This is a genomic window from Providencia sp. 2024EL-00732 (genome assembly GCF_044006275.1).
GTDB lineage: Bacteria > Pseudomonadota > Gammaproteobacteria > Enterobacterales > Enterobacteriaceae > Providencia > Providencia huashanensis.
In genome coordinates, this window is the sequence record NZ_JBIPDG010000008.1 from 115,344 (window position 1) to 207,392 (window position 92,049).

At 40.3% G+C, this 92,049-nt stretch carries 73 protein-coding genes and 1 rRNA gene (1 of these 74 cut by a window edge); 28 read left to right on the top strand and 46 right to left on the bottom strand.

All coding sequences use genetic code 11. From position 1 onward, the window contains the following. The 5 genes in view from ACHB7C_RS13750 to ACHB7C_RS13770 are tightly spaced (at most 29 nt apart) and all read right to left on the bottom strand, a layout consistent with a single transcriptional unit that may run on beyond the window. Nucleotides 1-435, bottom strand: the 5' portion of a protein-coding gene (locus ACHB7C_RS13750; RefSeq protein WP_042848452.1) for a cupin domain-containing protein. 693 nt of this gene lie to the left of the window's left edge; the window shows 435 of its 1,128 coding nt (coding positions 1-435); its start codon is at nucleotides 433-435; the stop codon falls past the left edge of the window. A gap of 29 nt (nucleotides 436-464) precedes the next feature. After that, nucleotides 465-2,765: a bifunctional salicylyl-CoA 5-hydroxylase/oxidoreductase gene (locus ACHB7C_RS13755; protein WP_240669291.1), complete on the bottom strand. Its 2,301-nt coding sequence runs from the start codon at nucleotides 2,763-2,765 to the stop codon at nucleotides 465-467. Continuing rightward, nucleotides 2,762-3,202, bottom strand: a complete 441-nt coding sequence (locus ACHB7C_RS13760; protein ID WP_042848455.1) for a thioesterase family protein — start codon at nucleotides 3,200-3,202, stop codon at nucleotides 2,762-2,764. Before ACHB7C_RS13760 ends, ACHB7C_RS13755 begins: the two co-directional genes overlap by 4 nt. Nucleotides 3,203-3,211: 9 nt before the next feature. After that, nucleotides 3,212-4,720: an indolepyruvate oxidoreductase subunit beta family protein gene (locus ACHB7C_RS13765; RefSeq protein ID WP_395347606.1), complete on the bottom strand. Its 1,509-nt coding sequence runs from the start codon at nucleotides 4,718-4,720 to the stop codon at nucleotides 3,212-3,214. 10 nt (nucleotides 4,721-4,730) lie between these two features. After that, nucleotides 4,731-6,929, bottom strand: a complete 2,199-nt coding sequence (locus tag ACHB7C_RS13770) for an indolepyruvate ferredoxin oxidoreductase subunit alpha (protein WP_042848459.1) — start codon at nucleotides 6,927-6,929, stop codon at nucleotides 4,731-4,733. 756 nt (nucleotides 6,930-7,685) lie between these two features. On the opposite strand from ACHB7C_RS13770, the gene ACHB7C_RS13775 reads away from it, so the two are divergent. Continuing rightward, a complete protein-coding gene (locus ACHB7C_RS13775) occupies nucleotides 7,686-8,693 on the top strand; it encodes an AraC family transcriptional regulator (protein ID WP_042848460.1) in 1,008 nt (335 codons plus the stop codon). A gap of 68 nt (nucleotides 8,694-8,761) precedes the next feature. Here ACHB7C_RS13775 and ACHB7C_RS13780 read toward each other — a convergent pair whose 3' ends face one another. From ACHB7C_RS13780 to soxR, 7 genes are all read right to left on the bottom strand, one after another. Next, complete coding sequence (locus ACHB7C_RS13780) at nucleotides 8,762-9,655, bottom strand: transporter (RefSeq protein ID WP_226619005.1); 894 nt, start codon at nucleotides 9,653-9,655, stop codon at nucleotides 8,762-8,764. Between the two features lie 75 nt (nucleotides 9,656-9,730). Beyond that, nucleotides 9,731-11,344: an NAD(P)/FAD-dependent oxidoreductase gene (locus ACHB7C_RS13785; RefSeq protein WP_042848461.1), complete on the bottom strand. Its 1,614-nt coding sequence runs from the start codon at nucleotides 11,342-11,344 to the stop codon at nucleotides 9,731-9,733. 3 nt (nucleotides 11,345-11,347) lie between these two features. Further along, nucleotides 11,348-12,130: a cyclase family protein gene (locus ACHB7C_RS13790; protein ID WP_042848463.1), complete on the bottom strand. Its 783-nt coding sequence runs from the start codon at nucleotides 12,128-12,130 to the stop codon at nucleotides 11,348-11,350. 14 nt (nucleotides 12,131-12,144) lie between these two features. Continuing rightward, entirely contained in the window at nucleotides 12,145-12,681 is a 537-nt protein-coding gene (locus ACHB7C_RS13795) for a flavin reductase family protein (protein WP_226619007.1), read from the bottom strand. A gap of 14 nt (nucleotides 12,682-12,695) precedes the next feature. Next, entirely contained in the window at nucleotides 12,696-13,940 is a 1,245-nt protein-coding gene (locus ACHB7C_RS13800; protein WP_048608776.1) for a styrene monooxygenase/indole monooxygenase family protein, read from the bottom strand. A gap of 35 nt (nucleotides 13,941-13,975) precedes the next feature. After that, nucleotides 13,976-14,761: an SDR family oxidoreductase gene (locus ACHB7C_RS13805; protein WP_272686177.1), complete on the bottom strand. Its 786-nt coding sequence runs from the start codon at nucleotides 14,759-14,761 to the stop codon at nucleotides 13,976-13,978. Nucleotides 14,762-14,994: 233 nt separating this feature from the next. Continuing rightward, the gene (gene soxR, locus ACHB7C_RS13810) at nucleotides 14,995-15,492 is read right to left on the bottom strand and encodes a redox-sensitive transcriptional activator SoxR (RefSeq protein WP_048608778.1); all 498 of its coding nucleotides are present in this window, start codon (nucleotides 15,490-15,492) and stop codon (nucleotides 14,995-14,997) included. A gap of 99 nt (nucleotides 15,493-15,591) precedes the next feature. Between soxR and ACHB7C_RS13815 the strand changes: the two genes are divergently transcribed. Genes ACHB7C_RS13815 through ACHB7C_RS13830 form a run of 4 tightly spaced genes read left to right on the top strand, consistent with a single transcriptional unit; the run spans nucleotide 15,592 to nucleotide 20,439 of the window. Beyond that, on the top strand, nucleotides 15,592-16,020 hold the full coding sequence (locus ACHB7C_RS13815) for a DoxX family protein (protein ID WP_042848469.1): 429 nt from the start codon (nucleotides 15,592-15,594) through the stop codon (nucleotides 16,018-16,020). Nucleotides 16,021-16,032: 12 nt separating this feature from the next. Next, nucleotides 16,033-17,142, top strand: coding sequence for an efflux RND transporter periplasmic adaptor subunit (locus ACHB7C_RS13820; protein ID WP_042848470.1), 1,110 nt, complete (start codon nucleotides 16,033-16,035; stop codon nucleotides 17,140-17,142). A gap of 10 nt (nucleotides 17,143-17,152) precedes the next feature. Then, nucleotides 17,153-20,257, top strand: a complete 3,105-nt coding sequence (locus ACHB7C_RS13825) for a MexW/MexI family multidrug efflux RND transporter permease subunit (RefSeq protein ID WP_042848472.1) — start codon at nucleotides 17,153-17,155, stop codon at nucleotides 20,255-20,257. Next, complete coding sequence (locus ACHB7C_RS13830; RefSeq protein ID WP_272686178.1) at nucleotides 20,254-20,439, top strand: hypothetical protein; 186 nt, start codon at nucleotides 20,254-20,256, stop codon at nucleotides 20,437-20,439. The genes ACHB7C_RS13825 and ACHB7C_RS13830 overlap by 4 nt, the downstream gene beginning before the upstream one ends. Nucleotides 20,440-20,491: 52 nt before the next feature. Here ACHB7C_RS13830 and arnT read toward each other — a convergent pair whose 3' ends face one another. The 6 genes from arnT to ACHB7C_RS13860 all read right to left on the bottom strand — a co-directional run bounded on the left by arnT (nucleotide 20,492) and on the right by ACHB7C_RS13860 (nucleotide 29,359). Continuing rightward, nucleotides 20,492-22,135 carry a lipid IV(A) 4-amino-4-deoxy-L-arabinosyltransferase gene (gene arnT / locus ACHB7C_RS13835; protein WP_071547655.1) on the bottom strand — a complete coding sequence of 548 codons (1,644 nt, stop codon included), beginning with the start codon at nucleotides 22,133-22,135 and terminating at the stop codon, nucleotides 20,492-20,494. Nucleotides 22,136-22,532: 397 nt separating this feature from the next. Beyond that, entirely contained in the window at nucleotides 22,533-23,807 is a 1,275-nt protein-coding gene (locus tag ACHB7C_RS13840) for a bifunctional O-acetylhomoserine aminocarboxypropyltransferase/cysteine synthase (RefSeq protein WP_042848476.1), read from the bottom strand. A gap of 296 nt (nucleotides 23,808-24,103) precedes the next feature. Further along, nucleotides 24,104-25,363: an aromatic amino acid transport family protein gene (locus tag ACHB7C_RS13845; RefSeq protein WP_042848477.1), complete on the bottom strand. Its 1,260-nt coding sequence runs from the start codon at nucleotides 25,361-25,363 to the stop codon at nucleotides 24,104-24,106. Between the two features lie 278 nt (nucleotides 25,364-25,641). Further along, nucleotides 25,642-27,000, bottom strand: a complete 1,359-nt coding sequence (gene dcuC / locus ACHB7C_RS13850) for an anaerobic C4-dicarboxylate transporter DcuC (RefSeq protein ID WP_042848478.1) — start codon at nucleotides 26,998-27,000, stop codon at nucleotides 25,642-25,644. A 318-nt stretch (nucleotides 27,001-27,318) separates the two neighbouring features. After that, nucleotides 27,319-27,774: a regulatory protein RecX gene (locus ACHB7C_RS13855; RefSeq protein ID WP_042848480.1), complete on the bottom strand. Its 456-nt coding sequence runs from the start codon at nucleotides 27,772-27,774 to the stop codon at nucleotides 27,319-27,321. 127 nt (nucleotides 27,775-27,901) lie between these two features. Further along, nucleotides 27,902-29,359, bottom strand: a complete 1,458-nt coding sequence (locus ACHB7C_RS13860; protein ID WP_042848481.1) for a DUF4026 domain-containing protein — start codon at nucleotides 29,357-29,359, stop codon at nucleotides 27,902-27,904. A gap of 256 nt (nucleotides 29,360-29,615) precedes the next feature. On the opposite strand from ACHB7C_RS13860, the gene ACHB7C_RS13865 reads away from it, so the two are divergent. The 8 genes from ACHB7C_RS13865 (at nucleotide 29,616) to ACHB7C_RS13900 (ending at nucleotide 38,616) form a co-directional block, all read left to right on the top strand. Then, nucleotides 29,616-29,798 (top strand): hypothetical protein, encoded by a 183-nt coding sequence (locus ACHB7C_RS13865; RefSeq protein WP_042848482.1) that lies wholly within the window; start codon nucleotides 29,616-29,618, stop codon nucleotides 29,796-29,798. A 236-nt stretch (nucleotides 29,799-30,034) separates the two neighbouring features. Next, nucleotides 30,035-31,036 carry a hypothetical protein gene (locus ACHB7C_RS13870; RefSeq protein WP_272678430.1) on the top strand — a complete coding sequence of 334 codons (1,002 nt, stop codon included), beginning with the start codon at nucleotides 30,035-30,037 and terminating at the stop codon, nucleotides 31,034-31,036. Beyond that, complete coding sequence (locus ACHB7C_RS13875; protein ID WP_042848485.1) at nucleotides 31,036-32,181, top strand: BamA/TamA family outer membrane protein; 1,146 nt, start codon at nucleotides 31,036-31,038, stop codon at nucleotides 32,179-32,181. The genes ACHB7C_RS13870 and ACHB7C_RS13875 overlap by 1 nt, the downstream gene beginning before the upstream one ends. Next, nucleotides 32,181-33,326 carry a DUF4056 domain-containing protein gene (locus ACHB7C_RS13880; protein WP_198861109.1) on the top strand — a complete coding sequence of 382 codons (1,146 nt, stop codon included), beginning with the start codon at nucleotides 32,181-32,183 and terminating at the stop codon, nucleotides 33,324-33,326. Before ACHB7C_RS13875 ends, ACHB7C_RS13880 begins: the two co-directional genes overlap by 1 nt. A gap of 481 nt (nucleotides 33,327-33,807) precedes the next feature. Then, on the top strand, nucleotides 33,808-34,614 hold the full coding sequence (locus ACHB7C_RS13885; RefSeq protein WP_042848487.1) for a protein bax: 807 nt from the start codon (nucleotides 33,808-33,810) through the stop codon (nucleotides 34,612-34,614). Nucleotides 34,615-34,843: 229 nt separating this feature from the next. After that, a complete protein-coding gene (locus tag ACHB7C_RS13890; RefSeq protein WP_198861108.1) occupies nucleotides 34,844-36,262 on the top strand; it encodes an MBOAT family protein in 1,419 nt (472 codons plus the stop codon). Beyond that, nucleotides 36,249-37,418: an SGNH family hydrolase gene (locus ACHB7C_RS13895; protein ID WP_166685590.1), complete on the top strand. Its 1,170-nt coding sequence runs from the start codon at nucleotides 36,249-36,251 to the stop codon at nucleotides 37,416-37,418. Before ACHB7C_RS13890 ends, ACHB7C_RS13895 begins: the two co-directional genes overlap by 14 nt. Next, entirely contained in the window at nucleotides 37,390-38,616 is a 1,227-nt protein-coding gene (locus ACHB7C_RS13900; protein ID WP_395347615.1) for an SGNH/GDSL hydrolase family protein, read from the top strand. Before ACHB7C_RS13895 ends, ACHB7C_RS13900 begins: the two co-directional genes overlap by 29 nt. Before the next feature lie 56 nt (nucleotides 38,617-38,672). On the opposite strand, the gene gntU is transcribed toward ACHB7C_RS13900, so the two are convergent. The 3 genes from gntU to gntR form a co-directional block, all read right to left on the bottom strand. Continuing rightward, nucleotides 38,673-40,028, bottom strand: a complete 1,356-nt coding sequence (gene gntU / locus ACHB7C_RS13905) for a gluconate transporter (RefSeq protein WP_210831544.1) — start codon at nucleotides 40,026-40,028, stop codon at nucleotides 38,673-38,675. After that, the gene (gene gntK, locus ACHB7C_RS13910) at nucleotides 40,025-40,567 is read right to left on the bottom strand and encodes a gluconokinase (protein WP_042848493.1); all 543 of its coding nucleotides are present in this window, start codon (nucleotides 40,565-40,567) and stop codon (nucleotides 40,025-40,027) included. The genes gntU and gntK overlap by 4 nt, the downstream gene beginning before the upstream one ends. Nucleotides 40,568-41,097: 530 nt before the next feature. After that, the gene (gene gntR, locus ACHB7C_RS13915; RefSeq protein ID WP_166685591.1) at nucleotides 41,098-42,093 is read right to left on the bottom strand and encodes a gluconate operon transcriptional repressor GntR; all 996 of its coding nucleotides are present in this window, start codon (nucleotides 42,091-42,093) and stop codon (nucleotides 41,098-41,100) included. 199 nt (nucleotides 42,094-42,292) lie between these two features. Here gntR and ACHB7C_RS13920 point away from each other — a divergent pair, with 199 nt between their 5' ends. The 8 genes from ACHB7C_RS13920 (at nucleotide 42,293) to ACHB7C_RS13955 (ending at nucleotide 50,763) form a co-directional block, all read left to right on the top strand. Then, nucleotides 42,293-43,330, top strand: a complete 1,038-nt coding sequence (locus tag ACHB7C_RS13920; RefSeq protein ID WP_042848496.1) for an ABC transporter substrate-binding protein — start codon at nucleotides 42,293-42,295, stop codon at nucleotides 43,328-43,330. Then, nucleotides 43,327-44,343: an iron ABC transporter permease gene (locus ACHB7C_RS13925; RefSeq protein ID WP_071547650.1), complete on the top strand. Its 1,017-nt coding sequence runs from the start codon at nucleotides 43,327-43,329 to the stop codon at nucleotides 44,341-44,343. Before ACHB7C_RS13920 ends, ACHB7C_RS13925 begins: the two co-directional genes overlap by 4 nt. Continuing rightward, entirely contained in the window at nucleotides 44,340-45,107 is a 768-nt protein-coding gene (locus tag ACHB7C_RS13930; protein WP_395347619.1) for an ABC transporter ATP-binding protein, read from the top strand. Before ACHB7C_RS13925 ends, ACHB7C_RS13930 begins: the two co-directional genes overlap by 4 nt. A gap of 11 nt (nucleotides 45,108-45,118) precedes the next feature. Then, on the top strand, nucleotides 45,119-45,937 hold the full coding sequence (locus ACHB7C_RS13935; protein ID WP_042848500.1) for a class I SAM-dependent methyltransferase: 819 nt from the start codon (nucleotides 45,119-45,121) through the stop codon (nucleotides 45,935-45,937). Further along, entirely contained in the window at nucleotides 45,934-46,779 is an 846-nt protein-coding gene (gene modD / locus ACHB7C_RS13940; protein ID WP_042848502.1) for a ModD protein, read from the top strand. Before ACHB7C_RS13935 ends, modD begins: the two co-directional genes overlap by 4 nt. A gap of 133 nt (nucleotides 46,780-46,912) precedes the next feature. Beyond that, complete coding sequence (locus ACHB7C_RS13945) at nucleotides 46,913-48,907, top strand: TonB-dependent siderophore receptor (RefSeq protein WP_166696953.1); 1,995 nt, start codon at nucleotides 46,913-46,915, stop codon at nucleotides 48,905-48,907. 455 nt (nucleotides 48,908-49,362) lie between these two features. Further along, the gene (locus ACHB7C_RS13950) at nucleotides 49,363-50,286 is read left to right on the top strand and encodes a transcriptional regulator (protein WP_166685593.1); all 924 of its coding nucleotides are present in this window, start codon (nucleotides 49,363-49,365) and stop codon (nucleotides 50,284-50,286) included. Then, nucleotides 50,287-50,763 carry a FidL-like protein gene (locus ACHB7C_RS13955; RefSeq protein WP_166685594.1) on the top strand — a complete coding sequence of 159 codons (477 nt, stop codon included), beginning with the start codon at nucleotides 50,287-50,289 and terminating at the stop codon, nucleotides 50,761-50,763. It abuts the gene before it with no gap. Nucleotides 50,764-50,875: 112 nt separating this feature from the next. Here ACHB7C_RS13955 and ACHB7C_RS13960 read toward each other — a convergent pair whose 3' ends face one another. From ACHB7C_RS13960 to ACHB7C_RS14000, 9 genes are all read right to left on the bottom strand, one after another. Beyond that, nucleotides 50,876-51,898, bottom strand: coding sequence for an isoaspartyl peptidase/L-asparaginase family protein (locus ACHB7C_RS13960; RefSeq protein ID WP_166685595.1), 1,023 nt, complete (start codon nucleotides 51,896-51,898; stop codon nucleotides 50,876-50,878). Between the two features lie 133 nt (nucleotides 51,899-52,031). Next, nucleotides 52,032-52,817 carry a molecular chaperone gene (locus tag ACHB7C_RS13965; RefSeq protein WP_166685596.1) on the bottom strand — a complete coding sequence of 262 codons (786 nt, stop codon included), beginning with the start codon at nucleotides 52,815-52,817 and terminating at the stop codon, nucleotides 52,032-52,034. Nucleotides 52,818-52,844: 27 nt separating this feature from the next. Further along, nucleotides 52,845-54,038, bottom strand: coding sequence for a hypothetical protein (locus ACHB7C_RS13970; RefSeq protein WP_198861101.1), 1,194 nt, complete (start codon nucleotides 54,036-54,038; stop codon nucleotides 52,845-52,847). Between the two features lie 33 nt (nucleotides 54,039-54,071). Beyond that, nucleotides 54,072-56,627 (bottom strand): fimbria/pilus outer membrane usher protein, encoded by a 2,556-nt coding sequence (locus tag ACHB7C_RS13975; protein WP_210831923.1) that lies wholly within the window; start codon nucleotides 56,625-56,627, stop codon nucleotides 54,072-54,074. A 105-nt stretch (nucleotides 56,628-56,732) separates the two neighbouring features. Beyond that, entirely contained in the window at nucleotides 56,733-57,446 is a 714-nt protein-coding gene (locus tag ACHB7C_RS13980; protein WP_233102484.1) for a molecular chaperone, read from the bottom strand. Nucleotides 57,447-57,456: 10 nt separating this feature from the next. Then, nucleotides 57,457-58,017, bottom strand: coding sequence for a fimbrial protein (locus ACHB7C_RS13985; protein WP_166685599.1), 561 nt, complete (start codon nucleotides 58,015-58,017; stop codon nucleotides 57,457-57,459). Between the two features lie 16 nt (nucleotides 58,018-58,033). Further along, nucleotides 58,034-58,624, bottom strand: a complete 591-nt coding sequence (locus tag ACHB7C_RS13990) for a hypothetical protein (protein ID WP_166685600.1) — start codon at nucleotides 58,622-58,624, stop codon at nucleotides 58,034-58,036. Further along, nucleotides 58,599-59,336, bottom strand: coding sequence for a molecular chaperone (locus tag ACHB7C_RS13995; RefSeq protein WP_166685601.1), 738 nt, complete (start codon nucleotides 59,334-59,336; stop codon nucleotides 58,599-58,601). The genes ACHB7C_RS13990 and ACHB7C_RS13995 overlap by 26 nt, the downstream gene beginning before the upstream one ends. Before the next feature lie 75 nt (nucleotides 59,337-59,411). Next, complete coding sequence (locus tag ACHB7C_RS14000; RefSeq protein WP_198861099.1) at nucleotides 59,412-59,969, bottom strand: fimbrial protein; 558 nt, start codon at nucleotides 59,967-59,969, stop codon at nucleotides 59,412-59,414. A gap of 1,104 nt (nucleotides 59,970-61,073) precedes the next feature. Between ACHB7C_RS14000 and zur the strand changes: the two genes are divergently transcribed. Beyond that, nucleotides 61,074-61,589 carry a zinc uptake transcriptional repressor Zur gene (zur, locus tag ACHB7C_RS14005; RefSeq protein WP_042848516.1) on the top strand — a complete coding sequence of 172 codons (516 nt, stop codon included), beginning with the start codon at nucleotides 61,074-61,076 and terminating at the stop codon, nucleotides 61,587-61,589. Between the two features lie 197 nt (nucleotides 61,590-61,786). Here the strand turns inward: zur and lexA are convergent, their stop codons facing one another. Beyond that, on the bottom strand, nucleotides 61,787-62,404 hold the full coding sequence (lexA, locus tag ACHB7C_RS14010) for a transcriptional repressor LexA (protein WP_042848518.1): 618 nt from the start codon (nucleotides 62,402-62,404) through the stop codon (nucleotides 61,787-61,789). A gap of 135 nt (nucleotides 62,405-62,539) precedes the next feature. Continuing rightward, a complete protein-coding gene (locus ACHB7C_RS14015; protein ID WP_042848519.1) occupies nucleotides 62,540-62,914 on the bottom strand; it encodes a diacylglycerol kinase in 375 nt (124 codons plus the stop codon). Between the two features lie 126 nt (nucleotides 62,915-63,040). Here ACHB7C_RS14015 and plsB point away from each other — a divergent pair, with 126 nt between their 5' ends. Beyond that, nucleotides 63,041-65,542, top strand: coding sequence for a glycerol-3-phosphate 1-O-acyltransferase PlsB (gene plsB, locus ACHB7C_RS14020; protein WP_042848520.1), 2,502 nt, complete (start codon nucleotides 63,041-63,043; stop codon nucleotides 65,540-65,542). A gap of 85 nt (nucleotides 65,543-65,627) precedes the next feature. Here the strand turns inward: plsB and ubiA are convergent, their stop codons facing one another. The 3 genes from ubiA to pgi all read right to left on the bottom strand — a co-directional run bounded on the left by ubiA (nucleotide 65,628) and on the right by pgi (nucleotide 69,104). After that, complete coding sequence (gene ubiA / locus ACHB7C_RS14025) at nucleotides 65,628-66,482, bottom strand: 4-hydroxybenzoate octaprenyltransferase (RefSeq protein WP_198861097.1); 855 nt, start codon at nucleotides 66,480-66,482, stop codon at nucleotides 65,628-65,630. Between the two features lie 152 nt (nucleotides 66,483-66,634). Beyond that, complete coding sequence (ubiC, locus tag ACHB7C_RS14030; protein WP_131680234.1) at nucleotides 66,635-67,138, bottom strand: chorismate lyase; 504 nt, start codon at nucleotides 67,136-67,138, stop codon at nucleotides 66,635-66,637. Nucleotides 67,139-67,457: 319 nt separating this feature from the next. After that, entirely contained in the window at nucleotides 67,458-69,104 is a 1,647-nt protein-coding gene (gene pgi / locus ACHB7C_RS14035) for a glucose-6-phosphate isomerase (protein WP_048608830.1), read from the bottom strand. A gap of 359 nt (nucleotides 69,105-69,463) precedes the next feature. Here pgi and ACHB7C_RS14040 point away from each other — a divergent pair, with 359 nt between their 5' ends. Together ACHB7C_RS14040 and lysC are read left to right on the top strand one after the other, a co-directional pair. Beyond that, nucleotides 69,464-69,625 carry a hypothetical protein gene (locus ACHB7C_RS14040; protein WP_155405749.1) on the top strand — a complete coding sequence of 54 codons (162 nt, stop codon included), beginning with the start codon at nucleotides 69,464-69,466 and terminating at the stop codon, nucleotides 69,623-69,625. Nucleotides 69,626-69,665: 40 nt separating this feature from the next. Continuing rightward, nucleotides 69,666-71,042 carry a lysine-sensitive aspartokinase 3 gene (gene lysC, locus ACHB7C_RS14045; RefSeq protein WP_071547644.1) on the top strand — a complete coding sequence of 459 codons (1,377 nt, stop codon included), beginning with the start codon at nucleotides 69,666-69,668 and terminating at the stop codon, nucleotides 71,040-71,042. Nucleotides 71,043-71,094: 52 nt separating this feature from the next. Here the strand turns inward: lysC and ACHB7C_RS14050 are convergent, their stop codons facing one another. The 3 genes from ACHB7C_RS14050 to metH all read right to left on the bottom strand — a co-directional run bounded on the left by ACHB7C_RS14050 (nucleotide 71,095) and on the right by metH (nucleotide 77,075). After that, entirely contained in the window at nucleotides 71,095-72,558 is a 1,464-nt protein-coding gene (locus ACHB7C_RS14050) for an SEL1-like repeat protein (RefSeq protein ID WP_395347628.1), read from the bottom strand. Between the two features lie 175 nt (nucleotides 72,559-72,733). Beyond that, nucleotides 72,734-73,324, bottom strand: coding sequence for a hypothetical protein (locus ACHB7C_RS14055; protein ID WP_173424840.1), 591 nt, complete (start codon nucleotides 73,322-73,324; stop codon nucleotides 72,734-72,736). Nucleotides 73,325-73,391: 67 nt separating this feature from the next. Beyond that, the gene (metH, locus tag ACHB7C_RS14060; RefSeq protein ID WP_166686091.1) at nucleotides 73,392-77,075 is read right to left on the bottom strand and encodes a methionine synthase; all 3,684 of its coding nucleotides are present in this window, start codon (nucleotides 77,073-77,075) and stop codon (nucleotides 73,392-73,394) included. 202 nt (nucleotides 77,076-77,277) lie between these two features. Between metH and iclR the strand changes: the two genes are divergently transcribed. After that, nucleotides 77,278-78,108 (top strand): glyoxylate bypass operon transcriptional repressor IclR, encoded by an 831-nt coding sequence (gene iclR / locus ACHB7C_RS14065; RefSeq protein ID WP_042848533.1) that lies wholly within the window; start codon nucleotides 77,278-77,280, stop codon nucleotides 78,106-78,108. Nucleotides 78,109-78,197: 89 nt separating this feature from the next. Here the strand turns inward: iclR and ACHB7C_RS14070 are convergent, their stop codons facing one another. From ACHB7C_RS14070 to ACHB7C_RS14080, 3 genes are all read right to left on the bottom strand, one after another. Next, nucleotides 78,198-79,055, bottom strand: coding sequence for an N-acetylmuramoyl-L-alanine amidase (locus ACHB7C_RS14070; RefSeq protein ID WP_042848535.1), 858 nt, complete (start codon nucleotides 79,053-79,055; stop codon nucleotides 78,198-78,200). A gap of 567 nt (nucleotides 79,056-79,622) precedes the next feature. Next, complete coding sequence (locus ACHB7C_RS14075; protein ID WP_173424841.1) at nucleotides 79,623-79,886, bottom strand: helix-turn-helix domain-containing protein; 264 nt, start codon at nucleotides 79,884-79,886, stop codon at nucleotides 79,623-79,625. Between the two features lie 448 nt (nucleotides 79,887-80,334). Continuing rightward, nucleotides 80,335-81,156: an N-acetylmuramoyl-L-alanine amidase-like domain-containing protein gene (locus ACHB7C_RS14080; RefSeq protein ID WP_395347632.1), complete on the bottom strand. Its 822-nt coding sequence runs from the start codon at nucleotides 81,154-81,156 to the stop codon at nucleotides 80,335-80,337. Nucleotides 81,157-81,447: 291 nt separating this feature from the next. Here ACHB7C_RS14080 and edd point away from each other — a divergent pair, with 291 nt between their 5' ends. Both edd and ACHB7C_RS14090 read left to right on the top strand, forming a co-directional pair. Next, nucleotides 81,448-83,298 carry a phosphogluconate dehydratase gene (edd, locus tag ACHB7C_RS14085; protein ID WP_048608838.1) on the top strand — a complete coding sequence of 617 codons (1,851 nt, stop codon included), beginning with the start codon at nucleotides 81,448-81,450 and terminating at the stop codon, nucleotides 83,296-83,298. Nucleotides 83,299-83,325: 27 nt separating this feature from the next. Then, nucleotides 83,326-83,967, top strand: coding sequence for a bifunctional 4-hydroxy-2-oxoglutarate aldolase/2-dehydro-3-deoxy-phosphogluconate aldolase (locus ACHB7C_RS14090; RefSeq protein WP_166686092.1), 642 nt, complete (start codon nucleotides 83,326-83,328; stop codon nucleotides 83,965-83,967). Between the two features lie 94 nt (nucleotides 83,968-84,061). Here the strand turns inward: ACHB7C_RS14090 and aceK are convergent, their stop codons facing one another. From aceK to rrf, 5 genes are all read right to left on the bottom strand, one after another. Then, complete coding sequence (aceK, locus tag ACHB7C_RS14095) at nucleotides 84,062-85,804, bottom strand: bifunctional isocitrate dehydrogenase kinase/phosphatase (protein ID WP_042848538.1); 1,743 nt, start codon at nucleotides 85,802-85,804, stop codon at nucleotides 84,062-84,064. Between the two features lie 107 nt (nucleotides 85,805-85,911). Next, nucleotides 85,912-87,219: an isocitrate lyase gene (gene aceA, locus ACHB7C_RS14100; protein WP_042848540.1), complete on the bottom strand. Its 1,308-nt coding sequence runs from the start codon at nucleotides 87,217-87,219 to the stop codon at nucleotides 85,912-85,914. A 55-nt stretch (nucleotides 87,220-87,274) separates the two neighbouring features. Next, nucleotides 87,275-88,873, bottom strand: coding sequence for a malate synthase A (gene aceB, locus ACHB7C_RS14105; protein WP_395347635.1), 1,599 nt, complete (start codon nucleotides 88,871-88,873; stop codon nucleotides 87,275-87,277). 365 nt (nucleotides 88,874-89,238) lie between these two features. Next, on the bottom strand, nucleotides 89,239-90,168 hold the full coding sequence (gene metA / locus ACHB7C_RS14110; protein ID WP_129466965.1) for a homoserine O-succinyltransferase: 930 nt from the start codon (nucleotides 90,166-90,168) through the stop codon (nucleotides 89,239-89,241). Between the two features lie 1,759 nt (nucleotides 90,169-91,927). After that, a 5S ribosomal RNA gene (gene rrf, locus ACHB7C_RS14115) occupies nucleotides 91,928-92,043 on the bottom strand. Nucleotides 92,044-92,049: the final 6 nt, after the last annotated feature.

Sequence of the window (92,049 nt, forward strand, 5' to 3'; positions counted from 1 at the left end):
CATTTTCTGCCCTTCTACGATGGTATAAGCACCACGACCTTCCATAATAAAACGCAACGCCGAAGAGGAATGAGCATGAGCAGAAGCGGCTTCTCCGGGATGCATGACTTGCAGACCGGAATACAACCACCCCACGGCGGCCGCTACATCTTGACGACCGGGGTTATTCAGGTAAATCACACGACGCCCTGCTTTTTCTGGGGTCACTAATTCCACCGAACGCAACACATGCTCACGTAGGTCACGGTAACGCCACAAAACTGGCACAGAACTAGACTGAGGTTGCCACGGCTCTATTTTGTTTGCGACTGTCCATAAAGCGCCAGTTTTTAGTGCATCCAGTTGTTGGTAATACGCGACAAGTTCAGGGGTGTCAGCTACATCAGCTCGACCCGCCACATTTTCACGATATTGGTCATGGGACTGTGTTCTCATGCTATTTTCCTCTTCATTTGCCAACGCCCTTAGCGTGACCTCAACGATTGGGTAAGCTGTTGGCGCCCGTATTCATACGCTGCTGGCCACTGTGTTTCCCAGCCATAGCGAGCACATTCATGTAATAACCATGCTGGGTCAGATAACAATGGACGCGACAATGCACATAAATCTGCCCGCCCTGCTGCGATAATGCTGTTAACTTGGTCAGCGTCGGTGATCGCCCCAACGGCGATCACCGGGACCCCGGCTTCGTTACGAATGCGGTCAGCCATTGGTGTCTGGTACATCCGGCCATACACCGGCTGCTGTTGCGGCGAAACCTCCCCTGAAGAACAATCCACCATGTCGACTCCCACTTGTTTCATCGCACGAGCAATTTGCACCGCATCATCTACAGTGGTCCCCCCATCTACCCAGTCGGTACTGGAAAGACGTACTGACAATGGTTTTGACCACACTTGGCGTACTGCGCTGATCACTGCCAATGGAAAACGCAGGCGATTTTCTAACACCCCGCCATACACATCGGTACGTTGGTTGGTTAATGGAGAAATAAAGCTCGACAGTAAATAACCATGACCAGCTTGTAATTCAAGCCAATCAAACCCTGCTGCCTCAGCACGCTTGGCAGCGGCGACAAATTGGTTAGTTATTATTGCCATTTGTGCTTCAGTAAGTTCTGCCGGTGTTTGTGAAATATTGGGTAAATACGGTAGAGCAGAAGCAGAAACTAGTGACCAGTTCCCTTCTTTCAGCGGGTGGTTTTCATTTTCCCAACCACGCTGAGTTGACCCTCGACGCCCAGCATGACCCAATTGAATACCAATTTTGGCACTGGTATTTTGATGTATAAAAGTCGTTATGCGCTGCCAAGCCGAGACTTGCTCGTCATTCCATAACCCAGCACACCCCTCAGTGACACGTGCATCTGGGGCGATAGCCGTCATTTCTGCCATGACTAACCCTATTCCTCCTAACGCACGGCTCCCTAGGTGTACCAAATGGAAGTCTTCAACCACGCCTTGATTGGCGCTGTATAATAAGGTCGGTGAAGCCACCACACGGTTACTCAAGGTAACCCCACGTAACTGATAAGGTGTCAGCATTGGCGGTATATTGACTGGCGGTGTGACACCCGCTTGCGCAGCGAACCACTGTTCGTATTTTTCCAGCCAAGGAGTATCACGAACACGCAAATTTTCATGGGAAATACGTTGAGAGCGCGTTAACAAAGAATAAGCAAACTGCTCGGGAGCAAGGTTTTCATAGCGGCTAACATTTTCGAACCACTCGGTGGAATTACGCGCCGCATTCTGAATTTTCAGGACTTCCACGCTACGTACTTGCTGATAATGTGCTAGCCCATTGCGTAAATCACCTTTTGCAGTTTTCAGGCTTTCACACAGCTCAATCGCATCTTCTAAGGCTAATTTGGTGCCTGAACCGATAGAAAAGTGCGCAGTGTGAGCCGCATCCCCCATTAACACGATAGGTACATCTTTCCCTGATGTTGGTTGAGTCCAGTGTACCCAGTTATCACAAATGACCCGCGGGAAACGGATCCAAATTGCTGCGCCACGTAAATGCGCAGCATTAGCCATCAATTTTTCCCCTTCAAGCCATGGAGCAAACAAGTTTTCACAGTAGGTAATCCCATCTTCTTGCGACATCTGGTCAATACCTGCTTTTAGCCAAGTTTCTTCTGTCGTTTCAACGATAAAGGTTGATAACCCTTCTTGAAATTGATAGGCATGAACTTGGAACCAACCGTGTTCATTTTCGGCGAATAGGAAGGTAAATGCATCGAAAATCTTTTTAGTACCTAACCAAACAAAACGGCAACGACGCGGGTCAATATCTGGTTTAAATACCTCTTCATAACGCGTACGTACCGCGCTGTTAATACCATCGGACGCAATGACTAAATCGGCTTGGTACTGACGGGCGATGTCTTGATCGTCCGTGACTTGAGTTTCGAATACTAGCTCGACACCTAGTTCAAGGCAGCGGTCTTGCAAGATATTGAGTAATTTTTTACGCCCTATACCAATAAAGCCATGCCCCCCACTGCGGTGGCAAGTCCCTTTGAAATGCACATCAATGTCATCCCAGTGACTGAATTCCGCAGCAATGGTCTCTGCCGACTCAGGGTCTGCACGGCGTAAGTTATGCAGTGTTGCATCTGAAAATACGACCCCCCACCCAAAAGTGTCATATGGCCGATTGCGTTCCACTACCACAACCCGATTTTGGGGATTTTGCCGTTTCATCAGTAACCCAAAGTACAAGCCTGCAGGCCCACCACCAATACATACAATATTCATCATATTTCCCCTTTTGCGCTTACGGGTTGTTGAGCAGTTAACGCCTGATACAGAATGTCGGGTATAGGAATAGCTTGATGTGTCACTAGCGAGGTGGTGACATAAGTTTGAGTCACTTGCATGCGTAATTCCCCCTCTCGCCCTATGCAGCGCTGACGTAAGGTCAAAGATTTGCTACCAATACGTTCGACATGAAGCTCTAGCATCACTTCATCCCCCATACGGCTAATCGCGGTAAACTCAGCGTCTAAGTGTACGGTCGGCAACCCAAACCGTTGTTCAAGGATATAACCGGCAAACCCTTGAGGAATGAGTTCATCAAACCAGTGTTCAAGTAGGTTGTTAAACATCACAAAATACTGGGGATAAAAAACGATCCCAGCAGGGTCACACTGCGAAAAATGAATTTTATGTGGTCTAGAAAATTTCAGTAAGCTCATGATTTACCCTTAATTTATAGCCAGCCGTTGGCGACATTTTTCTAATTCTTTTCCATGTTCATCAGCCAATGCAGCTTCACGCAGTTCCCGCAAATTAATTGGCGCTAACTTGCTACCCTGCTGGGCAACGATATCCATTAATATTTGGAAATTACGCAACCCTCGAGCATGTGTATCGCTATACCCCTTAACCACACGCTGGCACTGCGTAATTTCTGCAGCTAGTGCAGGGTTGGTTTGTGCAGCCTGAGCCACTAGCTCTAGCCACTTTTCAATCCGTTGTGTTTCAAGTTGATAACGTAACGTCGAACGCCGTCCTTTTCGCCAAGCAGCTAATAGATACAACTGTAAAAAACCAAAGAAAGAACTGGTAGTGATGGTGCGCCCTTTTTCTGTCACTTTGCGAAGCGCTTTGTGTAACCAATGTGGACGCATTAACCAGCGACCTAAATTTTTGGGAAGCGTTTCGCAGATTTCTTCAATGCGTGGATGCATAAATTCATTGATATTCAATAATTGGTTATCTTTTGCCTGTACTTCATCGCGTACTCGCGCAAATCGGCTATCACGGATTTTCAGGTCAGCCACACGGATGGTGTCCTCATAAGACATCCAAAGGGCCAAATGGCGTGCAAGTGCCCGCTGTAACCGCTCATCTTGGCCACCATTTTGCGCAAACAGGTTATTAAGGCGATTCAAGTACAACGTGGCATAAGCAGGGTCTTGGTAATCAATAAGCCGACGGATGCCTTCGATGACCAGATAATGCACATGAGGAGAAAATTCATTTTTGACACGCGCTAGTAACGCTGAAACTTGCTTGTTTTTAGGTGTATGCATCACGTTTTGTGCTGATGGCGCTTGGTAAGGCTCTTCCGGGCGTACTGACTTTTCAGCACCTAATGCGAAAGCACGCAAGCTTGGTTTTACACCGACGCCACCACGAACAATCGTTTCCTCAAATTGCGTGCGGCTAAAGGGTAAGACCCCTGAACCAAACAACGCACCAAATAGAACCGCGCTGATGACACTGCCTGTATCCTGTGCCGCTTGTGACATATCAAAATGAATAAACTGGCGGGCAGATGAACTTGCGTGACGAATAAGTGCTTGGCTATCAACGCGCCCATCTCCCATTGCTGACTTTTCAGCAATTGAGTAAACACGGTGTGTCGAGCTGATTAAGGTCGTCCTTTCTGGTGTAACAAAACCCCGTTGAACTGCTCTGCCCGCTTCCATTAACTCAGAAGCCAGTACTACATCAACATCACCCGGCATAGGCATTAGGGCTAAAACTGGGCATGGCGTTTGTAAGTTATCTGCGCCAGGAAATAACTCGACATAATAAATCGTTGCTCCCGTACGCTGGGCAACACCAGGTACTGAAGTTGTTTGCGCAAAATAACCATTTTCTTCGCCTAGATTGACTATCCAATCCGCAAGAACTCCGCCACCTTCACCACCCATCGCTAAAATCGCTATTTTGATGGGCTGCAATGCTATTGAGGATGAAAGCATTTATTCCCCCTTAAAAACTGAATTGTTCACGACGACGCGAATCACGACGTTGTAAATAACCAATAAACCAACCACGAATACGGTGGCATAGCTTGTCCCAGCCAGTTGGATTAGTGATAATCTGGGCTTTAAAAAATGAAGGGCATAAAACAGCGGCATGAGAAACCTCACCGCATAAGCCGCAGCCCACACAGCTATCCATTACTGTTGCAACTGGGTCAGTTCTCAATGGGTCTTGGTTGGGCTTGATGGATAAAGATGGGCACCCTGATAAACGAATACAGGAGTGATCTCCCGTACATGTATCAGGGTCGATACCGAAACGTTCACGCACGACTCGTTTACCCGCAGCAACATCAGTACGAACCTTTTTCTTTTCACGTCGCTGTTTATTCAACATACATTCGCTTTGTGCAATGAGAACTTTTGGCCCTTTCTCATCAGTAGTTAAAGCTTCACGTAATGTGTTAGTCATGGTTTTCAGGTCATAAGTGTGTTTAATGGTTTTAACCCAATTCACACCGACCCCTTTCACGGCCTTTTCGATTTCATGGCCCGTGCTACGCGTTGGGTTTAAAGCGGTTGATGAAAGAATATCTTGTCCACCCGTTGCTGATGTATAGCTGTTATCAACAACAATGGTTAAATTATCACTACGATTAAACACGCTATTCGCAATACCACTGGTTAAGCCGTTATGCCAAAAGCCGCCATCCCCCATAACTGAAATAGCGCGCTTCCCTGCTTTTGCATTCAAGGCCGCAGCACCCGCACCTCCCAGCCCATATCCCATGGTGGTATTACCTAAATTAAAAGGAGGCAGTATGGAAAATAAATGGCAACCAATATCTGCACTGACATGGTGTTCACCCAATTCACGTTCAACCAGTTTCATCGCAGTAAAAATAGGCCTTTCTGGGCAGCCAGTACAAAAACCGGGTGGGCGTGCATGTACCGAGCTATCTAATGTTGGCTCTGCTGCATTCACATATTCAGGTAGAGGGTCATCAAGCTGTTGAGTGGCAATGTTAATGGTTGGAATACGGATTTGCTTTGCAGCGGCTTTAACTTGAGGCTCAATTTTTCCGTAATGTTCAAGGAAAGAACGCAAGCCAGCAAGCACAGTCGCTGTATTGTATTCACCTGCCATCGGCAACATATCCTTGCCATGTAATTCAATATCAATATTTCGTTGGCGTAGGATATTTGCTACGTTTTGCTCTACAAAGTTCGGTTGCCCTTCCTCTAGAATAAGAATGGCCTTTTTATTGCGGCAAAAACGCTCAAATTCATCATCAATTAGAGGATAGGCCACATTCATCACGTATAACGGTATTTGGCTGTTACCAAAAACATCCGCTAATCCAATTTGGTTTAAAGCGCGGATCAACGTGTTATAGCACCCCCCTTGTAATGCAATGCCCACATCTTCTGCGTCTTCAGCAAAAAATTCATTCAGCTCACGCTGTTGGATAAATTTAATTGCAGCAGGCCAACGTGCTTCAATTTTTTCTTTTTCGTGCAAGAAACTTGCTGGCGGCAAAACAATACGGCTAACGTCTCTTGTCGGGTTTTCGAGGGCATCTTTTACGGTAAATTTAGGGTGTTGATTATCAGAGCAAATGAATTGCCCATGAACATGGCAAGAGCGAATACGCATCTGTAACATGACAGGCGTATTACTCGCTTCAGAAAGATCAAACCCATCTTTTACCGCTTGAACAATAGATGGCAAATTAGGACGAGGGTCAAGTAGCCACATTTGAGACTTCATCGCGAAAGCATGGCTACGCTCTTGCATAATAGACGAACCTTCGCCGTAATCTTCCCCAACAATGATCAGTGCCCCACCCAGTACCCCACCGGAGGCTAGGTTTGCTAGAGCATCAGAAGCGACGTTAGTACCCACAGTTGCTTTAAAAGTCACTGCTCCACGAAGAGGATAGTTCACGGAAGCCGCGAGGGTTGCGGCCGCCGTTGCTTCACTGGCACTGTTTTCAAAACGTATTCCATACTCAGATAAAATATCTTGTGCGTCAGCAAGTACATCCATTAAGTGTGAAATAGGCGCACCTTGGTAGCCAGCAACATAAGAAACACCTGATTCCAATAGTGCTTTTGTGACAGCAAGAATGCCTTCACCACTAAACGTTTCCCCTTGCCCTTGTCGTAATTTTTCAACTTCTTGTATAAACGATCGCTCAGCCATTTTTACCTCACCCGTAAACGTCAGAACGTTTTTATCTTTTTTGTGTTTCTTTCTTGTATCCTTTTTGTTAATGAAAGGTCAATCCATGATTAATCATGGATATTAGATTTATGCAGAGAGTGGATAAGGCTTGCAGATAGGGGACAAATCGCCAATGAAAACAACTAGAAAATACTCTTTTTCAGCAAAATAACTGAAAAGAATTAACCTCAAAAAATAAATTGATGATGCAAAAAATAATATAATTGCAGTAAATAACCCCTATAAAAATAAAGGCATTAGCTATTTAATTCAACATAACAAAACTAACTAGATAATTAAATTGACAAATTCACTAATCGATAGATAAATAGAAACAACAACATGATAAATCATGAATAATTAGCTAATTAAATCATTAAAATAACGTTATATTTTATATTGTTAGCACCATCACAATAACCACATAGTTTCTATTTTTTTGCATTTTTTGGATAGTTTCTGCACGTTTTTAGCTAGGTAAGGAAAACTGTTTATGCTATGTTCAATTCACATTTAGTTAAAAAATAATTAATGAGATGTTAATTAAAAACGGAATATAACTGCTTTTATCCTGAATAGTGGATCACTCTTCTCTTAAAAAGAAGTGTCACATCATTAATCGTATACAATAACCATTTGAATTAATTTATAAAAAATATAAAAAATGATAACAATGCAGCTAAAGATTGACCAAATATGAAATAAAGCTGAAAAATAATTTTGGAGGTACCTCCGATGTTGAGCAACTCGTGGCCCCATTCACCTGCACCTCAGATTGAAAATCAGCTCTGTTCTTCCGAGCGCTTATTGTTTACATCCGCAGATCCCGAGGAGATCAAGTCCATGGTTGGTCGGGTGATGAAGCCCCATCAGTTTCATTTACTCAACCCACATCAACGCCTTGATGCCCGTATGCATTATATTCCCATGGGGGATATTTCGCTGAGCCGTCTACGATATGGCGCTGATGTTACTATTGCTCCAGGGCAACTGCAGGACTTTTTCCTAGTACAAATGCCGTTGTCTGGCAGTGCGACCATTGAAAGTGGCGGAAAATGTATAGAGTCCACACCACAAATGGCATCGTTACTTAGCCCAGAAGAATCAACAACCATGCGTTGGAATAGCGATAACGATCAGTTTATGTTGCGTATTTCTCGCTCCTTACTAGAACGGTCTTTAGTTGGCCAGCTAGGACACACTTTAGATAAACCATTAGTTTTTCAGTTAGGTTTTGCATGGCAATCCTGTATTGCATGGCGCACCTTAATGAATTACTTAATTGAATGTGCTACACGTACACCGGATCTACTACAACATAAGTTGATCACCACACAAGTTGAGCAATTGGTTTCTGTCACTCTTCTCTCCACCCAAGGCCATAACTATACTGAAGATTCTGGAATGCGCAGAGCCACAATCCGTCCTCGCCATGTCAGGCGTGTGCAGGAATACTTAGAAGCTCATGCCCATGAACCTATTACAGTTGAGCAACTAGCCCACATTGCGGGAGTCAGTTTACGTAGCTTATATGCCGGCTTTAAAGAGTTTTTAGATATTAGCCCAATGCAATATCTACGCGATTTACGAATGGAACGGGTAAGAGCCGAACTGCTTTCTGGGGAAGCGACCAGTGTCACGGGAGTCGCATTACGTTGGGGATTTGCTCATATGGGACGTTTTAGTGCGGAATATAAACAACGATATGGTGAAACGCCGAGCCAAAGTCTGAAAAAAGCCTAAATGATGTCTTACACAAAGCCCTACATCGCTATTCTAACACGGTGTAGGGCTTTAATTTATTATACTCGTTAGAATGGAATGGCCGCTTTTAAATAAATTTGCGATCCTTCTGGGCGGTTTCTCACTTCAAAATCTTTTTCCCATTTAGCCGTAAATAACCAGCCTTGAGGGTTGGCATAACGAATGGATGGCCCTATCGAATAGGCTCGGGCTTTTCCTTGTGCTGAATTTGGCCCACTATCATTTGTTGTTTGCATAAAAGCATACCCGCCAATCCCTGCAACCCAACCATTTCCAAAGCCCCAGCCTAAGCCATAATCAGCATGAAATGCTTGGCCTGAACGTGTTTTTGTATCGTTATTACGGAAGTTAAAATCATACATCATTTTTAAATCGGCATTCACACCAACTGGGGGAATATAACTTATTGCCCAGACAGGCTGTAATGCCCAGTAATTTTTCCCCAGACTTGATGGGTCAGTTTTACTGTATTTCCCTGTTGGGGCGTAGGCATCTAACCCCACCACATAGTGTAAATCTGCCGATGGATGAAAACCTAAGGCTGGTCCAAATGTCACATCGCCAAGGCCACGGCTGTTGTCTTTCTGACCTGCTGCCTTTGCGGTAACATCCAATAATGGCACAATCGTATGGAAAGCTAAGTCACCACCAAACACTTTTTGGTCTGTCACCCAAATTAGCCTTGGCGCTAATACATTCACATTTACACTAAAACCCGGCACAGGGATTTTATCCCCTTTGTTATCGCGAATACTGTCATAATGCGCATTTCCACCATATATCAGTACATGGACACCTTGTGGTGGTAGCGCCCCTGACATAAAGTTTTCGAGACCATCGGGATAAACACCTAATCCACCACCTTCGGTAGCGACCGCACCAAATGAAAGAATACTGAGACACGAACCTGCAACAAGCCTACTGATTATTTTTGTTTTCATCATATTTCCTGCCATAGTGGGTTGTCTTACTGTGTGTGCTTTGCCTGCGATAGTACAAATCCATTGCTGATTTATTTATGTCCTACGTTTGACTGCCAATTTTTGTGCAACAAGGTAACCAGAGCCACCACCAAGCCCGGGGCCGGGATGTGTTGATGCGCCAATATGAAAGAGATTTTTTACTGCTGTTTGATGTGCTTTTGTTTGCCCCGTCGCCGCAAAAGGGCGTAACCAAAAGAATTGGTCTGGTGAGCAAGTCCCTGAGTAAGGATCACCGCCGACGAGATTGCAGTTATAGCGTTCAAGATCAGCTGGAGAAATCGCTTTACGGCCGACAATCAGTGAAGAGAACCCCGGCATAACTTGTTCTAAACGCTGCTGTATCCGATCAGCTACTGCTTCACGCACTTGCTCATTCCACTTTCCATCTTCTGGAATTGAAATTTCACCAGCACTATCACCTTTTAAGGTGCGAGGAAGCTCCTGCATTTGAACCCATAAAATCCACCCTCCATCGGGGGCTCTGCTTGGGTCAAGCGCTGTCGGCTGACCAATACCAAACGTCGGTTTATCAGGTAAGTAACCGTTATTCGCTTGGGCCACAGACAAACAAACCTGTTCCATACTTTCCGTAAAATGAACCAAAGGAACATGAAGAAGCTCAGGGTTACACCAAGGAGGAGGAGCACTCAGTGCAAAATGGATTTGCATCCCCGCACGCCCATAACGATAACCGTTTGACCTTTGCTTTATTTGTGGGGAAACATTATCAAGCAATACGCCATATAGCTGAGTCGGGGTAACATTGCATATCACGCTCTCTGAAGCGCTAATGTCCTGCCCATTAGCCCTAACCCCTGTTGCTCGGCTATTCTTCCCGAGGCCTTGAGTAATAATTTTTTCAACGTGCATCCCTGTTTTGAGCTGCCCACCATGGGCTTCGATAACCTTCGAAAACGCCTCAACAATGCGCTCGCTCCCACCTTTTACAACAGGCATACCACCAGCAACTACCGCTGCAAATGTGAGTTTCCCAATTAGCGCAGAACTCGCTTCATCAGGCCCTAACCCTGTATGTAATACCCAAGGCGCCATTAAAGCTCGGCTAAAATCATGTTGTAGCTCACGCTCAGACCAACGGCGAAAGCTTTCTATTCCAGACTTAGCAAAATCCAATAACCCATCTACACCTCGTTTGCGCCATTGCGAAAATAATAATTTCAACATGCCCGCACTGTATGGGTTTTGCCCTAATAAACCAAATGTCAGTGCTGCGTCTTGGTTAAATAGCGTCTCTGCCATTTTACGAAATGCCGTACCGTCTCCCGGTGCTAAACTATCAAGTTGCTTTGCTGCTTCAGCAATATCGCGCTTTAATGCAACAGACTGACCATCTGGCTGAACTAACCCTGTCGAATAATCACATTGGCAAAACTCTAAACCATATTTTTTTAAATAAGGTTCGAGTTCCTGATAACCGGGACTGCCTACGAATAACGAATACCAGCAAGACAGTAAGTCGTGGGTATACCCCTCAAATAAATTTTCAGTACGAATGCAGCCCCCTAAGCGGTCATTACGCTCTAGAACCAGTACTGATTTACCGCGTACCGCCAATAAAGCGGCACACATTAATGAGTTCATCCCGCTGCCAACAACAATGACTTGAGGGTGAGAGTGTGTTGTCATAAATCACCCCACCAGCGCTAGTACACGTAATGGGCTACCTGAGCCCCCTTCAATTTTTAAAGGAGCGGCAACAATGACGACGCCAGTTGCAGGTAATTTATCGAGGTTTTTTAAACATTGTAGGCCATATTTATTGCTGCCATGCATCAATGTGTGACAGGGATATGCAATTGGCCAACGATAAGATTGCCCTGCATCAGTATTAATAGTCTCAACACCAAACCCTTTCACATCACGCTCATGAATAAGCCACTCAACCGCTTCTTGCGATGGTCCGGGTGTGTGTGCACCATCTTCGTGCATATTTACATATTCCACAGGGTTATCGGCCTTTTTTGACCAATCCGTCCGAAATAATACCCATGCCCCTTTTGGGATTTTGCCGTGTTTGTGTTCCCATTGTTGTAGAAACTCTACCGTCAGTACCCAATCTGCATTGTTAGCCACTTCTTGGCTGGCATCGACCACAACCGCTGGTGCCACAAAATTTTCGACAGGGATCGTATCTACGGTATTATTGGCTTGGTCTTTGCCGCTTATCCAATGAATAGGTGCATCAAAATGGGTTCCTGTATGTTCCCCACAACTAAAATTATTCCAATACCACCCAGGGCCGTTATCATCGTAGCGGGAAATTTGTTCCATACTAAATGACCATACTTGCCCAAATTGTTCGGGTAACTGCAAGGCAGGAAACGATGGGGATAATGTCTGCGTCAAGTCAACAACGCGAATATTGCCCTGTTGCAATTCTTTTACGAATGTCATCAATGCTGGCTGGTTCATAATCTCTCCTACACCTAAAGGGCTTCATGTAAAGCGGTAAACGTGCCACCATGGAAAACCAGCGGCTTACCTGTCTCACTGCTAATCCGCCGAACATGTCCCACCATTAATAGGTGATCACCGATATGGTCTTGTTTATGATTTTCGCAAACTAAGGTGGCTATCGCGCCATGTAGCGCGGGGACACCTTCTGGCGTTACATGGGTCGCCACATCTGCAAATTTATTTTCGATGCGTGGGTTAGCAAAACGCATGGCCAGTTCTTGGTGCTCTTTACCTAAAATATTGATAGTGAAATGACGGCAATCACGAAACACAGATAAATTTGGTGAATGGTTAACTAGGCTCCATAACACCAATGGTGGGTCGAGTGATAACGATGCAAATGAGTTAATTGTTAACCCAACGTCACGGCCATCCTCTGCACGTGTGATCACAACCGCGACCCCTGTTGGATAACAACCGAGTAAATTGCGCAAGGCTTTAGGTTCAAATTCGGTATGGCCCCATTCCCTATCACACATGAATGTATCCTCTGCAATCATAGACATATTGGACTCCCCTTTTAGGCTCGAGCTTCTTCCATCATTTGTGATTGGATGTAAGCCTCGCAAGCTGCCCCATCTTTCCACCAAGGAAATAAGACTGGTGGGTAGTTGAATGCATTAGCGATAGTATGTGAGAGAGATGGCAACTGTTGAGCGGCATCCAAGAGATGTAAAATATGCGGTTCAGGAGGAGCCAATAAAGAGTTTGTCCACTCAACAACATAGCGACCATATTTCCAGAATTGTTCGAAAGTGTCGTTCATCCACTGGGCGGTATAAGGTTTATCTCCATGCGCTAAGATAGCGTCATAGTAAACTTTGCTGGCTTTCGTCGCATTGTTTGAACCTTGCCCTGTCAACGGGTCATTGGTGACTAGCGCATCACCTAAGCCGAACACAATTTTACCTGATGGCAGCGTTAACACGGGCTTACGCACTGTCGGCGCAAATCGTCCCGCTAGAATACCGTTATCATCTGTTAGCTCAATGTTATGGCAGCGCTCCCCTTCCCATGGTAAATAGGTGTTAAGGATCTTTTTACTGTAAGCCAAATGTTCTTGGGGAGTACGCGCCTCGTTCCATTGGTCCATTGGCCCACCGGGGACCCCTTCAAAGACCATAATGTGGCAATCACCGCTGTTCGTCAGAGAAGGGAATACGAAATATTCACCAACTCCAGGGATCAAGTTAAATGAAACTTGTGAATATTCAGGGGTTGGTAACATGCCGTGGACATAGGTCAATGCCAAAGCTCGCTGAGGTTTATCATACGGCGAACGGGTTTCATCACGCTCAAGGAGCTTGACTATTTCACCTTTGCCCCCTGCTAATATTACTAAATCATGGGTTTCCGCTAGGCGTTCGAGCTCTGCAATACCCACATCTTCAATACGTAAATTACCGCCACGAGCCGCAAATAGCTCCATCCAATATGGCATTTTGATACGCTGATCAACGGCTTGCGCATAATTATCTAAGCGAGACCGCCATGTGATGGCTTTTTCACCCGCTTTTTCTGGATGTGGAACCGTAAAACCAATACCTTCAACGGGTGGGCAATCTTCTTCCCAAAAATTTAGCCCTAAATCACGCTCAAATTGTAGTGAAATATCGAACATGCACTGGCTCGACATCACACGGCCTTTTTTCACATCATCTGGCGTACGGTTTGTTGCAACTGTGACTTCATAGCCTTTATCGAGCAAGCCTAAAGCTAATGGCATACCCGCTTGACCACCACCTACGATAGCAATACGACGCATAGTATTTTCCTCTGCAAAGTCTTTAATATGGTGTCTTATTCAGCAAGACGGGGAATTGCGGGTTTAGCCTGTTCGGGTCCCATAGCCGAGTAACCGCCATCAACGGCGTAATCTGCGCCAGTGACAAAGCTCGCTAGGTCAGAAAGAAGGAACGCGACAACTTGAGCAACTTCTTCAGGGTCGCCAACGCGTTTTAATAAGTGATAATCCGCAGCTACGCGGTCTGTTTTTTGCCGGTTGCCCCCCGTTATTTCATCCATGACACGAGACCAAGTCCAACCCGGTGACACAGAGTTCACACGGACTCCGTCCTGCGCATAATCCATCGCTTGGCTACGAGTGACCTCTAACATAGTGGCTTTAGATGCGGGATATAACCAACGACCAGTTTGCGCAATGCTAGAAGAGATACTGGTGAAATTAACTATCGCCCCTTTACCCGACTTCGCTAAATGAGGTTTGGCAAACTGAGCCGCCATGACGGCACTGACAACATTAATATTTAAGGCAGTTAGCCAATCTTGCCTTGTGGATGACTGGCCTTCATCAAGATAAGTGGCGGCCAGATTAACTAAAAAATCGAGTTGACCATATTTTTGCGCAACACGGTCAATTCCCTGCTTAAGCTGCTGATCATCGGTAATATCTACTGGAAGAAAATCAATATTCGGCTCATTTTGAACAACTTTTTCACCATTCACTGCATCAATATCAAAAATAGTGACCGTCACGCCGTAATCGCTCAATATTTTCGCCACGGTTGCACCAATTTTGGTCGCACCTCCGGTAACGATGGCAATTTTACTATTTAAACCTCTCATCTTCGGCATCCTCTTTTTTACTCTCATTTAATTACAATGATTTCACAAAAAATTAACATGACGAATAATTACGCAAAAATAGCCAAAAGCTGTAGCCGATGGACGCAAAAATTATCCATTCAGTGCGGCAATTTAAATAATAATGTGTTGATATACCTAAACAAATAGCCACTTTTTGCAGTGGCTATCCAAATGGTGAGAAATGTGATGGGATGCAGGTAAGGGGAAATGACTTATGGGCGTTCCAAAATTCGTGCGCCGGGGCCTCTTTTTCCCAATACATCATCAGGGTTGCGAAGCGGGCAATCACTCAGTGATAAACAACCACAGCCAATACAATTATCTAATTCATTGCGCAAACGAGTTAACTGCCTGATCCGCTTATCTAAAGAAGAGCGCCACTGGGTGGACATTTCTTTCCATTGTTCCGATGTGAGTGAACTATTCGCAGGAAAACGCCCCAAAGCTTCTTGAATTTCATGTAGTGGTATCCCCGTACTTTGCGCAACTTTAATGATGGCAATATAACGCAGAACCACAGAGTGAAAACGTCGTTGATTTCCTTGCGTGCGTGTACTTTGGATCAACCCTTTTGACTCGTAAAAATGAACTGTCGACACCGCCACACCAGCACGTTTAGCTACCTCACCAACGGTTAATGCCCTTGTAAAATCTATTTTTTTTCCACTTTCTTTGCGTGGTTTTATCGCTTTCGTGTCTTTCTCTGTCATTTTTGCGTCCCTTAGCTTGACCTCAACTTAACTTAAGGTTTTATAGTGCCACCCTGCAAGTTTGTCAATTGACATTATTTTTTTAAAGGGGATAGGTTTATGCCATCGGTGATCACCAAATTGTTAGAAAGCAACAGCTTATGGATTATTGCTCGTTTGCTGATCTTGGTTTTATTTATTTCATCTGGTTTAGCCAAAGTTTTTGATTATGAGAATAGCCTTGCCGAAATGCGTGCTGCCGGTCTGCACCCGGATTGGTTTTTCAATATCGCATCTGCTTTTGTCATGTTAGCCGCTTCCGTTCTGGTGCTTTTCAACCGCCTTTTATGGCTTGGAACTGGTGCTCTAGCCGTATTTTTGTTTCTCACTATTGTGATTGTTCATACCTTTTGGAGCTATACAGGGGAAGAAGCCAAAATCGCTATGTTTTGGGCGATTGAGCATATTTCAGTCATCGGTGGCTTAATCGCTGTCGCTATTGCAGGGCATTTTCGAGGTCTTTATTTCGCGTTAAAAACGCAGAAATAGAAGGAAAATCTAATGAATAAAAAAACAATAATCATACTGTGTTCAATTTTAATTGCTGCAGGGGGCGGTAGTGCTATCTATTCTACCTATGCACAAAATGAAGATAATAAACAAGCTGCTTACCAGTACCCTCCCGTTAAAGTCGCGTTAGCCCCAGTCAGTTTAAACACGGCTCCACGAACTTTCTACGGAGTAGGTGAACTTGAAGCAGGAAGCCAAGTGCTAGTGGCAGCTGAAACCAGTGGCCGCATAACTAAAATTGCTTTTGGATCTGGTCAGCAAGTCAAAAAAGGCCAGCTATTAGTGCAACTCAATGATGCGGTTGAGCAAGCCGATTTATCGCGTTATCAAGCACAGTTGCGTAATGCTGCTCGTTTATACGAAAGAACCCGTTCCCTCGCAACACAGCATTTAGTCGCAGAAGCTCAAGTTGATAGTACACGGGCGGAACGCGATATCGCTCAAGGTTTGATCCGTCAAACCCAAGCTCTGATTGCGCAAAAAACCATCGTCGCACCTTTCGATGGCACAATAGGTATTCGCCAAGTACACGAAGGGCAATATTTGAGCCCCGGAGAAACTGTCGCTAGCCTTGTCAATACGAAAACATTAAAGCTCAATTTTTCATTAGATGAGCAGGCATCCCCCGAACTCCATCTGGGGCAGATTGTCGATATTACTGTCGATGCCTACCCAAATAAAACATTCCCAGCTCGGATCACTGCCATTGACCCATTAATCGGCAAATCTCGCACTATTGCCTTACAAGCAACATTAGACAATAGCGATGGGACACTGAAAGCTGGCATGTACGCCAATGTCAATGTGGTGCGCCAAGTCAGCAATCAAGTCCTCACCATCCCAGAAACTGCGGTTACTTATACTGCCTATGGCGATACCGTATTCATTACGCAAGGCGAAGGTAGCGCCATGACAGTTAAACGCGTTTCGGTGAAAACGGGGCAACGTTGGGATGGAAAAATAGAAATAGAGCAAGGGTTAACTGCCGACGATAAAGTCGTGACTTCAGGGCAATTACGCTTAAACGATGGTTCTGCGGTGACACCTGTCGCACAAGACACCTTGTCTGAACCAATGACTCCGACCGTTCAAGGTTCTTAAGGAAGGCGCAATGAAATTTACTGATATTTTTGTTCGCCGGCCTGTCTTAGCTCTGGTCGTCAGCGCACTTATCGTGTTAATTGGCTTATTTGCACTAAGCAAGCTACCTATTCGCCAATATCCACAACTTGAAAGTGCAACTATTACCATTACGACACAATACCCCGGGGCATCAGCAAAGCTGATGCAAGGTTTTGTGACGCAACCTATTGCCCAAGCGGTTTCCTCAGTCGAGGGGGTCGATTATCTATCCTCATCCTCAGTACAAGGTAGCAGCCTTGTCACTGTACGAATGGAACTTAATCGAGACTCTACCCAAGCTCTTGCTCAAGTAATGGCTAAAGTAAACCAAGTTCGTTATAAGTTACCGAAAGAAGCTTATGACCCTGTTATTGAGCTTTCTTCTGGGGAATCCACCGCAGTTGCCTATATTGGCTTTTCCAGTACTAATTTATCGATACCGGCGCTAACGGATTATATCTCCCGCGTTATTGAGCCGATGTATTCCTCTATTGACGGCGTCGCCAAAGTCCAAGTTTTTGGTGGGCAACAACTTGCTATGCGTTTATGGCTTGATGCCGATAAGCTTGCAGGGCGAGGGCTAACAGCCGCCGACGTCGCACAAGCTGTGCGCCAAAATAACTACCAAGCAGCTCCCGGAAAAATTAAAGGTGAATTCGTTATTTCTAACGTTTATGTTAATAGCGACCTCACCAATGTTGATGAATTCCGTGATCTGGTGATCCGAAATGACGGTAATGGATTAGTCCGCCTGAAAGATGTAGGAACCATTGAACTGGGCGCTTCATCCACTGAAACAAGTGGTTTGATGAATGGGGAGCCGGCTATTTACCTTGGTTTGTTTGCGACACCAACGGGAAACCCGTTAGTAATTGTTGATGGCATGAATCAATTAATGCCTGATATCACTAAAACCTTACCTCCGGGTGTTAAGGTGGAAATGGCATTTGAAACCTCACGCTTTATTAAAGCCTCTATTGACCAAGTGATCAGCACCTTAATTGAAGCCTTGCTCATTGTCATTGTGGTTATTTACCTGTGTTTAGGCTCAATTCGCAGTGTCATCATTCCAATCTTAGCCATTCCGTTATCAATGTTAGGTGCAGCCGCACTGATGATGGCTTTCGGCTTTAGTGTTAACTTGCTCACCTTGCTAGCAATGGTACTCGCCATTGGGCTCGTTGTGGATGACGCTATCGTTGTTGTCGAAAACGTTCATCGCCACATTGAGGAAGGGAAATCCCCTGTTTTAGCTGCATTAATTGGGGCTCGTGAAGTTGCAGGCCCTGTGATCGCGATGACCATTACCTTAGCCGCGGTATACGCCCCAATCGGCTTGATGTCAGGTTTAACTGGCGCGTTATTTAAAGAGTTTGCTCTAACGCTAGCAGGCGCAGTGATTGTCTCAGGTATTGTGGCGTTAACCCTTTCCCCTGTGATGAGCTCTTTCATGCTCAATTCAAAACAAAACGAAGGGCGCATGGCGCGAATGGCTGAAACGTTCTTCAGTACGTTAGCTCATTACTATACTATTGTATTGAATTTTTCTTTGAAAAACCGTTGGTTAACAGGTGTTATTGCAGTTGCGGTCTTTATCAGTTTGCCCCTACTTTACCAATCTGCCCCGCGTGAATTAGCCCCTGTTGAAGACCAATCTAGCGTATTAACCGCTATTAAATCGCCACAACACGCTAACCTAGAGTATGTTGAACGTTTCTCACGTAAATTACATGATGTTTTCATGGAGTTACCGGAAACAGAAAGCACATGGATTATTAACGGCACTGATGGCCCTTCCGCTAGTTTTGGGGGAACAAACCTCTCCTCATGGGAACAACGCGAGCGCCCTGCGTCGGCTATCCAAGCTGACTTACAAGGACGTGTTGGAGATGTTGAAGGAAATAGTATCTTTGTCTTCCAGTTACCTGCATTGCCGGGCTCAACAGGGGGACTACCGGTGCAAATGGTACTACGAAGCTCACAAGATTATTCCGTGCTTTACAAAACCATGGAAGAGATCAAACAGCAAGCGCGTGAAAGTGGGTTATTTATGGTGGTGGATAGCGACCTTGACTATAACAACCCAGTGGTTGAAGTCCGCATTAATCGTTCAAAAGCAAATAGTTTGGGGATCAGGATGCAAGATATTGGTGAATCCCTGACTTTATTAGTGGGTGAAAACTATATCAACCGCTTTGGAATGGATGGGCGCTCCTATGATGTGATCCCACAGAGTATTCGCAGCCAACGACTAACCCCTGACGCACTGTCACGACACTATGTAAAATCGGAAGCGGGAACGATGATCCCACTGTCAACTGTCGTAGATATCAATACGCAAGTTGAACCCAATAAGCTCACGCAATTTAATCAACAAAATGCGGCTATTTTCCAAGCAATTCCGGCTCCGGGAGTCACACTCGGCCAAGCAGTTGCTTATTTAGATGGCATTGCAAGTGAACTACCTGCCGGCTTCAGCCATGACTGGCAATCCGATTCGCGCCAATATAAACAAGAAGGTAACACCCTCGCCTTTGCCTTTATGGCGGCGCTCATCATCATTTATTTAGTTTTAGCTGCCCAATATGAAAGTTTAGTCGACCCACTGATTATCTTGATCACTGTTCCTTTATCTATTTGTGGAGCCTTGATCCCACTCGCGCTGGGTTATGCAACGTTGAATATTTATACCCAAATTGGCTTAGTGACATTAATCGGTTTAATCAGTAAACACGGCATATTAATGGTGGAATTTGCGAATGAGTTACAGGCCAATGAAGGTTTGGACAAACGCCATGCTATCCTCAAAGCAGCACAAATTCGCTTACGCCCAATCCTAATGACAACAGCAGCGATGGTCATTGGTTTAGTACCTTTGTTATTCGCGACAGGGGCAGGCGCCAATAGCCGCTTTGGATTAGGTTTGGTGATCGTAACAGGGATGCTAGTTGGCACGTTATTTACTTTATTTGTTCTGCCCACCATATATTCATTACTTGCCCGTAATCATAGTGCGACTGCACTGACACCAAGGCGTTATGAGCTTGCTGAAGCTAACCGCCTGATAAAAGAAACAGAGGAGGCTTCTCAATGAGCAATACGTTATCTGGTCGTTACCAAAGAAATAGTCGAACTGCGGATACAGTGGAAGTCGATGCAAATACAATGAGTAATAGTATGACAATGTTATTAATTTACCATGGGCTACCCCCTGTAATAGGGAAAAACCACCCGACGACAGGCAACAACCCTCACGGCAATAAGCCAACTCGCTAATCAGGCGATTAAATATAAATGGTATTACATTCCATGTAATACCATTTTTCTATTAACCCTCGTAGAAAGCGAAAACTAAGTTCCCCTCACGAATTATAATTGGGTTACCAGGAAGAGCATCAATGATCTCTTTTTGTGAACCATCTACCACCACCGCGACATTCTTATAGTGATTATTTTTTAATAAACCAGGTAACTGACCTAAGCTATAAAACCGATTAATAGCATCAGGGTATTTTAACCCATAGCTTAATTCACCAGTTTGGTGAAGCATCGTAATATCACTACGCTTTAGTACCCATGCTAAAGCTGTCCCTAACCCAACATTATTTGTCAGTAATATCGATTTGTTTTCTAACTGTTTATGGTATTTTTCAATTACATTTTGAGGCGTGTTATTACTTTCAACGCGATAAGGGATCACATGGCCGACACTCAAACTGATTGCCACAGTGCAAGCCGCAGCGAAGTACCAAAACCGTTGCTTAAAAGAAACCAATGCCACTAATAACCAGCAGATAAAAGCGGCGGCGGCCAACCATAATTTGTTACTTTCATCTGCCTGATAAATGTTAATTTTAGGTATATAAGGAGAAGCAATAATTAATGCCGCGGCAGCCCCACCGACCAATAGGTTAATAACGGCATTTAAGCGGATAGCGGTTGTTTTTTTCTCAGCCCGTACTTTTTCAATGTAAGCCGCCATTAAAATGGCAACCGGTGCAATGCAAGGTAAAATATAGGTTAGTAGCTTGCCTTTTGTGATGCTAAAAAATACAAATGGGGCGATAAACCACAATAAAAAGTAAAGGTAAATCCCTTTTTGCCGCCAAGCATAATGTATAGCCCCAAAAAGATAACCCAACCATGGTAAAACAGCAGCAAGTAATATAGGAATATAAAACCAAAATGGTGATTTGTTCTGTGCGTTGTCCGCCATAAAGCGTTGAATATGCTCAACCCAGAAGAAGTAATTCCAGTAGTCAGGCTCACGGCTAGCAATCACAAATGCCCAAGGTAAACAGATAACAAATGCCGTAAAGATTGACACAAAAGAAAAAACAAAGACTTCTTTGAATTGCTTAAAGTACACCGCGGCAAGAGAACAAACTAAAACAGGTAATACAAGCACTAAAAAGCCTTTCGTCAGAACCCCTAGTCCACAAGCCACCCCCATCATAATAAAAGCGCATAATCGATGAGAAAAACGTTGTGTGGTTAGACCCCATTGGAAAAAGAAAATCACCATCGTAATAAAAGCGGTGACTATTGGGTCTAGAATATTGTAGGTGCCTATCGTAAACACCATAAGCATCGAAAGGTAAATAAAGGCAGCGTTAAATGCGATACGTGCATTTTTCCATGACATTTTAGCGCTGAGATAAACAAATAACCCACTGACCAAAGTGCTAAAGACAGCGCCAAGGCGCACGGACACATTATTTTCACCAAATAACATTTGAAACAGTGCCCCAACCCAATAGCCAAAAATCGGTTTTTCGAAGTAACGAATATCAAGAAGTTCAGGCACACTCCAGTTATAGCTAATAATCAGTTCCCGGCTAATTTCGGCATAACGTAACTCGTCAGGCTGCCATAGCAACCTACCGTTTAACGGTAAAAAATAGGTCACTAAGATAAACCCAAATAGTAAGCACCACTTAAGGTAGGCAACTTTATTGTTTGCCATAATCATTTTTTCTCAACCATTCTTGTTATTGATATTTAATATCTTTTAGCTTATTCGCTTTAAATAAACACTTTTTACTGACTATTTAGTTATTATCGTTATGGCAATTAAACCCCGTTTAAACAAATCAAAAGTTAATTTGTATCAGGCTGATTCTTGGTAAACAATCCATAAATAGAAATTATATTTCATCAATAATAAATAGATAAGAATTGAACATTAAGGTTAAAACCTTACAGGGCCGTTCAGTTTTTCAAAATACTATATAAAACTAATTATTAATATAAAAATAAGAACTAATACAACAAACAAAACGAGTATCATCTTTTTTGGATAATAAAAAAGAAAAAACTGGTTATGATTTTACTTTACCATAACCAGTTTTTATCAAGTTTTACACCAATTATCTTGCCGCAACTAATGCCTGTTCAAGGTCAGCTAAAATATCATCAATATGTTCTATACCGATAGATAAACGGATCATATCCCGCGATACGCCTGCCTGTGCGAGTTCAGCATCATTTAATTGGCGATGCGTTGTGGACGCCGGATGGCACGCTAATGATTTAGCATCACCAATGTTCACTAATCGTACAATCAGTTGCAGTGCATCAATAAAACGTGCTCCTGCTTCTTGACCACCTTTAATACCGAAAGACATTATACTTGCCGGCTTTCCGTTCATATATTTCTGCGCTAAACCGTGCTCTGGATTGCTTGGTAAACCTGCATATTTCACCCATTCAACTTGTGGGTGCTTTTCAAGGAAATTAGCCACTTTTAATGCATTTTCTGTATGCCTATCCATTCTTAATGCTAGTGTTTCTAAACCTTGTAAGATTAAAAATGAATTAAATGGCGACAACGCCGCTCCAGTTCCACGTAAAGGCGCAACACGGCAGCGAGCAATAAAGGCGGCAGCACCAAAGTGCTCTGTATAGCTTACACCATGATAAGCCACATCAGGTTCTATCAATAAAGAAAAGCGATTTGGATGCTCTGCCCAAGGGAATTTCCCTGAATCGATAACCATCCCGCCAAGTGATGTCCCATGACCACCAATATATTTAGTCAATGAATGAACCACAATATCCGCACCATGTTCAAAGGGACGGCATAAGTATGGGGTTGCCACTGTGTTATCGACAATCAGTGGAACACCATGGCGGTGAGCAACTTCGGCTAATGCGGCAATATCAACAATAAACCCTGCCGGATTGGAAATTGACTCACAAAAAACTGCGCGGGTTTTATCATCAATCAGCGCTTCAAGTGCGGCTAAATCATCATGCTCCGCAAAACGAGTTTCAATCCCTAAACGTGGTAACGCGTGGGCCAATAAGTTATATGTGCCACCGTACAATTTTGCGACGGAAACAATGTTATCACCTGCCTGCGCAATAGTTTGGATGGCATAAGTAATAGCTGCCATACCGGAAGCAACAGCCAGCCCAGCTACACCGCCTTCTAATGCTGCGACACGCTGTTCTAAAACATCATTTGTTGGGTTCATGATGCGTGTATAAATATTCCCCCCGACTTTTAAGTCGAAAAGGTCAGCGCCGTGCTGAGTGTCATCAAATGCATACGATGTAGTTTGGTAAATTGGAACCGCAACAGACTTGGTTGTTGGGTCTGGAGAGTAGCCCGCGTGAATCGATAATGTTTCTAATTTCATTTGTTATCCTTGTTATGACGCACTGGAAAACACGGCCAGAAGAGATAATTATAAGTGGGTTCTATGCTGTGATATCAATAGATATTACCTAAGACTATATACTAGGCAACTATTTGAACTTGAAATTATTTCATATAGATTAGTCTACACTCCATGCCTTAGAACGCTTTGCACCGCTCAATGCCGATAATTAATCACATAAGGTATTATTCTTATAATCTATTTCTTATTCATATAAAAAAAAGCCACAACCCATTGAGATTGTGGCTTTTTAAAACGAATCGAATTACCCGCGATTATTGAAATGCACCATAAATAACAGAAGTAATGGACGCTAATCCGCAGACAAAAGTGAATATTTGTGCTGGCTTTGACGTACTAAATTTTTTCATTGCAGGAACAATATTCATCGATACCACCGGTAGAATGAACAGGATAGCCGCGATCATTGGCGCCCCCATCGTTTCAATCATACCTAAAATGCTTGGGTTACGAATAGTGACGATCCATGTTGTTATCACAATAAATAACATAGATGCTGTCTCAATTTTCCTAACTGAGAAAGAAGAGCGGGATTTAATTAACCCAACTAAACCTTCGTGGGCACCTAAGAAGTGACCAAAATAGCTAGAAACAATCGCCGCAAAAGCAACAATCGGCCCTAAGTAAGACAAAATTGGTGATGGATTGATATTAGCAATATGCGATAACACGCTAATGTTCTCTTGCTTGGCAATTTCCAGTTCTGCTGGGCTTAAAGATAACACCACAGAAAAAACAAAGAACATCACAAAGCCTGTTAACATTAAGGCTGCACCACCTGTGATCATATCAGTTTTGACGATTGCCTTGTCACCAAATTGTTGACGTTGGTCTTTGGTAAATTGGCTGATAATCGGGCTATGGTTAAATGAAAATACGATCAGTGGGATAGCCATCCAAACTATAACTGGCATTGCACTCCAATCAGGCGACACTTCTAGCATCGACATATTCCACTCAGGGATTAAATATAAAGACAATGCTAATAAGATGAAAACTAATGGGTAAACCATCAAAGAAGTGAGTTTTAACATGAGGTCACGACCAAACACCACCCCTGCTGTCATTGCCGAAATCAACACACCTGACAGTAACCAACGCGGAGGTTGCGCCATGCCAAGCTGATTGACAATAAAAGAATCAACGGTATTGGTGATACCCACGCCATAAATTAATACAATTGGGTAAATAGCAAAGAAATAAGCAAAGGTAATGATATTTGCCCCAACTTTACCAAAGTGCTCTTCTACAGTATCAGTAATATCCGCATTCGGATTTTTTGCAGACAAAACAAAACGCGCTAACCCTTTATGTGCTAGCCAAATCATTGGGGTAGCAATTAATGCCAACACAACTAATGGCCAAAAACCCCCAGCACCTGCTTTAATAGGTAAGAATAAAACCCCTGCCCCTACGGCTGTTCCAAATAAAGAAAGTACCCATGTAAAATCCTTATACGTCCATTTACTTACTGGCTTATCCGTTGTAACCACTGTTTTTTCTATTGTGCTCATCTTGTATTCTTCATCATTAACGTTATTAAAATCAGATGCGCCGATTTTGCATGAAGTTAGTAAGACCGCCTAATTTAATTTACCTATTTTGTTCAACTTTTTGGCGTAGATCTCGTTAATAACGTCAAATAAAAAAACTCAATGTAATTCCTCTGTAAAAATCCTTTTTAGCTTGTGATTAAAATAATAAATTTTGCATCTAAAGAATTTAATTTTAAATGTGATAAAAAAATGGCTGAACTACTAGCTCAGCCATTTACATAAAAAATAGGTTGGGTTTATAGATAGACAGGAACTAAAATTTCAGTTGCAATGACCACAACAATTAAGCCAACTAGCACTGGAATTGACGTTCTTTTTACCACTTCAAACGGTGAAATTTTAGCCATCCCAGACACCGCAACGACGACACCTGAAACAGGTGATAATGTGCGCCCCAAGTTAGAAGCTTGTAACATTGGGATCACCAAATAAGCTGGGTTGACGCCCATCTGTTTTGCTAGATGTGGAATTAATTCGACAAAGGCATAAAACGGTGCATTACCAGACCCTGTTGTCATTGCAGCTAGCATTGTAATAATTACCAATGCAATCATCATGACAATCGCGCCCGAACCAAATGATTGTGCTAGGTCAATAAGCCCTTTGATAAAACCAATAGTACTTAAACCTTGTGCAAATACACCCGCCGCAACTAATAACATAACCACTGTAGCAAAGGCTTCAGCCATCCCTTTATAACAAACCTCTAAGCCACCATAGACGTGTTTTGCACTGAAACTACGAATGAATTCAATAACAGCAGCTAAAATAATACAACCAACAATGATTGTAACTATGTGCAGTTCAGGCGCCCACTTACCATCAAATACTAATACACCAATAATCGGAGTGAATGGTAAAATGGCATAAAAAGAAGGCGCATGAGTTTTGATTTCATTGACGTCAAGCATTTCCATTTTGACGTTTTCTTTTCTATCTAGATAACGCTGCCAGAAGAAATGTGCGATAGACATAGCAACAATTGCAGCAATAGAAATCGGCAAAGTCACTTTAAATGCAAAATCAACTAATGGCATTTCAGCAGCTTGCGCCGCTAAAATAACGTCACCTGAAGTCGGTGCCAGAATAATTGCCGCTGGTGAAGCACAAATTGCCGCCGCTGCACCACGGCTAATCCCGACATTCACCATCACGGGGAACAAGGTTGCCATCAATAACACCCCAAGACCAGTCGCAGAGGAAACCGCCAGCGACATCAAGCAAGCAACAATATAAGCCGCTACCATTAATAAATATGGCGAGTTGATCATTTTTAGCGGTTTTGATGCAATTTTAACAACCACATCATTGGCACCAATATGGGTCATGTAAGATGCAAACCCACATAGCACCATAATCATCATACCAAGGTCACCACCTCGGCTCATTAATAGGAATTTTATGTATTCCAAAATGTCTGTTGTACGCCACCCCGTCGTAGGAACAGAACTTGGTAAAATACTTTTTCCCATAATAGCGGTAATGATCAGAAGTAAAATCCCCCCTGTCATTAGCACGCCCGTTGCCGAATACCCTTTTATGATATAGCGCCCAACTCCAATGGCGACAATAACGCCGATTAAGAGCTCAATCATTTGTTTCTCCTGCCTGTCTCATTTTGTAATTATAAAAAATCACTCTGCCTAATAGTTAAGCAAAATTCACTGACAATGATCATGCCAGACGATATTTTTTAATATAGATATGAATAAAAACACAAGATAAAGAAATAATAAATCTTTTATAGAAGAGATTTTCTAGCGGATTTTACCAATTACCCTCTTCAGATAGGTAGAACAGACTAGATTAGGTTAAAAAAAGAAATTGAAGTATATGCGGATACCAATGGGTTCGTCATCAAGATAGCTAATCAAATACAGAAAACCTGCATTGATATTAAAATCAGGAAACAATCAACTAAACAGTTCGTAAATCATATCGCCAAAAAAACCTCGATATTGTAAATAACGGATCTGTTTACTCTTTTCTTTAAAATCTTGGGGTAGGTCATCACCAAATTTTTTGCTGCGTACCAATGCCGCTTTCTCAAACCAATCCACATCAACATCAGCAAAATGTTTTTCAACTAAAGCTTCAGAAAAGCCTTTTTGACGCATTTCTTGCTTAATTCGCAACGGACCATAACCTTTGCGAATATAGCCCTGCATTAATAGCGCCACCACCCGATCATCATCAAGAAAGTGTTGCTCACTGAGTCGTTCAAGGGCTTTTTCAATCAACGATTCATCAATAATACCTTCATTTTTCTCATACATCCGTCGTTTCATACGGCTAAATAACTCAGCTTTACCGTAGTCACGGCGAGAAAGCATAAACAGGGCATATTGGTACAGGTCAGATTCATTCATAGTGTCAAACTATCATCATTAAATTGGGCACTTTACGCGCCCAGTCTAACACAAACCTTTGTACTCTAAATAATCCAAGGCATATATAGGCAACAAGCTTCGCCCATGTGACTTGAAGTCTAACGAATTAGTGAACTTGCGCGCCACTCAGTAGCTTGTATATCGTATCCGGCGTGTAACTTCCATCTTGGAAATAAATTGTCCAATCCGTAATATCATCACGGGTTAATGGATAAGTTTCCCCTTCTTGCATATCTTTCACATAAAAAGGATGGTTAATTAATCGGCCTTCAAACTGGTCACCATTCCAAGAAATTGGCTCAAACCACATATGTTCGTGCCCATCATAATCCTCTTCCGCATCATGATAACCAATGCCACATTTCACTAAGAAACGCCATTCAGTATCAGCTTCATCATCGTTTTTGCCTAAAAACTTCGCAAAAAAACCTTTCTTTTGAGTGACAGGTTTTGGACCATAATTATCTAACATGTGGGTGAAATACTCCCAGCGCAGCTTCGCTTTACGGGACATATCCGCCGTTTCTTCGTCTGTGCGCATAAACATCATCGCATTTTGATCTTCAAACCCTTCAAAGAAACTCTCTAATACTGGGTTTTCTTGTGTAACACGGAACAGCATGACTGACGGGTGCTGATGGGACTCATCCCTGTCGTGCCAATCCCCCATAAAACGCTCAGAAGTTGCATCACCAAACTCAAAATTCATTTCTTCTAATGGCTTTAAGTTATCAATAGGCGTTGATTTACCGACATGAAGCAACCCTTCCTCAAATGGCAATGCCACCAGGTATTCGTAACCTGATTGTGTTTGCCCAATAAAAATTGGCTCGTTAAAGACGATTTTACCGTGTGTAATACTGTTGTTCACAAAGCTCCAGAATAATTCTGGGATACCATAATAAGATGCGATTGGGTGTGGAATAATAATTTCAGCTTCAGACAACCCACAACGGGCTAAACCATGGGTATGGAACCAATACATGGTTGGTGCACGCTCTTCTTCCGGTTTATTTTCATTATCTTCTTGGTCATAAATAGCGTGCACAACATATAAAGAATCAATGCTTGGCATTAAATCATCTATTAATTGAAAATTAAGCCACTCACGAGTAAACACTTTCCCTGCTGCCGAAATATCCAGCCCTAAGAGTAAATCAGGCACTAAGATTTGAATGATTTTCAGTTGTTGAAGGTAACTGACTAACGGCTGCTCTTTGAATAAACATTCCACAATCACCGCTTGAGGAGCCGAACTCGCCTCCGCGTATAATTCTGGACTAATAGGGTCTGTCGCAAAATATGGGTTGATCGTATATTCAGGGTCGCTATCTACCAATGAAATATAGAAACGCAATTCCTCTTCACCTTTTTTACAGCTAAAAAAGAAACCGTCTTCATCTGGAATATAGTCTACTTCTCCATCCGTAAAATAGGTTTGTTCTTCTAAACGCTGCTCAAGTAACGAAGATGTCAATTCAGAACCTGGAATAGCGACCATCATAGATGCTTCTTTTTCGCCTTCACCTGCTGCAGTATCAAGGTAATATTGTTTATTGTTCATTTTAAGGCCTATTAATAAGTGACTTTAGCGAGGATATCAGCTTATATTCATTAAGAATATTGTGAATATTCTTAACAAATTCAGATTGTGATTTGATCCTTTATATTGTAACTAAGTAAACCAATAATCATTATTCGATAATAATTTATTCTACTTTTCATACGCTATTGGCTGAGGCACAATGACCTCCTTTCTCTGACTTGCTTCGTATTGATGAGGCAAAAGAACTAATTTCTATCTATATAGGTGTGAGAATATGATTGACCTGACAGAAGCACAAAAAGAATACATTGACGAACTCGCAATGCAGCGTGTTTACAATATGAATAGCGACGAAGTATTCGTACATGCTTTAGAACAAAAAATCCATCAAATGGAAGATCACTTAAAAGCCTATTTTCATGAACGTGTTAAGTTTCACCAACAGAATAAAAAATAATCTTTTACGCTCTTCGTGCCGGTAACCTTTTGTCTATCGGCACCTATTTTTCGGTTTTGGAAAGCACAATCTTAAACAAACTATCAACCTACACTCATTTTACCCAAAGAGTTAATAAAAAAGCATTAAGCGCTATCCCTAAAAAAAAGATTAATGATAAAATTCCGATTATCGCTGTAAGACGAATAATAATCTGCTTTTACACCCCCTTTACTTCCTAAAATTGAGCCAATGTTATGAAACGCATCCAATTCAGTCATGTGCTAATCCTTTCTTCTTTTTTATGTATTCCCGTAAGCTTTGCCGATAGCGACCGTCCATTATTTTCAGTATCAGTTAGTGAGTCAGGGGTGCCACAAAACAATAACGAAGGCGGTATTACTCGTTCTTCTGCTACAGAGTCACGAGTACTGCCGATTTGGGGTGATGAAGCACGCGCCCGCGGTTATGATTTGCCGGAGCCATTTGGTGCAAGCTATGGTTATATGAACCTACGTCAAGATATTATTGTTGATAAAATTGGTTTTAATTCCGATAAATTATTAGGACAAAGTATTCTTTCTAACATTTTAGTTGAAACAGGACATACTCGCGAAAAAAATGAATCTCATATGCTGAAATTAGATGCTTGGGTATTTCCATTTATGAATATTTATGGCGTTTATGGGAAAACGAAAGGCTCATCCAAAACTAATATTTCAGGTATATATATGAAAGGTCAATCTGGGCCAATGTGGGAAAACTTACCATTTTCTTTAGATTTTAAAGGGAAAACTTATGGTGGAGGAGTAACATTTGCTGGCGGATATAACCAATTTTTTGGGACATTAGACCTGAATTATACTAAAACTGACCTTGATATTTTAGATGGAGACATTAGCGCTTTCGTTGCGACCCCTCGTGTTGGATATGAATTTGTTTTTGAACCCTTAATTTCTGGGCAAGGCAATACCAAAGTACAAGTTTGGACTGGGGCAATGTATCAAGATATCACTCAACGTTTTAAAGGTGATGTAAGTAAACTAAATCTTCCAGAAGAACTTGATTTTTTTATTAATAACCCAGCCACTAAACCTATAATTGGTAATGTTAAATTCGACGTCAAACAGCACCTTGCCCATAAATGGAATAATACTGTCGGTGCTCGAGTCGAGTTTACTCGTAACTTTAATGTTTTAACCGAGGTTGGATTTAATAATCGAAATAGCTTCTTTATTTCTGGAGAATTCCGTTTTTAATGTGGTATTCGGCTATTATCCAAAGGCTGGCATTGGTCAGCCTTTTTATTCTTTTCCCTGCTAAAGCAGATATTCTCCCCGACCGCCAACAAATTGATGGCTGGTTAAACAACCTCGGGGGTGAAAACAGCTTTGATGACAGCAAACCCATTGATTGGGGCGTTTTGCCGGGGCCTTTTTATACCCCTGAAATGGGGATAGGCATCGGTACTGCGCTGGTTGGTTTATACCGGATAGATAAAGAAGATAAACAAACGCAACCGTCTTCAATTGGGTTAAGTGGCTTCGCTTCATCTACAGGCGCATTTGGTTTGAATTTCACTAATTATAATTTTATTGATAACGACCAGTGGCGATTATTTATTTCGGGTACCATCAATAACATTCCTACTTATTATTGGGGAAAGGGCTATTCTGCAGGTAAAAATGACCATAATAAAGAAAAGTACCACTCCCAAGAATTCCAAATAACGCCAAGAGCATTGTATAAACTAACGGATGCCACTTATATTGGACTCGGTTGGAACTTTTCATCAATTAATGCCAGCGACCCAGATGATGGTGCAAAAAAGTACTTCGCTAATTCCGTCGGTGGGCGTTCTGTTATCAACTCAGGGGTCAGCGCCTATTATAGTTATGATACCCGCGATTTTTTGCCTAACGCATACCAAGGGCAAACCTTTGAAGTGACTTACACTTATTTTGCGCCAAATCTTGGTAGCGACACCCGTTTTCAAACCACGCAATTACAATACGCTTACTACCATCAGATTGCCGAAGATACCGTGGTTGCACTTGATAATTATGCGCGGTTTTCAACAGGTAATGTGCCATGGAATCAATTATCGTTATTAGGTAATGGTAATCGAATGCGAGGCTATTACGAAGGTCGCTATCGCGACAATAATATATTCACTAGCCAAATAGAAATTAGGCATAAGCTAGATTGGCGTCATGGTATTGTCGGTTGGTTAGGCACAGGGACGATGAGCGATACACCGTCCGAACTAGGTCAAAGCCACTGGCTCCCTACTGTTGGTGTCGGGTATCGCTTTGAATTTAAGCCAAGAATGAATGTACGTTTGGATTTTGGCATTGGCCGTAATAGCACTGGTGTCTATTTTCAGGTCGGGGAGGCGTTTTAATGTTTAAGTGGGTTCAAGCGTCTTGTTTAGCCTTGCTATTAACTGCATGCCAAAATCATAGCAAGCTTGAATTGCCCGCTATTTCCCCCGTATTAACTTCGCATACCTTTGAAGAAGCTACACAAGATTGGTCCGTTATTCCTTCATTAGTTCCCCCTCAAGGCTTACGTGCATGCTGTGCCTTCGGGTACAACCTCCAAGCACAATTATGGGGGCTCCCCGTTCCTTTTTATACTATCGATAATATTGTAGAAGCCGATAGCCTTGGTGAGCATCATTATAATGATAGCTTTTTAGGGGCAAGTGCAGCTTTAATGGGGCTTAGTAATGAAAAAATTGGCTTATTATATACAGATAAAGGTGGGTTTATTGATATCTCGCATGTCAGAGATACTGCAGATTATACTTTTTACTTATTCAGCCAAATTTATCCACGCCTTGGCCAAGAATGGACACTTTCACTAAGTGAAGAACTGGCCAGTAGACAAATTCATTTCAGCCCCTTTACGCCACCGCCATCTGCACACCAACGTTATACGCTCAGTGCCTATCTTGCGGCTAAACTTGCTTTCCAACTTGCCGTATGGCACGAAATTGCACAATGGTATGGTTATCAATCGGTTCCAGGCTTTTCAGAAAGGATCTCGGCTTTTTCCCCTGAAGATCTTTACTCTAATTTGCTCGGAGCACGCCTTGCAATGACCGTTATTTTGCAGGGTCGAGCGAACTCTTTGCCGGTTTTTTCTCAATCCATAGAAAATATCTTACCTTTAGCCCTGCACCAATTGGGCGCATCAAATAGAGCCGAAACAAGTAAAATGTTCGATAACATTGATGGCCTATGGTGGAATAGTTACCGGAGAGTACCTGAAAAATTTCTTGTATTAACAAGGGACTATAATACCAGCGATGACAGACTACCTTTAATACCGACTCAAATCATACCTCGGGGAGGGTTGCGATTAACGCTGCCAGATAACTACCTACAATACAATTTACCGCTACTTGCTCAGTTACGTTTGCAACCCACTGAAAATATGAGACAACTTCCTGTACCAAACCATTATTGGACTGTTGCGGACTTCCCGGCCCTTGCAGAAGAAGCTAAACAACAAGATATACAGCAACAGATTTTACAACCCTAAATTTCCCCTAAAAATTGCTCACTTAAACGAAATTATCACGATCAAGGTGACGAGTAAAAATGAAGCTTAACTCGCTTTTTTTACCTTTCATACCGCCTATTTGTATTTCACTTTTGTTCCCTCTTTTATCGTTAGGAAAAAGAGGCCTTTCCCATTTTGATTATAAAATAAGCGACCAAGTGGCTATTTATTGAGCAAAATAGCCTTATAATAACTAAGTGAACTGTGTGATAAATAAACAAATTTAACTTAAGTGCAGCCATTTAAAGTAAAAACAAGTAAGACATTTTAATATATAACCATAAAAACTAGATGTAAAAATATTATTTTTACATCAAAATCAATACAGTTAAAAATAAACAAAAAAACCTACAATCCAATACAGAAGTTTACCTAATATTAGCCGGATAAAAGTAGCTCGTAAAAATTTAATCTGCTAATATTCGCTCGAATTTTGTTCAGAGATACTTAGGAGAAGCAAATGCCCTCTCGAACGATGAGGACAAACGCCGTCTTCGCTTTCTTATTTTTACTTTTATTTTCGAGCCTCAGTATGGGCTCCACCAGTACCAGCACAATGCTCAATAAAGAGTACTCTAATAAAACTGTGCAAAATGTAAGTCAGGCCAAAACATCACTCCCTGATTTACGTAAATACCCTTCTGGTACACCACGAAAGAAAGCATTTTTGAAAACGGTTGTCCCTGTTATTGAAAAAGTTAATAAGCAGATTATGGAAGAGCGCAATTGGTTATTATCCGTTCGCGCAAATAAAAAATGGAGCGCTCAAGAACTGCGCCGTCTTAGCCAAATCTGTGATAGCTATGGTATGAAATGTAGCAACCCAAAACGCATCAATTGGGATAAGCTATTAAGTCGCGTAGATATCATGCCAACGCATTTAGTGGCCACACAAGCAGCAACAGAATCAGGTTGGGGTACATCACAACTTGCATTACAGAACGGTAACTTATTTGGTATGCGCTGCGGAAGTGGGTGCCGAACTAACAAAGGTAAAGTTAAAGGCTATTCAGCATACTCTTCAGTTGAAGATACCGTGACAGCGTATATGAAGAATATGAATACCCATAATGCTTATGAATCACTACGTAGTTCACGAGCAAAACAACGCCTATCAAAAGATGAGTTAGATACCACAAAACTTATCAATGATATGAAAGGGTACTCCGAGTTAGGTTCATCCTATAACCGTTATTTACAAGAAATGTACGCGAGTAATGAAGAACTGATTACACAAGCTCAAAAAAGAGCAGCCACTCGCATCTAATTATTGTATCACCAGGTACAAGATATAAAAAATCCACTTAACAAAGTGGATTTTTTTATCGCTATAAATTGCTCATGTTATAGCAGGCAGATACCCTGCGGGGGAATTGAATGCCGCCAACAAAATCATTACTCAAAATATGACGAGCAATATTCTGATTGCATAGAAGAAGAGATCAAATATCATATGCTCATCTTCTACCAAAATAATTAACATCTTTGAGTCTAATATGAATTTCTTCTCTTTTGAGTTTCTTGGCTCTTTCTTGATATTTTTTCTTATTTATTGGGCTTGTCAGCCCAGTGCAAAACTACAAAATGGTCTACTAATTACCGCAAGCTATTTTTTTGTTTATTCGTTTAACCCTGATTTTGCCTATATTTTATTTGGTTATACCCTATTCATTTATTTCCTCACAAACTGGGTGACAAATTGGCTATCAAATCGATGGGTCTATCTCATCCTAGCCACAGTTATTATCGGTTACTTCACCTACTTTAAATATTATTCTTTCTTTCAAGAAAGTATTCAGCAAACTTTAGATAAATTTGGTTTTAGTGTTGGGCTCCCTATTCTTGAAATACTGGCTCCACTCGGTCTTTCTTTTTATGCATTCCACTCTGTTAGTTATACAGTTTCAGTATGCCGCAAAGAAATTCCTAAAGCTGATTTTTTCGATGTCGCTTTATACCTTGCATTTTTTCCAAGTATTGTGGCGGGGCCGATTAACCGCGCAAAAAATTTCATGCCTCAAATCCAAGCAGAAAGCCGAACCATTCTCAATAGTCGCAAGGCAATCCTGTTGATTTCACTGGCGCTAATTAAGCTCTTTTTATTTAGTTCTTACTTATCCGAAAATTTTGTTAACCCTGTTTTTGATGCCCCTATCGGATATAGCGCAGGAGAGATCTTAGTAGCCACTTATGCCTATGCATGGAATATCTACTTTAACTTTTCCGGTTACACCAACCTTGTTACGGGCATCGCCTTATTATTAGGTTTCAGAGTACCCGTTAACTTTAATGCCCCTTATTTAGCCGCAAACCTAAAAGAATTTTGGGCACGTTGGCATATTAGCCTATCGACTTTTATTCGTGATTATATTTATATCCCACTAGGAGGTAACCGCAAAGGCTTTAGCCGTATGAATGCTAATGTATTCCTTGCTATGGTGATCTCCGGACTCTGGCATGGTGCCGCAATGACGTTCGTGGTGTGGGGAGCAATACATGGCTTAGGGATTGTTTTACTCAATTTAAAGAGTTTGTGTATGGAAAAATTGGGTTGGACAAAGGCACTCCCTAATAAAACATTATCAACTTGGGTCTCACGAATTATCACTTTCCATTTTGTCTGTTTTGCTTGGATCTTTTTCCGTAGTGCTTCTTTTGATGATGCGATATTAATGGTTAATCAAATTATTGCCCCAGGCTTTATTGCATCAATTAATGCAAGCCTAGGTCTGCTTATTGCATTTTGGGTCTTACTCATTACCTACCCTTACTTTGTACAAGGTTACCATTATGCGGCGAAAAAATACCAAGATATCCCTTGGTATTACTACCCTATTCCACTTGCTCTTGTTTTAACAATTATGTTTATGCTTTCACCTTCAGGTATGCCGGGGTTTATTTATGCTAACTTCTGAGTTTAAAAAAAACCTAATTAAAACCGGCCAAGTTTTAGTTATTGTGTTACTAGCAGGACTGTTGTTGATTTGGTTAAACCAAGGTTCTTTGGAGCGATTCTGGCAACAAAAATATCATCAAGATACACCATGGGCGAAAATGGCAGGAAACCCTATTTGGGATTACGGTGCTTATTTACATGACGGTGCTCTCGAGGCGGGAAGTGTATTTACTTATCATGCTTCAGGGCAAAAAGCACAAGACGCCCAGCAAGCCGCTGAATTAGCATTAGCAAATAAAAACAAGAAGCTGAGTTTCCCAGACGGTTTTCAAGTGGGCCTGCATTTTATGAATGGTTATATCTACCCAGCAGACAGCTTATCAATAACTTTCCCTGAGTTGCTTAAGCGCCCACAAGCGAGAGCAAAAAGCCTCAAGGGCAATTTAAGTCACTTAGCTATCAAGCAAAACCAACCTATTGTAGAGAAGCATATAGCCAACATTGAAAAAGGCCAGCAAGTTCTATTTGCAGGAGACTCAATGATGCAAGGCATTGCTCCACATGTTAAGAACAAGCTATTGAAAAAATATAATATCGATAGCATTAATTTAAGCAAACAAAGCACTGGCCTTGCCTATCCACGCTTTTTCAACTGGCCCCAAACCATTGCTAAGGCATTGAATGATAACCCTAATATTAAAGTTCTTGTTGTTTTCTTAGGGCCTAATGACCCTTGGGATATGCCACCAAAAACAGGTTATAAATACGTCAAATTTAAAAGTGAAGACTGGGAAAAAGTTTACCGAGAGCGTATTAATGATATAATATCGACCGCACGCCAGCACAATGTAGATGTTATTTGGGTTGGTCCTCCTAATATGCGTAAAAATACGCTATCCGATGGTATGAAATTCTTAAGAAGCCTCTACCAGTCTGAAGTTGAAAGTAACGGCGAAATTTATTTTTCTGTCAATGATGTCTTTAAATATAAAGGCGATAACTACTCTGACTATATCGGCGATGAAAGCAGTACAATTAAATTGAGAAGTGGCGATGGGATTCATTTCAGCAGTAAAGGGCAACAACTTATTGCAGAAAAAGTTTTCTCATTGATCCATTTCGAAGCAGAGGAAGAAAAGGAACCTCATGAAACTGAACAATCTGCGTCAAGCTAAGCTCAAAATTTTAGCGGGTAGCATCATTGCACTGCTATCGTTGGGCTTATTGTCTTGTCAAAATACATCAGACAAAACGCGCATACCAAGTTCGAAACAAGGACAAACTGTTATATCTCAAGGGCAATTAATCAACAATGCTGAGCCTAATTTAACGCAATTAGCAAATAAATTACGTCAAGGTAACCAGCAAGTTCATATTATTCAAATTGGTGATTCCCACACTGCGGCTGATTTTTTCAGCGGCAATTTAAGGAGTTTATTTCAGCAACGTTATGGTGATGCAGGTCCTGGCTTTATTCCTCCTATTTCTATTCCGGGGCAACGTACTGCAACCATTAACCGCATGAGCGAGAAAAAAGAATGGTCACTTTCTTCTAGCCGTAAAGATGAGCGTTTTGATTACCCCTTAGGGGGAATGATTGCTGAACCACAAGCCGCAAAGAGTAAAGTGCTACTCAAGCCGTTACAACCGGCTCTAGGGGCCTATCAGCTTCAAACGCTATACCAGAGCGCGAATGACTCTCAAATGAGTGTGGCTCCAGCTGTTTCACCTAATGTTGCACTCCCGGCAACAGGCTATCAGTGGTATTTTTCAACCCCGGTTAACACCCAGTTACCCGCAGAGGTTACGGTCAATAAAAGTACTGGGCTAAAGATTGGTGGCTGGCTCGTACGTTCACAAAAGCCAGGGGTTATGCTTTCCGCGCTAGGGATCAATGGTGCAACACTTAGTATGGTAGATAAATGGCAACCACAATGGAGTGAGACTTTAGCTCAGCTGTCACCTGATATGGTGATTTTAGCTTATGGTACTAATGAAGCCTTTAATGATACGTTAGACCTTGCCGCTTATGAGCAAAATTTACGTGCTAAAATCCGCTTAATCCGCCAGCAAATGCCAAATAGCGTTATTTTATTAGTAGGGCCGAATGATTCGATTAAATTTAATGATGCCATGAATTGCCAAGCTCAAATGCCTGTAAACTTAATGAATGTTATTCAAATTCAGAAATCTGTTTCAGCTCAGGAACATACGCTGTTTTGGGACTGGCAAGCCTTTATGGGTGGCCCTTGTTCAATCCGTACATGGGCAGCACAAGACTTAGCACGACCAGACAATGTACACTTGTCTGTTGATGGTTACAAAAAGAGTGCTCAAGGTTTATATAGCCAGTTGAGCCAGCTTTTACAGTAACGAAAAGCAAAAAGGTCAGCCGATTAAAGCTGACCTTTGTCTTTATACCTAAAAAATCACAAGAAAACGAAGAAAATCATACCGACAATGGCGCCCGTCGTCCCTAAGATAGTTTCCATTACCGTCCACGTTTTTAGAGTCTGCGCTTCAGTTGCACCAGTAAATTTACCAAACAACCAGAAACCTGAGTCATTAACATGACTTAAAATCAATGAACCACCGGAAATACAGATTGATAAAGCAGCAAGCTGCGCACCTGAATACCCTAATTCACTGATAACGGGTAAAACTAAACCTACCGCTGTTAAGCACGCAACCGTTGCAGAACCTTGGATAACACGTACAGCACCCGCTAAAATAAAACAGGCTACCGCAATAGGTAAACCCGCGCCGATTAGCGAATCCCCTAGCGCTGGACCAACACCTGAATCCACAAGAATTTGTTTGAAAACACCACCAGCCCCAGTCACCAACAGGATAATCCCCGCAGGCTGGATCGCCGCAGAACAAACTTCCATCAATTTTTCTTTATTCATACCATAACGGAAACCTAAACCATATATGGCAAGCAAGCATGCAAGTAATAAAGCAGTGAAAGGATGACCAATAAATTCGAGCCAATGTTCCAGAGTTGAGCCTTTCTCAACAAAATGAGTCCCAATTGTTTTTAAACCCACCAAAACTAATGGAAATAACACTAAACATAAGCTGAACCCAAAACTTGGCATTTTGCCATGTTCTGTATTTGGTGCTTTATAATCCGCAGGAATATCAATGTGTACAAACTGGCTAATAAATCGCCCATATAGAGGACCCGCTAGGATCATACTAGGAATTGCAGCACATAGACCAATGAGAATCATCCAGCCATAATCTGCGCCCATTTGTGAAGCAACCAGCATCGGTGTCGGCCCAGGCAACAAGAATGCCGCAGCGGCAGCAACCCCAGCAAATAATGGGATAGCTAAACGGACAACGTTATGCCCAGTTCGATTTGCCACTGCAAATACTACACCGATTAACAGCACTATGGCGACATCAAAAAATAATGGCAGTGCACAAATTAACCCTGCGATACCTACCGCATAGTGCGCATGTTTCTCACCGAAAAGGTTAAGTAACTTATTCGCAACCTGATCTAATGCCCCTGTTTCATGCAGGATTTTGCCAAACATTGCCCCTAATGCCACAACAATAGCAAGGAAACCTAGAGTCCCAGCCATTCCTTTTTGCATCGTCTCGGTTATTTGTTGAACTGGCATTCCTGAAAACAACCCTGCACCAATTGACACTATCATCAGTGCAACAAAAGCATGTAGGCGTGCATACATGACTAAAAACAGTAATAAAACTACCGAGCCAACCGCTGTGAGTACCAATGTTAATGTGCTAAGCGTCTCAACCGTGCTCATGATTTTTCTCCCGCGACAATTTGTTTAATCGTTAAGCAGGTATTACCGATGACATCTTCAAGAGTTTGGCGAATATCAACTATATGAACATCAGTTTCCGCTGCATTGGGTTCTTCTAAGGCTGCAAATTGTGTTTTTAACATTTCAGGTTTGAAGAAATGCCCTTTACGGGCTTTTAATCTTTCTTCAATAACCTCTGAATCCCCTTTTAAGTAGATAAAAAATAAATTTTTATTGTCTTCTCTTAATATATCTCGATATTTTTTCTTTAATGCTGAACATACAACTAAAGAAATAGAATTTGTTCTCTGCATAGCAAAAATTGCCTGGTTTAATGCGACTAACCAAGGTTGGCGGTCATCATCATTTAGCGCATGACCCGATGCCATTTTTAAAATATTTGCTTTAGGGTGCAGAAAGTCGCCATCAAGAAAGGCGGCATGTAATTCCTGAGCAACGCCATTTGCTACTGCAGATTTACCGCTACCCGATACCCCCATTAGTACAAATGCATAGTTTTGTTGTTGGGTATCACTCATAGGAAACTCCTCAGGCATTCAAAATTATTCTGGCTTTTAATTAATACCGTTATGTTACCGGTAACAAGTTACGGGTAACATTATCAGCAGTGAGGATTTATTTAGCAATCAAATTGGCGAAGAAGAGAACGGATCTGTGATGATTATCTCAATCTGAGTTTAGTGAAGATAGGCAAAGAAAAAAGAGGCACTAACAATATAGAAATTTAAAAGTATGTTTTATTTTAAATTTCAATTAACCCATCTTTAATATTCATCTAAATAATTCGTGGTGTCGCTAGGCGGCAAACGAGCCAAGCCCTAGGAGCATACTCCAGTATGTGACTAGGGTTGGTGAGTGCAGCCAATACTTTTAGTGCATACGCCGAAATTTAGCTTTAAGGCTATATTAAACCACACTATTTCCCTAAATAATTCGAATTAGAGGTAGGCGGCAAATTGAGGATATCTCAGGGAGCATACATAAGTATGTGACCTGAGTAGCCGAAAGCAGCCAACACCCCTATAATTTGAAGTATGACGGGAAATAATTAGATGCTCTCGCCCGTGAGTAGAGAAAACCCCACATCAAAATGTGTCTCCGTCAGCTTATTCCCTGACATTCTCGCCAGCAACACTTCTGCGGCTTTTCGCCCCATAAGGTCCCTTGGCGTCAAAATACTGGCTAATTTCGGTGTCATGACTTGCCCCACATCGTGACCATGGAACCCCGAGATGGCAAGGTCTTCCGGAATTTGAATACCTAAGCGCTGGCATTCAAAAATAGCGCCTATAGCCAAGTCATCATTAGTACAAAATAAGCCATCGGTATCAGGGTACTTAGCGCGACACTCATGCAATAATTGAGCACCTAGTGAATATGATGAACTGACTTCTGTCATCAGATTACGCGGCTCAAGGTTGGCATCCAACATTGCTTGCTCATAGCCTTTTAAACGAATAAACGTACGCTCATCGTGCCTTGCCCCCAAATACACAACATGACGACAACCGCGTTCGAGCATCGCTTGAGTCATTTGGCGGGAAGCTTCAAAGTTATCAATCCCCACGGCAGTATCTAAACAAGGGGAAACGCTATCCATAATTTCAACCACAGGGATCCCTGAAGTTTTCAGCATGCGAAGCGTCCGTTCCGTATGGGTACGCTCAGCTAAAATCACCCCATCGATATTATAAGAAAGTAACGACATCAGCCGCTCCTCTTCTTTTTCAGGCAAATAGCCATAGTGTGCCAGCATCGTTTGATAACCATGACAGTCAGTGACTGCCTCGATACCTCGGATCACCTCAGCAAAAACTTGGTTGGTCAATGAAGGTAATAGCACCCCAATTGCATGGCTTGTTGCATTTGACAATATATCAGGAGCTTTATTAGGTATATACCCTGATATTTCAACAGCTTGAGCAATTTTTTCACGCAGAGATTCCGAAACTTGCTCTGGGTTTCGTAAAAAACGGCTCACCGTCATTTTTGTCACGCCAACTTGGTCGGCAACATCCTGCAAAGAAGGTCTTTTTTTCTTCATAATTCCAAAGTGATATCCCATTCGTTAACGATGCTATGTTCTGCGATCTTTTGCTGGATAGCAATCTTTGTTGCTGATTCACATCACATAAACGTCGATTTTTCCTAAGAACGCCATTTTTGTGGTTGACTCTCTATCATGACTCCGTTAATTTCCGCGTTATATAATTATTATCATAACGAATAGATTAAATTTAAATATGGCCATAAATCGTAGGCATTTTATTAAATTGAGTGCCGTTCTCGCTACTTTTTACAGCTTACCGAGTTTTGCACAAACTCGTTATAAAGTTGAACAAGCCCTATTTGGTAAACTCCCCGCGCCAAACAATATTCAACGGGTAATAAGTTCAGGCCCACCTTCAGACTTATTACTGTTTGCACTTGTCCCTGAAAAAATGGTCGGGTTCGCTTCTATCTCCCTAAAAAAAGGGCAAACTGGCCTTTTCGCTCCACAGTGGCTTGAATTACCTGTTTATGGTCGTTTAGCGGGTCGTGGTAGCACATTATCCCTTGAACAACTGTTGTCCTATAACCCAGACCTAATTATTGACACTGGAAATATAGACGAAACTTATCGCTCACAAGGAGAGAAAGTCGCCAAACAAACAAATATTCCTTATTTATTAATCTCTGGGGGGCTACAAAACTCACCGCAACAACTCACTCAGCTAGGTGAAATCCTTGGTGCCATTCCACAAGCCCAAAAGCTCAGCCACCTTGCTCAGCGATACCTAGATGATGCGATTTCATTTGCGAGTAAAAACCGACAAAAACCACTGAGTTTTTACCTTGCACGCGGAGCAAAAGGTTTAGAAACCGGTGCTAAAGGCTCAATTCATACTGAAGCCATTGAAATGCTTGGGTTACATAATGTTGTAGATATTCCTAACTTCCATGGTCTTACCACAGTTTCGATGGAACAACTATATCAATGGAACCCAGATATCATTATAACGCAATATGAAGAAGCCATTGGGTTTATGACGACCTCCCCGTTGTGGAAAGGCTTAAATGCGATTAAAAACAATAAATTACTTATATTCAGTGGAATGCCATTCGGCTGGCTAGATGGGCCTCCAGGCATTAACCGCCTACTCGGCATGAGGCGATTACAAAGTCATTTTGATAAAAATATTGCAATACACATTAAATCCGATATTACCGAATATTTTGAGCTTTTTTATCATTCATCTTTAACGCCGGAGCAAGTTGACTTGCTGATAGAAAAATCATGAATGAACGACTTAATAAAGGCGCAAAACCCTTCATATTAGTTATTATTTTACTTATCAGCTTGGTTATTGCCCTTACAAGTGGTAAGTACTCACTTACTTTCAGTGAGCTTTATCACCTGCTTGTGAACCCACTTTCATCACAAACAACATTGAACGACCTTCGTCATGAAACAGTTTTTTGGCAAATACGCTTCCCTCGTACATTGGCCGCGATTTTAATTGGTGGTGGGCTTTCTATTGCAGGAGCTGCATACCAAGGAATGTTTCGTAACCCCTTAGTTTCCCCTGATATTTTAGGTGTTTCCGCAGGGGCTGGTGTCGGGGCGGTTATCGGGATATTCTTCGGTCAATCACTATTTTATATCCAGCTGTTTGCGTTTATTGGTGGCCTAATTACCGTTGCCTTAGTTTGCTTTATTGCTCACTTAGCAAGGCAACATGACCCAATCCTCTCGCTAGTTCTCGTCGGAGTTGCGGTCAGTGCTATTTGTGGCTCCGCTATCTCTTTAATGAAAATCCTTGCAGACCCCTATACACAACTACCTTCTATCACATTTTGGCTACTTGGTGGCCTATCTTCCATTACGCAAGAAGACTTAATATCCGTCTTGCCACTCATGGTCATTGCTATCATCCCACTATTGCTATTGCGTTGGCGTATGAATTTACTCAGCTTATCGGATGAAGAAGCCAAAAGTCTCGGGGTCAATGTCAGTTTGACACGCGCCATTTTCATTATTTGTGCCACGTTACTCACTGCGAGTGCTGTTTCTATTGCAGGAATTATTGGCTGGATTGGCTTAATTGTTCCACATATCACCCGAATGATAGTGGGTGCTAACTTTCGTTATCAGCTTCCTGCCTCAATGGCGATTGGGGCAATCTTACTGCTTATTACTGATACACTAGCTCGGACTATTGCAGCAATCGAACTTCCATTAGGGATCTTAACTTCTGCCGTCGGCGCTCCCTTCTTTTTGGCTATATTATTACAAACTAGGCGGGTTAAATGAGTATTATGACCCTAAAAAATGTCGCTATTGGTTATCATCACACTGCAATAATTGATGACATCAATCTTTCTTTGCCTGAAAAAGAAATTACCTGCCTACTAGGAGCCAATGGGTGTGGCAAAACAACGCTAATGAAAACCATCTTAGGTTTGCTGCCCGCGATCAGTGGTGATATTTCACTGAATAACCGCTCTCTAAATTCACTATCACAGCGTGATATCGCGAAAGTAATTGCTTACGTACCTCAAGCACACGATACCCCTTTCACCTTCAACGTATTAGATATGGTAATGATGGGGCTCACCCCGCATATTTCATTATTTTCTGTACCCAGTAATGCCGAAAAAAACTTAGCACTTCAACAATTAGAGCGGCTCAGCATTCCACACCTTGCAACTCGACTGTACAGCACATTGAGCGGGGGGGAAAAACAGTTAGTATTGATAGCAAGAGCCTTGATACAAAGGCCATTACTCTTAATTATGGATGAACCTGCAGCTAGCCTTGATTTTGGTAACCAAATACGCCTACTTGAACAAATTGAAAAGCTTAAATCCCATGGTATGACGATATTGATGTCAACTCACCACCCACAACATGCTGCAGCGGTCGCTGACCATATTATCTTGCTTGATAAGCAACACAGAGCAAGGCAAGGGATATCAAAAAGTATGTTAACACTTACTAACTTGGCAGCACTTTATAATGTGGATGAGCAAAGTATTGAAGCTCACTTCCAATTTCCATCATCATTTTCTTGTTAAGGTCAGGGATCATGTTAATTAACCAAATTGATTTCGCAAAAATGTACCAGCAACATATGCAGCAGGCACAACGCACCCGTAAAGAACCTGAGCATTGGGATAAAAAAGCCCAACAAATGGCACAAAATTGTGCCAATCCAAATGACCCATATTTGGTTCAGTTTCGTGAGTTAATGGATTTTACTGGGGCTCAAAGCCTACTGGATGTCGGCTGTGGCCCAGGCTCTATTAGCCTGTGTCTCGCCAATCAATTCAAAGAGGTCATTGGTATTGATTACAGTGGTGGCATGCTGGAAATGGCGAAAATTCGTGCAAAAGAGCTCGGCATTTCCAATGCCCACTTTGAAAAATTAGCGTGGGAAGATAACTGGGACACTCTGCCTAAAGTGGATATTGCCGTCGCTTCCCGTTCGACATTAGTGGATGATTTAAAAACCGCGCTGCTAAAACTCAACCGCCAAACAAAACTGCGCGTTTACACCACTCATACTATCAACCCAACCTTTATTGATGAAAATATTATTCGAGAAATTGGTCGCGAAGTAATACGTTTACCAACTTATATTTATGCAGTGAATATCCTACACCAAATGGGTATCAATGCCCGTGTAGACTTTATTAAGAGCCCGAATAAAGGCGGTTTTGATAGCTTTGAAGCCTTTGCCGATAGCGTCAATTGGTCACTAAAAAACATGACGCCGCAAGAAACAGAAGCTCTGTATCACTACTATCATGCACGAACTGCGTCAGGTGAGAAAATTCCTTATCCATCAAGAGATTGGGCGATGGTCTCATGGGATGTTGTCGATGAGGCCGATTTAACATTATGATTTATTTACCTGATGCATTAATCGACCAATTGCTGTTGGATGATATCCAATACGGCGACCTGACCACTCGCGCCTTAGGGCTACACTCCCAACTTGGTGTAATGACATTTTCCTCTAAACACGGCGGCTGTATTAGTGGGCTCCACATCGCCAAACGCATGTTAGAAAAACTCGGTATCCGTTGTGAGTGCCATTTTCAAGATGGCCAACACGTTGAACCTCAAAGTATTCTAATTCGTGCTACTGGGCCTATTGAAGCTCTGCATCAGGGCTGGAAAGCCACACAAAACGTGCTCGAATGGTGTTGCGGTGTGAGTCACTATACTCAGCAAATGGTCAGTATCTTGAAACAATATCAACCTAACGCACAGCTAGCCTGTACGCGAAAAACAATCCCAAACACTAAGCCCCTTGCCTTAACTGCGATTTTGGCGGGGGGCGCTATTGTTCATCGAGCAGGTAGTGCTGAAAGTATCTTGTTATTCACCAACCACCGGCAGTGCCTTGAACAACCAGATGATTGGCATACACATGTAAAAACATTGCGCCAAAACGCCCCCGAAAAACTGATTATTGTTGAGGCCGATGACTACCAACAGGCCGTTTTGGCGATTGAGGCACAGGCCGATATTGTGCAACTGGATAAACTCCCACCTGACCAAATTCAGCAATTACAAAAACTCGTACAGCAGCAACATTCTCCTTGCCAGTTATCAATTGCAGGGGGAATTAATTTAACAACCATTGAAGAGTTTGCCCAAATAGGTGTGCCGTTGCTAGTCACATCAGCTCCCTACTATGCGGCGCCTCGAGACATAAAAGTGAACATTTTTAAACAATAACCGAAAAAGTTCGCATAAAAAAAGCTATTTGCCAAAAACAGCCTACCCCGTAGGCTGCATTAACTTATGGCTAATCACGCATATCGCTATATAAAAAACAATATATCGAAATTAATGAAACGGGAAAGACATAATGAAAATAAAACAAATAACCTATTTGGTTGGGATGGCTTTATTCACAGCGCAAGGGCACGCCGCCTCAGTTAACAGCGAAAAAAATACTGATGTAATGTCAGTTTGGAGTACACCACTTGCTGCGGATGCGAATATCATCACGCAAGAGCAAATGACCCAGTTGAATAAAACCAACGTGGCACAAGCATTGAGTACCATGCCAGGGGTTTCTATTCAAAAGTCAGGGAATCGTAACGAAACTCAAGTTAATGTGCGAGGTTTTGATAGCCGCCAAGTCCCTATCTTTTTTGATGGGGTCCCAACGTATGTCCCTTATGACGGCACCCTTGATCTTGGGCGTTTTATGACTAGCGAACTCGCGAGTGTTGAACTCTCTACAGGCTATACCTCATTACTGCAAGGGCCTAACTTGATGGGCGGTGCGATTAACTTAACGACCGCTACACCTAAAAAGCCATTTGAAGCCAATATCAACTTCAACCAAGGCTTTGCCCGCGGTGCAGATAACGCTCACAATATTAGTGCACGCTTAGGTGGCCGTAACGACCTAGGTTTTATCCAAGTTAGCGGTAGCCAATATAAGCAGCGTTTTATGGGAATACCAGATGCAGAAAATAACAATCCATTAGCAGGTAGCAATGGTCGCCGCCCGAATTCAGCCACAGATGATAAACGTATGATGGTAAAAGTCGGTTGGACACCCCGCGAAGCCGACGAGTATGTGATTACTTACCTAAAACAAGATGGTGATAAAAACAGTGCACCGAGCGTTACCAGTAAGAAACAACAAATTTGGCAATGGCCTGCCTATGATAAAGAAAGCATCTACTTCAATAGTACAACTCAAATAACTAATGATATCGCACTACAAAGCCGCCTATATCACGATACCTTTAAGAATACACTCCATCAATATAAGTCTGTGAAAGACTATAAGAAAGGTACTTACAACTACAGTCGTTATGATGACTATAGCAATGGTGCCGATATGCGTGTTGACTTCACGGTGCGTGAATTAGATATGCTTTCATTTGCCGCACACTGGAAAGAAGACATACACCGCGCTAGGTCTAAAAGAGATGTGCCATTCGACCGCTATAAAGATAATACCTATTCCATTGCTACGGAATATCAATGGGTTGCGACTGATAAGCTAGATATTGTCGGCGGTATTGGCTATGACTGGCGCAAAAGTGCTGATAGTAAACGTTATGATTATAAATCAGGCGACTTTAATACCTATGATGGAAATAACCAACATGCATTTAACTGGGAAGTGATGGCTCGCTACCACTTAACGAATGAAGATACCATCCAATTTTCTGTGTCAGAAAGAAGCCGTTTCCCAACGCAAAAAGAGCGTTATACAAAAAACAAAATGAAGAGTGATGATTCCTTCGTTATTAACCCTCACCTTGATGCAGAGCGTGCCCTTACCTACGACTTAACCTACAAAGGATATGTCACACCACAATGGACCTATACAACCAGTGTTTACTATAACCACGTTTCGGATGCCATCATGGCACACCATATTGGCAAAAATGCTGATGGCGGTGATTTGCTACAAAACCGCAATAGTGGCAAAGTCGACTACTTTGGCATTGATGTAGGAACAACAGGGCAAATCACCGATTGGTTAGAAGCAGGCTTAAGCTACGGCTATATTCATGCTGATCCAAAACACTACAGTGTCAAACATGTCGCCGAGCTACCTACCCACAAAGCCTTTGCTTGGGTGAAATTGACTCCTTACGAACCGTTTAGCATTACGCTTACCGAAGAAGCAAGAAGTTGGGCATTTAACTATGTCGATAATGACAGCAAAGTACGTGGGTTCGCCAAAACTGACCTTCGTTTCGATTATGAATTAGGGAAAGGTATTTCAGTCAACACCTCTGTAAATAATCTATTTGATAAATCCTACGAATACACCAATGGCTATATAGAAGAAGGTCGTAACTATTGGTTAGGTATTGAATATAAATACTAACATTTAATATATTAGGCAGAGGTTTAATCCTTTGCCTAATATAATTTAATTAAAAATCATTTTATATTAAAAATAAAAACCACTAATATTAAGTGTAATTACCTAGTAACATTCCCACAAAACAGCCCCTCTTCACACTTTAACATCTTTAAAGATTTTTATGTTTTTTTAACAATAATCATGATTATTTTACAGATTTTAAAATCACCATAAAAAATATACTTAGTTTAAAATAACAATAAGCACTTTAATTCAATAAATTTACCAATAAATCACAAAAATGCTCATCTAACAATACTTGAAGTTAATTGATTCCCTATTTAGACTATAAGAATAAGAATAAAAACCAAAAAAAATAACTTAGCTTAAATTAATTAAGTCCTGATGTTAAAAATTTACATCTTTATAGAATTCTGCTATTTCAACATTTAATTTAGAGAGAGCAAACAGCATTTATGAATTATTCACATGACTACACTATTGATGAAAAGTATATTTTTGAGCAAAATTCAAGTTTAATTTATTTAAAACTTGACCGCAGTCAAAATATCGAATTATCAAAACCAGCGTCTCGATTGTTCGGTGAGATTATTTCATTAAATCTGAAAAAAGGAATCGCAACACGAGATGAACTTCTTACTAATGTGTGGGAAGAGTACGGTCTTGTAGGTTCAAATAATAATTTAAACACTTACATCAGTGAAATAAGAAAAAAACTTGAGCAGATTGGCATTGATCCTAAATCAATCGTGACGGTACCTAAAAAAGGGTTCCGTCTTGATAGTCATATTTCTATCCATGAAAGTGAAATTATCGATACCGAAAATCAATATGATGAGATCATCTATAGTCAAAAAAAACATAAACATATAGAACCCCCTATTTTGGCTCCTAATATTATTACAATGGATTTAGATAATAAAGAAACAGCAATAGAACTCACTCAACCCCCAATTGGAAAACAAAAGACAATCACAATACATAATCATCAAATCAAAAAAGCACAAAAGAATAAAAAATCTATAAAATTATTGCTACTAACAATATCAACATTAGCAGCGTGTTATTTAGTCTATCTATCTATTTATAATCTATCACCGAAACCTGACACCACAAATGGCTATTTAACATTAAGTAATCGAGGGAAATGTGTGATACAAACTCCCCTTGATATGATAGGAAAAACTTCAGATGATAATATTACTTTCATAAAAGCTAAACTCGATAAATATAATATATCCTGTGATGAACCTAAAAGAATAATTCTTTTATCTGATTTAAGCAGGTCATATTCAGTTGATAAAAACCTTTCTATTAGTATCTGTAAAGAAATGAATAGCAAATATGATTGTGTATCAATTAACGATCAGAGAATTTAAATGAAAAAATATATTGTCGTCTCATTAATTTTAGTGAGTTCAGTGACTATTGCATCGTATCTTGTAAAAAAAGAAAAAAGTGATATAAAAATCTGTAATTCTGAAATTGTATGGATTAAAGATGATGGCACTCAAAGTGGGCTAAATTTACAATCTAAAGTTACAATTCAACTTGCAGAAGATAGTCATGGTAGAATGAACATGTATGGTTATATTAAAAACCATGAATTCACATATCGGTTAAATAGGGCTATCTACTTTAATTATCAACAAATTGACTATAAAGGTAATTTCTCCATAAACTTTACCTCTTTTTCCATCACTTCATCAGATAATACCCCTCCAGAAGTATTTTCCAATTTTATCCAACTGGAACAAGATAAAATAAAGTATTATGTAAATATCACTAAGATGGAAGATAATATTTATATCCTAAAAGATGAAGCGTATTCTTCTTTTACCTGTAATATACAGTGATAAAAAAAAGCCTACTAATTATAGTAGGCAAAACCGTCAACATGGGAAATCGTTTTAATACAATCAGTAAGATATAAAATAAATAAACCAGAATAGAAAAATAAAAATTAAATTACGGGCCAAACATCGCTACTTGTGGAACACCATCAGGGCCAATCGTTCCGCGGAACATTCCCTTGGTATTAAATTGCATAACAAAATTACCTTGATTATCCACTGCAATAATACCGCCACTTCCTCCCATATCTTTCACAGAATTCAACGTATTTACCGCTGCTTCTGCTAATGGGGTATTACGATACTTTATTTGAGCCGCCACATCATAAGCCGCCAGCGCACGAATAAAAACTTCACCTAGACCCGTGGTTGAAATTGCAATCGTATTATTATCCGCGTAGGTACCCGCACCAATAATTGGTGAGTCACCAATGCGGCCATAATGTTTATTTGTACTTCCACCAGTCGACGTTGCTGCTGCTAAATTACCCCGAATATCGACAGCCACTGCCCCCACCGTGCCATATTTGTAGTCATACATCAGTGGATCTTGATATAAAGCAGCATCAACGCCTTTTTCTTGGTCAATTTTATGACTAATTTCTTTAACCTTTTTTAACTGTTCAATACGTGATTCAATAATAAAATAAGATGGGTCAACAATATCTAGCCCCTCAGATTGTGCAAATTGCTCTGCACCGACTCCCCCCATCATGACGTAAGGGCTTTTTGTCATCACTTTGTATGCAGCCATAATTGGATTTTTAATATTAGAAACGCCTGCAACTGCCCCTGCTTTATGATCACGTCCCTCCATAATCGAAGCATCTAACTCAACTTTATTATCAACGGTCAATGAAGAACCTCTACCTGCATTATAAAGAGGCGAATCCTCCATAATGATCACCGCGGCTTGGACAGCATCCAAACTATCTCCACCTTTAGATAAAATATCATATCCAGCTTGCAGGGCTTCGGTTAACTTAGCTTCGTGTTCTTTTTGTATATCATAAGAAACTGATTTTGAGATGATATCTCCAGCCCCACCGTGAATAACGAGACGGAAGTTATTCTTATCTATTGCCATTGCAGATATAGGTAAAATAAATAGAGATAAATAAAAAACACTAACCTTCATTTTTAATTCTAATCTTTTTAATATATTGTGTTTTTTAATTAACATATATTTACATACCCATAAAAAAGCACAGATATTCAACTTAGCCACTATAAATAAAAGTAATCAGTTGAAATAACTATCTGATGAAGAATTACTGTATAACACTCGTTTCTTTAGGTAAATCAAGAACTAATTCATCAAGTACTGACCATGTTGCTTTACTACCTGATTTAATGTTACCGCTAAATTTAAATCGTTGCTCACCAAGTGGAATTAAAGGTTTAAATAATTCATCTTCTTCAAATGTTACACCAGCAACTTCAAAACTATCTAATGCCATATAAATAGGAGAATCATTTTTTACTACTAACTCGTTACCTTCAACCCTAAAACTTAGCTTCTTTTGAGCATCTTCAATTAATAATTTTTCAAATGCTTTTGGCCGATAGTAAACTTTAAAATGAATAGCTTGAATTGCCGTAAAATCTGTTTTCTTATTATCACCTTTAACTTCTTCATCTGTATCTATTTTCTTTGGCGGGATAGCTCTAAACTTGACAATATAAGCAGACTCACGATCCTTTGGCAAACTATCTGCATTACCTGAAAATAAAATTCGCCAATCATAAGCTTTACCTGGTTCTAGCTTAAATAATGGAGGTGTTATAATAAAAGGGAGTTTTTCTACTTTATTCTCCTTTTCTGCATTTTTTCCTGTCGCTTCACTAAAATATTCCATGGACCCCTGTATAAGGTAAGGAATATTTGTTGTTCCATTACGTAAATGAAAAGATACGCTTTTATTTCCTTCTATAAAGGTTTTTCTCTCAAAGGGAAAAATAATTGTATCTATACTAGTTTCAGCATAACCGGCATTAACGCCAGTAACACTAAAAAAGAGCAAGCATGAAAGTAAAATATGAGACAAATTTTTCATCTAAAAACCTTTCGAAAGATAAAAGAATTATACTTTAGTATAAACAGCAAGTTCTACACGAGCACGATACTTACCAGGGGTTACATTATCATTAGAACAAATAGCCCACTTAATACGCATTGTTTGTGCAATATTCGAAATAGATTTAAAACTGAAATCTACGGGTTGGTTATTAAAGTTGATCATTCCTTTCTTATTTTCATCCTTGCAAGAAAAAGCAGAATTATCACCCTCACGATAAGGCATTCCCATTAACCAAGGAGGGCTTGATGCTGGTTTACCTTCTAGAGTATCAAAAAATAGTTTGGTGGGATCTGATTTTAATGTTCCCTCTTTCACTACCGCAGACATTGCCAAATCTTTATTTTCACCCGTACATGTATATTGAAAACTCGACTCTTCAATAACTTGGTTATCTCGCCCTATCGTAACATTGATATTGTCATTAACAACTTGACTAATTTTGCAAATCCTCACAATGTTCAAATCCGTTACAAAATTTAGTGGGGCTGTGGCATCAATAGTTCCTGAATTTCCATGAGTCACTATATATAGTTTATCACCGGTATAGCTAAGACGACCTGGGGAAATAGTTTTGTTGGTATAAAGTTCAAATTTCCCATCAGCATATAGATTAATAACTTTAGTTCCCCCACCTGTTGTAATGATATCAGTACCAGGTATCAAACAAGCATTTTGGTTATACCATGACTCTAAGTCAACTAATCCATCATGTTCCTGAGTAAACAGCCTACCAGAGTAGCTTGTTTTTAAATACTTTCCACCATTTCCAGCCCCTGCACCTGTGAGAGCAATATGATAACGAATTGAAGGGACAACCCAGGCTTTCAATGTGCTATCCCTTGAATGTACTAAAGGAAAACCACGATGACTGCTATTTCCAATTCTCTCACCTATAGTTCCGTTACATCTATTTGAGCTTGTTGAAATTGAAAGTAAAGAAAAGTCTTGACTCCAAGATTTTTGATATAAAGGTGAGTATATTGGAGATTGAGTTATTGACGTTCCACCAGTTAGCCGTCCTTCAACTAAATAGGGTTGATTAACACCTTTCGGCTCATCTAAATCTATTAAACCCTGTAGTACAAGGGATATTGGTGGTAAAAGAACAGCACTTTCCGCAATATTAGGCATTAATGTCGATAGCAGCAATGGAATGCCTTTTAATAGAAAAGTTTTTTCTTTGTGTCTAATCATCATTTTACTTTAACCTTCTCTAAATAAACTAAGCTATTACTGGCATGTTGCAGTAATTGAACGTACTGGTTGCGCTTTTGTCGACACCACATTATCTAAACCTGAATATGCAGCTATACAACGCTGGCTTTGGCCATTACCCCAACGAATATTTAATTTACCTTCTGTAGGAAGTCCACTCATAAATAACTGATTATTATCACCAACTATACCCGTGTTCTCTTCAGTTACATTACTCTCTATGAGCGTAGCAATAGCGCCAAATGGCACAATACTACCATCCGCCATTTTTAACGTAATAATCGCTTGATAACCTACTTTCGTATCAAACTTCACTTTTACCACCGCACCGTCAGAAGGGTAAACTGTTTTAGTGGTTTCCTTTAACATCACATTTTCAGGTAGTGTGTTCACATCCATAGAAATAATGTTAGAGTTATATGGTGAAACATATGGATAAAGCGCATAACCTGAACTATTTACAACACTATCTTTATTATTCGCTTTCGCACCTGTTGCTTCTGGTGCTTCAATAATCGCCATACTACTTCCCATAGAGCGGCCGAGTAAAACGCCACCTTGGTGAAGAACAACACCACCGTTCACACTACCATTCACAGAGCGATTATTTTTAGAATAATTATAGCCAGCTGAAACAGTTCCTTTTGATCCAGAATAGTTTCCATAAATAGAGCCGCTATTACCGACACCTTTATTGCCATACCCCTGAGAAACACCATAAGACAGCTTATTATCTAAGAAACTACCACTTAGACCGACTTGCTGAGTAATGTTGTTATTGTTATCTTGGCTATAAAAATAAGTACTAGACATATTTCTAACCATTTCATTATTCGAGAAAATACTGAAAGGTACGCTAACATTCACCGATATTTGACGATTTTCTGGCCATTTACCATCATCTTTTACTCGATCTATACTATAGTTCACTGAGTAATTAATCTTTTTAAACGTAGCATTATAACCCATAGCTAATTGACGAACTTCTCGATTAATTTCCCAATAATCATAAATACTGCCAGATAAATAGATGCTGCCATATTCACCTAATGATTGCCTTATTGCTGTCGTGAAGCTACTACGTTGGCGCTGATTTAACCACGGTGCCACATCATCTTTCAAACGATAGTCATGATTATTAAAGTCAGCAAAGCTAAAATAAGAACGAGTCGAATAACGTAGTGCCGTTAAGTCAATAGAAGTACCCGTTGTTGTTAAACTTTTAGAATAACGAAGACGAAAAGATTGCCCAGATCTATCACCTAACTCACCATCCATATTAGCCGTTGAATGGGTTATATCCGCAGATAATGCACCAAACCGGCCTAATGAAACCCCTACACCTGCCGCCGCTGAAAAATAGTTCTTTGCCATCAACAAACCGCCGTATAGGGTACTATTCGTTGGTAAACCATAAATAAGTGAACCTAAGAAAAAATCAGACTCTCGAGATCCTCTTGTATAACCACCATCATATCGTCCAGCACTCGTTTCATACTTATAACCACCAGGACGTAACATCACTGGTAATGATGAAAACGCGATAGTAAAGGTTTTTTCTGTCCCATTTTCTTCTCGGACAGTCACGTCTAAGTCACCTGCGTTACCTGTCGCATAAATATCTTTTAAGCTAAATGCGCCTGGGGATACATAGGTTTGATAAACAATATAACCATTCTGACGAACTGTGACCTGTGCATTAGACTGTGCAATACCGTTGATCTCTGGTGCATACCCGCGCTGACTGCTAGGTAGCATTTGTTCATCTGATGTAAGTTTAATTCCTTTAAAGGGAATAGGGTCAAATACATCCGCCCCCGTATTAGTCTCGCCAATAGTTAGCGATGAACGAATTGAATGAAGGGCTCTCATAATGTAAGTATTTGAGAAGTGCGTTGACGAATTTGTTCCAAAATCACCAGAACTTCTTGAATAGGACATATTAGAACGTAAGCGCCAAGGACCCGCATTTAAACCTGCACCTATAGTAGAAAATATGCTATCCGTTTTTTGAGTACCTATAGACTTGATATCAGTACTTGATTTATTACCACTCACAAAATAATTAAAAAATAGCGCAGGGATACCATCATCCAATAATTTAGGATCAATATACCCTTCAGACTTGTCTAGCATTGCAATTTGTGGAATAGAAATTCTTAATTGCAAACTTCCAATATCTGGTGTGACTGTGGCATCCTTAATATAATCTGCAATATTTAAAATTTTAGTATCAGCAGGTAACGACTTAAGTGATGGTATAGCTTTAACATTCACTCCCCAAGATTCTAAAAGCGCAGGAGTAAATTCAGGAACAATAGTACCTTGTACATTTGGCACAAACTTAATGAGTTTATCACCTAAGTTATTGCGATTAACATGCACTCGAATATGGTACTCTCCAGCTGGAACACTATTTGATGCACTAAATTGAGAGAGATCGACAAGAGTTGGGTCAACTCCTAATTGGCTTTCCAGCATACTAGGGTCAAAGTAGTCATCGCCATAAGAATATAGAGATAAACAGATCAATGTAGATAATAAGCTGACTTTTAAAAATTTTCTTTCCATCCCAATAGCCTTTATTTATCTTTATATTAATTTAATCGATAGCCTACTGAAAACTGAACTATCAGTTTAATAAAAAAGTATTATAAATTTTTCGTAAATAGCTATTTACGAGCCAGTATTTTCACTGATCTTTAAATAAAATTTTTCAGTTGGAGTACCAAAGTCATTTAATAACCGCCAACTTATTTCCCCATTAATATTATTTCTGTTAATTTTGTAATAATCATACGGAGGAATTAGCACTGATGAGCTTTGCATATTACCTCCCACATTAAAATCAACCACAGTCATATAATAAGGTGTTGGATTATAAAAACTCCAACCGCCATCTTTTTTTACTAAGGTAAGCTTTTTATAATCTTGTTGACTCGGAGATTTAATTAATTCCGGTCGATAATAAAGCTTTATAACAATCGCTGTGACAAATACCATCCCAATTTTATTCTCATCACTTTCATTTTTATTTACTGATGGTAATGCTCTGATTTTAAAGTAAAATATTGACTCTTTATCTTTTGGTAGCTCATCAATTTTATTTGGTATTATCCTAACTGAATATTCGCTTTTAGGTAATATTTTAAAAAGAGGTGGTGCGACAATAAAATTATTAACTGCCCCCCCATCAACTTCCTTTAAAATCGCAGATTGTATTAAAAAAGCATCATTTGTTTCATTACGTACCTGAGCTATTTGGCTATTATCTTTTTCAGAAAAAATAATTCGACTCTGATTCAAAGCTATTCCATCAGCCTTTGCACATGAAAAAATAAAAACAAATGAGAAAGATAACAAAAAAAACCTAATAACCATAATAGACATGATAAATCTCTTAATCTGCAATATAGGTTAATGTTAAGGTAGCTTTAAACTTACCAATATTGTCATCTACCGCACAATTTACAGTATTGTTTTTACACATAACATATGCATAAAAATCTTTTGAAAGTTGGTCTTCAACAATATTATTCCAAATAACTTTATTTGTATTTGTGATAAAATCTTGATCAGCAGGCTTAGCATTATCCTTTTTAGAGATTCTTACTGCAAATGTCTTACCTGGATCATCAAGAAAACCATCATTTTGAGTATAGTTCCCTTCAAGGGTAAGATAATTATTTTCAAAATTTTTAGTTTTACATTTTGATAATGTAACTGTAAATGGAAGTTTAAGTTTTCCATCAGATGCATCTTTTTTAAACTTATGCAATGGTATATTTCCAAAATCTACAACATTATTTGATGTACCTTTAATTGCTATTTCACATGTATTTTTAGGTACTGTAACATTAAAAGTAAATTCATGTGTACCAGGCGTATTAGCAATAGCCCCACCCATTAAACTGAATAATAATAAAATATAACCATAATTGTTTTTTACTAAAGCACTCATTTTATATCACCTTAAATTATGGTTGAACTAATGTGATATCCACTGAAGAAACCAACTCTCCAGGCGTTAGTTCTTGGGAAGAATCTAATTTAACAATACTAACTTCAAAATGTTTTTCTAAATTACCATTTTGCTCAATGTTAAAATTAATAATACCACCTGAATTAACATCTACTATTTCACAATTTTTCTTATCGTTATCACAACTAGATAAAATAAACGCTGCATGTGTAACATTATTAGCTGGATGAAGGCGATTATCTTGCGTTACAGACGTACCGTTGGCCGCTGTGATTTTCATCATAAAAGGAGAAGTTGCATTATTAGAAAAATCAAAATCCTCACAAGAATAATTAAATGTAAATGGTTTCACATACGTTTTATCATTCAGCGATAATTTAACATTACGTGTCAAAATTACATCTGAAAAAACAACTTCCTTATCTGGTACTGCAACGCTACATGTACCTTTAGAAACACTGCCTATTACTTCCAATGTTGTTTGCGCATACGATAGTTTTGCCATTGGTAGTAATAATACTAATATTGTCAGTATTATATTATGACATTTAGTAAAAACATTAACGTACCTGTCCGCTATAAACATTTTCGCCTCCTAAATCATTTATAACAGTCCATTGGGCAGTTCCACGACGTCCATTCTCTGGAACGATATAGCTCAATGAGTTATACGGAAAAATCATGGTATTATTTTTTTGTAGGCTTAAGCCAACCTTAACACCATTAATTTTCAGTTCATTTAGTGAAATAAAATAGGGTGAATTATTTTCAACCATAACCCCTGTTGGAGTTGATTTAATAGCCAACTGGCTATACGCATCAGTCGGTAACATTGTCAAATTTGCAGGTCGGTAAAATAATTTAATGATATTGTTATAGCCAATATTCAGTGCCGTACTTTCCAATGGGCCATTTGTCGCAGGGATCATTCTACCGCTAAAATAAAATATTGATTCACGGTCTTTTGGTAACGCATTAGGTAATGCGTAAATTCTTATATCTTGACTTTTACCAGCATCAACTTTAATTAATGGTGGTGAAATAGTAAATGGAGCCTCACCAACACCGTTAGGTGTTTTAGAAATGGTAAATTTAGCTAGATAATTAATATCCGTATTATTTCTGGCACTTATTGAAGTACTTTCTTCACCTTGTATATACACTAAACGAGTTGCATTTAAACCAATCCCACTTGAATACGCAGGTAAAGTCGTTAACGAAAACAACAGAGCTAAAAAAGGTGACTTAATTCCTAATAATTTCTTGTGCATAAAATTTTTCATCTCTTTTGTTTTCATTATCAATATCCACAAACTAAAGATTAAAGAAGAGGCTTTAAGTAAAGCCTCTTCTTACTCGAACTAATAAAATAATTAGTTATAAGAAACAGTGAAAGTTACTGGCACGTTCAACACATCTGGAGACACACCAATTTGTGTCAGAACTAATTTAGCAACCATAGGAATAGTTGCAGTACCATTAGCTTCGATATCAGAAGCTAATTTCAGCTCAGTATCAGCATTAGGAGTTACTGCTGTAGCGCCTGATTCTAAGCTAACAGCTAAAGCTTGAGCGCTTTTGTTTGCGAAGAATTCTTTGTAACGAGTTGACTCTTCACCATCTGCACGTACGAAGATAGCTGCATCTTTAGCTGCGGCTTTAGAACAGTTAGTCAGAACTAAGTTAAATTCTTTATTAGGACCTAATTGGTCTTTCACATTTTTACCCGTTGTTTGGTCAACAGTGAAAACACCCCAATCAACAACAGAACCTTCAGTTGTAGAATTAACATCACAAGACGCTGCACGTAATTGAGCTTTAAATTTTACAGTTGTACCTGTTTTGCTTGGCTCATCTGCTGCGAATGCAGAACCAGCAACCATAGAACCCGCTAATACTGCTAATACTGCTAATTTTTTATTGAATAACATATGTAAATACCTCTGTATTTATGTCGTCATGTAAGTAGTGAAAGACACAATTTATTATTAAAAGCCAAACCCACAACATCCGTTTACAGCACTAAAATCATTGTTATGAGTTTGACGAAGTTATTGTTAACTTTATTAAAGCCAACATTAAGAGCATTAAAAATCCTTTTAATCCCTTTTTAAAACCAAGTCAGTAGAGATGCTTTTAAAAAAGAGCTATTTCTATATCGCCAAATTTGAGAGACCAGAATCAATATAGAAATAGTAAAAGGACAAAAATTTAAAACTTTAAAACATTAGAGAGTTCGATTAATTTTTATTACTTCCTGTGCTAAAATTGAGAATCTATATAAGCCTCTCAATATTTAGTTATTCCTTTCTTACTTAAACCACCTCTATTTCAAACAAGTAAAAACACTTAATCAAATATTCAAACGCTCCGTTGTTTTCTGAGACTAATTCTAAGGTAACAATATTTATTGTCAAAATTACGCTTATAAAGATATTCAATGAGACATTAAATCTATATTTGCTAAATAAAATAGATTTAAATTCTTTATTATAGATTTTATGATATATTTAAGATCGTGACTTAGGTTAATTTATATAAATCGAAAAACACTTACTTATAATTATTTCAAGTTGTAAGTAGTTGTGTAAATTAACGTTAATATATTTAGTGTTAAAAATTTCACAATTAACAATCAAAAACAACAAGCAAAAAACAATTATCAATGCAAATAACAACAAATTAAGTTAAAACCAGATTTTTATCTCATACTGCAAAATCATCATAAGATAAGTCTTAATTGAGACTTACATTAAATAATAAATAAAAACCTCATGTTTTGTGTTGATTTTGTTAAAAAAAATAATGACTTTTGTTTCAGTTAAACTCGTATTATTTATCTGCTGTATTCGTTTCAACCTAGGTTATTTTAAGATAATCGTTTGCTTATATTTATTTTCTAATGGGAATTAGATAGATAATATATTCACTTAGTTATTTTCTACGCCTTGAACTGTGATGCGCTTTCAATATCAAAAATATGATAAACTTATGCACAGTTGATTTTGGAATTTTTCGGTGTTGGGGTCAGTAAAATGAAAAAAATGAATGAAGATAAGATACTGGTAATGGCAGAACGCATTTGCCAGTCAAGAGGCGTTAGATTGACTCCACAGAGAGAAACTGTATTACGCCTTATCGCGCAACAACACGGTGCTATCAGTGCCTACGATTTATTAGACTTATTACGTGAAGTTGAACCACAAGCAAAGCCCCCTACCGTTTACCGTGGGCTTGAGTTTTTAATGGAACAAGGCTTTATTCATAAAATAGAGTCAACCAACAGTTATGTCGTTTGTCACCACTTTGATAACCCTAGCCATATTTCAGTGATGTTAATTTGTGACCACTGCGGTAGCGTAACTGAAAGTGATTGCACAACCATTGAAGCCGCTATTATCAGCCTAGCGGAAACCAACCAGTTCCGTTTGCGTCATACTGTGGTTGAAAACCATGGCTTATGTAAAAACTGTGATGAGATTGATAGCTGCCAAGATCACGCACATTGCCACCATGACCATCAACAGCCTATTACTACAAAGAAAAAGTAATAAATAGAAGTGGTAGAGTTAACGGTGTTGCTTATATAAGAAAAGAATATTCGATGAGATGCAAAGAAAAGAGACAAAAGAAAAGGAACAAGTAAAGCAGGCAGATCTCTACACATCAATTTGAAATCTGCCAGCAATCATTGAATTATCAAACAAGCAGCGTCAACTTACCGCTTACCAACCTGATAATTTAAGAATTAATACCAATCACTATTGCGGATCACGCCAACCGCTAAACCTTCAATTGTGAAGCTTTGTTCGCGTAAATCGACAATAATTGGTGCAAATTCAGGATTTTCAGCAATTAACTCAACACGATTACCTTGCTGTTTAAAGCGTTTAACAGTCACTTCATCATCAATACGCGCAACAATCACTTGGCCATTGTGTGCATTTTGTGTTTTATGAACCGCTAGTAGGTCACCATCCATAATACCGATGTCTTTCATCGACATACCATTCACACGTAATAGAAAATCTGCGTGAGGTTTGAAGAGTTCTGGATCAACTTGATAGTGACTTTCGATATGTTCTTGCGCTAATAAAGGTTCGCCAGCGGCAACACGCCCAATCAAAGGTAGCCCTTGATCATCAGCTTCTTCTTCAAGAAGCAAGCGGATACCCCGTGATGCCCCAGAAACAATTTCAATTACACCCTTGCGAGCCAAGGCTTTTAAATGTTCTTCTGCCGCATTAGGCGAACGAAAACCCAGGCTTGCTGCTATTTCAGCACGTGTAGGAGGCATACCCGTCTGCGAAATGTGATCACGCACCAGATCATAAACCTGCTGTTGTCGAGCCGTCAGTGCTTTCATTCCGTTCCCCTGTTTGTTTATACAGTCAGACTGTGAGTATATACAGGTAAATGAAGATTTGGAACAGTTAAATTGCTGAATTTAGGCATTTGTTATCGATTGACTTCTTTTTCGACTTTAAACTGTTTTTATTAACTAGCTGGCAAAATAACGTTGCCATAAAACCAGAGCCCAAATAAAAAGTGCTAAACCAATACTGACAAACACTGCGGCAGAGCCTATATCTTTCGCGCGGCCTGAAAGCTCATGGTATTCACTACCAATACGGTCAACAACAGCTTCTACGGCACTATTTAATAGCTCAACAATCGCCACCAGCACCACTGAACTAATTAGCAGTATTCTATCTATATAACTGATATCTAAGAAAAAGGCGATAATAATCGCAATTACTGCTGCAACAGATTCTTGACGAAATGCCGCTTCGTTTACCCAAGCGGCTTTTAGCCCTTTAAGGGAATATCCCGCGGCTTTAATTACACGGGTAAAGCCCTTAGTTTGACTTGCCATATTTATTCCTTAAAAAATACAAACAATAATCGATTTTTACGGTCAAAGTGAATTGTCAGTAACAGATCTGCCAGTAGATTTCTGGTATGATTGCGCAGCATTGTTAACAAGAGGCTATAATCATTTATGTCACTATGGCGTAAAATATATTACAACACGTTGAATTTACCACTTAAATTATTGGTAAAAAGTAAACTAATTCCATCGGACCCTATTGCAGAGTTGCAGCTTGATACTAACAGGCCAACACTGTATGTATTGCCTTACCACTCTAAGTCCGACCTCCTAACGCTACGGCATCAATGCTTGGCTATCGGTTTACCTGACCCTTTGGTTGATAACGACATCAATGGCACTAAGCTCCCTGCTTATGTGTTTATCGATGATGGCCCTCGCGTATTTCGCTATTATTCACCGGACCCGCGTAAAGATTCCGTCAAAACATTCCATGCTTATTTAGATTTGCACAAAAACAACCCTAATCTAGATATTCAAATGTTACCCGCGTCTGTAATGTTCGGGCGCTCTCCTGGTCGTGAAGGGCATACCCCTGCACCACCACTGAAACTATTAAATGGGGTGCAAAAGTTTTTTGCTATCCTGTGGTTAGGTCGTGACAGTTTTGTTCGCCTATCGCCACCCGTTTCTATTGGGAAAATGGCTCAGGACCACGGTACTGACACCATTATTGCCAATAAACTGGCACGTGTCGCCCGTATTCACTATTCACGCCAGCGCCTTGCTGCGGTTGGCCCGAAACTGCCGGCACGCTATGAACTATTCAATAAGCTTCTGACCTCAAAAGCAATTGAAAAAGCCGTCGAAGACGAAGCACGCAGTAAAAAAATTCCATTGAAAAAAGCGCAGCAAAACGCAGTGAATATGATGGAAGAAATTGCTGCGAACTTCTCCTATGAAGCCGTGCGTTTAACTGACCGTGTGCTCAGTTGGACATGGAACCGCCTCTATCAAGGTATTAACGTGCAGCATGCTGAGCGCGTTCGCCAATTAGCGCAAGATGGTCATGAAATTGTGTATGTGCCCTCCCACCGAAGTCACATGGACTACTTACTGCTCTCCTATGTTCTTTACCATCAAGGTCTCGTTCCACCGCACATTGCTGCTGGTATTAACCTAAACTTCTGGCCTGCCGGTCCGATTTTTCGCCGTCTTGGCGCATTTTTTATCCGCCGTACTTTTAAAGGCAACAAATTGTATTCCACGGTTTTCCGTGAATATTTAAGTGAACTGTTTGCTCGTGGTTACTCTATCGAGTATTTCGTTGAAGGTGGGCGCTCCCGAACAGGCCGTTTATTGCAGCCCAAAACCGGGACACTATCAATGACGCTGCAAGCCATGCTACGTGGCGACTCACGCCCTATTACTATTGTGCCTATCTATATTGGCTATGAACACGTAATGGAGGTAGGGACCTACGCAAAAGAACTGCGCGGGGCAGAAAAAGAGAAAGAAGGTTTATTTTCCATGATCCGCGGGTTGCGCAAACTGCGTAACTTAGGTCAAGGGTATGTGAACTTTGGTCAGCCAATTTCTCTTTCTCATTATCTGAACCAGCGTGTCCCAGATTGGCGTGACTCAATTGATCCAATTGAGCCACAGCGCCCATCGTGGCTAAACCCAACAGTTAGCTCGTTAGCGGATAACATTATGGTAAATATCAATAATGCTGCCGCCGCTAACGCGATAAATTTATGTGCAACGGCTTTACTGGCCTCACGCCAACGTTCATTAACACGTGAACAACTCATTGAGCAAGTGGAATGTTACCTGCAATTATTACGTAATGTGCCGTATACGCCTGATGCGACAACGCCTAATAAAACGCCGGAACAACTGCTCGAACATGCATTGCAGATGGATAAATTCGAGGTAGAAAAAGACAGCATGGGGGATATTATTATTCTTCCTCGCGAAAATGCCGTTTTAATGACCTACTACCGTAACAATATCCATCACTTACTGGTACTACCGTCATTAATAACCAGTATTGTGCTGCATCATGAACGCATCAGCCGTCAAGAAATTTACTATCAAGTGAGCCAAATCTACCCGTTCCTAAAAGCAGAATTGTTTATGCGTTATAACGATGAACAGCTGCGTGAAACGGTAGATACTCTAATTGATGAACTAAATAATCAAAAGCTTATCTGCTTAAGAGACGACGATATGGTAGTGTTGAACCCACGCCGTATTCGCCCATTACAGCTCTTAGCAGCAGGTGTCCGTGAAACACTACAGCGCTACGCAATCACGTTGTCATTACTCAATGCCAGCCCTGAAATCAGCCGTAATACGTTGGAAAAAGAAAGCCGCATCCTTGCTCAACGCCTTTCTGTGCTGCACGGTATTAACGCCCCTGAGTTCTTTGATAAAGCAGTGTTTTCAACTCTCGTTGAAACGCTTAGAGAAGAAGGCTATATCGATAATAATGAAAACGATATTTTTACCACTAACGCCAAGAAGCTATATGCAGTCCTTGTGCGCCTAATGTCCCCAGAAATTCGTTTAACCATTGAAAGTGTTAGCCAAGCTGATGAATTTTCAGAAGAAAAGAAAGAAGCAATACCCGAGGTAACGGCACAAACTACTGAGCCAGAAAAAGACTAGTTCGGTTTTGTGAAGCCTATAAAGCAAAAAGGTAATGTTTTTCAACATTACCTTTTTTGTTGGCTCATGGAAAATGATTTACTCGCTAAAAATAGCTCACCATAATGCCAATAAACAAAATCAAACCAACGAAATTATTATTCATAAAGGCTTTAAAGCAAGGAGCACGCTCGCGGTTCACCATTAGTTGTTGTTGATAAATAAATAACCCTGCAACAAGCGCCAAAGAAAGATAATAAGTTATCCCTAAGCCTGCTAAAGAACCTACAACCACCAGCAAACCCACCATCAGCAATTGCAATAAGCCGATAATTAATTTGTCATATTGACCAAATAAGATTGCTGTCGATTTCACACCGATTTTTAAGTCATCATCACGGTCAACCATGGCATACTGTGTATCGTAAATCACAGACCAAATAATATTCACTAAGAATAATAACCAACACACCAGAGGCAGTGCTTCATTGACTGCAGAGAACGACATCGGAATTGACCAACCAAATGCAGCACCTAATACTACCTGAGGTAAATGACTGACTCGCTTAACAAAAGGATACACCCATGCTAAAGCTAGGCCCGCAATAGATAGCCAAATTGTCATTGAGTTAAGCGTTAAAACGAGTAAGAAGGAAAAGCCAACAAGCCCCGCAAACAGTATTTTAGCTTCCCTTTCAGTCACATCCCCACTAGGGAGTGGCCGATGCTTAGTGCGTTCTACGTGACCATCAAAATGACGATCGGCAAAATCATTAATGACGCAACCTGCGGCACGCATAAAAAACACCCCAGCAGTAAACACGATCAAAAGATGTAAACTTGGTGTGCTTTGAGCTGCAATCCATAATGCCCAATACGTTGGCCACAAGAGTAATAGTGAACCAATGGGCCTATCTATACGCATTAAACGGCTGTATGCATGCCATTTACTTAGCGTCATACTTCCCTCCACTTTGTCGTGCTCCTTATTCGATTCCATCATACTTCAAATTGGGTATATGTTTATACCACTCAATTCTGTAAGCCACTGATTTATGTTTGTTGGTGTTGCGTACTTACTGAATTTATGAAAATTTAAAATATTTAGGATAATTAACGATATGCAGGTGATTCAGGTAAAAATATTTCTGTTAATAACAATGGTTTAGCCGATAGTTTTAATCGAGAACTGCGAACCCAACGACCAGCACTAGAACCTATGCGAATATAATCCCGAGTTAAGCCATCACGGCTGAATAAATAACGCCCTAGAGGCATTCTACCTATATCAACCAATTGCTGGTCTTCATCAGTCAATGTTTCTTCTGGAATGACAGTACGGCCTAGTAACCAAGGAATACCATCCCCATACATGACGACTTCCCTGACCCAATAACGAGGGCTTTCAGGTAAAGACTGTGCCTCTTCAGTGCTCAACATACCTTGCGATACATAGCGTTCTAAATAAGGTATCACGGTAACTTGCTGGCTGTGTTGTTCAAAGCGTTTTGTCATGGAACCAAGTTCTAACAACCAATCTAACGTATTGGCAGGAACTATTTTATCATCCTCAGCCAACCAATGAATGGGATGGGAGGTAAATAGTGTTTCATCCATTACTTAAATTTCCACCATGGATAACATGGTTATGATTTACTGTATTTCTTAGACGGTAGGATATCACGTTGTTTTGCTACAGGGTTAAAGTTAGCTAACAATTTATATAAAAAGTCACATTTTCAACAAAAAATGTAAAAAAATAGTGAATAAATTTTTAATTACTAACGAGTTATAAACGATAATAAAATTTATTAACATCGTAATAATAAGAATTTATTAGGCAAGTCTCCGTCATTCATTATCTCAATAAAGCGGGAAGTTTTTACAGCTTCCCGCTTTTTCTTCATAAGACAGTGATATGACGTAATAAGAAAGGTTAACGCCAAGCTTTATAGTTATTAATCAAACCATTAGTCGAACTATCATGGCTATTGACTGTTTCGCTATTTTCTAACTCAGGCAAAATACGGCTGGCTAATTGTTTTCCTAATTCCACACCCCATTGATCGAAAGTGAAGATATTCAAAATCGCCCCTTGCGTGAAAATCTTATGTTCATACATTGCGATCAATGCCCCCAGTGAATAAGGGGTAATGGATTTCAATAAGATTGAGTTGGTTGGGCGGTTACCTTCGAATACCTTATACGGTGCCACATATTCCATGTCAGAGACATTTTTACCTTGCGCAGCAAATTCCGCATCAACAACTTCACGAGTTTTTCCAAAAGCTAGCGCTTCAGTTTGCGCAAAAAAGTTAGATAATAATTTTTCATGGTGATCGCCTAACGGGTTATGGGTCACCGCAGGCGCAATAAAGTCACAAGGGATCATTTTTGTCCCTTGGTGAATCAACTGATAAAAAGCGTGTTGACCGTTGGTTCCTGGCTCCCCCCAAATAATTGGGCCCGTTTGGTATGAAACTGGTTTTCCATCTCGGCCTATATACTTACCATTTGATTCCATATTGCCTTGCTGGAAGTACGCTGCAAAACGGTGCATATATTGGTCGTATGGCAGAATCGCTTCAGTTTCTGATTCAAAAAAATTGTTGTACCAAATGCCAATCAAACCTAACAGTACAGGGATGTTTTTTTCTAGTGGTGTTTGGGTGAAATGTTTATCCATAGCATGGGCACCATTCAATAACTGAACGAAATTGTCAAAACCCACGGATAAAATAATCGATAAGCCAATTGCTGACCATAAAGAGTAACGGCCTCCAACCCAATCCCAAAACTCAAACATATTATTAGTATCAATACCAAACTTAGCAACTTCTTCACTATTCGTTGATAGTGCCACAAAGTGTTTGGCAATATGCTGTTCGTCTTTTGCGGTAGCCAATAACCATTCACGTGCTGAATGCGCATTTGTCATGGTCTCTTGGGTCGTAAACGTTTTTGATGCAATTAAAAATAATGTCGTTTCAGGGTTCAGTTTCTTCAGCGTTTCCGCAATTTGTGTGCCATCCACATTAGAAACAAAATGCATATTTAAATGGTTTTTATATGGACGCAATGCTTCTGTAACCATAAATGGCCCAAGATCAGAACCACCAATACCGATATTAACAACATCTGTTATCGCTTTACCTGTATAACCTTTCCACTCTCCGCGAATAATGCGCTCGCTAAATTTCTGCATTTTTTCTAATACAGCATTAACATCTGGCATTACATCTTTACCATCAACATAAATCGGTGTGTTATCACGGTTACGTAAAGCCGTATGTAACACCGCTCGGTCTTCGGTACGGTTGATTTTTTCACCACTGAACATGCTCTTGATCGCGCTTTCTAGCTCAGTTTCTTTTGCTAACGCTAACAGGTTATCTAATGTTTCTTGTGTAATTCTATTTTTGGAGAAATCCACTAAGATTTGACCATCGAACGTTGCCGAAAAATGAGTAAAGCGGTCTTTATCCTGCGCAAACAAGTCACGCATATGAACATCCTTCATTTGCGCAAAATGTTGTTCTAGCGCCCGCCATGCAGCCGTTTGGCTTGGATTAATACTTTTCATGGATAACACTCTCCAAAATAATTTAAAATATAAATATATTGTACCTCGTCAAAGATACGAGACTTATCGGTTTTCTGCGTTATGTTGATATTCCCCAATTCCACGGCACTTTTCCAGACATAATTAACTCTTTCACTGAAATACGCACTTTCAATGTCATTTAACTTTAACAGTAGCGCGTACACGCTAAATCATTCGAGTTGCATGTAGGCGACAAGAGAAGATAGACCGATGAGCATACAAAAGTATGTGATTCGGCTATCTGAGCGCAATCAACACCCATGCAGCTTGAAGGATGACCACCGCCATATACGCTAAATCATTCGAGTTGCATGTAGGCGACAAGGGAAGATAGACCGATGAGCATACAAAAGTATGTGATTCGGCTATCTGAGCGCAGTCAACACCCATGCAGCTTGAAGGATGACGAGTATATTGAGAAAACCGATAATGAATTACCTATCATTAGAATTACTGATTTACTTCGATTCTTGATTGACGCAACGCTAATTACCCGATAAATCTATATAAAAATATAGTTTAACGACAGGGATCGATACCATGAATACAGTAGCGTCTTTATCAGACAACAGTCAGTTTGTTATCGCAAAATTTGGCGGCACTAGTGTCGCGAACTTTGAGGCAATGAACAATAGTGCCAATATCATTCTTTCTAATCCAAATGTTCGAGTCGTTGTGCTTTCTGCCTCCGCTGGAGTCACTAATTTGCTAATAGAACTCGCTGAAGGTTGTGATATTGATAAACGCAATGAGCTACTGAAAAAAGTTAAAGATATCCAATATGCGATTATTGATAATCTGCAAACTGCTGATGTGATCCGTGAAGAAATCAATCGATTACTTGATAATATCGCTCATTTAGCTGATTCCGCGTCTCTCGCCACTTCTGACGCATTGACGGATGAAATGGTTAGTCATGGTGAATTAATGTCAACCCTATTATTCGTAGAAGTCCTCCGCCAGCGCAATACCGAGTCACAATGGTTTGATGTCCGTAAAGTCATGAGAACCAATGAAAGTTTTGGTCGTGCAGAACCTGAGTTGGAGCAGTTGAAAACCCTTGCAGAACAACAGCTGTTACCTCGCTTAGCAGAATCGGTAGTTATTACCCAAGGGTTTATTGGCCGTGATCCAAAAGGCCGTACAACAACACTTGGGCGTGGTGGGAGTGATTATACCGCTGCACTGCTAGCTGAAGTCCTAAGCTTATCTCGCGTTGATATTTGGACTGACGTTCCAGGTATTTACTCTACTGACCCACGGGTCGTGCCAAATGCACAGCGTATTGATGAAATAGCTTTCGATGAAGCTGCTGAGATGGCAACCTTTGGGGCAAAAATTTTGCATCCGGCAACACTGCTCCCCGCTGTACGTGCTGGTATCCCGGTTTTCGTTGGTTCAAGTAAATCCCCAGAAGCAGGTGGCACCATTGTTTCTGATAAAACCAGTAATCCACCACAATTCAGGGCATTAGCGCTACGCCGTAAACAAACATTATTAACTCTGCATAGCCTAAAAATGCTACATGCACGTGGTTTTTTAGCTGAAATATTTACGATTTTACTACGTCATAATATCTCGGTAGATTTAATCACAACTTCCGAAGTGAGTGTCGCTCTAACCTTAGATACAACCGGTTCAACAGGGACAAATGGCAGTTTGCTAACTAATGCACTGATGACTGAGCTTTCGGCTCTATGCCGTGTTGAAGTTGAAGAAAACTTAGCCTTAGTGGCCATCATCGGTAATGAATTATCGCAAGTAAATGGGTTAGGGAAACAAATCTTTGGTGCTTTAGAATCTTTCAATATTCGCATGATCAGCTACGGGGCCAGTAGCCACAATATTTGTTTACTGGTTCCCGGTGACGATGCTGAAAATATCGTTCGTACATTACATAGTAATTTATTCGAGTAACCAAACTACCGCTCTAAAACAAAGAAGGCGATATTCATAATCGCCTTCTTATTCAATCAGTTGACTTATTTTTCGTTTTAACGCTGTCAGTGTACTTTAACATTGCGGCTTTCACACCTTTGTTCTGCTGTAATAGTACTAAATTATGTTTGGCAGTGGCATTACCGAGTTCGACTGCGCGCTCAAACCACATGACTGCACGGAAGATATTTTTTTCTCCCCCTTCGCCACGAGCATACATTACAGCAAGGTTATTCTGTGCATCACTGTTTTTCTTAAATGCCGCATTTTCCAAAAGCTCTCGGGCCTTTAACGAGTTTTGCGCAACGCCAGTCCCCGTTAAATAGAAAATTGCTAATTGGTTTTTCGCCTCAATGCTATCCCCTTGTGCCAGTATTAACCAATTTGCAATTTGCGTAACATCGGCTTCTTTCCATTCACCAGCCAAATATAATTTGGCGAGCTTAATTTGTGCTGCGTTATAATCCTGATTGGCTAAATTTTGATACAATTCTACTGCCTTTACAGGGTTCTTTTGAATGCCACCTAACCCTTTCTCATAAAACTCAGCGACCTTCATTCCTGCTTCAAATGATTTGTTTTGTGCAGCTCGTTCATACCATGTGAATGCTTCAACTAAGTCTTTAGTTACCCCATTGCCAAGCTCATAAACTTTTGCAATAGCCAGTTGCGCCGAAGCATTGTTTTGCTGCGCAGCCCTTTTATACCAATACATGGCTTGATAACTATTTTTCTCAATCGAGTTATGGCCTTCCTGATAAAAATCGCCCATATTGACTTGCGCAATTGCTGAACCCATATTTGCGGCTTGGCGATACAAGTAAACGGCCGTATCATCATCCTGCTCTACCCCGTCACCGTTTTCATACATAACAGCAAGGTTATTAACCGCCGCTGCAACATTATTTACCGCACTTCTTTCATACCATTCACGAGCCTTTGAATAATCAACTTCGCCACCAAGCCCATCATGATAAAATAACCCCATAGCAAACTGTGCATTTGCATGCCCTTGCTCCGCAGCCTCTGAATACCATGCTTTAGCCTGCTGATAGTTTTGCTCAACTCCTACACCATGTTCATATAAATACCCCATGGCATATTGGCAATAAGCATCCCCTTTTTCAGCGCCTCGGCGATACCAGTACTCCGCTTGTTTAAATTTTTTTTGATTTTGCAGCAGCATACCTAAATAATAATCGCCATCTGTATTATCTAAATCAGAAACTTTTTTAAACCAGCGATAAGCTTCCTGATCATTGCTCTGCAAAAAATCGGTTCCATCCATATAGGCTAGCCCGACATCCACCATCGCATCGACATCCCCTTCCTTAGCAGATTTTAATTTAGCTTTAAAATCATCAGGAAATACGACATCGTTGGCCTGACTTGCGGTTTCTAGCGGCTTATTTTTTGTAGAAGGAGCTTCCGAAGTCGCTTGAGCCAAAGACGCGGTGCTCAAACACACTGCTAGAAATAAATACCGTAATTTCATCACCATTACCCATTCATTGGCGTTATGTTATTAACATAACATTCCAATAAAAAATTCATAAGGGATTCAAGCTGAAAAAACGCTATTAGGAAGAAATTTCGTCGAAAAATTTAGGTAGTGTTCATTCATCGCTAAAACGGCCACTACCTAAACCAAAGATTAACCTATCAAAGGCTTAATTAACGCGGTAACCACCATGTTTACTGGCAAATAAATTAAATTTACCCCACTCAATCAGTAAATGTTCCAGTTTTTGGTGACTAATTTTGCATAACTCAGAAATTTGCGACACAACAAAGTGGTTTTCACTCACTAATTCTGGGGCGAAAACTTCAGCTATCCATTCACATTCTTTAGTCGTGACCAACCAACCATCATTGGTAGAAAATTTATGGACTGGGATCATGCCTTCTTTACTACTTTCTTGCGATAACAGTTTGTTTTCATCTAGTTGTGCTTGATGAAATGCAGCTATTTCGTCTTGTGAAGGCACTGGTTCTACGGCTAAACGCTCTTCCAGAAATAAATAAATTTCTTCTGCACGCGCCGGTGTTAACTCGCTTTTTAGCCAAATTTGGTTAAAACAGTGCTCATCAAGGGACTCATCCGTATCGAGTTTGTCCATAATTTGTAAGATACTCATCATCGCACTGACCGCATCTTCGCTCATGAGAAATGTTTCAGGCGCCGCACTGTTTTGGATCTGATAAGGAAATGCCACTGAATGCGGCAGTTCATTTTCAATAATAAATTCATAGCTCATCATTAGACCCCTTTAATGTCTTTACCCATAAGATGGTGCCGAACACCTGAAAAATCAATACACTGTTTTATTAATCTTCTGGGTCATAGCCTAAATTAGGTGCTAACCAACGCTCAAGTTCCGTCACCGACAGCCCCTTACGTTTTGAATAATCTTCAATTTGGTCTTTCTGTAATTGAGCCACTGCAAAATATTTGCTATCTGGATGACTAAAATACCAACCTGATACAGATGCCCCAGGCCACATCGCATATGAACTAGTGAGTTTCATTCCCACTTGGTTTTCAACATCTAATAGCTGCCAAATCTTCTCTTTTTCTGTGTGCTCAGGGCAAGCTGGATAGCCCGGTGCAGGCCGAATACCTTGGTAATTTTCACGGATCAACTCGTCATTACTTAAATTTTCATCTTTCGCATAACCCCAATACTGCATACGAACCTGTTGATGTAAAAATTCAGCAAATGCCTCTGCAAGCCTATCCGCCAGCGCTTTAACCATAATTTTATTATAATCATCATGCTGTTTTTCGTATTCATCCGCCAGCGCATCCTCTTCTAAACCACCAGTAACAGCAAATGCACCGATATAATCGGCTTTACCACTGTCTTTAGGTGCCACAAAATCAGATAAACAATAATTCGGGAAATCCGTCTTTAAGGTTTGCTGACGTAGGTTCAAACTCACTGCTTGCACATGATGGCGTGTTTCGTCTGTATAGATTTCAACATCGTCACCAACACAGTTCGCGGGGAATAAGCCAAAAATACCTTTTGGTGTCAGTAAACGTTCTTTTTCGAGCTTATCTAACATCGCGTTAGCATCATTCAATAATTTACGTGCTTCTGACCCCACGACTTCGTCGTCTAAGATACGTGGGTACTTCCCAGCGAGCGACCACGTCATAAAAAATGGCGTCCAGTCAATATATTCACGTAAGGTTGTTATTGATGCATTGACCTCTTGAATACCCAAAAATTTCGGCACCGGCGGCTGATAATTAGACCAATCAATTTTCACCTTATTGGCTCGGGCAATATCAAGAGTGACTGGTGGTGTTTTTGGTCGTCTACGCCCATGTTGTAAACGTACCGTGTCATATTCACGGCGAGTACGCTCAACAAAATCTGCTTTTTGAGTATCAGACAATAACGCTGAAACCACACCAACAGTACGTGATGCATTTTGGACGTACGTGGTTGGTCCACTGTAGTTAGGTTCAATTTTCACTGCGGTATGTGCTTTCGACGTTGTTGCCCCCCCAATCAATAACGGCAACGTAAAGCCTTGTCTTTCCATCTCTTTTGCCACATGAACCATTTCATCAAGGGATGGCGTTATCAAGCCTGACAGGCCGATAATGTCGACATTTTGCTCACGTGCCGTTTTTAAAATTGTTTCGCATGGCACCATCACGCCTAAGTCGATGATTTCATAGTTATTACACTGAAGCACTACGCCAACAATATTTTTACCAATGTCGTGAACATCCCCTTTGACTGTTGCTAACAACACTTTACCAGCACTACTTCCCGATTGTTTAAGTTCTTGAATATACGGTTCTAAATACGCAACTGCTTGTTTCATCACCCGGGCAGATTTCACCACTTGTGGTAAAAACATTTTTCCTTCACCAAACAGATCCCCCACAACATTCATCCCGTTCATCAGCGGGCCTTCAATAACCTCGATGGGGCTTGATGCACGTTGGCGAGTTTCTTCTGTATCTTGAATGATAAATTCAGTGATCCCCTTAACAAGCGAATACTCAAGGCGTTTTTCTACGTCCCAACCTCGCCATTCCGCCTGTTGGATTTGCTGTTCTTGAGCACCAGCCCCGCGGTATTTTTCCGCTAATTCCAGTAACCGCTCAGTACTATCATTACGGCGATTTAATACCACATCTTCAACTGCATCTTTCAGCTCAGCGGGTAGGTCGTCATAAATGGCTAATTGCCCTGCATTCACGATCCCCATATCCATTCCATTACGAATGGCGTAGTACAAGAAAACGGCGTGGATAGCTTCACGGACTGGGTCGTTCCCCCTGAAAGAGAAGGAAACATTCGATACCCCACCGGATATCATGGCATGTGGTAGTTGTTGTTTAATATCCTTACAAACATCAATAAAATCAACAGCATAATTATTATGCTCTTCAATCCCTGTCGCGACAGCAAAAATATTTGGATCGAAAATGATATCTTCAGGGGGAAAGCCAACCTCTTCGGTCAACACCTGATAGGCGCGTCGGCAAATCTCAATTTTACGCTCACGTGTATCGGCTTGCCCTACCTCATCGAAGGCCATAACAACCACCGCAGCCCCGTATTTACGCAGCAGTTTGGCGTGTTCGACAAAGGTTTCAACCCCCTCTTTCATGGAGATAGAGTTAACAATTCCCTTACCTTGTATACACTTAAGCCCAGCTTCGATGACTTCCCATTTTGAAGAATCAATCATAATAGGAACACGAGCAATATCAGGTTCACCCGCAATTAAATTCAGAAAACGTACCATAGCAGCTTGGGAGTCCAGCATCCCCTCATCCATATTGATATCGATGATTTGAGCACCGCTTTCCACTTGTTGGCGCGCCACATCTAACGCTTCTAAATAGTTTTCCTCTTTAATCAGCCTTTTGAATTTTGCTGAACCCGTTACGTTCGTTCTTTCCCCAACATTTACAAACAGTGACTGTTTGCTGATATTCAATGGTTCTAAACCTGATAAACGACATTCAACAGGCAATTCAGGTAACTGACGCGGCATCACCCCTTTCACCGCTTCCGCCATTTTTTTAATATGTAATGGTGTTGTGCCACAACACCCACCGACGATATTTAAAAAACCTGCTGTTGCCCATTCATGAATTTGTTCAGCCATATTTTGTGCATCAAGGTCATACTCACCAAATGCATTTGGCAGGCCGGCATTTGGGTGAGCACTGACATAACACTCAGCAATTCTTGATAGCTCTGAAACATACTGACGAAGTTCATCAGGACCCAGTGCACAATTCAAACCAAATGAAAGTGGGGCCGCGTGACGCAATGAGTTATAAAATGCTTCTGTCGTTTGCCCCGATAAAGTACGCCCAGATGCATCAGTAATAGTGCCTGAAATCATAATAGGCAGCGAAACACCTAGCGCGTCTAATTCTGTTTCAACTGCAAAAATCGCCGCTTTAGCATTTAAGGTATCAAAAATAGTTTCGATCATAATTAGATCGACCCCACCTTTAACTAAAGATCGTGTAGATCCCCTGTAAGCTTCAACAAGTTGGTCAAAAGTAACATTTCTATAAGCAGGGTCATTTACATCCGGAGAAATAGAAGCCGTACGATTGGTTGGGCCTAAAACACCCGCCACATAGCGAGGCTGCTCTGGCGTTTTCCGTGTCCATTCATCGGCACATTCGCGCGCAATACGTGCAGCAGTTTCATTAATTTCATCGGAAATGGCTTCCATTTTATAGTCAGCCATCGCAATAGGCGTGGAGTTAAAGGTGTTTGTCTCAACGATATCTGCACCTGCTGCAAAATATTGATGATGTATATCTCTAATAATCTCAGGCTGTGTTAGTACTAATAAGTCATTATTACCTTTCACATCACAGGGCCAGTCAGCAAACCTATCCCCACGAAATTGTTCTTCCGACAACTTATGTTGTTGGATCATTGTTCCCATTGCACCATCTAATACCAATATACGTTTTTTTAGTTCTTGTTCTAATTGATTAATTTTTTCGGACACTGCACTGCCCTCCTAAAATGGAACACTGAGAAATAAGTCAAATTTTTACTTATAACATCCTATCACAACTTTTAACTCGAAAATTCGCTGTTATGATGAGAGTTTTTCAGGTTGCATAAAATCGGTCTTTCAACTGATCCGATGAGTATTTTTAGGTGAGATAGTACATAATAGAAACAAAATTACCGTCAGGAGAGACTTAATGGCAACGGCACCAATTACTAAAAAGATAAAAAAAGCAAAAGGGCCAGCAAGTGGAGCTACCGCTGCGGGGCAAGTTCAATCATTAAGTCGTGGGCTGACACTGTTGGAATACATTTCTGAATCCACCGGTGGCATTGCACTCACTGACCTTGCATTACAAGCTGGCTTACCAAATTCAACGACACATCGACTGTTGATGACATTAGAACAGCATGGTTTTGTGCGCCAAACGGGCGATCTTGGCTTATGGGTTATTGCATCTCATGCCTTTATTATTGGAAGTAGCTTTTTAGAAAGTCGTAATTTATTAGCGTTGGTTCACCCTATATTACGCCGTTTAATGGATGGGTCAGGGGAAACCGTCAATTTAGCTATCCTCGACCACTCGGAATATGATGCTGTTATTGTCGATCAAGTGCAATGCAACGCATTAATGAGGATGTCAGCACCTATTGGCGGGAAACTGCCTTTACACGCCTCTGGAGCCGGTAAGGCGTTTATTGCAAACTTACCCGAAGAAAAGCTAATCCCTCTTTTAAGCCGCAAAGGGTTACATGCCTATACTCCATACACGTTAACTAACCCATCAGCCTTAAAAGAAAACTTGCAACAAGCTAAAAAACAAGGGTTTTCCTATGATGATGAAGAGCATGCTTTAGGCTTAAGGTGCATTGGTGCCTGTATTTATGATGAACATAAAGAAGCCTTTGCTGCTATTTCTATTTCAGGGCCGTTATCACGTATTACAGATGACCGTATTACTGAATTAGGTGCGATGGTTATCAAGGCTGCAAAAGAAATTAGCCGTGAGTACGGCGCAAACCGTTAAATGACAAAAAGTGAAATGAGGCCCAAACCTCATTTCACTTTTATTATACTCATCAGCAATGTTAACCATTATGTAGCTTATATTTATAACTACTCCGTTTGCTCAAATAATTTGAAATTTTCCATATCTCGATATTTTTCAATTAAGGCTAACGCAATTGCCTCTGTTTCTGCATCGGCTAACCCTTCAATATCCCGCTGACGAAAGTGCAGCTGAAAGGCACGCAATGTCTTTTTGGTTTGGTCATCCAACTCGCCAGATAGAGGGATCGCCGAATAACCATAAAATTTCAGAGCCTTTTGAACACGTAACACATTAGCGGGTTCGTTAGCATTTCGCCCCGCTAAGTATTTACTAACTGTTTTAGCATCAGGCCATGCACCAATTCCTTGCTGAGCAAGACGCTGCCATGGAAATGCCCTACCTGGATCTTGTTTACGTAATGGTGCAATATCGCTATGACCGATAATATTTTCAGGCGGTATATTATACCGTTGCATAATATCTTGAACTAATGGAATCAATGCAACAATCTGCGATTCATTAAAAGGTACCCAAGTTTGGTTCCCAAGGCTATTTTCTTGAAGACCGGGATTTACTATCTCAATACCGATGGAAGTGTCATTCAAACCTTTTTGATGTTGCCAACGACTATAACCAGCATGCCAAGCTTTTAGCTGTTCGGGTACCAATTGTAATACAACTGGTTTACCGTATTTAAATTCAGGTTTACTGGGAATAAGATAGTGTGAACTCACATTCCCTTTTGTTAAAAGCTCTATCGAACGTGCATCATTAGAAACAGTGTAGTGTAAAATAATATATTGAATCCGTTCACTCGTATTTCTTGATGGGTAACGATTATCAAGGTAGTAGCCTTTATTAGATGCTGAAATCGAGCAACCAACAAGCAAAAACACAAATAATATCCCTATATATTTGAACATAAAACCATAACCTTAACTCATAATTAGTTAAGTTTTATTTAAGCATAATGTTATAGGGAACACTATTAAATAATGACATCTTAAAGAAAAAAAGTAGGAAAAAACGCAGGGTTCAAGATAAAAAGTAATAATATAAAATAAATAACAACTAGTTATGTATAATAATAAAGGTTACTTATAAATAAGAAATTTGATAAAATGCACATGAATATTCACGTTAAACCTTTTAAGCCCTTTACTGAAACTGAAAAGGTTTATTGAACAATAGCACTATATTTTATCTATAATAATCAGTTAGCTACAACCCCGTCCCTAACCATATATAAAATCATAAAAATTCAATTTAAAAATACAATTGATTATTTATATTTATAGAATTTATTTTAAAATCAGTTTTTTCCTTTAAGTAATTACCACAATAAATAGTGCCAAAGGAGATTAGTCAAATTAATTGGTTATTTCCTATAAATTAAAATTATGATTCAAAGCATGTTTTTTAAGTTTAATACTTTTCTAATAATATAAAATAGTTATAAAAACTTACCAAAATAAAGATACTAACCCCATCTAACTCTTTTTTTCATTCTCTACCTGTTTAGAAATAATTTTAGTTATTTCGTTAATATCAATATCGAGAAAAATGACAATTTCAATTAATTTATCTAAACTTAATTTATTAATTCCTAGTTCATAGCGTGATACTTGCTGCTGGCTCAAATGAATGACCGAACCTAATTCATTGCCTGATAACCCCTTGCTCACCCTAGCTTTTCGTAAATAATTTCCTAATAAAGCATAAATATTTTCCTTTTTAACTATATGCATATGCATACCATCTCCTAAATAAGAAAAAAAATTTTTAGCTAGTAATATTCATTATAAAATTAATCTTCATCATTTAAAATAGTTATGAACAATCAAATACATGTCAATTGATAGGTAAACATGTTTTTTATATACAAAAAAATGAGACCTTTGTATTATTTATGTAGCAATGCATTGCTTTATAAAAAGTTTTTCACTTCTTAATTACATAATTTCTTTTGTTGGTTTTTCTTGATCAAATCGATAATTTAATATAATTTTACACTTTAAATGTCACTAGAAATAATTAGCAACCAATAAAAACGATTATGTTTTTCAATTCTTAGAATATTTTAATTTAAAATATATTTTATATTCGCAGCTAAACCATATAAAAACAAAGATTAACTCATATTTATACAATATAATTAGGTCAAAAGTTCATCTTTCAATTCAATAACCACCAATTAACAGATTAATAATCTATTTTTGACCTAAATACAATAATGCCTTCTTTTCCTTGTATGTAGTGCTGTAATTCAACATCACTAACTTTGAAATTTTCACGTAATGAAGAAGCATTCCTAAAAATTGTTTTGTTTCCTTTTTGTATTACAATACCAACGTGACTAACATCCAAGCCTCTATTCGTTGAGTAAACACCAATATAATCACCGGTATTAAGCCTTGTAATCAAATCATTATCTATATATTTAGATGGAATATAGTTTATATCTCTATAGGTAATGGGCAACCCTAAAATATACGTCTTTCGATTACCTTTTAAATTAAGCTGCTTAGAAACGTTAACGGCATATGGGCTAATTTTAGCCGTAATGTCCTCTGCAACCGCGCTATCACCTTGTGCCCAATCCGAAAAAAAGTGGCGGCGGTTTTTGTATGTAACATCTTGATTAAAATAACGAATACTAGTCAGGTTCCTAAAAAATTGTGCACTATTTTCAGCCCCTTTAAATGCCTCAACGTACTCAATAAAGGTCATACAATCCATCGCTTCTAAATTAACGACTAAGTTTTCAGCAAAGAGTGGGCTCATATTTAACGTTTGTTTATCGTAGGGGGTATTTAAAAAATACTGAGTGAGCACATCAATTTTTTCTGCCGATGTTGAATGATATCGCTGCATTTCATTTTGTTGGTTGAATATACTGGTTAAAATTTTATGCGACCCCGATGTCAACACTACCTGAGCTTGGACATAATTAACCATTAGCAACATCAAGGTTGCAGTAACTAAGCGACGCATTCGCCCACTATTTGAATTTTTAGTATACACATTAACAATATTCCCAATTTACCTTAATTTTGCAGGCAACTGCTTCTATTTAATGACTATAGCATGAGTTTTAGTCCATTTCTTGTTCGATTTATTCCATAGTCAACCTTGATTAAGATCACATATAACTTCAAATATTCATTTTGAATATTGCAACTGTTCTATTTTCATTTAACAATGTTACCGGTAACATTTATTTTGTAACGTTATCTGGAATAGGTATAACGATAAGCACAACTTACATGACTTGCAGATTAATTGACTATAGGTCTGCATGATGGAGCAATTACCATGAGTTCTAATATCTCTGAAGTGACAAAATCTCCAGCACTCAATGAGGAACTTGAGCGCATTACACAGCGCATTATCTCTCGTTCTGCACAAGCTCGAGCAGCTTTCCTCAATAAAATTGAACGTGCTCGTAGTACAACTGTCCATCGAGCCTCGCTGGCTTGTGGTAACCTTGCTCATGGTTTTGCTGCCTGCCAAAATGATGAAAAGCAGATCCTTAAAAGTATGACGCGTTCTGATATTGCTATCATCAGCTCTTACAATGACATGCTTTCTGCTCACCGACCTTATGATAAATACCCTGAACAACTAAAAAAAGCGTTACTTGAATCGGGTTCTATTGGGCAAGTTGCAGCTGGTGTCCCTGCCATGTGTGATGGTGTAACTCAGGGGCAAGATGGGATGGAGCTCTCTATGCTAAGTAGAGATGTCATCGCGATGTCTACAGCAATTGGTTTATCCCATAATATGTTTGATGGCGCTCTTTATTTGGGTATTTGCGATAAAATTGTTCCAGGCTTATTACTTGGAGCCCTCTCTTTTGGGCATTTACCTGCTATATTTGTCCCTGCTGGGCCGATGGCCACGGGCCTACCGAATAAAGAAAAAGTACGTATTCGCCAACTGTATGTGGAAGGAAAAGTCGATAGACTTGCGTTATTAGAAGCTGAAGCAGCATCATACCATGGTATTGGTACCTGCACATTCTATGGTACCGCTAATTCAAACCAAATGATGATGGAAGTCATGGGGTTACACTTACCAGGTGCATCGTTTGTCCCCCCAGATTCCCCATTACGCTATGCGCTAACAGATGCAACAGCACAGCAAATTACCCGGTTAACCGAGCAATCTGGCCATTATTTACCAATTGGTCGCCTCATTGATGAAAAAGTTATCGTCAATGGTATTGTTGCCTTACTAGCAACTGGCGGCTCTACCAATTTAACGATGCACCTTGTTGCCATCGCTAGAGCTGCCGGGGTCATTATCAACTGGGATGATTTTTCTGATATTTCTGCAATTGTACCGCTCATTTGCCGAATTTACCCTAATGGCCAAGCTGACATCAACCAATTTCAAGCCGCAGGTGGCGTCGCATTACTAGTCCACCAACTGCTGCAAAAAGGCTTGTTACACCAAGATGTTCATACTGTAGCAGGCTTTGGTTTAACGCGTTACACATTAGAACCTTGGTTAAATAACGGGCAACTTGAATGGCGAGAAGGCCCAAAACATTCATTCAATACAGATGTTATTGCTGAAATTGACACGCCTTTTTCACCCCATGGAGGTACTAAATTACTCTCAGGTAATTTAGGCCGTGCTGTGATGAAAACGTCCGCGGTCCCCGAAGAAAATCAAATTATTGAAGCGCCTGCTGTAGTATTTAATAACCAAAATGATATCGCAAAACACTTTGAGTCAGGCAACCTTAATCGAGATTGTATCATCGTAGTTCGCTTCCAAGGCCCATCCGCTAACGGGATGCCTGAACTTCATAAATTAATGCCACCACTGGGGGTGCTTATCGATAAAGGTTATAAAGTTGCCTTAGTGACTGATGGCCGGCTATCAGGAGCATCAGGTAAAGTTCCATCCGCAATCCATGTCACTCCCGAAGCCTATAACGGTGGATTACTCGCAAAAGTAAAAGATGGCGATATCATTAGAGTAAATGCGTTAACTGGTGAATTACAATTACTTGTCGATGACACTGTATTAAACAAACGACAATCTTTCAAACCGGACTTAATCGCAGAACGTAGCGGTTGTGGCAGAGAACTTTTTGGCGCATTAAGAAGAAACTTGTCTGGTGCAGAAGAAGGTGCTTGTAGCATTGATTTTTAATCAATTGGTATTAAATAGGAATAAAAAATGAATAATTGGAACATAACCGCTGAAAGCGTGCTCAAACAAGGCCCTGTGGTCCCAGTCATTGTCATTAAAAAACTAGAACAAGCCGTCCCTCTCGCTAAAGCCTTGGTGAAAGGCGGCGTTAATGTACTTGAGGTCACATTACGTACCGAATGTGCAATTGAAGCAATTCGCCTGATTGCTCAAGAAGTCCCTGACGCCATTGTTGGGGCAGGGACTGTACTCAATGCGAAACAACTTGCTGATGTGACAAAAGCTGGCGCTAAATTTGCTATTAGCCCCGGTTTAACCGAAGAATTATTGAGTGCTGCAACCCAAGGAAATATCCCACTGATCCCCGGCATTTCAACGGTTTCAGAACTAATGCTGGGTATGAATTATGGTTTGAAAGCATTCAAGTTTTTCCCAGCAGAAGCGAATGGTGGCGTTAAAGCCTTAAAAGCCATTGCCGGCCCTTTCTCACACGTAAAGTTCTGCCCAACAGGGGGAATTTCACCAGAAAACTATCGTAGTTATTTAGAACTAGAGAGCGTTCTGTGTATTGGTGGCTCTTGGTTAGTGCCCGAAGAGGCTTTAACTACTGGCAACTACGAAAAAATAACCCAACTTGCCCAAGAAGCAGTATTGGGTGCAAAGCGTTAAAACAGCGAAATTCTATTTACCGTTGAGAACGATTCGATACTACTGACTGAGTCGTTCTCAATGTAGCTTTCTTTAACCCTATCAATTTTTTATCTCATGAATCATAAGCTATTTCATTAAACCTATGGCAAAAACGTAGCTCTTCTCGATATGCATAAACATCCTCGACATGACCTGCCAAAATTCGCTTTTGCAACTTTTGCCAGTAATCTGCCGAAAATAAATCGGCATGATAACGTCGCAGATAATCACCAATTTCTGCCGTTTGACAAATAAAAGAAACAAATTCTTCAGGAAAAACATCCTGTTCACCAATGCTATACCATGGCTCATTAGCGAGCTCTTGCTCAGGATACAATGCCACAGGAATTTTACGGAAATTAACTTCTGTCATATAACAAATTTCATCGTAGTCATAAAAAACAACCCGACCATGACGCGTAACACCAAAGTTTTTAAATAACATATCACCAGGGAAAATATTCGCCGCCGCCAACTGTTTAATTGCCAAGCCATACTCATTCAAAACACTTTTTAGCTGTTCCTCATTTGCGTTATCCATATAGATATTTAAAGGCACCATCTTTCTTTCCATGTACAAATGGCGGATCAACACTTGGTCTCCTAAATCTTCAATTTGTGAAGGAGCCTCGTTTAATAGCTCTGTCATCAATTCTTCACTAATAGCGCTTTTATCAATCACAAAATTTTCAAATTCTTGTGTATCTGCCATACGCCCAACTCTATCGTGTTCTTTGACAAGCCGATAACATTCCTGCACCCTTTCTTTCGTGACATCCTTTTGTGGGGCAAACTTATCTTTGATAATTTTGAAAACACGGTCAAAAGAAGGCGCTGTAAATACAAGCATCACCATTCCTTTAACGCCTGGTGCAAGCGTAAATTGCTCACGGGCAAAATTAATATAAGCAAGATACTCACGGTAATACTCTGTTTTTCCATGTTTTTGACAACCAATCGCCATATATAATTCAGCAATGGATTTACTGGGCAAAATTTCCCGCAGCCAAAATACTAATGCCGCAGGGAAAGGTGCATACACCATAAAATAAGAGCGAGCAAAGCCAAACACAATACTCGCTTCATCAAATTCGGTGAGGCAGGTATCGATGTAAATTTGCTTATCATCATCATGATGAATGGGAAGTAAAAATGGATAGACTTCATCATCAATATAAATTTTACCAACTAACCAAGCAGCTTTGTTACGATAAAACAGTTCATTGGCAATATGAAAACAGACTTTTCGCTTTTCAAATCCTGAAAACCGTGAGTGCAATATATTGATAATACAATGAATATCAAACTCTAAATTTCGCCATTTTATTCTTAATGGTAACCCACTTAGAATCGAAAATAGTAACCCATACAGATTATCATCAACCTGATACTCCCAAGCCAATGGCCGAGGGGAAATAGAAAACCGCCTTACAGGCTGAGAAGTAAAAATGAATAAGTTATCTTGTGTAAGGTCTCGGTGTTGAAATAAACGGCAATAAACTGAATTAAAAAAACTTTCTGCTATCTCGAAGCGTGGGTAATCTGGCAACAACGTTTTATACACATTTTTTATTTCTGATAGTTTGTTTGGTGTTAAAGATTGAACTAACCCCATGAATTGTAGCTGGGCAACAACCAAACCAACATGGTGATCATAAAGTTGGATCCTTCTTTTCATTGCATGTTGGATAGCATGCCAATCCCCTTGCTCAAACCTTTCCTGAGCTCCTGAGGTTATCTCTAGAAAACGCCCATATTGCGCATCAAATCCTTGTAGAATGGTTTGGGCTATTATCTGTTCAGTCGTGAGTATCATACTCGCTCCTATTTGAACTAATTTAAAAAAAACAGGCACTCAACGTGCCTGCAAATTAATAGATACACCTAACCAATAAGGACACCGAATGAAATGAAGCCAATTAACTAGAATTGTTCTTCTTCTGTCGACCCTGTTAAAGCAGTGACTGAAGAAGTCCCCCCTTGAATAACCGTTGTAACTTTATCAAAATAACCAGTACCTACTTCTTGTTGGTGAGAAGAGAAGGTATAGCCTTTATTTATCGCCGCAAATTCAGGCTCTTGCACTTTTTCCACGTAATGTTTCATACCTTCACCTTGTGCATAAGCATGTGCAAGGTCAAACATGTTGAACCACATACTATGAATGCCCGCTAAAGTAATAAATTGGAAGCGATAACCCATGGCTGACAACTCATCTTGGAAACGTGCGATTGTGGAATCATCTAAATTTTTCTTCCAATTAAATGAAGGTGAGCAGTTGTAAGCCAATAATTTACCTGGGTATTTAGCATGAATTGCTTCAGCAAACTGGCGCGCAGCATCTAAGTCTGGTTTTGATGTTTCACACCACACGAGGTCTGCATAAGGCGCGTATGCCAAACCACGACTAATCGCTTGCTCGATACCTGCGTTAGTCCGGAAGAACCCTTCAGAAGTACGCTCACCAGTGACAAATGCCGAATCATATGGGTCACAATCAGATGTCAGAAGATCAGCTGCATCGGCATCAGTTCTTGCGATCAGGATCGTTGGTACACCAGAGACATCAGCGGCTAAACGTGCGGCAACTAATTTTTGAACAGCTTCTTGAGTCGGAACCAATACTTTACCGCCCATATGACCGCATTTTTTCACTGCAGCCAATTGGTCTTCAAAGTGCACAGCCGCTGCCCCTGCTTCTATCATATTTTTCATTAACTCAAAGGCATTCAATACCCCACCAAAACCGGCTTCTGCATCTGCAATAATCGGTAAAAAGAAATCAATATATTCTTTATTATCTGGCCCAATGCCATTCGCCCATTGAATTTGATCTGCCCGGCGAAAAGTATTGTTAATTTTCTGAACGACAGAAGGAACCGAATCAACTGGGTAAAGTGACTGATCAGGGTACATACTTGAGGCTGTATTTGCATCAGCAGCAACCTGCCAACCAGAAAGATAAATGGCCTCAACACCAGCTTTTGCTTGTTGTAATGCCTGCCCACCTGTCAATGCACCTAGTGCATTGACGTAGCCTTTCTTAGATTTGCCATTCAGTTGTTCCCAAAAGCGCTCTGCCCCCCTACGAGCAAGGGTATGCTCCGGATTAACAGAACCGCGAAGTTTGATAACTTCCTCAGCAGAATACGGGCGATTAATGCCTTTCCAACGTGGTTTCTTCCATTCATTTTCTAATTGGGCAATTTGGTCTAAGCGCGATGTCGTCATGATTAACTTCCTTTATAAGAATATGTAGGGTTTATCGAATTTATATTTGTTGTTACTAATCTAATAATTGGTAACCAGGAATAGTTAAGAACTCAATAAGTTCATCTTGTGTCGTAATTTGGCGCATTAGCTCCGCTGCTTCACGGAAACGACCATGCTGAAAACGCTTATCACCAAGTTCTTTTTGAATAACTTGAAGCTCTTCATCTAGCATTTCTTCGAACAACGCTTTTGTCACTTTTTTGCCGTTGGTTAGTGACTTTTCATGCCTGATCCATTGCCAAATCGAAGTTCGAGAAATTTCAGCGGTAGCAGCATCTTCCATTAACCCATAGATAGGAACGCACCCATTACCTGAAATCCATGCTTCAATATATTGCACAGCGACCCGAATATTTGCCCTCATACCTGCATCGGTTCGTTCACCTGCGCAAGGTTTTAATAGTTGCTCCGCTGTGATTGGTTCGTCAGAATCACGAGTAACATGCAGTTGATTGGTGTTCTCTCCTAGAACTTGGTTAAAGACATCCATCACTGTATCTGCAAGACCTGGGTGAGCAACCCACGAACCATCGTGACCATTTTTTGCTTCAAGCTCTTTATCTGCTCTTACTTTAGCCAATATAGCTTGGTTCTCTGTTTCATCTTTACTTGGGATAAATGCGGACATTCCCCCCATAGCAAAAGCCCCACGACGATGACAAGTTTTAATAAGCAAACGTGAATAAGCACTTAGAAAATCTTGGGTCATCGTAACCACTTGGCGATCGGGTAGTACCCTATCTGGGTGCTCTTTTAATGTTTTGATATAACTAAAAATATAATCCCAACGACCACAATTTAACCCGACAATGTGGTGACGCATGTGATACAAAATTTCATCCATCTGGAATACCGCAGGTAAAGTTTCAATTAAAACTGTTGCTTTAATTGTTCCACGAGGCAAACTGACAGCATCTTCTGCAGCACTAAATACATCACTCCACCATTTTGCTTCCTGCCAAGATTCCAATTTAGGGATATAAAAATAAGGCCCACTTCCTTTCTTCAACAACGCTTGATAGTTATTAAAAAAGTAAAGTGCAAAATCAAATAGCCCCCCCGGAATATTTTTTCCCGCAAGTGATACATGCTTTTCGTCTAGATGTAGCCCTCGTACACGTGCAATTAAAACAGCAGGGTCAGATTTAAGCTGATAAACCTTACCTTTTTCATTGGTGTAAGAAATATCGCCATTAATTGCATCACTTAAATTGATTTGCCCATCAATCAATTTTTCCCATGAGGGAGAAAGAGAGTCTTCAAAGTCAGCCATAAATACTTTAACGTTGGAATTCAAAGCATTAATAACCATTTTTCGTTCGACAGGACCTGTTATTTCAACCCGGCGGTCACGTAAATCCTCAGGTATATTCTGTATTTTCCATTCTGATTTTTTAATGGAATCAAATTCCGAAATAAAATCCGGCAATTCGCCCGCATCAATTTTTTGTTGCCTTATGATTCTTTGTTTTAGTAACTCTTCACGACGTGGTAAAAACGCCTCAACCAAATTTGAAAGAAACTCAATAGAATCATTATGTAAGACTCTAGTATCTTGCTGAGATATTTCCTTTGAAAATGCTAACTTTGATATTAACAATTGATTTTCCATTGACCTTTCCTCATTCACATCTGACTATGAATTAAGCTTACGATCAAATAACAAATAAATCAAAAACCGTTTCCATTTTATATAAAATACACCTTATCTTTATGATATTAATGGCATTTTACAATTATTTATTTTTGAACAACGATTCTTATAACAAGATAAGTAGTGTTAAGCACTTGTTAAATAAAACAATTACTAAAAAGTAAAATTGTTAAATAATTTACCCCAAAAATAAAAAAAGCAGCCATAAATGGCTGCTTTAGTTTTAAATATTGTAAATTTTCTGGAATATTAATCTAAATAAAATGCTAAATATAATTAGTTAGAGTGACATGATAAACATTTTAAGCTTAATATCCCTTATTTTAATCTAGTGTAGGCTCCATGTGAGTAAGATCGAATGGTGTGATCTGGTACACATAATAATTAAGCCAATTCGAAAAAAGTAAGTGCCCATGGCTTCGCCAGCTAATTGTTGGGCCTTTATTAGGATCATTATTTTTAAAATAATTACATGGGATTTCTGGTGAAATACCTGCATCAACATCTCGCCAGTATTCTTGAGCGAGCGTATCTCTATCATATTCAGGGTGGCCAGTAACAAATGCCAAGCGTTTATCTTTTGATGCAAATAAATAAGCACCGGCTTCTGCTGAACTGGCTAAAATTTCAAGATCGGTATGCTTGCGGATAAGCTCTTCAGGGAAATCTGCATAACGAGAGTGTGGAGCATAGAATGAAGCATCAAACCCTCGCGTTAATAATGCATACGGCTCCAATGTATCATGCTGATATACGCCTGAAAGTTTTTCTTCTCTAGTCCATTTTGGCAAATCATAAAGAACTTTCAATGCAGCCTGTACGGCCCAACACACAAAGAGCGTTGAAGTAACATGGCTTTTCGCCCATCTAATTACCTTTTCTATTTGTTCCCAATAACATACATCGGTAAATTCAACTAGCCCTAACGGAGCTCCTGTTACGATTAAACCATCAAAATTTTGGTCTTTAATATCTTCAAAATCACAATAAAAATTATTCAAATGCTCTGTAGGAGTATTTTTAGATTCCCTTTGGTCAATACGCAATAACTGGATATCAACCTGTAATGGTGTATTAGATAAAAGCCTTAAGAACTGATTTTCCGTTTCTATTTTTTTAGGCATTAAATTCAGTATTAACACTTTCAAGGGGCGGATCTCCTGAAGGCTAGCTCTTGTCGTTGTCATGACAAAAACATTTTCTTCACGTAAGAAATTAACTGCGGGTAACTCGTCTGGTAAACGAATTGGCATCATTCATCCCCTTTTATATACTTTTATACGTTTAGACTTCTAGAATGCTAAATAATCTAACCAATGTTACTTACCTTGTCGAGCTTTTCAAGACTAATTGAAATAATTTCACGTAGATTCATTTGTCATGGCATTAACTTGAGTATACCTATCTTATAATGTATTGATTTTATATATTTTTTAATCAATAGTGATATTTTATAGATAGATATTCTACTTAGACGTTTTAAGCATTAGGTAAAACTAGGGCAGTATTCATCGCTGCTGAGCAGTGACTGTATTATTTAGTTATACATCGCAAAATTATTTCAAAATACTGTACCAAAAATTATTTAATAAACGTCTTTATGTCATTATCAAATGGCAGCTTTAGCTATTACTAAAATAATATGTAGTCGTTAATTTAAGCTCTAAAATGCCCTATATCCCAAAACTTGTGAGTTGTTACTTACTACTTTAAATACGACACACCTATTCAAGACACCAATATCATTACGCTTTCCACGTAAACTAATACCCAACTTCCTCATGCCTTGTGCGATACTTCCCCGACAGCCAAGCTCACGCTAGCTTCACTCTGTATTTGCTCCCCCCAACTCAGTGAGTTGTTACTCACTACTTTAGATCCGACACACCTATTCACCATACCAATATCATTACACTTTTCGGATGAACTAGAGCCAAACATCTCTACCCCCTGCTTAGCCTTTCCCTAGCTGATTAATTTATTCTTATTTTTTCAGTGGATTAAACCAACCTCGATAAGTGAGTTGTTACTTACTACTTTAAATACGACACACCTATTCACCATACCAATATCATTACACTTTCCGCATAAACTAGTACCAAACTTCTCTACTCCCAGCTTAGCTCCTCCCGTAGGTAATTGATTTAATTTTATTTTTCAGCATATTAAACTCACCCCGATAAGTGAGTTGTTACTTACTACTTTAAATCCGACATGCCCATTCAACACATCAATATCACTGTGCATTCAGAGTGAACTGATGCCCAACTTCCTCATGCCTTGCTCAGTCCTTACTCTACAGCCAAGCTCACGCTAGCTTCACTCTGTATTTGCTCCCCCCAACTCAGTGAGTTGTTACTTACCACTTCAAATACGACACACCTATTCACCATACCAATATCATTACACTTTTCGGATGAGCTGATGCTAAACCTCTCTACTCCTAGCTTTAGTCTCTCCCCTAGCTGATTGATTTATTTTTATTTCTCAATGTGTTAAACCAACCTCGATAAGTGAGCTGTTACTTACTACTTTAAATTCCACACACTTATTCAACATAACAATGTTATTGCACCGTTGAGGGAGGATTAACACCGCCTCAAATCACGGCCAGACGAAAACTTGAGGAATAAAAAATCAGGATGATGGGTTACAAAACAGAGTCCGCTCAGTTCATAAGGAATAAAGGAATAAAGGAATAAACAAGTTAAAACGAGATGGGCAGGAAAAGAATATCTCTGTACTAATGAGGGGTTAACCTAGTCCTCTGCTAATCAGACTGTTAATTTAGAAGCTAGACATAAGCAGTTAGCAGTTAGCAGTTAGCAGTTAGCCTACAGGATAATAAAATATGCAGTGGTCTCAATGCCTCATTACCCTAGGCAGAGCCCTCACAATCAGAGTCGCCCTGAGACTGAACACCTCACTCTTCGCTCCACACTGCCACGCCTCATCACCTAACCCCCAAACGCAAAAAAGCCACCCAATGGGTGGCTTTCTCACTAATTTAATGTCTGGCAGTTCCCTACTCTCACATGGGGAGACCCCACACTACCATCGGCGCTACGGCGTTTCACTGCTGAGTTCGGCATGGGGTCAGGTGGGACCACCGCGCTATTGCCGCCAGACAAATT

Excerpts from the sequence above, each read along its gene's own strand:
- ACHB7C_RS13755 (WP_240669291.1), bottom strand. The coding sequence starts at position 2,765 with ATGATGAATATTGTATGTATTGGTGGTGGGCCTGCAGGCTTGTACTTT.
- ACHB7C_RS13760 (WP_042848455.1), bottom strand. The coding sequence starts at position 3,202 with ATGAGCTTACTGAAATTTTCTAGACCACATAAAATTCATTTTTCGCAG.
- ACHB7C_RS13765 (WP_395347606.1), bottom strand. The coding sequence starts at position 4,720 with ATGCTTTCATCCTCAATAGCATTGCAGCCCATCAAAATAGCGATTTTA.
- ACHB7C_RS13770 (WP_042848459.1), bottom strand. The coding sequence starts at position 6,929 with ATGGCTGAGCGATCGTTTATACAAGAAGTTGAAAAATTACGACAAGGG.
- ACHB7C_RS13775 (WP_042848460.1), top strand. The coding sequence starts at position 7,686 with ATGTTGAGCAACTCGTGGCCCCATTCACCTGCACCTCAGATTGAAAAT.
- ACHB7C_RS13780 (WP_226619005.1), bottom strand. The coding sequence starts at position 9,655 with ATGAAAACAAAAATAATCAGTAGGCTTGTTGCAGGTTCGTGTCTCAGT.
- ACHB7C_RS13785 (WP_042848461.1), bottom strand. The coding sequence starts at position 11,344 with ATGACAACACACTCTCACCCTCAAGTCATTGTTGTTGGCAGCGGGATG.
- ACHB7C_RS13790 (WP_042848463.1), bottom strand. The coding sequence starts at position 12,130 with ATGAACCAGCCAGCATTGATGACATTCGTAAAAGAATTGCAACAGGGC.
- ACHB7C_RS13795 (WP_226619007.1), bottom strand. The coding sequence starts at position 12,681 with ATGTCTATGATTGCAGAGGATACATTCATGTGTGATAGGGAATGGGGC.
- ACHB7C_RS13800 (WP_048608776.1), bottom strand. The coding sequence starts at position 13,940 with ATGCGTCGTATTGCTATCGTAGGTGGTGGTCAAGCGGGTATGCCATTA.
- ACHB7C_RS13805 (WP_272686177.1), bottom strand. The coding sequence starts at position 14,761 with ATGAGAGGTTTAAATAGTAAAATTGCCATCGTTACCGGAGGTGCGACC.
- soxR (WP_048608778.1), bottom strand. The coding sequence starts at position 15,492 with ATGACAGAGAAAGACACGAAAGCGATAAAACCACGCAAAGAAAGTGGA.
- ACHB7C_RS13815 (WP_042848469.1), top strand. The coding sequence starts at position 15,592 with ATGCCATCGGTGATCACCAAATTGTTAGAAAGCAACAGCTTATGGATT.
- ACHB7C_RS13820 (WP_042848470.1), top strand. The coding sequence starts at position 16,033 with ATGAATAAAAAAACAATAATCATACTGTGTTCAATTTTAATTGCTGCA.
- ACHB7C_RS13825 (WP_042848472.1), top strand. The coding sequence starts at position 17,153 with ATGAAATTTACTGATATTTTTGTTCGCCGGCCTGTCTTAGCTCTGGTC.
- ACHB7C_RS13830 (WP_272686178.1), top strand. The coding sequence starts at position 20,254 with ATGAGCAATACGTTATCTGGTCGTTACCAAAGAAATAGTCGAACTGCG.
- arnT (WP_071547655.1), bottom strand. The coding sequence starts at position 22,135 with ATGATTATGGCAAACAATAAAGTTGCCTACCTTAAGTGGTGCTTACTA.
- ACHB7C_RS13840 (WP_042848476.1), bottom strand. The coding sequence starts at position 23,807 with ATGAAATTAGAAACATTATCGATTCACGCGGGCTACTCTCCAGACCCA.
- ACHB7C_RS13845 (WP_042848477.1), bottom strand. The coding sequence starts at position 25,363 with ATGAGCACAATAGAAAAAACAGTGGTTACAACGGATAAGCCAGTAAGT.
- dcuC (WP_042848478.1), bottom strand. The coding sequence starts at position 27,000 with ATGATTGAGCTCTTAATCGGCGTTATTGTCGCCATTGGAGTTGGGCGC.
- ACHB7C_RS13855 (WP_042848480.1), bottom strand. The coding sequence starts at position 27,774 with ATGAATGAATCTGACCTGTACCAATATGCCCTGTTTATGCTTTCTCGC.
- ACHB7C_RS13860 (WP_042848481.1), bottom strand. The coding sequence starts at position 29,359 with ATGAACAATAAACAATATTACCTTGATACTGCAGCAGGTGAAGGCGAA.
- ACHB7C_RS13865 (WP_042848482.1), top strand. The coding sequence starts at position 29,616 with ATGATTGACCTGACAGAAGCACAAAAAGAATACATTGACGAACTCGCA.
- ACHB7C_RS13870 (WP_272678430.1), top strand. The coding sequence starts at position 30,035 with ATGAAACGCATCCAATTCAGTCATGTGCTAATCCTTTCTTCTTTTTTA.
- ACHB7C_RS13875 (WP_042848485.1), top strand. The coding sequence starts at position 31,036 with ATGTGGTATTCGGCTATTATCCAAAGGCTGGCATTGGTCAGCCTTTTT.
- ACHB7C_RS13880 (WP_198861109.1), top strand. The coding sequence starts at position 32,181 with ATGTTTAAGTGGGTTCAAGCGTCTTGTTTAGCCTTGCTATTAACTGCA.
- ACHB7C_RS13885 (WP_042848487.1), top strand. The coding sequence starts at position 33,808 with ATGCCCTCTCGAACGATGAGGACAAACGCCGTCTTCGCTTTCTTATTT.
- ACHB7C_RS13890 (WP_198861108.1), top strand. The coding sequence starts at position 34,844 with ATGAATTTCTTCTCTTTTGAGTTTCTTGGCTCTTTCTTGATATTTTTT.
- ACHB7C_RS13895 (WP_166685590.1), top strand. The coding sequence starts at position 36,249 with ATGCTAACTTCTGAGTTTAAAAAAAACCTAATTAAAACCGGCCAAGTT.
- ACHB7C_RS13900 (WP_395347615.1), top strand. The coding sequence starts at position 37,390 with ATGAAACTGAACAATCTGCGTCAAGCTAAGCTCAAAATTTTAGCGGGT.
- gntU (WP_210831544.1), bottom strand. The coding sequence starts at position 40,028 with ATGAGCACGGTTGAGACGCTTAGCACATTAACATTGGTACTCACAGCG.
- gntK (WP_042848493.1), bottom strand. The coding sequence starts at position 40,567 with ATGAGTGATACCCAACAACAAAACTATGCATTTGTACTAATGGGGGTA.
- gntR (WP_166685591.1), bottom strand. The coding sequence starts at position 42,093 with ATGAAGAAAAAAAGACCTTCTTTGCAGGATGTTGCCGACCAAGTTGGC.
- ACHB7C_RS13920 (WP_042848496.1), top strand. The coding sequence starts at position 42,293 with ATGGCCATAAATCGTAGGCATTTTATTAAATTGAGTGCCGTTCTCGCT.
- ACHB7C_RS13925 (WP_071547650.1), top strand. The coding sequence starts at position 43,327 with ATGAATGAACGACTTAATAAAGGCGCAAAACCCTTCATATTAGTTATT.
- ACHB7C_RS13930 (WP_395347619.1), top strand. The coding sequence starts at position 44,340 with ATGAGTATTATGACCCTAAAAAATGTCGCTATTGGTTATCATCACACT.
- ACHB7C_RS13935 (WP_042848500.1), top strand. The coding sequence starts at position 45,119 with ATGTTAATTAACCAAATTGATTTCGCAAAAATGTACCAGCAACATATG.
- modD (WP_042848502.1), top strand. The coding sequence starts at position 45,934 with ATGATTTATTTACCTGATGCATTAATCGACCAATTGCTGTTGGATGAT.
- ACHB7C_RS13945 (WP_166696953.1), top strand. The coding sequence starts at position 46,913 with ATGAAAATAAAACAAATAACCTATTTGGTTGGGATGGCTTTATTCACA.
- ACHB7C_RS13950 (WP_166685593.1), top strand. The coding sequence starts at position 49,363 with ATGAATTATTCACATGACTACACTATTGATGAAAAGTATATTTTTGAG.
- ACHB7C_RS13955 (WP_166685594.1), top strand. The coding sequence starts at position 50,287 with ATGAAAAAATATATTGTCGTCTCATTAATTTTAGTGAGTTCAGTGACT.
- ACHB7C_RS13960 (WP_166685595.1), bottom strand. The coding sequence starts at position 51,898 with ATGAAGGTTAGTGTTTTTTATTTATCTCTATTTATTTTACCTATATCT.
- ACHB7C_RS13965 (WP_166685596.1), bottom strand. The coding sequence starts at position 52,817 with ATGAAAAATTTGTCTCATATTTTACTTTCATGCTTGCTCTTTTTTAGT.
- ACHB7C_RS13970 (WP_198861101.1), bottom strand. The coding sequence starts at position 54,038 with ATGATGATTAGACACAAAGAAAAAACTTTTCTATTAAAAGGCATTCCA.
- ACHB7C_RS13975 (WP_210831923.1), bottom strand. The coding sequence starts at position 56,627 with ATGGAAAGAAAATTTTTAAAAGTCAGCTTATTATCTACATTGATCTGT.
- ACHB7C_RS13980 (WP_233102484.1), bottom strand. The coding sequence starts at position 57,446 with ATGTCTATTATGGTTATTAGGTTTTTTTTGTTATCTTTCTCATTTGTT.
- ACHB7C_RS13985 (WP_166685599.1), bottom strand. The coding sequence starts at position 58,017 with ATGAGTGCTTTAGTAAAAAACAATTATGGTTATATTTTATTATTATTC.
- ACHB7C_RS13990 (WP_166685600.1), bottom strand. The coding sequence starts at position 58,624 with ATGTTTATAGCGGACAGGTACGTTAATGTTTTTACTAAATGTCATAAT.
- ACHB7C_RS13995 (WP_166685601.1), bottom strand. The coding sequence starts at position 59,336 with ATGAAAACAAAAGAGATGAAAAATTTTATGCACAAGAAATTATTAGGA.
- ACHB7C_RS14000 (WP_198861099.1), bottom strand. The coding sequence starts at position 59,969 with ATGTTATTCAATAAAAAATTAGCAGTATTAGCAGTATTAGCGGGTTCT.
- zur (WP_042848516.1), top strand. The coding sequence starts at position 61,074 with ATGAAAAAAATGAATGAAGATAAGATACTGGTAATGGCAGAACGCATT.
- lexA (WP_042848518.1), bottom strand. The coding sequence starts at position 62,404 with ATGAAAGCACTGACGGCTCGACAACAGCAGGTTTATGATCTGGTGCGT.
- ACHB7C_RS14015 (WP_042848519.1), bottom strand. The coding sequence starts at position 62,914 with ATGGCAAGTCAAACTAAGGGCTTTACCCGTGTAATTAAAGCCGCGGGA.
- plsB (WP_042848520.1), top strand. The coding sequence starts at position 63,041 with ATGTCACTATGGCGTAAAATATATTACAACACGTTGAATTTACCACTT.
- ubiA (WP_198861097.1), bottom strand. The coding sequence starts at position 66,482 with ATGACGCTAAGTAAATGGCATGCATACAGCCGTTTAATGCGTATAGAT.
- ubiC (WP_131680234.1), bottom strand. The coding sequence starts at position 67,138 with ATGGATGAAACACTATTTACCTCCCATCCCATTCATTGGTTGGCTGAG.
- pgi (WP_048608830.1), bottom strand. The coding sequence starts at position 69,104 with ATGAAAAGTATTAATCCAAGCCAAACGGCTGCATGGCGGGCGCTAGAA.
- ACHB7C_RS14040 (WP_155405749.1), top strand. The coding sequence starts at position 69,464 with ATGAGCATACAAAAGTATGTGATTCGGCTATCTGAGCGCAGTCAACAC.
- lysC (WP_071547644.1), top strand. The coding sequence starts at position 69,666 with ATGAATACAGTAGCGTCTTTATCAGACAACAGTCAGTTTGTTATCGCA.
- ACHB7C_RS14050 (WP_395347628.1), bottom strand. The coding sequence starts at position 72,558 with ATGAAATTACGGTATTTATTTCTAGCAGTGTGTTTGAGCACCGCGTCT.
- ACHB7C_RS14055 (WP_173424840.1), bottom strand. The coding sequence starts at position 73,324 with ATGATGAGCTATGAATTTATTATTGAAAATGAACTGCCGCATTCAGTG.
- iclR (WP_042848533.1), top strand. The coding sequence starts at position 77,278 with ATGGCAACGGCACCAATTACTAAAAAGATAAAAAAAGCAAAAGGGCCA.
- ACHB7C_RS14070 (WP_042848535.1), bottom strand. The coding sequence starts at position 79,055 with ATGTTCAAATATATAGGGATATTATTTGTGTTTTTGCTTGTTGGTTGC.
- ACHB7C_RS14075 (WP_173424841.1), bottom strand. The coding sequence starts at position 79,886 with ATGCATATGCATATAGTTAAAAAGGAAAATATTTATGCTTTATTAGGA.
- edd (WP_048608838.1), top strand. The coding sequence starts at position 81,448 with ATGAGTTCTAATATCTCTGAAGTGACAAAATCTCCAGCACTCAATGAG.
- ACHB7C_RS14090 (WP_166686092.1), top strand. The coding sequence starts at position 83,326 with ATGAATAATTGGAACATAACCGCTGAAAGCGTGCTCAAACAAGGCCCT.
- aceK (WP_042848538.1), bottom strand. The coding sequence starts at position 85,804 with ATGATACTCACGACTGAACAGATAATAGCCCAAACCATTCTACAAGGA.
- aceA (WP_042848540.1), bottom strand. The coding sequence starts at position 87,219 with ATGACGACATCGCGCTTAGACCAAATTGCCCAATTAGAAAATGAATGG.
- aceB (WP_395347635.1), bottom strand. The coding sequence starts at position 88,873 with ATGGAAAATCAATTGTTAATATCAAAGTTAGCATTTTCAAAGGAAATA.
- metA (WP_129466965.1), bottom strand. The coding sequence starts at position 90,168 with ATGCCAATTCGTTTACCAGACGAGTTACCCGCAGTTAATTTCTTACGT.